We start from the raw sequence: 110,658 nt of genomic DNA on the forward strand, positions 1-110,658 counted from the left end.
AGGGCCCAGGTGATCGGCAGCCCGGCGGGGGTGCAGATCAGGTGCAGGCGCAGGCCCCAGAAGAACCGTGAATGCGACGAGCAGTAGCCGTAGCCTGCCCAGCCGGCCAGCTCGGAGCGTTTGGCGGTTTCGCGGGAGCGGCCGCACTCGACTGGGGTGGAGTCCACGATCCAGGTCGTGTCGGTCCACAGGTCGGTGTCGAGGGCGAGCATGCGGATAACGCGTTTGAGCAGCGGGACGGCGGTGCGTGGTCGCTTGTTGTAGCCGGATTGCTGGGGCAGGTAGGGGAATGCGCCGGGCAGGGTGGCGGGGCAGGAACCGCAGCCAGCGGGCCTCGGACCGGATGCCGAGCAAGGGCTGGGCCACGGCGAGGGTGATCAGTTCGGCGTCGGTCAGCCGTGGTGGGCGTCCGGTCCGGGCGGGCCTGCCCAGATGGTCGTCGATCTTGACGTAGAGTGCGGTGAGAAGGGTGTTCAGATCGGTCGTCACAAACTGATCTTGAACACCCTTCGCCCGTCTCCAGACACCACCCGGCCTTAGGACTTACTCGTCTAGGGGCGGAGATCGCCGTGCAGTCGGCCGATCTGGAACGCGGTCCCGCGCACGGTTCCGTTGATGGTGTTCGTGGTGCTGCCCGGCGGTGGCGGCGGCGGAACGTCGGCCTCGGCCGGTTCCTCCTCGTGGCGGCCGAGGCCGTGGCGCAGGAGGTCCCCGCTCGGGTTCGGGATGTAGAGGTGGACCGTGCCGCGGTACTCCTTGATCCGGACGTCCGCCGGCACGAGCTTCGACGCGGGCAGCGTCGCGTACCGGCTGGCCAGCACGTCTTCGAAGACCCGCTGGGACAGCGCCACCGCGAGGAACGTCTCGTCGGGATCGGAGCGTTCCAGCACCGCGCGCACCGGGGCGGCGTCGAGCAGCCGGTGCGTCGTGATCACGGTGCTGCCGATGGCGGCCGCCGACGTCGTCCCCGGCGCCGGTTCGAGGATCGGGCCGACGTTCAGGGCGGCCCGCATCCGCAGGCGCACCGACCGGGCGACCGACCGCAGGCGCGCGTCCCGCTCGGCGAGCACGGCCTGGAGCTCGTCGAAGAACCGCGTCACCACGGCGGGCAGGAACCGCGGGTCGAAGCCGAGCCCGTAGCCGTCCCCGGTGCCGTGCGGGAACAGCGCGGTCTCCCACACGTCCCGCAGCCCGGCGCGGGCGAACGCCTGGGAGAGCACGTCGGGGATGGCGGCGGACACCATCGCCTGGGTGGCGCCGGGATTGCTGCCGAACCCCTTGGTGTCGACCACCAGCAGGGCGCGGTACGGCGGGAGCTCGTCGACGGTCAAGGCCGGGCCTTCCTGGTTGCCGGTGGCCCTTGGTTCTGACGGACTGCGGATCCCTGATCCTCGTACGTTCGAGGTAATTCCTCCGGCTTCCCGTGCCGTCACGTGCCGGCGACAGGTACACAGAGAAGTTCGAGTCTGGGTGGGAGTTTCTCGGATGACGTCTCGAACCGGTGCCGCCTCACCATCCGAAGTCCACAACCACATCGTCGGTGGCGCGGCCGGGGTGGTGCTCCAGGCCGGGACGATCACCGGTGACGTCTGGGTCGCCGGTCCGCGGTCGCCGCACCCGGTGCCGCGGCAGCTGCCACCGGCGCCGTCGCACTTCACGAGCCGGGCCGACGAACTCGTGGCCCTGGACGAGGTCGCCGCACCGGAATCCGGCGGATTGCCCCCGCTCGCCGTGCTGATCGGGCCGGGCGGCGTCGGCAAGACCGCGCTCGCCGTCACCTGGGGCAGCCGGCACGCGGAGCGCTATCCCGACGGCCAGCTCTACGCCGACCTGCGGGGGTTCTCGGCGGGGACTGCGGTCCTGCCGGACGAGGCGCTCGGGGCGTTCCTGCGCGCGCTGGGAGTGCAGCCCGAGCGCGTGCCGCCCGACCTGGCCGAGCAGGCGGCGCTGTTCCGGACGATGACTGCGGGCCGGCGGCTGCTGGTCCTCTTGGACAACGCCCGTTCGGCGGCCCAGGTCCGGCCGCTGATCCCCGCGTCGGCCGGCTGCGCGGTGGTGGTGACCAGCCGCCTGCGGCTGGACGGACTGGTGTCCGAAGGCGCTCGGTTCGTCGACGTGACGCCGCTTTCCCACCCGCACGCGGTGGAGCTGGTGGTCAGCGCGGTGGGCCGGGCCCGGGTCGCCGGCGAGCTCGACGACGTCGCCGAGCTGGCTTCGCTCTGCGGACGGCTGCCGATCGCGCTGCGCGTGGCGGCTGCCCGGCTGGCGTCCCGGCCCCGGTGGCAGGTGGCGCGGGTGGTGGCCGAGCTGGGTGACGAGCGATCGCGGCTGAGGCGGCTGTCGGCGGAGGGCGACGCCCCGGTGGCGGCGCTGTTCGACTGGTCGTACCGGGCACTGCCGGACACGGCCGCGAAGCTGTACCGGCTGCTGGGCGAGTTCCCGGGCCCCTCGTTCGGCCCCGGTGCCGCGGCGGCGGCGACCGAGCTGCCCGACGCCGCCGACGGACTCCAGCTGCTGGTCGACGCGAGCCTCCTGGAAGAGGTCGACGATCTGAGGTACCGCTTCCACGACCTCGTCCGGCTGCACGCCCGTGCCCAGCGCGACGACGACCGCCCCGAGGTGGTGCCGCGGGTGGCGACCTGGTACCTGCACGAGGTGACCCGGGCGAACCTGGTCGTCATCCCGCTCCGCTGGCGGATCAGCCCGGTGTGCGAGCAATACCGCAACACCCCGCCCGCGTTCGGCTCGGGCCGGGCCGCGCTCGAGTGGCTCGACGAGCAGCTGCCGAACGTCCTGGCGGTGCTCGAGGAGGCGGACGCCCAGCGGCACGACGAGGTGGTCTGGCAGCTGTGCGAGGCGTTGTGGGAGTTGTTCCTGGGGCAGTCGGACAGCGTGTTGGAAGACGCGGAGTCGCGCTGCCGTGCCGGGCCCCGGATGTGGCAAACCCCGGCGGACCTTGATCAGGTCCGCCGGGGTGGAGGGAAGGTCCTCAGAGGTGGCGCAGGAGCCCCTGCCAGGCTGCCGGGGGTATCGAGAGCCAGGCGCCGGGGTGCTTCGAGTCCCGGATGAGGACGTGTTCGCGGGTCCGAGCTACCTCGACGCACTTCTCCGGGTCGGTACCGGTGCTGCTGGCCGAACTCTTCACCCAGGTCAAGCCGGGGTCGATCTCGATCGAAGGCCCGTCCTGTTCGACCACGTGCGTCCCCTCGGTTTTCGACGGGCGCGTTCCGGCAGGCCGGGTACGGCATCGAGAGCCGGAACGTCGCGTAGGCGTCCGTTCAGGTTAACTGCGGAACGTGACGGTTCGACACCGCCGAGAGCAGGATAACGCACCTCCGGTTGCGCGGTTGACCCTTGATTCACGGTCAGATAAGAGACAATTCCTGGACATCCGCTTGCTCCGGATTTGCTTGGTGGCAAAGGGATCAGCCGATCACGCGCGCTGCTGCACGTGCACCTGAAGTGCGCAAATGACCGTGCCGGCGAATCGCTTTCACTGCCGCCCGGAAAAATAGGGTCAGAACTCCAGCTGCTCGGTCTTCCGCGGCATCAGCAGCAACGCCCCCACCGACAGCACGGCCACGGCCAGCAGCCCCAGGAACACGTAGTGCGTCGCATCGGCAAGGGCCCCACGCACGAAGACGGCCGCCGGCGAATCGGCTTCGTGCCCGCCCAGCACCAGGCTCGTCGCGTCCACCGAAGGTGGCAGCGGGCCCACTCCCGGCGGCGGCGAAGCGAACCGCGATGCCAGCGTCGCGTTCGCGATCGCCCCGAACACCGCCGCTCCGACCGCGCTGCCCAGTGAGCGGCTGAACAGGTTCGTCGCCGTCACCACGCCGCGGCGATCCCAGCCCACCACCGACTGGATCGCCACCAGTGTCGGGCTCGCCGCCAGCCCCAGCCCGATCCCGAGGACGAACGCCGCGAACGCCGCGGCCCACAGGGAAGAACCCGCGCCCAGCAGGGCCACCAGGACGCCGCCGGCGATGATGAACACGCTGCCGATCAACGCCGTGTCGCGGAAGCCGATGCGCAGGTAGATCTTGCCCGCCAGGGACGCCGAAATCGGCCAGCCCACCGTCAGCGCCGCCACCGCGAAGCCCGCCACCAGCGCCCCCGCGCCGAGCACCCCCTGCGCGTACGTCGGCAGGTACGACGTCAGTCCCATCAGGACCGCGCCCACCACCACCGCCACCAGGTTGCCGCCGACCAGGACCCGCCGGGTGAACACCCACAGCGGCAGCACCGGCTCCGCCGCGCGCTTCTCCACCAGCACGAACGTCACCAGCAGGACCACGCCCGCGACGAAGATCGCCACGCTCGGCACCGAACCCCACGCCCACGCGACGCCGCCCTCGAGCAGGCCGAGGATGATCAGGGAACAGCCGATGGTGAGCAGGCCCGCGCCGAGGTAGTCGACCTTGTGCGGCTTGCGCTCCACCCGCTCGGCGAAGCCGCGGAACAGCATCAGCGCCGCGATCGCGCCGAGGGGCAGGTTGATGAAGAAGATCCAGCGCCAGTCCAGGTACTCGGCGAACAGGCCGCCGAGCGTCGGGCCGACCACCGAAGCCGCGCCCCAGACGCTGGCCACGTAGCCCTGCACCCGGGCGCGTTCCGTCACCGTGTACAGGTCGCCGATGATCGTCATCGACATCGGCTGGATCGCGCCGGCGCCGATGCCCTGGACCGCGCGGGCGGCGATCAGCACCGGCATGCTCCACGCGGCGCCGCACAGCACCGAGCCGACCAGGAACGCCGCAATGCCGAAGAACATCACCGGACGGCGGCCGAGGACGTCGGCGAACTTGCCGTAGAGCGGCACCGTCACGGCCTGGGTGAGCAGGTAGATCGAGAACAGCCACGGGAACTGCGCGAACCCGCCGAGGTCGCGGACCACCGACGGGACGGCGGTCGCGATGATCGTGCTGTCCAGCGCGACCAGCGCCGTGCTGAGCATGACCGCGATCAGCACCGGGCCGCGTTCGGACCGGAAGCCGACTCCCGTGGTGGCGGCGGACGTCGTCATCGGCGGGGTGCTCCTCGGGACGGTCATGACCGGAGTCAACTGCTTTGCAGTCCTAAGCATTCCATCCCGGCGGTACCGGCCCCAGCGGATTTCCGGACGCCCGTGGCGGAAGATGGTCGGGATGAGCGACTGGATCCGGCCGATCGGGCGGGGCTGGGTGGTCCGCGACGCGGTCCCCGGCCCCGACGTCGACGAGTTCGCCGAGCCCGAGCGGGTGATCGCCGCGCTGGCCGCGCCCGGCGTCGCGGACAGCCTGCTGGCCGTGCAGCACCCGGCGCGCACGCCCGCCGCCCTGGCGCGCGGTCTCGACCTGGCGGCCGCCGTCCCGGTCGCCCGCGCCGTGCTCGAACGGCTGCGGAAGCGGTTCTACCGGCCGGTGCAGGACATCGTCGCGCCCTACCGGGTCGAAGGGCCGGACGGCGTGGCGCTCGGCCTGCTCTGCCTGGTCGACCCGGCGGCGGTGACCGACGACGGCGCCGCGCGCGTCCGCCACACCGAGGACGTCTACCCCGACGTCGTCGCCGAACGGGCCGCCGTGCTCGCCGGCCTGGGCTGCGCGACCAGCGCGGCGCTGCTCGTCCCGGCCGCCGGCGGCCCGGAGCTGACCGAGCAGGTCGAACAGGCCTGCGCCGGCCTCGGCCTGCCCGATCTGTCCACTTCTGACGCGGCCGGGCGGCGGCACGACCTCTGGGTGGTGCCGGACGGACCGCTGCAGAGCCGCCTGCTGGCCGCGGTGGCCGGCACGGACCTGCTGGTCGCGGACGGCAACCACCGGGTGGCCGCCGCGGCGGCGGCCGGCCACGGCGCGCTGCTCGCCCTGGTCACCGCGGGACCGGCGCTGCGGATCGGCGCGATCCACCGCGTCCTCACCGGCACCGGCCTCGGCCCGGAGGACCTGGTGACGCGCTGGTGCGCGGCCGGCCTGGACGTCCGCTACGACGAACACGCCGTGCCCGTCACCGGCGAGGTGGTCGTGCGCGCGGGCGGGGCCGTGCTGCGGGTGCCGCTCCCGGCCCCGGACGGCCCCTGGCCGGTGATCGACCACGAGCTCGTCGAACAGGTCCTGTTCGCCCGCGCGCTCGGCATCGACCCGGACGGGCCGTGCGTCCGCCCGCTCCCGGCGGGCCGCCCGCTGCCGCCGGACGCGGACGCGGTGGTGCTGGTGGCCCCGGTGGGGTACGCCGACGTCCTCGCCGTGCACGCGGCCGGCCGCCGGATGCCGCGGAAGGCCACCTACTTCACGCCGAAGCCGCGCAGCGGGCTCGTCCTGGCGGAGCTTTAGCGGGCGTCCCACCAGTTCAGGACCCGGGTGGCGAACAGCGTCAGCCACTTCGACGGCTGCCCGGCCGGGACGTCCACGTCGAACCACACCCGGCCGGGATCCGTCCGCCGCTGCAGCCACGTCCCGTCCGGCTGCCGGGCCGCGCGGATCAGCTCGATCGCCTCGGCCAGCCGCGGGTCCGGGCGGCCGGCGTCGCGGAAGTAAGAAGCCGCGTTGAGGACGTCGTAGCGCCAGCGGAACGGGTAGCCGAACTCCGTGACCCACGGGCCGATCGGCTCACCCGTGGACAGGCGGCGGACCAGGCCGCGCTCCAGCAGGTATTCCTCGCCCGCGAGACGGGCCGCCCGGGAATCCGCGGTGCCGCCGGTCGCCGCCTCGTGGGCGAGCAGGCCCTTGAGCGCGTTGAGCGTCGAGTGGACCGACGAGCGCGTCGAGCCCTCGACCCACGCGCAGTTCCAGCCGCCGTCGGGGAGCCGGTGCTCGGCGAACCACCTCGCGATGCCTTCGACGTCCGCACCGAGCCACACCCCGTTGGCCAGCGTCCAGGCGTTGATGCAGCAGTCGACTTCGCCGTCCCAGTACGGCAGGTCGTCGTACTCCCAGCGGCAGTTCCGGGCCAGCCGCTCGGCCGTACCACGCAGGACGGCGCCGTCGAGGCCCCATTCGCGCAGGGCGTTCAACGACCACGTCGTCGCCGTCCACGGCTGCGGTTCGTCGTCGGGGAAGCCCGCCGGGAAGAACGCCCCGCCCGCCCACTGGCCGTCGGCGTCCTGCAGTTCGAGGAGCCGCGCGCCGAAGCCTTCGACGGCGACCCGCGCCCGCGTCGCTTCCCAGACCGACGGCGGTTCGCCCGCCAGGTCGCGCTCCACCTGCCAGCGCAGGGCCGGGTCGGCGTCGCGCAACCACGCGAGCAGGTCCACTACGCCCCCGTGACGCCGTCGATGGCCTCGCGCAGGAAGTCCGCGTGGCCGTTGTGCCGGGCGTACTCGTGGATCATGTGCAGCATCACCAGCCGCAGCGAGACGTCCTCGCCCCAGCGCGGCTGGTGGCCGGTGACGTCCAGGGACTCCGCCGCTTCTTCTATCTTGCGCGATTGCTCGACCTCGGCCTGCCACGCCTCGAAGGCTTCCGCGCGCGTCGAGGAACTCGCGTCGTAGGCGGCTTGGAAGTCCCCTTCGGCCGACCAGCGCAGCGGGAGGTCCTCGGCGTTGATCACCCGCCGGAACCAGGTGCGCTCGACCTCGGCCATGTGCCGGACCAGGCCGAGCAGCGACAACGTGGACGGCGGGCTCGACGCGCGGCGGAGGTCCTCGTCGGACAGTCCGTCGCACTTCATCGCGAGGGTGGCGCGGTGGAAGTCGAGGAAGGTGCGGAGCATCTCGCGCTCGCCCCCGGTCAGGGGCGGTGCGGGGCGTTCGAAGGTCACGCGGGAGTGTCTATCACGCCTTGAAATGTCGTACCCGTGTTTTAAGCTCGCGCTCGTGGACTTGCCCGTCATGCCGCCGGTGCGGCCGATGCTCGCGAAAGCGGTGCACGAGGTACCCCGTGCCCCGGGGCTGCTCTACGAGCCCAAGTGGGACGGTTTCCGCTGCGTCGTATTCCGCGACGGCGACGAGATCGAGCTCGGCTCCCGCAACGACCGCCCGCTGACTCGCTACTTCCCGGAGCTGGTGGAGCTGCTGGCCGCCGCGCTGCCGCCCCGCTGCGTCGTCGACGGCGAGATCGTGGTGGTCACGCCGGCCGGGCTCGACTTCGAGACGTTGATGCTGCGGCTGCACCCGGCGGCTTCGCGTGTGCGCAAACTCGCCGAGGAGACGCCGGCCAGCTTCATCGCCTTCGACCTGCTGGCCCTCGGCGACACCGACTTCACCGAGCAGCCCTTCCGCGAGCGGCGCAAACAGCTCGAGAGCATCTTGGGCAACACCGCCGAAGGGCTGCAACGCGTCCACCTGACCCCGCTGAGCGAGGACCCGGCGCAGGCCGAAGACTGGTTCACCCGGTTCGAGGGCGCGGGCTTCGACGGCGTCGTGGCCAAGCCCGGCGACCTGCCGTACGAGCAGGACAAGCGCGTCATGCTGAAGGTCAAGCACGAGCGCACGGCCGACTGCGTCGTCACCGGGTTCCGCTGGCACAAGGACGGCGCCGGCGTCGGCTCGCTGCTGCTCGGCCTGTTCGACGACGAGGGCGTCCTGCACCACGTCGGGGTGGCCAGCAGTTTCACCAAGGCCCGGCGGGCCGAGCTGGTCGAGGAACTGGCGCCGCTGCGGGAAAACGCGCTCGAAGGCCATCCATGGCGCACCTGGGCCGAGGACGAGCCGCAGCCCGGCCGCCAGCCGGGCGCGAACAGCCGGTGGGCGCCGCAGAAGGACCTCTCGTGGGAGCCGCTGCGGCCGGACTGGGTGGCCGAAGTCCGGTACGAGCACCTGCAGGGCGGCCGGTTCCGGCACGGCGGGCGGCTGGTCCGGTTCCGGCCCGATCGCACGCCGGAGTCCTGCACGTACGCCCAGCTCGACGAGGCACCGCCCGCCGAGCTCGCGAAGCTGTTCGGGGAGGCGCGATGAGCGGGGCGGTGCTGATCGACGCCGACGGCGTCGAGGTCAAGATCAGCAGTCCGGACAGGGTCTACTTCCCGGAGCGCGGCGAGACGAAGCTCGACCTCGTCGAGTACTACCGGGCGGTGTCCGGGCCGCTGCTGGCCCGGCTCGGCGGGCGCCCGCTGCTGCTGGAGCGCTACCCGGACGGCGCCGGCGGCAAGAACTGGTTCCAGAAACGCGTCCCCAAGGGCGCGCCGCCGTGGCTGACCACCACCGTCGTCTCGACCCCGAACGGCACGACCAGCGACGCGCTGGTGGCGAAGGACCTGGCCCACATCCTCTGGGCGGTGAACCTCGGCTGCCTCGGCTTCCACGTCTGGCCGTACCTCGCCGACACACCCGAGGTCACCGACGAGCTGCGCGTCGACCTCGACCCGTCGCCCGGCATCGGCTTCGACCAGCTGCGCGAAGCCGCGGTGCTGACCAGGGAATTCCTGGCCGAAAACGGCATCGAGGGGCACCTGAAGACGTCGGGCTCGCGCGGGTTGCACCTGTACGTGATGCTCGAGCCGCGCTGGGACAGCTTCCAGGTGCGGGCGGCCGCGGTCGCCCTGGCGCGGGCCCTCGAACGCCGGCACCCGGAGAAGATCACCGCGCAGTGGTGGAAGGAAGAACGCGGCACGCGCGTGTTCGTCGACTTCAACCAGAATGCCCCGCACAAGACGGTGTTCGGCACGTGGTGCGTGCGCCCGCGGGTCGGCGGCCAGGTGTCGACGCCGATCGGCTGGGACGAACTGGACACCGTCGAGCCGGGCACGCTGACGCTGAGCACCGTGCCCGCCCGGCTGGCCGAGCGCGGCGATCCGTGGGCGGGCGCGGGGGAGCGGCCGCAGTCGATCGAGCCGCTGCTGGAGATGTCCGAGCGGGACATGGCGGCCGGGCTGATGGACGCGCCGTGGCCGCCGGTGTACCCGAAGATGCCCAACGAGCCGCCGCGGGTGGCGCCGAGCCGGGCGAAGAAGACGTGATCACGGCGGCCCGACGCGCGGGTGGAGCTGGCTCCACGCGGTGAGCGCGACCAGTGCGGTCAGCCCGAACACGGCCCCGGATCCGAGGCTCGCGGCCGCCGCGCCGGCCAGCGGTGAGGCCACGGTCTGGCCGACGCCGAGCCCGGCGAACGACCAGGTGATGCCCCGGGCGGGCCGGTCGGGGGAGAGGCGGGCCGCCCAGAGGATGCAGAGCCCGGTCAGCGCCATGTAGGTGCCGCCGAACAGGGCGCTGGAAAGCAGGGCGAGGGACACCCCCGGGTCGGGCAGGGCGAGGAGGGCGAGGCCCGCGGTGGCGAGGGTCCACGTCACGACGTTGACCGTCCGCAGGCCCACGCGCCCGGCCGCCCGTCCCGCCAGGCCGCCGAAGAGCCCGGCCCCGGCGATCGTCGCCCAGCACCAGGTCGCGGCCACCGGGCTCAGCCCGGTTTCGGCGAGCCGGGAGGTGGAGAACGTCCAGTACGGCGCGCTCGTCACGCCGATGAGCGCCGAGTTGGCCACGAGCGGGACCATCCCGCGGACCGGCCCGGAGCCGGTGGGCACGCCGGGGGAGCGGGGCAACGTCCGCCGGGCGAGCAGCGTCACCGCCACGCCGAGCGCGGCGAACGCCGACCAGATCACCGGCCAGCCGAAGGCCAGCAGAGGAGTGAACGCCGACGCGGCCAGCCCCAGGCCGGTGCCGGTATTGGCCCAGGTCTGCGCCCGGTCGCGGGTGCGCGTCCCGACCGTCTCGCCGATCAGCTGCGCGACGCCCGGCGACACTAGTCCCGCGCCGGCCCCCGCGACGGTGATCCCGGCGCCGAACACCACGACGTGCGGGGCCAGTGCCATGAGCGCGAGCCCGGCCGTCGCCGACGTCGCGGCCAGCAGGACGGTCCCGCGTGCCGACCGCGCGGACGTTCTCGGCGCCAGCAGCAAGCCGAGGCCGTACCCCGCGGTCGAAAGGCCACCGAGGACACCGACGCCGACCGTGGTCAGCCCGAACGTCTCGCTGAACCGCGGCACGAAGGGGCCGTAGGCGTAGCGCGCGAACCCGTAGCAGAGGGCGATCACGACCGCGCCGACCGCGGCCGTGGAGGCCCAGCTGTCCGTCTTCGTCTCCGTCGCCATCTCCTCCACCAAACAGACAGGTCTGTCTGGTGTCAAGTGGTGCTAGGATCACCGCAGGTAAATGTCCATACCGAGCTGTTCGGAGGAAAACCGTGGCCCGAACCCGTCCCGGCGACGCGGGCGCGAAGGTGCTCGCGGCCGCGTCGGCGCTGTTCTACCGCGACGGCATCCACGCCGTGGGTGTCGACACGGTGGCCGCCGAAGCCGGGGTGACGAAGGCGGCCCTCTACGGCAACTTCGGGTCCAAGAGCCGGCTCGTCGTCGCGTACCTGCGGGAACGCGATCGGCGGTGGCAGGAGGAGATCGACCGGATCACCGCCGCGCACACCGATCCGCGCGAGCGGGTGCTGGCGGTGTTCGACGCCTACGAAGCCTGGCTTTCCCGCGACGGCTACCGCGGCTGCGCCTTCCTGAACGCGACCTCGGAATTCCCGGACCCCGCCGACCCGGTCCGCGAAGTGGTCCGCCACCACAAGACCGGGTTGCACAGCTACCTGCGGGCGCAGCTCCGGAGCGACGAAGGCGAGCTGGCCGACGAGCTGATGCTCCTGCTGGAAGGAGCCACGGTCACCGCGGTGGTCGCCCAGAGCTCGCGGCCGTTCGGCACCGCGAAGCGGCTCGCGCGGACGCTGATCGCCTAGACCGGCAGGTCGAGGGTGAGCTGGCCGCGGTCCTCGCCGACGCCGGACAGCGTCGCGACGCACGCCGGGCACGGCGTGAGCTCGGACGTGGTCAGGTCGACGGGTTTCCAGCTGCGGGACTCGCGCGCCCCGCACGCCGAGCGCCGGTAGCGGAGGTCGCCGGAGCGAGTCATCAGGTGGGCCAGGGGGACGTCTTCGGGCAGCACGCCGACCAGGTACCAGCGTGGTGCGCTCACCGCGGTGGTCGTCATGGCGGTCAGTGTCCGTCGCGGTGGCCGCGGCGGCGGCGCATTTGCCGATCTTCGGCGTGGCGGGACGCTCAGGCCTGGCCGGGCAGGTACCGCAGGATGTGCAGCAGGCCGCGTTCGTCCACGGTGTCCGGGTCGTCGGCCACGCAGCGGCCCAGGTCGGCGAGCACGGCGTCGGTGTCGATGCCGGCGCCGATCAGCACCAGCTCGGTCCGCCGCGGCTCGCCCGCCGGCCAGGCCGACCGCTCCAGCTGCACGAACCCGCCGACGGTGTGCAGGTGGAAGCGCGCTTGCGGGCCGGTCGGCCCGAAGTCGGCCCGGCCCTTCATCCGGTAGAGCCCGGCCGGGCGCCGCTCGAGGAACTCGACGAAGGCGCGCGGCGCGAGCGGCGTCTCGGCGGTGAACGTGACGGTCTGGTACTCGGCGTGCAGGTGCCGGGAGTGGTCGTGGTCGTCCTCGCGCAGGTCGTCGAACGACAGCTGGCCGGCGCGCTCGCCGCGGGGTTCGGGGTCGAAGAACAGCCGCGGGTCGACCCGGCCGTGCGCGGTGACCAGCAGCGGGCGGCCCGGGGCCAGTTCTTCGACGGTCGCGGCGAGTTTCGCGAGTGCTTCGGCGGGCACCCGGTCGGCCTTGTTCAGCACCACGAGGTCGGCCAGCCGCAGGTGGTCGGCGAGTTCGGGGTGGCGTTCGCGGGCGGCCTCGAACTCGGCGGCGTCGACGACCTCGGCCAGCCCGCCGTGGCGGATGTCCGGGTTCTCGCTGGCGATCATCAGCCGGATGAGGTCGCGGGGCTCGGCGATGCCGCTGGCTTCGACGACGATGACGTCGATGCCGGCTTCGGCGCCGGACAGCTTCGCGAGCATCGCGTCCAGCCCGCTCGCGTCGACCGCGCAGCACAGGCAGCCGTTGCCGAGGGAGACCATCGTGTCGACCTGGCCGGCGACCGCGAGCGCGTCGACGTTCACCTGGCCGAAGTCGTTGACCACGACGCCGACCCGGGCGCCCTCGCGGTTGGCGAGCAGGTGGTTGAGCAACGTCGTCTTGCCCGCGCCGAGGAACCCGGCGACCAGGACCACGGGGATGCGCCTGACGGTCACGAAAACTCTCCCTCCGCCGCCGATCACCGCGACTCTAACGCGGGCGCGCGTACCCGGGTGGCCGCCCCTGGTGAAGGCCGTTCGCCGATTGCCCACGAAAAGACGAACGCGGGTCGCCGATAAAGGATCACGCGGGTTTTGCGGCCGGGGGTGATCGATTGACCGGAAATGCGCTGTGCCATGTCCGAATAACGCTTGGTAGCAGTTATTTTTTCAGCCGGACCTCGTGTGCGCTGGAATGGGCGGGATCGCCGGGACGGCGTTCCCGAGTGGCGGAGCCCGTGCCGCGAAACGTGGGGTATCCTCCCCCGCCTGGCCGGAGTTCCCAGGGCAGTGGGACTTCCGGCCGGCAGTGTCGTCGGCGACCCTCGGAGGAACGGTGAACCTTTTCGTCGGGCTGCAGATCGCGATTTCGGAGAGTGGGGAACCGCGGTGACCGTTACACCCGAGCGGGTGACGGCCTCGTTGCCGCTCTACCCGCAGCGCGTCTCGGAGGAGCAGAGTGTCAATTCCGCGGAAGCGGAGGAATTCCTGGACCGGATGTTCGCCGAAGGCGCCGCGGAACCGGGCGAGCGGTTCGAGGACCGGCTGGCGCAGGTGCGCGCGGAAATCCTGGAAACCGGCACGTACCGGCACACGCCCGCCGAGCTGGCGTACGGCGCGCGGGTCGCGTGGCGCAACTCGGCGCGCTGCATCGGCCGGCTGTACTGGCGCAGCCTGCGGATCCGGGACCGCCGCCGGGTCACCGACCCCGCCGCGATCGCCGGCGAGTGCGTCGCGCACCTCCGCCAGGCGACCCGGGGCGGGCGGATCCGGCCGACGGTCACCGTCTTCGCGCCGGACACGCCGGGCGCACCGGGCCCGCGCATCCACAACGAGCAGCTGATCCGCTACGCCGGGTACCGCTTCGAAGACGGCTCGGTCCTCGGCGACCCGCGGTACGCCGAGTTCACCGAGCAGGTGCGAAGACTCGGCTGGCGGCCGCCGGAGCGAAGGGGTTCCTTCGACGTCCTGCCGCTGCTGATCGAGGCCGTGCCCGGCGAACCGCGGCTGTTCACGCTGCCACCGGACGCCGTCCTGGAGGTCCCGCTGACCCACCCCGACCACCGCTGGTTCGCCGGGCTCGGGCTGCGCTGGCACGCCGTGCCGGCGATCAGCAACATGCCCCTGGAGATCGGCGGCGTCACCTATTCCGCGGCGCCGTTCAACGGCTGGTACCTCGGCACCGAGGTCGGGGCCCGCAACCTCGCCGACGAGCAGCGCTACGACCTGCTGCCGGTCATCGCGGAGCTGATGGGCCTGGACACCGCGTCCGAGCGCACGCTGTGGCGCGACCGCGCGCTGGTGGAGCTGACGCTGGCGGTGCAGCACTCCTTCGACGCGGCCGGCGTCACGATGGCCGACCACCACACCGAGTCGCACCGGTTCCTGTCGCACCTGGAACGCGAGGAGCGGGCCGGGCGCCGGTGCCCCGCGGAGTGGAGCTGGATCGTGCCACCGATTTCCGGCGGGCAGACCGCGGTTTTCCACCGCTACTACGACGAACCGGACCCGTCGGAGCGACCCGCGTTCCTGCCGCCGCCGTGAGAACCGCGGAGAGTAGCGTGGAAGCGCCCGTTCGGCGGATCGTGCGCGACCCACGGGGCACTCCGGTCCGCGAAGGCCGACAATGGACCGCATGACCGCAGTCCTCGTCGCCTACGCCGGGCGTCACGGCGGAACCCGGCAGATCGCCGAGGTCGTCGCCGCCGAGCTCGGCGCCGCGGGCCTGACCGTCGACGTGCGCGACGCCGCCGACGTCGCGGGCGTCGAGCACTACGCCGCGGTCATCGTCGGGAGCGCGCTGTACTACCACCGGTGGCGGCCGGAAGCCGTCCGGCTGCTGGAACGCAACGCCCGGGCGCTCGCCGAACGTCCGGTGTGGTTGTTCCACAGCGGACCGTGCGGCCCCGGCGCGGCCACGCACCAGGTCAGCCTGCCGGCGAACGTGGCCCTGCTGGCCGCGCGCATCGACGCGGAGCGCACGGCCACCTTCGGCGGCCGGCTGGACCCGGCGACCGTGCACGGGCTGATCCCGAAGCTGCTGGCTTCGGGCCGGCGCGCCGGCGACTTCCGCGACTGGGACCGGATCAAGGCCTGGGCCCGGGACGTCGGCCGCCGGGTCCGCACCCGCGTCTCGCTCTGATCCCCTTGCCCGCCCGGGGTGGTGGGTGCTAGACCGAACCCGAGGTCTTCCGGTGGGAAACCGACGGAACGGGGCGGACGTGACGGATCGGAAAGCGCTTACCGCGGACCAGCGCAACAGTTTCCTCGCCGCACTGCTCGGCTGGAGCATGGACTCGTTCGACTACTTCCTGGTCGTGTTCGTCCTGGCGGACATCGCGAAGGACAAGTCGTTCGGCGCGACGGCCACGCAGCTGGCGTTCATCACGACGGCGACGCTGGTGATGCGCCCGGTCGGCGCCCTCCTGTTCGGCCTGTGGGCCGACCGGGTGGGCCGCCGCATCCCGCTGATGGCCGACGTCGTGCTGTACTCGGTGGCCGGCCTGCTGTGCGCGTTCGCCCCGAACTACGCGGTGCTGCTGGTGCTGCGGTTCGTCTACGGCATCGGCATGGGCGGCGAGTGGGGCCTGGGCGCGGCGCTGGCGATGGAGAAGATCCCGGCCGAGCGCCGCGGCTTCTTCTCGGGGCTGCTGCAGGTCGGCTATTCGATCGGCTACCTGCTGGCGGCGCTGGCGTACCTGCTCTTCCACTCCGCGCTGGGGCTGCAGTGGCGCTGGATCTTCGTGCTGAGCATCTTCCCGGCGCTGATCAGCCTGCTGATCCGCGCGCGCGTCCGCGAGTCGGAGGTGTGGGAGACCGCACGCGAGAAGCTGAAGGTGACGCGGACGTCGGTGAAGGACATCCTGCTGAACCCCAAGGTGATCCGCCGCTTCGGCTACCTGATCCTGCTGATGACGGCGTTCAACTGGATGAGCCACGGAACCCAGGACGTCTACCCGAGCTTCCTGAAGGCCCACGACAACGGCGGCGCGGGCTTGAGCGCGGCGGCGAGCACGTGGATAGCCGTGCTGTACAACATCGGAGCCATCATCGGCGGCCTGACATTCGGGACGCTGTCGGAGAAGCTGGGCCGCCGCCGCACCATCGTGGCGGCGGCGGTGCTGGGCCTCCCGGTGATCCCGATCTTCGCGGTCGACCACGGAGCTGGGATGCTGGCACTGGGCTCGTTCCTGATGCAGATCATGGTCCAGGGGGCGTGGGGAGTGATCCCGGCGCACCTGACGGAGATGTCCCCGGACGCCATCCGCGGCTTCTACCCGGGGGTGACGTACCAGCTGGGCAACCTCTTGGCGGCGTTGAACCTGCCGATCCAGCAGGCGATCGCGGAGTCCCACGGGTACCCGTCGGCTCTGGTGTGGACGGTGGTCCCGGGGCTGATCGCGGTGGCCGTGCTGACGGCGATCGGGAAGGAGGCGAAGGGGATCAAGTTCGGCGAGTCCGCGGTGGCGACGGCGCCGGCGGGCTCGAAGTGAACTCGGAGTTCACGGCTCCCCGTCGACGAAGGTGGCGAGCAGTTCGGCCGGCCCGACGCGTCGCCGTTCGATGGCGTATTGGTGCAGGGCGGGGATCAGCCCAGGCTTTTTGTGCTGGGCGAGGATCTCCGCGAAGGCCCGAAGGTCGTCGATGTTCCCAGCATCGATCGCTTCCCGTGCGAGTACGAGGAACTTGGCCAGGTAGTCCTCGCCCAGGAGTACCGCCGCGACCGTGGCTATCACCCGCTCCCGACCGGGTGTCAGCGGGTCTCTCAAGGCGTGCGCGATGCTCTCGAACATCCCGAGGCCGGCGAACCACTCGATGACCGTTTCGATACCCCCTTCGACTTCCCTTCGGGTGGCGTGCTCCAGAAGCGCCGGAATGTGCGAAGGATCGAGTTCTGTGGTCAGAAGGGTGACGAAGACGACTTCGCGCCGACCGGTTTCGATCGAACGGGTCACCAGGTCGAGGAGGACCTCAGGGCTGAGGTACCGCGACGCCGTCGTCAGCACGACGAGGAGTGCTTGGGTTTCGCCGCTGTCGATGGTGAAGGTGGCGAGATCGTGGAAAAGGTTCGGATCACCGCTGTCGGCCAAGGAGGTGGTCAGGGAGAGAAGGGCGCGTGCATCGCCGGTTTCCACTGCGTGTTTCGCGAGTTCGACGACGTCGTCGAACTGGTTGTTGAAGGAGAACCCCATCGTGACCCGAAGCGTGGCAGCCGGGTCGTCGGACCGTGCTGCCGCGCGGAACATGTTCTTGACCTCGGAGAACCGCCCCATTTTGCCGATCGTGACCGCGAGCAGTCCCTCCGCCAGGATGTCTCCGGCCTGAAAGGCGCGTCTGAAGGACTTTTCGGCCACGTCGAAGCGGCCGGCCCGATAGGCGCCGGCGCCCAGCTCGGCGATATTCCGGTCCGTGCTGAGGGAAAACAGCGTTTCCCAGGTCCGGTCCGGAATCGGCGAGTCACCAAGCGGGCTGTCGCCCTCCTGCGCCTGGTCCACCAGGTAGTCCGAAACGAGAAATGCCCCGTCGGTCCGAGGCTGCAGGCACGAACTGGCGCCCAATACCGGCCGAGCCGCCCAGTCGAGGCCTTCGTGGACCGGCGGGAGATCGGGGCGGTCGCACCACGGCGGGGAGAGGTAGCCGTGGTACAACTCCGCGAGGGTGGCGCTCGGAACGGCTTCGACGTACCCCGCCCGCCGGCAGTCGACAGCTGCGCTGATCAATGCCTGCCCGACGTAGAACAACGGACTGTCGCCGATCGACCAACGCTGCAGCATGGGCGTTCCCGCCGCAAGGTATTCGGCGAACCCCTCGGCCGCCTCGAGCGCCCGGCCGATGCGCGGATCACCCTCCTGCAGTCGCCTTGCCTGTTCTTGCTCGGTGTCGGTCAGCCGCTGGTCGATGGTGAGCAGGTGGCTCGGCGGGATGCTCGCGATCAGGTCCGCCGCCGCTCTGTTGATGACGCCATCGGCGGTGCGGTAGCCGGCGAGCTCGTGGTCGCGAATGGTCGCGACCACGCACACCGGCGAGCCCGCGGGAGCGAGCCGCTGCAGCAGGCCCACGTCGAGGCCGCCGGGCACAAGGAACCGTTCGAGGTCGTCGAGCCACACAACGGTGTCGGTGAGCTCCTGCCCGGACTCGACGATCTCCCGCAGCGCCGGGCCGTCGACCGGGATGAGCAGCTGATGAGACGGACGCAGGCGCCGCACGGCCTCGGCCGCTGTGCGGCTCTTGCCCGCGGCGGCGCGGCCGTGCAGCAGCACCAGGCCGCCGCTCGCGATCGCCCACTCCAGGTCCTCGTCCCGGTCTCGGGGCACGTACCGGGGAAGGTCCCGGTCGTCGGACGTGTCCACCGCCCGCTTGACCCGTAACGCCAGCAACGACACGTCGGTGACGTGAGGCACCCGGTCGCCGGCGAGGTGCAGAGCCCGGCCCACGAAGACGCTGGGCGGGACCGCAGGCTCTCGGCGTTTCCGAAGCTCGACCACGGCGAAACCAACGCCCGCGAGCGCGGCGACCCAGCTCAGTGCTTCAAGCACGTTGCGAAAAGCGCCCCCGTCCGCGACCAGCCAGCTCAGCCATCCAGACCACAGTGCCACGAGAAGCAGGACCGGCACGACGACGGCCAAGGCACGGCGAACCCAGCGGAAACTCACGGCGTCACAAGCGCCGCTTCGTAGGCGAAGATCGTCAGCTGCACCCGGTTCGACACATCCAGCTTCGCGAACGCCCGCGTGATGTGCGTCTTCACCGTCGCCTCGCTGAGAAACAGCTCCGCCGCGATCCGAGCGTTCGGCTTTCCCTGCGCCACCGCCGTCACGATCTCGCGTTCCCGCTCGCTCAGCCGCTCCAGCTTCGCCTGGGCCCGCGACCGCCGCGGGTTCGCCCGCGTGGCCACGAACTCGCCGATCAGCTGCTTCGTCATCCGGGGAGACAACATCGCGTCCCCGTTGGCCACCACCCGGACGCCCTCGATGATCTCCTGCGGTGAGCCCTCCTTCAGCAAGAAGCCGCTCGCGCCCGCCGCCAGGGCCTCGAACACGTACTCGTCGAGGTTGAACGTCGTCAGGATCAGGACCTTCGGCGGCTTCGGCTGGGCCAGGACCGCCGCCGTTGCCACCAGGCCGTTCATCCGGCGCATGCGGATGTCCATGATCACCACGTCCGGCGCGTGCCGGGCCACCTGCTGGACCGCTTCGTCGCCGTCGCCGGCCTCCGCGACCACCTGCAGGTCGGGGGTGCTGCCCAGGATCATGGACAGTCCGGTGCGGACCAGCGGGTCGTCGTCGACGAGCAGTACGCGCACGCTCACCCGCCCATGCTAGGGCGCCGGTGCCGCCCACGGCAGCCAGGCCCGCAGCGCGAACGTCCGCTCGTCGAACGGGCCCGCCGACAACGCCCCGCCGAGCAGGGAAATGCGCTCGTTGACGCCGGTCAGCCCGGTGCCCGACCCCGGTGACGGCACCGGGTGCGGCGGCAGCGGGTTGAACACCTCGACCGACAGCCCCGGGCCCGGGCCGCCGCGGACCAGCACCTCCGCCGGTGCCCCCGGTGCGTGGCGCAGCACGTTGGTCAAGGCTTCCTGGAGGATGCGGTACGCCGCCGTGCCGAGCGGGGCCGGGGCCGTCGACGCCTGGTCGAGCAGGATCGTCACGTTCACCGCCAGGCCGGCCTGACGGGCGCCGGTGACCAGGTCGGGGATGTCGGCCAGCGTCGGCTGGGGCGGCTCCGCGGGCCCGCCGGGCGCCCGGTCGGCGAAACCCGAGCCGCGCAGCACGCCGATCACCTGGCGCAGGTCGTCGAGCGACTGCCGGGCTGTCGTCCGCACGGTCTTGGCCGCCTCCACCGTGTCCGGCGTCGTGGCCGCGGTGACCTCCAGCGCGCCCGCCTGCAGCGAAAGCAGGGACAGCCGGTGCCCGAGGACGTCGTGCATCTCGCGGGCGATCCGCGCCTGCTCCTCCCGGCGGGCCACCTGGTCGCGCAGGGCCGCCTCTTCGGCGGCGAGGCGCCGCTTCTCGGTGAAGCTGTACCGGACGATCCCCAGCGTGAGCGGGACCGCCGTGTAGACGGCCGCGGTGACGGCGACGCCGATCAGCTTGGCGCCGATCGTCTCGGTCGAGATCCACGTCTCGGCCAGCGACGACTCCACGGGCCGGCTCGCGTCGCGCCACACCGCGAGCCCGGTGGCGGCGAACACGAGCGTCGCCGCGCTCCAGCGCCACCAGCCGGTGAAGCGGGTCGCGAGCGCGGCCAGCGCGATCAACGCCGCCAGCGAGTCCGCCGCCAGCAGCAACGGCGGCGCCACCGCGATGCCCGTCACGACCAGGGGCCAGTGCCACCGCCACACCAGCATGATCGACGCGCCGACCCCGAAGAACCAGCCGAGCACCGCCGCGGCCGTCACGTGCAGAGCGTCGGTACCGGGCAGGCTGATCTCCAGCGACACGTTCACGATGCCCGTCACCAGGCTCGCGGCGACTGCCAGCACGGTGCACACCACGCCCAGCACGGACCGTCCCATGGGGATCAGCCTACGAGGTGACCACCCCGTCCCCATCAGCCGTTCCGCTCGTTGGCTTCGCCGCCGGTGACGACTTTCGTCGTACGCGGTCGAGGCCTGCGGACGACGCGGGCGGGGCCGCGCCGCTGGTTTCCTTCTCGCCGTCAAGCGCCAGGTGAAAGGAAAACCCCGATGACCGACCACACCCCGCTCCAGCAGCACCCGGCCCCACCGGCGGCCCCGCCGCGCAACGGCCTGGGCACGGCCGGGTTCGTCCTCGGCCTGATCGGGCTCGTGTTAGCCCCGATCCCGATCGTCGGGGTGATCGCCTGGCCCCTCGCCGTGCTCGGCCTGATCCTGGCCGCGGTCGGCGTGGCCAGAGTCCGCTCCGGGAAGGCGACCAACAAGGCCCTCTCGATCGCCGGCGTGATCCTGTCGCTGCTCGCCCTGGTCGTGAGCATCCTGTGGCTGGTGGTGATCGGCAAGGTCGTCAACGACGTGAACGAGCAGGCCACCGCCCACCACACCATCGTCTACCAGGTCAGCGGGGACGCGAAGGTCGTCGACATCGACTACAGCACCTTCGACCGCAACACGATCCTGATCAACACCGAAGCCGGCGCCGCGGTGCCGTGGACCAAGACCGTGGAAGCCACCGGGTTCCTGGCCGGTGCCCAGTTCACCGCGACCGCCGGCCCGGACGGCGGCTCGGTCACCTGCAAGGTGATCGTCGACGGCAAGGAAGCCAAGACGGCGACCGCGGCCGGCGCCGGGGCCAGCGCGAGCTGCACCGGCTTCTGAACCGCCCGTGCCACCCGGGCGAGGGGGCCGGGGCGGCACGGGGGAGAGGGGTGGGACCCGGCCAGGGGGCGGGTCCCACCCTCCGCGGTTCAGCTGCAGTGCTCGAACTCGCTTTCGTAGGCCTGGCCGCCGGCCGAGCCGCCCCACTTCACGCACTTGTCCGCCGCCGCGGCCTTCACCGGGCCGGCGAACCAGGAGAACGAACCCGAGTCGGTCTGCCGTGCCGAACCCTTCACCTCCAGGTAGGCCGAGGTCGCGGTGGCCGTGCCGGCGGAGGCGTTCTTCATCGTGCTGACGCAGTTCTGGCCGTTGGCCGCGTTGTACGACAGGTACACCGTGCCGGCCGCGCCGCCGGTGCCCAGCGGCGCCGAGTCGATGACGCTGTAGCCGCCACCGCACGCCGGGGCGCCGAGCGCGTCATCGGTGACCGTGGCGAAGCGGATCGCGTCGTACGGGTGCGCTGTGGGGCCCACTTCGAACAGCACCCCGGCCGACGACTGCGACAGCGGCACCATGTCCGAGTACGCCGCGCCGCCGCCCCACACGAGCAGGCTGCCGGCGTTGCCGGTCCAGTTGGCGCCCTCGTCGAACGACGAGTGCACCCGCAGCTGCTCGCGCTCGCCGCACACGGACGGTGCGGCGAACAGGAGCCGGTTGTACTTGCCGCCGGTGTCGGTGGCGCTCATCCGGGCCGTCGAGCCCTCGACCGTCGGCGCGACGAGGTCGGTGGCGAAGTCGAACTTCGAGCTGAACGTCGCGCCGCCGTCCGAGCTGATCGCGAACGCCCGGTTGTGGGTGCCGTCCGCGAGGCACTTGTTGCCGTCGTTCGCCTGGTTGCGCGCGGCGGCGTAGATCCGGCCGTCCCGGAGCTCGGTGACGCTGATCTCCTGCGGGTTGATCGCACTCGTCGCCGGCTTGTCGGTGGCGCCGAGGTGCCACGTGCTGCCCTGGTCGTCGCTGTAGACCAGCGCGCCGATGTTCGAGTAGCTCATCCCGGCGACGAGCCGGCCCTTGTGCGCACCGCGCGTCAGCACGATCCCGTGGGAGGGCCCGGTGGCCAGCCAGCCCGGCGCCGTCGAGAAGCCGAGTTCGGTGGTCAGCGTCTTCGGGGCACCCCACGTCTTCCCGTTGTCCTCGCTGATGGACACGCGCGGGATCCGGCCGCAGTCGGGGTTGGTGTAGCACTGCATGGTCGACAGCAGCACGATCCGGTTGCTGCCGGGGATGACGATCGGCGCGGGGTTGCCCTTCGTGTCCCCGAACGCGGTGATGACGGTGTTCAGCGCGCCCCACGTCTTGCCACCGTCGGTGGAACGCTTCAGCACGAGATCGATCTTGCCCAGGTCGGCGCAGGCGTGGGCGCCGCCGTTGCGGCCCTCGGCGAAGGCGAGCAGGTCGCCGTTGTTCGCCTTGACGACGGTGGGGATGCGGTAACAGTCGTGGCCCTCGGTGTTCTTGGTGAACACCGGCGTGCTGGCCGCATCGGCCTGGGCGGTGGCGGCGCCGACGGCCGCCGGGACGGCCAGGGCGGCACACCCCAGCAGCCCGGCGAGCAGCCCTTGGGCGAGTCGGGTGATCTTCACGGTTCGAGCTCCCTACGGAATCGTTCTTCGTCTCGCCGGCAGCGTCGACACGATCCGTACAAGAGCCGTACAACCTCGCGTATAACGAACTATACGTGACGCGCAGGGAAAATTCAGGTGAACACGGCCAGAGTCCCGAAGCCGGTCGCCAACACCAGCAGCGTGGACAGGAGACCCAGGAGCAAGGCCCGGCCGCCGCCGCGCAGCAGCGTGCCGAGCCGGACGGCGCAGCCGAGCCCGAAGAGCGCGCCCGCGAGCAGGAGTGTCGACGCGGTCTTCGCGACGTCGAGCACGAATCCGGGGACCACACCGGTGCTCCGGACGGCGACCATCGCGAGGAAGCCGAGGACGAACAGCGGCACGAGCGGGGCGTGCGTGTCGCGGCGGCCGCGTTCGGCGGCGCCGACGAGCGCGACCACCGGGGCGAGCAGGACCACACGGCTGAGCTTCACCACGACGGCGATCCCGACGGCGGCGGCGCCCGCGGGCCCGGCCGCCGCGACCACCTGGGCGACCTCGTGCACCGAGATCCCGGCCCAGCTGCCGGTCCGGGCGGCGTCGAGACCGAGCGCGTGGGCGAGCAGGGGGAGTGCGGCCAGGGCGAAGCTGCCGTAGCAGGTGACGAGCGCGACGGCGGTGGCGACGTCTTCGTCGTCGCGCTCGACCACGCCTTCCATCGCGGCGATCGCCGAAGCGCCGCAGATCGAGAAGCCGGTGGCCACCAGCAGGGCGAGTCCACGGGGCACCCGGATCAGCCGGCCGAGGCCGAGCGTGCCGAGGAAGGTGACCGCGACCGTCAGCACGACCGCGGCGAGCGTGCCGGGGCCGAGCGCGAGCACGGTGGGGACGGCGAGCTGGAGCCCGAGCAGGACGACGCCGGCGCGCAACAGGCGTTTCGTGAGCTGGGCGACGGCCCGGCGGTGCTCGTCGGTCAGGACGGGGGTGCTGCCGACGGCGACGCCGAGCACGACGGCGACGGTGAGCGCGCCGGCGACCGGCCACAGGGAACTGAGCGCGTACGCCGCGGCGACGCCGAGCCCGGTGATCGCCACTCCGGAGGTTTTCGCCGCTGTCAGTGCCATGCTTCCAGCGTCGCCGGTGCCGGGCGCGCGCGGTAGCCGGTGGTCGGTGCTGAGGTCATAGACTGAAGCTATGACCGGACCGGATCTGGACTCGCTGCGCCTGCTGGTGCTCGTCGACGACCTCGGCAGCATCGGCCAGGCGGCGGGCGCGCTCGGCATCGCCCAGCCGTCGGCGAGCAAACGGCTGTCCACTTTGGAGCGCCAGCTGGGACTGTCCCTGGTGGACCGAACCCGCCGCGGCTCGGCCCTGACCCCGGACGGCCGGGTGATCGCGGGCTGGGCCCACCGCGTCCTGACCGAAGTGGACGGTCTGCGCACCGGCGCGGAAGCACTGCGCACCCAGCGCGGCGCGCAGCTGCGGGTCGCGGCGAGCATGACGCTCGCCGAGCACTTCGTGCCCGCCTGGATCGGCGAGGTCAAGCGGACCGGGCCGGACACCTACGTCGGGCTCGAGGTGGTCAACTCCGAGCAGGTCGCCGACCTGGTCGCGCGCGGCCGGGTGGACCTGGGGTTCGTCGAGTCGCCGGGACCGTGGCCGGGCCTGGCGACCCGCCGCGTCGCGACGGACCGGCTCGTGGTGGTGGTGCCGGCCGGGCACGCGTGGGCCCGGCGCCGCCGTCCGCTGACGGCGGGCGAGCTGGCCGCGACACCGCTGGTGGTCCGTGAGCCGGGGTCGGGAACGCGCGAGACGGTCGAGGCGGCACTGCGCCGGGCGGGGGCGGGGCCGGTGACGCCGTTGCTGGAGCTGGGTTCGGCATCGGCGGTGCGCAATGCGGTGATCGCGGGCGCGGGCCCGGCGGTGATCAGCGACCTCGACGTGGTGCGCGAGGTGGCCGGCCGGCGGCTGGTGCCGGTGGCGGTGGAGGGCATTTCGCTGGGCCGGGTGTTGCGCGCGGTGTGGCCGGCGGGCCGGCGCCTGACCGGCCCGGCGGCGGACCTGCTGACGCTGGCGGTGAAGCCGGGTTCTTGAGGCCCCGGGCGATCGAGGCGTGCTTGCCGTCGATCGAGCGACGATATATCGTGTGAATGTCGCCGATACGATATGGAGGTCGTCATGGAGATGAGTGCAGGCGCGGGCCGGATCTTCGCCGGGTTCGGGAGGCACGGGGGACACCACGGACCGGGCCACGCCGGGTTCGGCCGCGATGAGGCCGGGTTCGGGCGCCCGGGGCACGGGATGCCCGGTCACTTCGGCCCGGAACACGGCGTGCCCGGGCACGAGGACTGGGACGGCGGCCCGGAGCTGGCGCGCGGCTTCCCGCCGCCCCCACCGCACCCGCCCCAGCCTCCGGGTTTCCCCGGCTTCCCGGGCGGCCCGGGCTCGTTCGGCGGCCCGGGCGGCTGGTTCGGCGGCGGCGGCCCGTTCCAGCGGGTCCGCGAGTTCCGCGGCGGCGGCCGCCCACAGGCCCGCCCGGTGCGGCCGGCGGTGCTGGCGTTGCTGGCCGAGGAGCCGATGCACGGCTACCAGCTGATGCAGGAGATCCGCCGCCGCACGCACGACCGCTGGCGCCCGAGCCCGGGTTCGGTGTACCCGATCCTGCAGCAGTTGGAGGACGAGGGCCTGGTCCACACGGTCGAAACGGCCGGTCGCCGAGTCGCGGAACTGACCGACGCGGGCCGCGAGCACGTGGCGGGCCGCGAGGCGGAGTTCGCGGCGCTGTGGGAGGAACCGGAGGAGGAGCCGGGCGCGGATCGCTTCGCGGCCCTGTGGCACGCCCTCGGTGAGCTCTCGGGAGCGGCCGCGCAGGTGGGGTACAGCGGCAACGAGGCCCAGGTCGCCGAGGTGAAGAAGATCCTCGCCGACGCCCGCCGCCGGGTGTACGCGGTCCTGGCCGACGCGGGCCTGGAGGACGAGGACGCCTGACAGCTGCCGCCGGCGTGGCTCGTGTCGCGGTTCCGGCCGCCGCCACGAGCCACGCTCAGCCGGGCCGATGGCTCACGGCCTGGCCGGGCCGGGTCCTGGCGGTACCAGCCGGCCACACCCCACGGATGTCGGCCCGCACCCACCAGCATCAATTGCACCCCGCCGGGCGGATCGTCCACATCGGACGGTCCACCGGCGGGGTAGGCTCCACCCATGGAGGAGAAGGACTTCGCCGCCCACCTCACCGCGACCATGACCGGCAGCGCCCTCACCATGCTCATCGGGGTCGGCCACCGCACCGGGCTGCTCGCCGCCGCCGCGCGGGGGCCCGCCACCAGTGCCGGGCTTGCCGCGCGCGCCGGGCTGCACGAACGCTACGTCCGCGAGTGGCTCGGCGCCATGGTCACCGGGGGCATCTTCACCTACGACGGCCGCGACTACACCTTCCCGCCCGAGCACGCCAAGTTCCTGCTCGGCGAAACCGCGTCGAACCTGATGCCGTCCCTGCTGACCCTGTCCGCCTTCACCGGCATCCTGCCCGACCTCGAGCGCGCGTTCGCCGAAGGCGGCGGGGTCCCCAGGTCGGCCTACGGGCCCTACCTCGAAACCCTCGGCGCGAAAACCGGTGACAGCTGGAAGCACATCTACCGCGAACACCTCGTCGACGGCTTCTTCGGCGCCGTCCCCGGCCTCAACGAGCGGCTCGCGGCCGGCGCGCGCGTGCTCGACCTCGGCTGCGGGACCGGGAACGCCATCGCCGTCGCCGCCCGGGCCTTTCCCGCCTCGCGCTTCACCGGCCTGGACATCAACCCGGACGTCGTCGCGCAAGCCGGTGAACGCAAGCCCGCCAACGCCGAATTCGTCGTCGGGGATGCCGCCGAACTGCGGGCCGATCCGCCTTACGACGTCATCACCGCGTTCGATGCCGTCCACGACCAGGACCGGCCGGACGTCGTGCTGCGGCGGGTCCACGACGCCCTCGCGCCGGACGGGCTGTTCTTCATGGTGGACACCAACTTCTCCAGTCACCTGGAGCGGAACGTCGGCAACCCGCTGGCCGCCCTCACCTACGCGATCAGCCTGATGTACTGCACGACGACGTCACTCGCCGAGGGCGGCGCCGCGCTCGGGGCCGTGTGGGGCACCGAGAAGGCGGCGGAAATGCTTGCGGACGCGGGGTTCCGGCACGTCGACGTGCTCGAATCCCCGCGCCCGCAGAACTGCATCTACGCCTGCCGGCCGTGACTCACTGCTGGTACGGTGCCGCCGCGGCCTTGGCGGCGGTGATCAGCGCGCCCTTGTTCTTCGGCCAGAACGTGCTGTCGACGCACGTGTAGCGCGGCAGGAAACCGCCGCACGTGCCGCTCGAGCCGCCGACCTCGAACGTCACGCTGGCGACACCGAGCTCGCCGTAGGTGAAGTCGTCGGTGGTGCCGGTCGTGTCGTAGCCGACCGTCTCCTCGTTGGTGCCGACGAGGTAGCCGTTGGACGCGGCGTACTTCGCGCCGAGCCTGCGGTACTGCGCGTCGTTCGGCGAGGTCGCCTGGGTGAAGCCCCACGGGATGATGATGTCGTTGCCGTAGCTGTGCAGCGTGATCATCGTGCCCTTGGCCGTCGCGGGCGCCGGGTCGTTGTTGCCGGTGCCGCGCTGGTCCGGGAAGATCGCGCGGGCCAGCTTCTCCAGCGCCTGCACCTCGGGCTCGGAACCCGCGCTCACGCCCTGGTAGGTCTCGGAGCAGGCGGAGTTGGAGTCGCCGCCCCACTTGAACGTCGAGTTTCGGTTGAGGTCGACGCCGATGTTCGTGCCGCTGCAGCCGCGGGAGTTGTTGGCGTTCTTGCGCTGCAGCTTCGGCGAGTTCCCGCCGGAGGCGACGATGTCGACGCCGTCGGGGTTGGCGATCGGCACCACCCAGACCTCGGTGGTGTCCAGAATGGACTTCGCGGTCGCGTCGGTGGCGTAGCCGTCGGCGAGGTAGTCGATCCAGCGCCAGGCGAGCTCGCCGGTCGACAGCTCGCGCGCGTGGATCTGGGCCATCAGGAAGAACTTCGGCTTCGTCGACGTCGTCGAGAGCGTGCAGTCGCCGGCCTGCTTCTTGGTCAGGCAGATCGCCTGGACGTCGTGCCCGCCCTGGCCCTTCAGCTTCTTCCAGGACTGGCCGATCGTGTACTTCGTGGCCAGGTCGGGGTGAGCCGAGGCGACGGCGGCGAGGTGGTTCTCGTGCGCGGTGACGGTCCGGTATCCGCCGTAGTAGGTGTCCGCCGCCAGCTTGTTCGTCTCGGCCGGCAGTTCCTTGTAGACGGTGTCGAAGAACGACGGCCGGTACCCGAGCGCCCGCAGTTTCGCGGCGACGGCCCGCCCGCCGACGACGTTGACGCTGGCGGCATCGTCCCCTTCTTCGACGTCGAACCCGGCATCGGTCAGCGCCTGTGCCTGGGCGGCGGTGGCCGGGACGCGCCAGAACACCGGTGTGTCCGCCGTCTGCGCGGCGGCGGTACCGCCGAGCACGGAGGTGAGCAGGACCCCGGACGCCGCAAGGGCGAGCCGGGACAGGGACCTTGACGCCATCGGGGGATCTCCTCACGCCGCACGGATGGAGGTCCGGTCGGAACCCGTGGTCACCGTACCGGCACGCACAGTGTGTCGGCCCGGTGCAAAGGGGTCATACCCCCGAAAGTCGCGAAGCGTCGGAATGCCGAAGGGGCACTTCCCCGGGAAAGTGCCCCTTCGGATCGGACGACGCCGGCCGCTACTTCTTCAGGCCGTGTTCGATCGCCTCGATGATCCGCGGCCGCAGGTCGGCGGCCGAGATGATCGCGTCCACCGAGCCGACCTCGACCGCTCGCTGGATGCTGTGGACGCGGTCGAACTCCGCTGCCACTTCGCTGACCTTTTCGGCGCGGACCGACGACTGGAGCTCCGCCAGCTGGGCGTTCAGCGCCGCCCGGGAGGCGCCCGAAGCCGACGTCAGCTGGGCCTGCAGCTCCGTCACGCGCGGGTCGTTCGCCGCGCGGTTGTTGACCTCGCCCGCGAACACCACCGCCGCCGCCGGGGCGCCGCCCAGCACCGAGGCGAACGAGCCCTCCAGGGCCAGCACCGTCATGTTCGGGTTCAGCGCCTTGGAGAACACCACGAACGCACCGCCGTGGTAGCGCGAGATCACGGTGAACACGATCGGGCCCTCGAAGTTGACGATCGCCCGGCCGATCTCCGCGCCGTACTCCAGCTGCAGCTTGCGCAGGGACTCCGGCGAGCCGTCGAAGCCCGACAGGTTCGCCAGCACCACCAGCGGCCGGTTGCCCGACGCCGCGTTGATCGCGCGGGCCGTCTTCTTCGACGACCGCGGGAACAGCGTGCCCGCGGTGTAGGTGTCCGGGCCGTCGGTGGGCGGGAAGCCGCGCCGCGGCACCGAACGCGACTCGATGCCGACCAGGCAGACCGGGCGGCCGCCGAGGTGCACGTCCTGCACCGCGGACGTCTCCGCGTCCGCCATCCCCGCCCAGCGCTCCAGCACCGGGTGGTCCTGGTCGGACAGCGCGCGCATCACCGTGCGGATGTCGAACGGCTTCTTGCGGTCCGGGTTGTGCTCGGCCGAGAAGATCTGGCCCACCGTCGTGAAGTCGCTGCCGGCGATCGCGTGCGGGAACGGCGAGACGTCCCGGTCGATCGGGTCGCTCGTGCCCACCTTGCGCGGCCCGGCCTCACCCGGCACCACGTACGTGTGGTCGTAGTGCGCCATCAGCACTTCGCGCGCGGCCGGCAGGTTCGGCGCCCAGTACTGCGCCTGGCCGTTCGGGCCCATCACGCGGTCGTAGCCGCCGATGCCGAAGTTGTCCTCGGCCGACACGCCACCCGAGAAGTCGAGCGCCTGCTTGCCGGTGAGCACCATCGCCGAGTCCGGCGTCATGATCAGCACGCCCTTGGTGTGCATGAGCATCGTGGCTTCGGCGTTCCAGTACGGCTGGGCGCCGACGTTGATGCCGTTGACCACGATGTTGATCTCGCCGCCGTCCTGGGTGAACGTGACGATCCGCTTGAGCGCCGCGGCGACCCAGTCCATGTTCTCGGTGCCCGAGGACATCGAGATCCGCGCGCCCGAGGACAGCGCGAACCACTCCAGCGGCACCTGCATCCGCTCGGCCAGGTCGAGCGCCGCGATCACCCGCGAGCACTCCGGCTCCGACAACGCACCCAGCGACTTGGTCGGGTCACCGAGCAGCACCACGCGGGTGACGCCCTCGGGGTGCCGCTCGCTCGGGGTCGTGACGACACCGGCGATGATCGCCGCGGTGTTCTTGCCCTTCGGCCGGTCCACCGGCACCAGGACACCCGAGGTATCGAGGTCGTGCTCGGTGAAGGTGCCCTCCGGACCGGAGAGCAAGCCGGTGATCTCGTACGGGTAGACGGTCCCGCGCCGCGCCGCGCGCAGCACCTTCAGGCGGTAGTCGTCGAGCGGCTTCACCGGCTCGGTCGACGGCGCCTCGACGTGCAGCCGCGCGCCGTGGCCGGGGTCGAGGGTGATCCGGACGGCGAGCTCGGTCAGCTTGCCCGCGTCCGTGCGCCGCCGCGCCAGGAACTGGACCTCCTCCAGCCCGGCCCCGACCGACGTCGGCAGGATGCGCTGGACGAGCTGGTTCAGCTCCTCGGTGGTCAGGTCGGTCGGCGGCCAGACGTACATCATGATCCGGTTCGTGTCGAACCGCTTGTTCTGCGGCCGCTGCGCCTGGATGTTGCGGATCGCGTCGAGGCAGGCGGTGACCGCGTCCTCGAGCGCGGGCAGCGCGACCAGCCGCCCGTCGGCTTCGCGCAACGGCGTCAGGTCGCGGACCTGGCCCATCGCGATCAGCCGCTCGTCGGCCGGGTTGGTCTTCGCCACGGCCTTGAACAGGTAGATCTCCTCGTCCGCCGACGGCAGGCGGGTGAGGTCGAACTCGCGCAGCCGCTCCAGCTGCAGGCGCTGCGCGATCTGCGGGTGCAGGCCGCGGATCAGGCGGTCCTCGGTGAAGCTGTCGCCGTCGCGCTCGAAGGTGAAATGGTGGTGCATCACCGCGCCACCGGTGCCGGCCACGGTGATCACGACCCGGCGGACCCCCGCGGGCAGCGGGTTCTCGGCCAGCAGCGTGCCGAGCCGCTCCGCTGTCGCGTCGACGTCCGGCTGGTCCTCCCAGCGCAGGTACAGGTCGGCGACCACGCCGTCGGTGGCCACCTCGCCGAGCGCGCGCAGGGTGCCCGGCAGCTCGGCGATGTCGACGGCGGTGGTGACCAGCGGCAGCACGCCGCCGGGGGCGTTCAGCTCGGCGGTCAGCCAGCGGTGCCCGCCGGCTTCGCGCACGGCGACCCCGGAGAGCCGCCGGTTGCCGTAGTAGCGGCGGGTCAGCACTTCCAGCAGCGGCGCGCGATCCCGGCCCGGACGCCCGATCTGCTGCCCGATCAGCCGCACCAGGGGCTCCGAGCCGGTGATCATGGCCTGGATCCGCTCGGCGCGGTCCGGCGCGTCCGGGTGCTGGTCGAGGTAGGTCAGCTCGGTGCGGACGGCGGCGTAGACGCGGGCGCGGTTGCGGCGCAGCAGCGGCTGGGCGAACCAGCGGAAGACGACGCCGCGGGCCAGGTCGGACACCGCGGGGAAGCGCACCTGCGTGGCCTCGACCAGGTGCTCCAGGGTGAGCCCGGCGCGCTCGCTCAGCGCCTCGGCCGGCGGGGCCCCGGTCAGCCACTGCCGCAGCAGCTCGGAGACGACCGCGATGTCGGCCGCCGTCCGCTGCTGGGCCAGGAAGATCCGGAAGACCGCGGCTTCCAGCTCCGGCGTGCGCTCCAGGTCCTCGACGCCGTAGTGCGCGAGGACGCGCTTGAGCTTCGCCTGGAAGCCTTCGGTGACGCCGGCGCGTTCGACGTCGAGGCTCTGCAGGTAGGTGTGGAAGAACTCGCGCGGGCTGTGCACCGCGCCGTTCGGCACGGTGTCCTCGCCGCCCGGGGTGTTGCGGCTCAGCTCGGACAGGTCGGCGAAGACGGTGAGCAGCTCCAGCTCGCCCTCGACCGGCCGGTTGCCCAGCTCGGTGCGGGCCTCCAGGTACGCCGCGACGAGCCGCTTGCGCTCGGCGGGGTCGACGTCGAAACCGAGCAGCAGGCTGCGGAGGTCCTGGAGGCCGCGTTCGACGCGCTCGGCCGCGGACACGCCGTCCGGCACCGACGGCAGCTCGATCTCGACGGTCTCGGTGTCGTCGGCCGCTTCGTCCGCGGCGTCGTCGGCCAGCGGTTCCAGGCGCATCAGCGGTGCGCCGGTCTCGACCTGGCTGCCGACCGACACCGGGCATTCGCGGACGCGGGCGCGGAACGGCGCGCGCAGCACCGTCTCCATCTTCATGCTCTCCAGGACGAGGATCGGCGCGTTCGCCTCGACCTCGTCACCGACGGCCAGCGGCGTGGCGACGACCAGCGCGGGCGCGGGGGAGCGGACGACGCCGCCTTCGTCGCGGCTGATGCGGTGGGTGACGCCGTCGACCTCGACGAGGTGAATCGGGCCGTGGGTGGCCGAAACGAGCCGGAAGCGCCGGCCGTTGACCAGGATCTGGCCGCTGTGGGCGTCGAACCGGTCGATCTCGATGTCGGCGTGGTGGACGTCGGACGCGCCGGCCGAGATGCCGACGCGGAAGCGGGTCCGCCCGGCCCTGGCGACCGAGACGCGGTAGCCGACGCCGCGGAGCTTGAGGTCGAGCGGGCGGCCGCTCTCGTGCTGGACCTGCGGGCGCCCGCCGTGCGCGGTGGACAGCAGCCGCTGGACGGAGACCTCTTCTTCGTCCTGGTAGGCCTCGATGGCGGCCGCGGCGAGGGCGATCGCGGAGTGCCGGTGGGTGACCAGGCGGCCTTCGGCGCGGACGCGGTCGATCCAGCCGGTGTCGGCGCTGGCGTCGATCACCTCGGGCTGGTCGAGCAGGTCGAGCACGAAGCTCTTGTTGGTCGCGCCGCCCTCGATGATGACGGTGGTCTCGGCCATCGCCCGGCGCAGGCGGCCGAGCGCCTCGTCGCGGTCGCGGCCGTAGGCGATGATCTTGGCGATCATCGAGTCGAAGTCGGCCGGGATGGTGTCGCCCTCGCTGACGCCGGTGTCGACGCGGATGCCGGGGCCGGCGGGCAGGGCCAGCCGCGCGATGCGGCCGGGGGAGGGCGCGAAGTCGCGGTCGGGGTCCTCGGCGTTGAGCCGCGCTTCGACGGCGTGGCCGCTCTCGGCGGGCTGGGTGCCTTCGAGCTTCCCGCCGCCCGCCACGTGCAGCTGCAGCTTGACCAGGTCGGAGCCGGTGGTGATCTCGGTGATCGGGTGCTCGACCTGCAGGCGGGTGTTGACCTCGAGGAAGGCGAACAGCTTCTCGCCCGGGTGGTACAGGAACTCGACGGTGCACGCGCCGCGGTAGCCCACGGCCACCGCGAGCCGTTCCGCCGACGCCTTGAGCTCGGCGGTCTGCGCGGGCGCGAGGACCGGCGACGCCGACTCCTCGATGATCTTCTGGTTGCGCCGCTGCACCGAGCAGTCGCGGACGCCGAGCGCCCACGCCGTCGCGCCGTCGGAGATCACCTGGACCTCGACGTGCCGGGCGCCGGTGACCAGGCGCTCGAGGAAGACGACGCCGGAGCCGAAGGCGCGCAGGGCTTCCTGGCTGGTGCGCTCGTAGGCGTCGGCGAGGTCCTCGCCGGAGGCGACCATGCGGATGCCGCGCCCGCCGCCGCCCGCGGTGGCCTTGAGCATCAGCGGGTAGCCGATCTGCTCGCCGGCCTTCAGCGCGTCTTCGAGGGTTGCGACCTCGCCGCGGCTCCACGGCGCGACCGGCACGCCGACCTCTTCGGCGATCAGCTTCGCGCCGATCTTGTCGCCGAGCTTGCGCATCGCGTCCGCGCTCGGCCCGACGAAGGTGACGCCGACCTTCTCGCACAGCTCGGCGAACGCCGGGTCCTCGGCCACGAAGCCCCAGCCGACCCAGGCGGCGTCGGCCTTCGTCTCGACCAGCGCCTTCTCCAGCTTGGCCAGGTCGAGGTACGGGCGGGCCGAGGCCGGGCCGAGGTCGTAGGCCAGGTCGGCCTCGCGGACGAACGTCGCGGTGCGGTCGGCGTCGGTGTAAAGGGCGACCGTCTCGATCCGCGTCCCGGTTTCCGCCGACAGATCCCGGACGGCGTGGATGAGCCGCATCGCGGCCTCTCCGCGGTTGACGATGGCGACACGACTGAACACCGGCTGAGCCTCCCAAGTACCCACGCGCAGAAGGCGACGTACCCGTCGTGGAACGTCGCCTGCACTTGTCTACACCCTGGTGGATGAGGATGGGTCGGACCAATGTCCGCCATGGCGCATGCCGGAGCGGCTGAGTTGTGGGAACCCGACAAAAAGCGACCCGCACCACACCGTGTGGACCGGCTTTCACGCGAGGTTCGCGACAAAGCACTCAACGCGAGTGCGAACGGCGGGTGACGCGGAAGCGATCAGGAGGCGAGCAGGACGCCGGAGTCCAGCACCTGGCCCAGCTCACGGCGCTCGGCCTCGGACAGCGGCACGGCGGCGACGTCGCACCGGCCGTCGGGCCCGGGCGCGGTGGTGACGGCCAGCACGGGCCGCCCGTCGATCTCCCGCAGCGTGACGCGGCCCCCGCACGCCAGGTCGACGGTGACGCCCGGGCAGTCGCGATGCCTGCCCAGCCAGCGGCTGACGAAATCGAAGGTCATCGCGGTCTCCCTCGGTACGGCGCACTCCCCTGGAGCACAGGTGTCCTCAGGTGATGCCCCGGATACCTCGTGGTTACACCCGTTCGAGCGAAACGGCGGGCGGGCACCCCCCGACGTGGTGCCGGCCCGCCGCTGTTCCCGCCGGCGGCCCGTCAGCGCAGGGGCGCCTCCAGGACGTACCGCTTCGCCAGGCCCGCGCCGCAGTCGACCTCGACGGTCCGCCGGACGACCGGGGCACCGTCGTCGCCGCGCAGGGCGTAGCCGACCGCCGTCGAGTCCGGGATCGTGCGGACTTCGGCGGGCACGCGGCCACCGGCGGCCAGCCGGCGCAGCAGCCGCTGCATCGGCGCGTCGAGGGCCTCGTCCACGGTGGCCGGCTCGCGCGCGGCTTCCCCGGCCGACGGCGGTGCGGTGGGCGCGCCGTCGCTCAGCCGCTCGACCTCGCGGGTGGCGTCGACGATCGTCGTCACCGTGCCGCCGCCGTCGATGGCGACCCGGACCTCGCCGAGCCCGGGGGTGACGACCGGGTGGCCGTCGACCAGCTGCGTGAACACCACGTGCGTCTCGCGCACCCGCGGGTCGGCGACGTCGTCGGCGGTGCCGCCCGCGTGGTACTGGTGACGCACCTTGTCGGCGACCAGGTCCACCCGATCGGCCAGGCCGAACGTCTCGACCGCGTCCTGGGCGATCCGGACGGCTTCGTCCGCGCTCGGCGCGTCCCGTCCGGTGCCGTCGGCATCGGCGAAGGTGATCTCGCGGACGCCGCGGTGGTCGACGCTCAGGCTCGGCCCGTCCTGGCCGGCGCCCAGCACGACACCGTGCGGGCCCATCGCGTCCTCGGGTACCTCGCCGCCGAGCCGGACGCCGTAGTGACCGGCCAGCTCGGCCAGCCGCGACGGCGAAAGCCGCTGCGGCGCGAACCGGGCGGTCTGCACCGAGCCGGGCAGCTCCAGCCGCGGCGCCCGGATGCTCTTGGCGGCGTCGTACCAGGTCCACCACCACCAGTTCTTCGACGCGGCGGCGGTCTGGAAGGTCCCCTCGTTCCACAGCCGGTCCTGCGCCTCGGCCTGCGTCGCCCCGCACGCGACGGCCGACGGCGCCTGGTGGTGGTCGATGTCCCAGGAAGCGTCGAGCCACGCCTTGCTGAACTTGTGGCCGTTGCCGTTCCACTTGCTGAAGAAGTAGGCGCCGTAGTTCGGGCTGTCGACGCTGGTCGTCTCGAAGCCGAAGATCATCCGCAGGCCGAGGTTGGCCGCGTCCCAGGTGCGGATCGGGCTGTTGCCGTCGCCGATGCGCAGCGAGAGGCAGGTGGAGAAGAAGAGGTAGCGCGCGACCTCGTTGCCCAGCCGCATGTCGGCCGAGCTCGCCCAGGCCGACCCGCCCCAGGTGCCGCCCATCGGCATCCAGAAGACCCCATTGCCGTCCATCGTCCCGTGCCCGGAGTGGTACTCGGCGACACAGGCGTCGAAGCCGTAGGTGCCCTGCCAGTCGTCGTACTGTTCGCCGTAGATCCACGACAGCACACCACTGTCGGTGTACCAGAAGTTCGGCGCGGTGAACTGCTTGACGTAATTGTAGAAACCACCGGCGTCGTCGTGGGTGTAGGAAAGGTCGTTCATCCCGGGCGGGAAGTCCTCGATGGAGCAGACGCCGTACCGGTTCGCCCCGCGGTCGGCGGCCCGGCCGGTCCCGGAGCCGAACGGATCGGCCGAGGTCAGCGCCCGCGCGCCGGCGGGTGCCCCCGGTGGCGCGGTGACCACGCCGTTCTTGAGCAGTGCCATGATTCCTCCCCGTGGGTGGCAGAATGCAGCGATCGGACGGTAGCCGCCGCCGCGCTGAAAACTTTCGGATACATCTTTTTGCCACACCTTCAGCGCAATTTTTTCAGCGCTGCACCGATTCCGTGGGACGTTTTTGCGAGAAGCCGGGAAGCGGTCAGCGGGCACCGGCCACAGTGGACGGACACGAGGTCCCGCCGACGGCCGCGGCGAAATCTCGCCGAGCGGGGGGACTCAGCCGAAAGTTCACCGCCGGTTCGCGCCCGCGTTCGCCTGGTGGGCCTAGCGTCCGATGCGGAGGTGCGCATGAACGACTTCAGCCGCCGGACGCTGTTGCGGGCCGGTGGGGTGGCGGCGGCCGCGGGGATGCTGCCCGGCGTGGCATTCGCCGGTCAGCCGGGTGGGACCAGCCGGACGCAGACCGTCACCGGCACGCTGGAACCGGACGTGCCGGACTGGTACTACCTGCCCGTCGACGTTCCGCGGGGGGTCCGGCAGATCGACGTCGTCTACTCCTACGACAAGCCGCCGGTGCCGGCCGGCACCCGGGGGAACGCCTGCGACATCGGCATCTTCGGCCCCGAAGGGCACGACGTCGGCAACGCGCGCGGCTTCCGCGGCTGGTCCGGCGGCTTCCGCGACCGCTTCTCGATCAGCGCGTCCGAAGCCACGCCCGGTTACCTCGCCGGCCCGATCAAGCCCGGCCGGTGGCACGTCGTCCTCGGCCCGTACACCGTCGCGCCGCAGGGGCTGCACTACCGCGTGGACATCACGCTCACCTTCGGCCCCGACGGCGCGCCGTTCAAACCGAACCCGGCCCCGGAAACCGCTCCGGCCCGGGACCGGGGCCGCGCCTGGTACCGCGGCGACGGCCACCTCCACACCGTCCACTCCGACGGGCGGCGGACGCCGGAGCAGCTCGTCGCCGACGCGCGTGCCGCCGGCCTGGACTTCATCGTCTCCACCGACCACAACACCTCCAGCTCGCAGCTGGTCTGGGGCGACCACGCGACCGACGACCTGCTGATCCTCAACGGCGAAGAGGTGACGACCCGGTCCGGGCACTGGCCCGCGATCGGCCTGCCCGCCGGCACCTGGATCGACTGGCGCTACCGCGCGGCCGACCCGCGGGACTTCCGGCGCTTCACCGAGCAGGTGCACCGCGCCGGCGGCCTGGTCACCGCGGCGCACCCGTTCGCCAACTGCTTCGGCTGCACCTACGAATTCGCCTACGAGCTCGCCGACCTGGTCGAGGTCTGGAACGGCCCCTGGACGCAGGACGACGAGGCGAGCGTCATCCACTGGGACGGGCTGCTGCGCGGCGGCCGCTTCATCCCGGCGATCGGCGACTCCGACGCGCACAACCCGGACCAGCGCGTGGCCCTGCCGCACACCGTCGTGCTCGCCGACCGGCTGCGCCGCCGGGAACTCCTGGCCGGGTTGAAAGCGGGCCGTTCGTGGCTGGCGGAATCGGCGTCGGTCCAGCTGGACTTCACCGTCTCCGGCGGCGGCCGGAGCGCGGGCATCGGCGAGCGGCTCGCCGCGGGCACCGGAACCCCGGTGACCGTCAAGGCCGTCGTGGCCGGCGTCCCGGGGACCACGGTGACGTTCCTCGACCAGCTCGGCCCGGAACACAGCGAGCCGATCGGCGACTCGGGCGCGGCCACGGTCACCTGGACGACCTACCCCCGCTACAGCCGGTGGGTGCGCGTCGAGGTCCGTCGCCCGTCCGGTGGCCCGAACACCACGGTGCCGAACGCGATGGTGGCGATGTCCAACCCGATCTTCCTCGGCCCCGCCGACTGAACCCGCACCCGGGGTACCGCGTCCTCCGTTTGGCAGACTGGTGCGAACGGGTGATGGGGAGGCAGGGTGCGCGGTTGTGGCCTGAAGGTGGCCATGGTCCTGGGTGCGGTCGTCGTGCTGGTCGCGGCGATCGTCGTCGTGGTGGCGTACACGCGCGGCTCGGTGAAGACGCCGGGGTGCACGGTGGCGCTGCCGGGGGACAACGCGACCGCGTACACGTTCACCCCGGAGCAGATGAACAACGCGGCGACGATCTCGGCCGTGGGCACCAAGATGGGGCTGCCGGCGCACGCGGCGACGGTCGCGCTGGCGACGGCGTTGCAGGAGTCGAAGCTGCGCAACCTCGAGGGCGGTGACCGCGACTCGGTCGGGCTGTTCCAGCAGCGGCCGAGCCAGGGCTGGGGCACGATCGCCCAGCTGCGCGACCCGGTCTACGCGGCGACGGAGTTCTACGAGAAGCTCGAGAAGTTGCCGAACTGGGAGACGCTGCCGATCACCGAGGCCGCGCAGGCGGTCCAGCGGTCGGGCGTCCCGGACGCGTACGCGCAGTGGGAGCCGCAGTCCCGCGCGATGGCCGCGGCGTTCAACGGCCAGTTCCCGGCCGCCCTGACCTGCCGCAACCTGACCTTGGCGGCCCCCGCGGACCTCGCCGCGGCGGCGACGGAGGAGCTGGGCACGGCCGGGTTGAGCGGCCCCCACCCGGCGGGGCAGGGCTGGACGTACGCGACCTGGCTGGTCGCCCGCGCGGAGGCGCTGGGCGTGGACAAGGTGAGCTTCGCCGGCCGGACGTGGACGGCGGAATCGGGCGCCTGGGCCGACGATGCCGCCGCGGGCCAGGACCTCGCGCTGCACCAGACCGCGGCGGCCCAGGTCAGCGAGTAGCGCGGGGCTCAGTGAGGTGCCGGGCGGGTCGCGGCGGCCCAGCGGACCGCCGGGCCCATCGCCCAGCCCGCGCCCAGGAACACCGCGCCCAGCAGGAGCCAGCCCGGGATGCCCCAGCCGATCACCACCGTGCTCAGCAGGACCGGGCCGAGCGCGCGCGCCACCGAGATGCCGCTGCCGAAGAAGCCCTGGTACTCGCCCTGCTTGTCCGCCGGGGCCAGCGCGAAGCCGATCTCCCACGAGCCCGCCGACTGCAGCATCTCGCCGAGCACCTGCACCAGCGCCCCGGCCACGAGCACCCCGAACGCCACCGCCGGTGACGTCCCCAGTGCCGACAGCGCGAACGCGACGCACGATGCCAGCAGCACCACGCCCGACCTGAGCACCATCCGCGCCGCCGAATCGAGCGAGGTCAGCCGGCCGGCCACGCGGACCTGCAGGACCACCACCACGACCGTGTTCAGCACGAACAACGCCGACACCGTCCAGCCCGGCGCCGCGGTGCGTTCGACGATCCACAGCGGGATCGCGACGCTCAGCAGCGGCATGCGCAGCAGCAGGACCGCGTTGAGCAGCGTCACCAGCGCGTACGGCCGGTCGCGCAGCACAGCGGACCTCGGCGCTCCCGGACGCGCGGACGTCCGGGGGACCGCCGGGAGTGCGTGCAACAGCACCGCCGTCACGACGAAGGCCGCCGCGTCGAGGACGAAGACCGTCAGGTACGCCGAAGCCGTGTCGGCCGACAGCGCGAGGCCACCGAGTCCGGCGCCGACGGCGAGGCCCGCGTTGCCCGCGGACTGCAGGTGGGCCCGGACGCGCGTGCGCCGCTCCGGGTCGGCGAGGGCGGCCAGCAACGCCTGGCGGACCGCGGCCAGCCCCGTCTGGCAGCTGCCGTAGAGGCACGCGGCGAGGACGAACGCCGGCGGCGAGCGGACGACGAGGAACGCGAGGATCGACGTGGCCGTCGCCAGGGCCAGCAGCACCGCCGAGCCGCGGGCGCCGTGGCGGTCGGCCAGGTGCCCGAGCGGCACGCCCGCGACCGAGCCCACCGCCCACCCGAGCGTGAGCCCGAGCCCCACCTGCGCCGGGGTCAGCCCGGCGATCCGCGTGAAGAACAGGACCGAGCAGGTCAGGAACGCGCCGTCGCCGAGCGAGGCGACCAGCTGCGCGGCGGCGAGCAGGCGCCCGGCCGGCCGGGTCTTCGGACGTTCGAGAAGCGCTGTCATGGCAAGAACGGTAGAGCGGAACTTGGCTCGGTCCCAGATCCAATTCTCGACCATCGGAATGGGCCAATATAGGCTCGCCGGATGGACTTCCACGTCAGCCTGGCCGGCCGCGGCGACCTCAGCGTCCGCATCTACCGCCAGCTGCGCGACGCCGTCCTCGACGGCAGGCTGCGTGCGGGGGAGCGGCTGCCGCCGACCCGGGAACTGGCCCGGCGCCTGGCCGTCTCGCGCAACACCGTCGCGGTCGCCTACGACCGCCTCACCGCCGACGGCTTCCTCACCGGTCGCGTCGGTGCCGGCACGTACGTCTGCGCGGAACTCCCGGCCCCGAAGCCACGCCGGGCTCCCTCGGCACGCGGGCCGCAGCCGAAAGCGGTGTGGCGATCGCTCCCGCCCCCGGCCGCCGCGCCGCCCGACCCGGTGTTCGACTTCCGCGTCGGCATCCCCGACGCCGCGCTGTTCCCCCTGGAGACCTGGCGGCGCCTGCTCGCGCGGGAACTCCGCGACACCGCCGGGTTCGCCCACTACGCCGAACCCGGCGGCCACCCCGGGCTGCGCGCGGCGATCGCCCGGCACGTCGGCGTCTCCCGCTCGGTGCGCGCCGGCGCCGACGACGTGCTCGTCACCCAGGGCGCCCAGCAGGCCCTCGACCTGCTCGCCCGGGTGCTGCTCGAACCAGGCGACCGGGTCGCCGTCGAAGAGCCGGGTTACCGGATGGCCAGGCTGCTGTTCGCCTCGCACGGCGCCGAAGTCGTCGGAGTGCCGGTGGACGGCGAAGGCCTCGACGTCGCTGCGCTGCCGCCGCGCACGAAGCTCGTGTACGTCACGCCCTCGCACCAGTTCCCGCTCGGCACGCCGATGTCCCTCGCCCGGCGCACGGCGTTGCTGGCGTGGGCCGAGCGCGCCGGCGCTGTCGTCGTCGAGGACGACTACGACAGCGAATTCCGGTTTTCCGACCGGCCGCTGGAGCCCCTGCAGAGCCTGGACCGCGACGACCGGGTGGCCTACGTCGGATCGTTCTCGAAGACGCTGCTTCCCATGCTGCGCCTGGGTTTCCTGATCGCGCCGGCGTCCCTGCGCGACGCGTTGCACCACGCCCGGCAGCTCTCGGGCTGGCACGGCGATCTGCCCGCTCAGGCCGCGCTGGCGGGGTTCATCGACGAAGGCCTGTTCGCCCGCCACCTCCGCCGGGCGACGAAGGTCTACGCGGACCGCCACGAGCGCATCACGACGACCCTGGAACGGGTTTTCGCGGGCCGGCTCAGCCCGGTGCCGTCGGCGGCGGGCCTCCACCTGTGTGCGCTGGCCGATACCGAGGCGGACCTGGACCCGATCGCGGCCCGCGCGGCCGCGGCCGGGGCGGCGATCCAGACGCTGTCCGACCTCTGCGGCGGTTTCCCGCGCCAGGGCGTGGTTCTCGGCTACGGCTCGATCCCCTTGGACAGCATCGACGCCGGGCTCGCGGTGCTGGACGAGGCCTGGGGCTCGGCGTAGTGGTCGGTCCGCCGGCGCACGGCGACGAGGATCCCGCCCGCGCCGGTGAGGGCCGCCGTGGTCAGGATCATCAGCCAGCCGCGGCGGAAGTCCGCGAGGTCCGGCGTTCCCGCGAAGATCGCGACGAGCACCGCGGTGCCCAGGACCGTGCCGATCTGCCGGGCCGTGTTCACCATCGACGAGCCCGCGCCCCAGCGGGGCGGCGGCAGGACCGTGCCCACCACCCCCGACAGGCTCGGCAGGATCAGCCCGACGCCGAGGCCGGTCAGCAGCTGGCCGGGCAGCATCGACGCCGCGTAGTCCGGCGTCGATCCCATGCGCAGCACCCAGATCAGCACGCCGGCGCCGAACGCGACACCGCCGAGGGCGACCACCGGGCCGGGCCCGAAGCGGTGCACGAACCGGCCGCCGAGGATCGACACCCCGACCACCACCAGCGGGCCCGGGGCGAGGGACAGCCCGGCCACCAGGATCGAGTCGTGCCAGATCGAGGTCAGGAACAGCACGTTGCCGAACAGCATCGCCGCGAACCCGGCCGCGAACACCCCGGTGGTCAGGCAGGCCAGCCACAGCGTCGGCACGCGCAGCGCGGGGAGGTCCAGCACCGGTACCGGGTGCCGCGCCGAGCGCAGCGGGACCCAGGCCAGCGCGACGGCGGCCACCGCGAACGCCAGCAGCACCGGCTGCGCGCCCCAGCCGCGGTCGGACGCCTCGACCAGCGCGTACGCCAGCGCTCCGACACCCACGAGCAGCCCCGCCGCACCCAGGACGTCCGGGACGCCGGTCGACGTGTCCCGCGACTCGCGCAGCACCCGCGGCCCGGCCAGCAGCGTCACCGCGCAGATGGGCAGGTTCACCAGGAACACCCAGCGCCAGGACGCCTCGACGAGCAGGCCGCCGACCGGCGGGCCGAGCGCCGCGGCCGCCGCGCCCACCGACGCCCAGACCCCGACCGCGAAGGGCCGCCGGTGCGGCGGGAACGCCGTCAGCAACAGGGCCAGCGACGTCGGCATGACGAGCGCGGCACCGATCGCCTGCACCGCGCGGAAGCCGATCAGCACGGGGATCGAGGGCGCGGCCGCGCAGGCGGCCGACGCGAGGGTGAACACCGCGACGCCGGCGAGGAACAGCCGGCGGCGGCCGTAGCGGTCGGCCAGGCGCCCGGCCGGGGCGAGGCAGGCGGCGAACAGCACCGTGTAGCCGTTGAGCACCCACGACAGGGTCGCCAGGTCGTCGCCGGGGAACGCGGCCCGGATGCCGGGGAAGGCGATCGTGACGATGAACGTGTCCAGGCTCGCCAGGAACGCGGCCGTCGAGACGACGAGCAGCACGAGGCCGGGCTTCGGCGGGGCGGGGGTCATGGTCCTCCTAGGTTCAATAAAGCAACCTAGCTGGACCGACTGGGTTTCAACAAGAGACTCAGGCGGCGGCGCGCTCCTCGGCACGGGCCTGCAGCGCCGCGAGGGTGTGTTCGATCGACCGGACGTTGTACCCGGGGCGGTCGGCGCGGCCGGTGACCCGCGGCCCCATGAACTTCCGCACCACCCAGCTGCCGATCCGGTACCAGTTCTCGGTGACGACGCAGCCGTCGGCGGCCGGCGCCAGCACGTACTCCCACCGCGAGACCCGCGAGCCGAACGGCGTCCGCACGTCGAAGGCGAACCGGCGGCCCGGCTCGAACGCCACCACCCGCACCCGCGTCCACCACTGCAGCTCGCCGTTGCGGTTGCGGCCGCGGAACCGCGCGCCGAGGGCCGGCCCGGTGCCGTCCAGCCACCGGCCGCCGACGTTCTCCGGGCTCAGCTCGCCCATCCGCGGCAGGTCGGTGACCCACGACCACACCGTGCCCGGATCGGCGGAAACGGTCACCCTGCGCGAAATCGTCGGCTCCACGCTCCGACGGTGCCAGCGGCCGCGGTGGCCGGGCAAGGCTCCGGAGCGGAGTCCGCAGCCGAGAAGAGCCCGCCCGGGAAAACGCCCCGCCCGGATCGGGTTGTGAACCCCCGGTTGTGGGTATTACGCGCGCGGAGCAGTCCCACGACACGGAGGGTGCGGTGGTCAGCGTGATCCCGATCGAAGTGGTGGGGATGGCCGTCCCGGTGCCCGGTGAGGCGCCCCTGATGCTGCTGCGCGAGCCGGAGGGCGCACGCCGCTGGCTGGCGATCATGATCGGGTACGGCGAGGCCGAGGCCCTCGTGCGCGCGCGGGAACAGATCGCGCAGCCGCGCCCCGGCACCATCGAGCTGCTCGGCGACGTCCTCGCCGCGTTCGGCCAGGGCCTCGCGGCCGTCGAGCTGACCGAGGTGCGGGACGGCATCTTCTACGCCGACCTCGTGCTCGCCTCCGGCACCCGCGTGTCGGCCCGGCCCAGCGACGCGGTCGCGCTCGGCCTGCGCCAGGGCGCACCCATCCGCGTCGCCGAAGAGGTGCTGGACGTCGCGTCCGTGCAGCTCGAGGTCGAGCAGGAGACCGAGGGGCCGGCCGCCGACGTGCTCGACACCGAAGCCGAGGTCGAGCGGTTCCGCGCCGAGCTCGACGGCCTGCGGCCGGAGGACTTCGACGACCGGTAAGACAATCTTCTCCCGCCGGACCGATGAGTTCCGGCGGCCGCGCCGGTACACCCACCGGAAGCCGCGGGCGACGGGAGAACGATGCAGGACTTCGCGACGCGCACCGAACCGCACCGGCGTGAGCTGCTGGCGCACTGCTACCGCATGCTCGGCTCGGTCCACGAAGCCGAAGACCTGGTGCAGGAGACGCTGGTCCGCGCCTGGAAGGCGTGGGACGGCTACGACCCCGCCCGCGCCTCGGTGCGCACCTGGCTCTACCGGATCGCCACCAACGCCTGCCTCACCGCGCTGGAAGGGCGCGCCCGGCGGCCGTTGCCGTCCGGGCTCGGCGGCCCGGGCGACGACCCGGGCGCGCCGCTGACGCCGTCGTTCGAAATCCCCTGGCTGCATCCCTTCCCGGACGCCCTTCTCGACGACCCGGGCCACCGCCTCGCCCGCCGCGGCACCCTTCGGCTGGCGCTGCTGGCGGCGATGCAGACGCTGCCGCCGAAACAGCGCGCGGTGCTGATCCTGCGGGACGTCCTGGAGTTCAGCGCGGCGGAGGTGGCCGGCTTCCTCGACACGTCGCCGGCCGCGGTCAACAGCGCCCTGCAGCGCGCCCGCGCGGGACTCGGCGACCTGACGGCGGAGGAGGTGCCCGAACCGGACGACGCCGCGGTCGAAGCGGCGCTCGACCGCTATGTGCGCGCGTTCGAACGCGCCGACGTCGCCGGCCTCGTCGAACTGCTCACCGACGACGTCGTGATGGAGATGCCGCCGGTGCCGCTGTGGTTCCACGGCCGCGCGGACTACGGCCGGTTCATGGACCGCCTGTTCGGGATGCGCGGCCCGGAGTGGCGCCTGACGCGCACGGCCGCCAACGGACGTCCCGCGCTCGTGGCGTACTGCCGCGACGACACCGGCGTGTTCCGGCTGCACACCCTGCAGGTGCTCACCGTGCGGGACGGGCGGATCGCGCACAACGTCGTGTTCGCCGATCCGGGCGTCCTCGCGCTGTTCGGCCTCCCGGCGACTCAGCCGGCGGCGCGGGCTTCCGAGGGACGGCCGTAGGCGCCACCGTCGTTGCTGCGCTGCAGGAGACCTTCGTCGACGAGGTAGCGGCGCAGCGTCGCGTGGTCGTCGTGGACCATCGACAGCTTCTCGCGGACGTCCTGCTCGGTGTAGAGCCGGCCCGGCTCGAAGCGCTCGGCCAGGTAGTCGAGCAGCAGCTGCCGCCGACGGCCCGAGTGCGGGATCGAGACGAGCCGCCCGTGGCGGAAGAGCGTGTCGAGCGGGTCGACCGGAGCCTTGGCGAGCGCGTCGCGGAACACCGCCGGCACGGCACGGTAGCGGCCGCCGGCCTCGGCGACGAGCCCCGCGCCGACGAGCCGCTTGACGAGCTTGGCCGGGGCGTGGGCCGCCTCGATGCCCTCGGGGGCGGTGCAGATGCGGGCGAAGAGCTGCAGCCGGTCTTCGTCCGCGAGTGCGGAGACCAGCGCTTCCGGTACGGCCATGGTCTGCGACCGTACCCGCGCTCGCCCCGGGGGTGAACCCGGTTTCGGAGGGCCGGTAGGTTGCGCAGCGTGCCTCGTCCGACCGCACCGGCGACCGTGCCCGAGGCCGTGCTGCGCACCTCGATCGTGGAGCTGCTGTTCGCCCGCGCCGATGACGACCGGCCGCTGTTCACCCACCAGGACCACGCCCACGGCGCGGAACACACGCTGACGTGGGCGGAGTTCGCCGCCCGGGTCCGCGTGGTGGCCGGCGAGCTGCGCCGGGTGGCCACGCCGGGGGAGCGCGTGGCGATCCTCGCCGGCCAGGAACTCGCCTACCCCCTCGCTTTCTTCGGCGCACTGGCCGCCGGGCTGATCGCCGTCCCGCTGATGGTGCCCGCGAACCCCGCGCAGGCCGACCGGCTCGCCGGCGTCCTGGCCGATTCCGGCGCCCGGCTCTGGCTGACGTCGTCGGCCGAGGTGGCGCGCCTGCCCGCGCACGAGCACGTCGTGGTGGTCGACGCCCTCACCGGGCCGGGCGCCGACCCGGTGCCGGTGACCCCGGACAGCCCGGCCTACCTGCAGTACACGTCCGGCTCGACGCGCGAGCCCGCCGGTGCGGTGATCCCGCACCGCGCGATCGTCGCCGCCTGCTGGCAGGGCAGTCTCGCCTACCAGGTCGACGAGGGCACCACGTGCGCCGGCTGGATCCCGTTCTTCCACGACATGGGCCTGATCCAGCTGCTGTGCCTGCCGGTCTTCTCCGGTGGCCGGACGGTGTTCATGGCCCCGGCCGAGTTCGTGCACCGGCCGGGGCGGTGGCTGCGGCAGCTGGCGGACTACCCCGCGGTGTTCACCGCCGCCCCGAACTTCGCCTACGACCTCGCCGCCGACGCCGACACCGGCGAAGACGTCGACCTCTCGGACGTGCGGGTCGCGCTGAACGGCAGCGAACCCGTCCGGCCGGGCACGATCGAGCGGTTCCACGAGGTGTTCGGGCCGCGCGGCTTCCCGCGGGCGGCGCACCGGCCGTCCTACGGGCTCGCCGAAGCCACCGTGTACGTCGCCAGCGCGGGCGAGGAGGGGCCGCGTGGCGCGGTGTTCGACCGCGAAGCCCTCGCCCAGGGCCGGGCCGTCGAAACCGACGGCGGCCAGGAACTCGTCTCGGTCGGCCGTCCCGTCGGGCAGCTGGTCCGGATCGTCCAGGACGGCCGGGAGCAGCCCGAAGGCCTGGTCGGCGAGATCTGGGTGCACGGCCCGAACGTCGCGGACGGCTACTGGGGCCGCGGCGACGCCGCCGCGTTCGGGGCCGAGCTCGACGGCCTCGGCGGCTGGCTGCGCACCGGCGACCTCGGCGTCGTCCACCGCGGCGACCTGTACGTCACCGGGCGGCTCAAGGACCTGATCGTCATCGACGGCCGCAACTTCCACCCGCAGGACATCGAGGCGGCGGCGGGGGAGGCCCACCCCGCGGTCCGCCGCGACCGCGTCGCCGCGTTCGGCGTCTCGGACGCCGGCGGCGAGGGCGCGGTGGTGGTGGCCGAGCGGGTGCGCGGAGCCGACGCCGACGACCGGGAGGTCACCCGGGCGGTGCTGCGCGCGGTCTCCCGCGAACACGGTCTGACGCTGCGGGCGGTACGTCTGGTCCCTTCCGGTGGACTTCCGCGCACATCGAGCGGCAAAGTCGCCCGGTCCGCCGCGAAGGCACGTTATGGTGACGACTGTGGGTGATCACCGCGCCGAGGTCACGAAGGTCGTCTGCGACACCTTCCGGCTCGACCCGGCTCTCGTCGAGCCCGAGGCACCCCTGGAGGAGCTGGGCATCGACTCGAAGGGCCGGATCAAGCTGCTGGCGGCGCTGGAGGTCTATTACGGGGTGACGATCGACCTGGACCGGCTCGACCGGTTCACCGACGTGAGGTCCGTGGCGGCCGTGCTGGCGGAAGCACTGGGAACTCGAGGATCTTCAGGAGAGGCGCGGAAATGAGCGGCGGGGGGTACACCGCGACGACCGAAGCGTTGTCGGCGGCGTCCAAGACCATCGGGGACCTGGCGGAACACCTGCTGGACGACAACCCGGACCTGCAGACGGCACAGGTCACGGCGGAGAAGTTCGGCCGGGCGCACGGTGCCCACGCGACCAAGTACACCGCCGGCGCGCAGGCGCTGTGGGCCGCGGTCTCCGGCTACAGCAGCACCCTCGGCTCGTTCGGCACGAACCTCGGCACCGCCGGGTCGAGCTACGGCGCCAACGAAGAGAACCAGGCGGGCGCGATCACGAACGCCGGGGGCTCGCTCTGATGGCCGACAAGAAGAAGTGGTCCGACGTCAAGGCGGTCCTGGACGACCCGAGCGTGCCGCCGGCGCAGAAGAGCGCGCTGATCAGCAGCTGGCTGCGGGAAAACCCGCCACCGCCGCCGTTCCTGGCCGACCAGGAGCCGGACGAGATCAAGCAGAAGCGGCAGGAAGCAGAGAAGTACGCGCACGCGTTCAACGCGAACCCGCTGTTCGCCGGCCAGTCGGTCGACGACGCCTACGACAAGGCGAAGAAGAGCGGCGACCAGAACAGCTACAACGAGGACCAGGAGAAGAAGGCCGTCGACGACGGCAAGAAGAAGCTCGACGAGACGAAGCCGCCCGCGGCCGCCGAGGACGGGGGCGCCGGCTCCGGGACGAAGACGTCCGACGAGATCTTCGACGCGGCCGCGCCCGCGCTCAAGCTGTTCGAGACGTTCGGGTCGCTGCTGGCGAAGATCCCGGCCGACTGCCGCGGCAACACCCGCGCGCTCGACCTCGACAAGGACATCCGCACGCCGTTCGACGAGCAGCGCGGGATCAGCTTCGCGGACTTCGTCGCCGACGCCGGGCACTTCAAGCGCGGCTCGGAGACGGTCGACCGGACGCTGGAGGACACCGGCTCCCAGCTGGGCACGCTGTTCGGCAGCTGGAGCGGCGCGGGTGCCGACGCCGCGTCGGACACCTACAACGACAAGATCCAGCCCAAGGCGGCGAAGCTGTCCCAGACGCTCGGCAACGCGAGCGAGGCGACGCTGAACACGGCCACCACGGTGTTCCAGCTGTGCAAGGGCAAGGCCGACGCGGTGATCGGGATGTACACCGATCTGGTCGGCAAGGCCGACTACACGATGGCGCAGAAGGTCGTCGCCGTCGCCAACGGCGAGCACGGCAACGAGCAGGACCTCGCCCAGATCGCGGGCTGGATGGACCTCAACTTCGGGACCAACCTGGTCAAGACGCTCAACGACCAAGGCTGCTGCGACGGCGACGAGATCAAGAAGCACGGCCAGGACCTGGCCAAGCAGTGGGTGCAGAACCAGTTCAACCCGGACATGTGGGACCGGCTGTACCAGGGCTTCGTGAAGACCTGCAAGGACACGAAGGACCTGGTCGACCAGGCGTACGACGCGCTCGACAAGGTGATGGGCGGGATCCGGAACGAGTTCGAGGGCGTTTCGCTGCCCGGCGGGCCGGGTTCGACCGGTGGTGCCGGGACGGCCGGGGGCGCCGGTGGCGGCCCCGGTGGTTCCGGTGCGGGCACGGGCGGCTCCGGGTTCGGGGGCGGCTCCGGCGGTGGTTCCGGTGCGGGCTCGGGTGGCGCCGGGAGCGGTGGCTCGGGCGCGGGTGTGCCCGGCGGTGGCGCCGGCTCGGGCGGATCGGGTTCCGGCGGCGCGGTGCCGCCGATCCCCGAGACGGGCTCGGGGTCCGGGGCGCCGGGTGGCGGTTCCGGCGCCGGCGGCGGCTCGGGGGTCGACCTGCCGAGCGGCGCGGGCGGCGGCAGCGGCTCGGGTGCAGGCGGTGGCTCCGGGTCCGGCGGCGGTTCGGTGCCGCCGATCCCCGACACGTCGACGCCGTCCGGCGGCTCGGGCGGCGGTGGTTCGGGCTCGGCGGGCGGCCAGGACGACGGCGCGGCCGCGGCGGCGGAGGCGGCCAAGCAGCAAGCGGCCCAGGAGGCCGAGGCGGCGAAGCAGAAGGCCGCGGACGCGTTGAAGCAGTTCAGCGGCCCGGGCATCGAGACCGATTCCGGAGCCGGCGCCGGGCTCGGCTCGGGCGGCGGTTCGGGTTCGGGCGGCGGCTCGGGTTCGGGTGGCGGGCCGGGATCCGACAGCACGACACCGTCTTCGGTGCCACCGCCGTCCGACAGCGGCCAGGACGCCGCGGCCGCGGCTGCGGAAGCGGCCAAGAAGAAGGCCGCGGACGCGCTGAAGGAGTTCAGCGGCCCGGGCATCGAAACGGAGTCCGGCGACGGTGCGGGCGGCGGCTCGGGTTCGGGCTCGGAATCGGGTTCGGGCGACGACGGCAAGGCGGCGGCCGAGCAAGCCGCGGAGGACGCGAAGAAGAAGGCCGCGGACGCGCTGAAGGAGTTCGGCGGCCCGGGCATCGAGACGGATCCGGACGGCAAGCCGGACGGCCTCCTCGGCGACGACCAGGGCGACGACGAGCGGGACGTCCTCAAGGTCAAGCAGGGCGACAAGACCTTCGAGATGACCGAGCCGGACCACGACGGCAAGATGGACATCAAGGTCGGCGACGGACCGGGCGACCCGAAGGACTTCAAGCTCGACTGGTCCGACGGCAAGCCGGCCGACGGTCCACAAGGGACGGACACCGACACGTACCGCCCGGGCCCGGACGGCAAGATCCACATCCGCGACGGCGAACTCGAGATCACGGCCGAGCGCCCCGACGGCCCGGACGGCCCCACGGTGGTCACGGTCGACGACGGCAAGGGCACCCCGACCACGTACACCCTGGGCGAGGACGACAAGCCGGCCGGCGCCCTCGGTGACACGCCGGAGAAGCGCCTCGACGACCTGCCCACCCACCGCGGAACCCTCGAGGACCTCGCACCCCGCGACGGCGGTGACGATTCGCACGGCAGCACCTTCGGCGATTCGAGCTCGCCCGGCGGAGGCGAGCACCGCGCCGCCGGCGACGGCACCCACGGCGGCAGCTTCGGCGACCCGACCTCGCCCGGCGGCGACGGCTCGCACCACGCCGGCGGCGACTCGGGCACCCCGGGCGGCGACAGTTCCCCCGGCGGCTCGCACGGCGGCGGCGGTGGCGGCGCCCACCCGGCCGGCATCGGCGGCGGCTCCCACGGCGGCCCCGGCTTCTCGGGCGCCGGCTTCGAACCCGCCGGCCTCGGCGATTCGCCCGTCTCCGGCGGCGCCCACACCGGTGCGGTCCCCGCCTCGCCGCAGCCCGCCTTCGCGTCGGCGGCCGGCGCCACCGGGCCGTCCGGCGCGTCCGGCTCCTCGATGGCCGGCATGCCCGGCATGGGCGCCATGGGCGGCGCCCAGGGCGGCGGGGGCGACACCGAACGCCGCGCCCCCGCCTACCGCATCGAAGGTGCCGTCTTCGACAACCTCGGCGAGCCGGGGCGGCGGATCATCGGCTCCCTCGACGACGAAGACCCGCCGTCCGCCCGGACCTGGTAGGAGGACGCATGACCGACATCGCCGGCATGAAGGCCGAGCTCGACGGCCTCGTGCGCGAACAGGCCGATCGCCGTGCCCTGCGCGAACAGCAGGGCGAGGAGATCAAGGCCCGCTCCCAGGAGTACATGACCAAGCAGGTCCAGGCGGCCGAGCGGTACGTCCAGCACGTCCGCGAAATGGCTCAGCGCAAGACGAAGTCCGGCTGGAGCACCGACCGGTCGCACGCCGAACCGGCGTCCGCCTTCGACGCCGAGGCCTACTCCGCCGGCTTCGAACCGGCACCGCAGCCGGCGCCGCCGGTGCGCGGCGAACCGCGGTCCGCCCGCCGGCCCCGGGCCGCCGTCGAAGAGGACGAGGACTTCAACAACCCCTGGTGAACCACAGGTCGACGGCGATCTCGCGCAGCCGCACGGTGAACGTCTCCGCCGGGGCCAGCCGCCGCCGCAGGTCCGCCTCGAACCCGGCCCGCCGGTCGCCGAACAGGTGCGGGGCCGAACTCGACAGCGAAAACACCCCGGCGACGACCTCGTCGGCCGTCCGGGTCACGATCCGGCCCGGCACCTCGAACCGCCGCGGCCCGTGGAAGCCCGCCGCGCGGTAGACGTCCGCCTCGTTGCCGGGCGTGCCGGCCGGCAACGTCCCGCGTCCGGCGCGCCGCACCGGACCGAGGTACTCGCGCACCAGTTCCTCGATCGCCGGGTGCACGGACTCGTGCGTCGACGCGTGCACGTGGGCGCAAACCCCGTCCGGCGCCAGCATCCCGCGCACCGCGGCGGCGACGCGGGGCCGGTCGAACCAGTGGAACGACTGCGCGAAGGTGACCAGCCGGAACCGCCCCAGCCCGGCCGGCAGCTCCTCCGCACGCCGGTGCACCCACCGGCAGTTCCCGGCGCCCGCCGCGAGCCGGCTCGCCTCGGCGAGCATGTCTCCGTCGGCGTCGAGCCCGACGGCTTCCTCGAACAACCCGGCCAGTAGGAGGGTCAGCGACCCCGGCCCGCAGCCGACGTCGAGCAGCCGTCCCGTTCCGTCCAAGCCGAGTTCTTCGGCGAAGGCGGTGGCGAGCTCGGCGGGATAGGCCGCTCGTCCTCGCGCGTAGTACGCCGCACTGCCCGAATAGAGGGACGGATCCCATTCCCACGCGTCGGTCACGCCCCCAGCGTAGATACTCGGAACCATGGACGACTGGTGGCGCGATGCCGTGGTCTACGAGGTGTACGTCCGCAGCTTCGCCGACGCAGACGGCGACGGCACCGGCGATCTCGCCGGTCTCCGGTCCCGCTTGGGCTACCTGGCCGACCTCGGTGTCGACGCCGTGTGGACCACGCCCTGGTACCGCTCGCCGATGGTCGACGGCGGCTACGACGTCGAGGACCACCGGTCCGTGGACCCGCTGTTCGGCACCGACGACGACGCCGTCGCGCTGATCACCGAGGCGCACCGGCTCGGGCTGCGCGTCGTGATCGACGTCGTCCCGAACCACACTTCGGACCGGCACCGGTGGTTCCGCGCCGCGCTGGCCGCGGGCCCCGGCTCGCCCGAACGCGCGCGTTACCACTTCCGGCCCGGCCGCGGCGAGGAGCCGCCGAACGACTGGCGCAGCGTCTTCGGCGGGCCGGCCTGGACCCGCGTGCCCGACGGCGAGTGGTACCTGCACCTGTTCGCGCCGGAGCAGCCGGACCTGCACTGGGACCACCCGGAGGTCCGCGCCGACTTCGAGGACCTGCTGCGGTTCTGGTTCGGCCGCGGGGTCGACGGCGTCCGCATCGACGTCGCCCACGGCCTGCTCAAGGACCCGCAGTTCCCCGACCTCGGCGTCGACGACGAGGGGATCGTGGCGCCGCCCGACCGCAGCCGCCACCCGCACTGGGACCGCGACGGCGTGCACGAGATCTACCGGTCGTGGCGGCGGGTCGCGGCCGAGTTCGGCCCGGACCGCGTGTTCGTCGCCGAAGCGTGGGTCGACCGCCCGGACCGGCTCGCCCGTTACGTCCGCCCGGACGAGCTGCACACGGCGTTCAACTTCGACTTCCTGCGCTGCGCCTGGGACGCGGCCGCGCTGCGTGAGGTGATCGACGGGACGGTGGCGGCCCTGCACGCGGTCGGCGCGCCGGCGACGTGGGTGCTGTCGAACCACGACGTGGTCCGGCACGTCACCCGCTTCGGCGGCGGCCCGCTCGGAACGCGGCGGGCCCGGGCGGCGCTGCTGCTGATGCTGGCGCTGCCCGGGGGCGCGTACCTGTACCAGGGCGAGGAGCTGGGCCTGGCGGAGGTCGAGGACCTGCCGGAGGCGGTGCTGGCCGACCCGACCTGGGAGCGGTCCGGCCGGACCCGCCGCGGCCGCGACGGCTGCCGGGTCCCGCTGCCGTGGTCGGGCACGGAACCGCCGTTCGGCTTCACCGGCGACGGTGTGCCGCCGTGGCTGCCGCAGCCGGCCGGGTGGCGGACGCGGACGGCCGAGGCCCAGGCCGGCGACCCGGGCTCGATGCTCGGCCTGTACCGCGCGGCGCTCGCGATGCGCCGGGAGCACCCGGCCCTGGGCGACGGGACGATGACGTGGTCGCCCGCGCCGGAGGGGGTGTTGTGGTTCGCGCGGGAGCCGGGGTTCGGCTGTGTGGTGAACCTGGCGGGGGAGCCGTGCGAGCTGCCCGGGGACGCGCGGGTGCTGCTGGCGAGCGGGCCGCTCGAAGACGGCCGGGTGCCGCCGGACACCGCGGTGTGGCTCGCCGCCGGGTGAGCGCGTGGGGAGGCAGCCCTGCCGGTCCCGTCGCCGCAAGAGGGCTCGCCGGGAGTTGAACGCCCGTCACCCCACCGGGTTCGGTAGGGGTGTGAAACCCGGCGCGGCGGGGTATCCGGTCGCGTTCGTTGCGCCGCCGACCGAGCCGGAGGTCTTCCGATGCCCCTGCGCACCGCCACCCCGCCCGCCACCGACGTCGTCGGCCTGGCGTTGGAAGTCCTTGCCGCACAAGGGCTCAGCCGCCCGGCCGCGCACGCCGCCCTGGTCTCCATGGCGAAGGAAAGAGGCCTGACCGTGGCGCGGTGCGCCGCGCTCGTGGTGGCCGCCGTCGACGGGCGGGCGAGCTGATGGCCTTCACCGCCCGCGCCGGGCAGGAAGACACCGCCTCGATCGGCGGGGGCGTGCTGCTCGCCGTCGGGCTCGTCGTCGCCTTCTTCGGCGGGTGGTCCTGGTGGACCCTCGCCGGCTTCGTCGCGACCGTCGCCGGCGCGCTGTGGCTCACAGTCGCCCGCCGCGACGAGTAACCCGACCGGGACGGGGAACGCCGCTTCCGACCGAGCAACGAGCACGGAGGAGGCCGTTCATGGCGGAGCACGACGAGGACGTCATCGAGTTGCTGCAGCGGCAGCACCGGGAGATCCGCGAGCTGTTCGCCGCGCTGGAAACCGCGGAAGGCGAGCGCCGTCGGGACCTGTTCCACGACCTCGTGCGGCTGCTGGCCGTGCACGAGACGGCGGAGGAACTGGTCGTGCACCCCGAGATCCGCGACCTCGAGCCCGCGGCGGAACCCGTCGTCGACGCGCGGCTGGGCGAGGAGCACCGGGCCAAGGAACTGCTGGCCACCCTGCAGAAGATGGGCCCGGAAGCCGACGGCTTCGACACCCTGCTCGTCCAGCTGCGCGAAGACGTCCTCGCGCACGCCGAGCACGAGGAGCGCGAGGAGTTCCCGCTGCTGCGGGCCCACCGCCCGCCGGAGCGGCTGCGCGCGATGGCCGCGACCGCCAAGGTGGCCGAAGCGGTCGGGCCGACGCGGCCGCACCCCGGTGTCGAGAGCGCGAAGGCGAACCTGCTGCTGGGCCCGCCCGCGGCGATCATGGACCGCGCCCGCGACCTGATCCGCGGCGCGCTGGGAGGCTGACGTGACCGAGCCCGGCGACGACACCGACCCGGAGGAATTCGCCGAAGAAGCCGGCCTCGACCCGACGCCCCAGGAGGTCGCCGAGTACGAGGAGCTGGCGAAGAAGAACCCGCCCTGGTCGGCACCGGACTGAGTGGGTACTCCCGGGGCATGGCAGCAGACCCGGCCCGCAAACTGCGGCGCTACCAGGAGATGCGCGACTTCGACCGGACCGCGGAACCGGCCGGCGGGGCCGCGGCCGGCCCGGACGGTCACCGGTTCGTGGTGCAGCGGCACCGGGCGCGCCGGCTGCACTACGACTTCCGGCTGGAGCTCGGCGGTGTGCTGGTCAGCTGGGCGGTGCCGAAGGGGCCGACGCTGGACCCCAAGGCCCGCCGGCTGGCCGTGCACGTCGAAGATCACCCGATCGAGTACGCCGGGTTCGAGGGCGTCATCCCGCGCGGTGAATACGGCGGCGGGGACGTCATCGTCTGGGACCACGGCGTCTGGCGGCCGGTCGAGGCCGACCCGGCGGCCGCGATCGAGGCCGGGACGCTGCACTTCGACCTGGAAGGCGAGAAGCTGGCCGGGCGGTTCGTGCTGGTCCGCACCAGCCGCGGGGAGAAGGACCAGTGGTTCCTCCTGCACAAGCAGGACGAGCACGCGCGGCCCGGCTGGGACGCCGAAGACCACCCGCGCTCGGTGAAGAGCGGCCGCACCAACGACGAAGTCGCGGCCGCACCCGACGCCCTGTGGCACGGCGACCGCCCGGCCGCGGAAGCGGAGGAGGCCGTCGGCGGCTGGCAGGCCCCGACCGAGGACGAGCTGGCCGCGCTCGACGCCCTGGGCGGCAAGGGCCGGTGGTCGGTGGCGGGCCGCGAGCTCGCCCTGACCAACCTGGACAAGGTGCTCTTCCCCGGGCCGCGGGGCGGGGTCACCAAGCGGGACCTGATCCGGTACTACGCCACGGTCGGGCCGGCGATGCTGCCGTACCTGGCCGGCCGCCCGCTCAACACCCACCGGTTCCCGCAGGGCGTCACCGAACCGGGGTTCTGGCAGAAGGAAGTCCCGCAGCACGCGCCCGGCTGGCTGACGACCTGGCGCAACGAACGCGCCGACCCGGGGGAGAGCCGGCGCTACGTCGTCGCGGACAGCGTCGCGACCTTGGCGTGGCTGGCGAACTACGGCGCCCTGGAACTGCACGCCTGGACGTCCCGCGCCGCCGACGTCGACCACCCCACATGGGTGCTGTTCGACATCGACCCGGGCTCGGAGACGACGTTCGAAGAGGTCCTGGAGCTGGCGCGGCTGCACCGCACGGCGCTCGAGCACCTCGGCCTCACCGGCCGGCCCAAGGTGACCGGGCAGCGCGGCATCCAGGTCTGGGTGCCGATCGCGCCGCACTGCTCGTTCGAGCAGACCCGCACCTGGGCGGAGACGGTGTCCCGCACGATCGGCCGCGTGCTGCCGGACCTGGTCAGCTGGGCCTGGACGAAGGACAAGCGCCGCGGCCGCGCCCGGCTCGACTACACGCAGAACGTGCTGAACAAGACGCTGGTCGCGCCCTACAGCGTCCGGCCGCGGCCGGGTGCGCCGGTTTCGGTCCCGCTGGAGTGGGACGAGCTGGACGACCCGGATCTCGCGCCGGACCGCTGGACGATCCGGGACGTCCCGGCCCGCCTGGCCGAGCGCGGCGACCCGTTCTCCGTGCTGCTGGGACTCCAGCAGAGGCTGCCGGGCCTCTAGGACATCAAGCCCGGACGGTCTCCAGCTCCCGCGGCTGCAACCGGTCGAGCTCGGCCCGCGACAGGTGCGGCCGTCCGCCCGCGTGCCCGGTCGTCGCCGCGGCGGCGGCCACCGCCAGGCTCGCCGCCGTCTCCAGGGGGCGGCGGCGGGTGAGCGCCGCGGTCAGGGTGGCGACCAGCGCGTCCCCGGCGCCCGTCGGGTCGACGACGTCGGTCTCGACGTCCGGGACGAACCACGTGCCCTCCGGGCCGGCGAACAGGTTGCCCTGCCCGGACACCTCCAGCACGACCAGCGACGGCCCCCGCCGCCGGAGGTCCGCCGCGGCGCGCGCGGCCGCGGCGACGTCGGCCACCGCCTGCCCGGTGAGGAGCTCGGCTTCGTGGCCGTCGGCGCGCACGACGTCGGCGAGGGCGAGCAGGTCCGCCGTCAGCGTGTCGGACTCCGGCGCCCCGTCGAGCACGACCCGGGTGCCCGCGGTGTGGGCCAGCCGGGCCGCCAGCAGGGCCACCGGTGCGGGCTGCTGCAGCTGCACGATGAGCGAGGCGGCGGCCGAGATCGGGGCGGACGCGGCGAAGACGTCGTTCTCGGTCAGCAGCGTCCCCTCCGGGACGTGCTCGAGGTAGCGGCGGCGGCCGTGGTCGTCGACGACGTCGATCAGCAACGCCGTCTCGGTGCCCGGACGGCGGATCACGTGCGAGGTGCCGATCCGGTCGGCCCGGGCCTGGGCCAGCAGCGCGTCCCCGGTGCGGTCGCGGCCGACGACGCCGACCAGCGACACCGGCATCCCGAGCTGGCTCAGCGCCACGGCCTGATTCGCGCCTTTCCCGCCGAGCAGTTCCTGCCGGTGCTTCACGGGCGCCGACGCGTCCGCATCGGGCGCATCCGGCACCTCGATCACCAGGTCACGGGCGATCTGCCCGGCGACGACGACTTCGCTGAACATCATCGGGACCACCGGTGGGTCATGGCGCCTCCTCGGATCACCGTTCGGCTACCCCGGACGCGCCGCCGGGTAAACCGCTCGTTCGGGTCGGGGGTTGCCCGGCACCGTCCGGGGTAGCCCTGCCGCCATGAGCAACGGGAAGGTGGCCGAGCTGCGCCGGCTGGCCGCGGAGCGCTTCGGCTGGGCCGAGCTGTCCGCCGAGCAGACCGAGGCGATGGGCGCGGCGAGCGACGGGCGGGACGTGCTGGCGGTGCTGCCCACCGGCGCCGGCAAATCGGCGATCTACCAGGTGCCCGCCCTGGTGCTGGCGGGCCCGACGGTGATCGTGTCGCCGTTGCTGGCCCTGCAGCGCGACCAGATCGACGGCCTGGACGCCGCGGCCGTGCCGGACGCGGTGGCCCTCGACTCGCGGCAGTCGGCGGGCGAGCGGGACCGGGTGTGGGCCGCGATCCGGGGCGGCACGGCCGAGTACGTCTTCCTGTCGCCGGAGCAGCTCGCGAAGGACGAGGTCGTCGCCGGGCTGGCGGAGGCGGGCGTGTCGCTGTTCGTCGTCGACGAGGCCCACTGCGTTTCGGCGTGGGGGCACGACTTCCGGCCCGACTACCTGCGCCTGGCCCCGGTGGTCGACCGGCTCGGACGGCCGCCGGTGATCGCCCTCACCGCCACCGCGGCCGCCCCGGTGCGCGACGACATCGTCGCCGCGCTCGGCCTGCGGGACCCGGTGCGGGTGATCGCGAGCTTCGACCGGCCGAACCTGAACCTGGCGGTCGCCAGGTTCACCGGAGACGCCGCCAAGCGCGCGGCGGTGGTGGACCGGGTCGCGGCGATGGCCGGCAGCGGGCTGCTCTACACCGCGAGCCGCCGGGAGACGGAGGACTACGCCGAGGCGCTGTCCGCCCGCGGCGTCCGCGCGTTCGCCTACCACGGCGGGATGAAGGCCGCGGCCCGCGACGCGGTGCACGAGCGGTTCGCCGCGGGGGAGACCGACGTCGTGGTGGCGACCTCGGCGTTCGGCATGGGCATCGACAAACCCGACGTGCGGTTCGTGGTGCACGCGTCCGTCCCGGACTCGGTCGACACGTACTACCAGCAGATCGGCCGCGCCGGGCGCGACGGCGAGCCGGCGCGGGTGCTGCTCTGCTACCGGCCGGAAGACCTCGCGCGGCAACGGTTCCTCACCCGGTCCGCGCCGCCGGAGGCCGAGCTCCGGGCGGTCGTCGACGCGCTGCGGCCGGGACCGCTGGGCCGCGGGCCGCTCGCCGAGGCCGTCCCCGGCCCGTCCGCGCGGCGGACCCGCGCCCTCGGCCTGCTCGAACGCTGCGGCGACGTGCTGACCGGGCCGGACGGCCGGTTCGCGCTCACCGACGGCGACACGGACACCGGCGTCGTCGTCGGGCGGGCGCTCGAAGCGGCGGAGCGGGCAGCCGAACTTGTCCGCTCGCGGGTGGAGATGCTGCGCGCGTATGCGGAAACCACCGGCTGCCGCCGCCGGTACCTGCTCGGGTACTTCGGCGAGGAACTGGCGACGCCGTGCGGCAACTGTGACACCTGCGAAGCCGGTGCCACGGCCGAGGATCCGCCGCAGGCGGGGGAGTTCCGCGCGGAGCACGTCGTCCGGCACGCCGAGTGGGGCCGCGGTGTCGTGATGACCGTCGAGGAGGACAAGCTCACTGTCCTCTTCGACGACGTCGGCTACCGGACGCTGTCGCTGCCGGTGGTGCGGGAGCAGGAACTCCTCGACCGTTGCTGAGCGCAGCCGGGTGATCGGATTACCCCGGACGGCCGTGCCGATTCCCCTGTCCGCGTGGCCGGTTCCACAAATCCCGGCCGCGTCGGAGGCGGAGTTCCGCGGCTTGCGGTAAATCAAGGGGAGCACGACCGGTGGGAGGGTTCGGGTGACCGAGACACTGATGAACGCGGCGGATCGCTGGAGACCGCTGGCCGAATTGCTGCAGGCGCTGCTCGAGCGCATCTCCGGCGAGCTGCCGGGCTTGCTCGGCGCGGGCCTGACCGTCTCGCGCGGCGACCGGCCGCTGCGGGTGCTGGCCACCGCCGGGGTCGCCGAGCAGCTGATCCCCGCCCAGCTGGCGCACGGCGGGCCGGTCCCGCTCGCGCACGCCACCGGCGAGCCGGTCACCGCGGACCGCCTCTTCGGCGACGAGCGCTGGCCGGAACTGACCCGCGAGACCGTGTTCGACGGCGGCCCGGCGACCGCGGTGGTCCGCGGTGCCGTCGCGCTGCCCGGGTACTGGGACGAGGACGGCGCGTTCGTGCTGTCGGTGACGCTCGACCGGGCGCCGGGTGCCGAAACCCTGGCCGTCCTGCGGCAGTACGCGAAGCTCACCGAGATGACGCTGGTGGTCGCCGAGACCGCCACCGCGGGCGACCCCGACCAGATGCTGGACCTGCTGGCCTCCCGCGCCGCCATCGAGCAGGCTAAGGGCGCGATCATGGCGGTCCGGCGGTGCCCGCCGGAGGAGGCCTGGCAGACGCTGCGCCGGGCCAGCCAGGAGTTCAACGTCAAGGTCCGCGAGCTGGCCGTCGCCCTCGTCGAGCACCTCGGCGGCCAGGTGACGGCCCCCGTGGAAGGCCTCCGCGAGATCCGGCCGGGCGCCCCGGCCCACCACGCCGCGGAACGGCTCTGGTCGGCCTTCACGAGCGTCTCGCCGTGAAAGAGAGCGTTTCCGGAACGGGCGTTTGGGTATCAAGATCCCGTCCTTGATCACGTCACTGCGTCGCCGGCCCCGGCCGGCGCGGAAGGCCAACCGAACCCGTGTCCCCTGCCATTCCGGTCCCCACCCGGTCCGCGCCCCTGGTCGCGCGCCGGACGGAGTACCGCCCCGGTTTCCTGGTGCTCACCCTCACCGGCGAAATCGACGCCCTGACCCTGCCGATCCTCGATCGTGAGCTGCGAGCGGCCCCACCGGGGACGACCGTGGTGGACCTCACGCAGGTGGCCTTCGTCGGCTTGGCCGGAGCACGGGCCCTGGCGGCCGCGGCCGAGCGGGCCGGCGCAGCGGGACGGCGGTTCGGCGTGGTGGCGAACAGCCGGACCCTGGCCCGGCTGTTCCGGATCACCGGGCTGGCGGCGGTGGTCCCGATGTTCGCCTCCCTGTCGGACGCCCTCCGCGAGCTGCTGGCGGCCGAGGTCCACGACACCGCCTGCTGAAGCCACGGCCCGAGGTCGGCCGCCGGTCGGTTGCGGTGCGCTGCGGCGGTCTCTGGCGACAGCCTCCGGTCCACCCGGGCTCAGCGCGGAATCCACCGCGCGAGCAACACCCCGGCGTCCTGCCGGAACTCCCCGCCCCCGTGGGCGAACACCGCGCGGGTCAGCCGGCGGGCGATCTCCGGCGGCAGCTCCCCGGCGTCCCGGCCGAGCCGTTCCGCAATCCGTTCACGCCCGAACGGCTCCCCGGCACCGTCCGCGGTCTCGGTGACGCCGCAGGAGCACAGCGCGAGCAGGTCGCCCGGTTCGAGCCGCAGCTCCGTGACCTCGCCGCACTCGGCGAACCGCGGCGCGACCGGCCCCGTGACCGGGCACACCGAACCGTCGCGGACGATCAGGGTGGCCGGCCGCCCGGCGTGCAGCAGGCGCAGCACGCCCGTCTTCAACTCCAGTTCGGCGAGCACCCCGCCGACGGGCGGCAGGCCGGCGAGCTCCGCCCCGACCGCGGCGAACTGCTCGCCGAGGGGAGCTCCGCCGTGGCGGGCGGCCCGGTAGGCGGCGAGCGCGGTCACGACCGCCGTGTTCGCGTCGCGGGTGCGCGCGCCGGCGTCGAACATCGCCAGCTGCACCCGCTCCTCCGAAAGCGCGTAGTCGAACACCGTGCCGCACAGGTCGTACGCCGGCTGGACGCTCACCCCGACGACCACGTCGCCGGTCGCCGCGGTCAGCGGTGGCAGGCTCTGCCACAGCAGCTCGGCGGGGGAGCCACGACGCCGGTGGCGGCGACGGCGGTCCAGGCCGTCGCCGTACTGGGTCGTGATGGTGACGAGGTGCCCCAGCAGCGTGGCCAGCCAGCGGCACTGCTCCCGCAGCGCCGGGTCGTCCGGATCGCCGGCCGGGACGATCTCCAGGACCCCGAGCCGCTCGACGCCGTCGAGCAGCACCGTCCACAGTGTCCCGTCGCGGGTCACGGTGGTCCCGGCGCGGCGGAACACGTCGCCGCCGATCGTGCTCTCGATGTCGAGCTCCGCGGCACCCGGCTGCAGCGGCACGAGCGTCCGCTGGTCGTAGTCGGCCAGGTAGACGCCGATCGTCAGGTCGAGCGAGCGGCCCGCCTCGGCGACGATCGCCGGGAGCCGCTCCGGCGGGGCGCGGTGCGCGCCCTCGAGGAGGTCGACGAGCGCCTTCAGCGGACCGTGCAACGGTTTCGCGTCCTGCAGCGAGTGGCTGTAGGGCGCGCGGGCCGGGCCGGTCACCTCGTCGAGCCGCTCGTTGACGGCGTGGGCGACCATGTCGCGATCGACGCGGGGCAGCGTCACCAGCCCGTTGAGGTAGGCGTCCAGCTCCAGCAGGCCCAGGCTGCCGCCGAGCGCGAAGTAGCGCATCCACAGCTGTTCCAGCGTCAGGTCGCTCCGGGCGAAGCAGGAGGCGATCAGCCGCCGCTGTTCGTCCTCGGGCAGGAAACGCATGCACTCACCCTTCCCGCGGCACCGGGCCGACGAGGCGGGCAGCGGCCTCGGCGGGGCTGCCGCCGTGGGTGCGGGCCAGCGAGAGCAGCCGGTCGAACGCGGCTTCCTCGCCGAGGCCGTCCCGGCCCATCAGGAAACCCTTCGCCATGGCGATCCGGTCGCGGTCGCGCAGCGTGTCCTTGAACCGCTCGCTCAACCGGCCGGCTCGCTCGGAAGCCCGGGCGTTGGCGACGAGCACGGCCGCCCGGTCGGCGAAGGACACCAGCGCCCGCTCGTCGACGGGCCCGAAGGCGCCGGGCGCCGTCGCGTAGATCTTGATGGCGCCGTGGCAGCCGTCGTCGGTGACCATCGGGGCGGTGACGACCGACCGCAGCCCCGAGCCGGCGACCGCGGCGCACCACCGGCGCCACCGCCGTTCGGTGGCGACGTCGTCGATCCGCTGCGGCGAGCACCCGGCCAGCGCGGCCATGCAGGGGCCTTCGCCGAGCTCGTACTGCAGGGCGTCGGCCTCCCGCACCAGCGGGCCCGACGCGCTCGTCGTGACGAAGCCACCCTCGGCGTCGACGAGGGTGACCCCCACGCCGGCCGCTGCGGTGATCGTCGTGTCCGCCAGTGAAACGATCAGCTCCAGCACCGAATCCACGGTTTCGCGCGACAGCAGCAGCCCGGACATCCGGGCGGCGACCGTGGCCAGCTCACCGTCCAGCGGCAGCCCGCCCGGCGAGGCCTGTTCCGACGACATGGCCGGTGATTACCAATCCGGGGTCGCCGGTAAACCCCTCCGGAACGTGCCCGACGACGGCAACCTGATCGCCACGATCCACTACTACGCCCCGCTCGAATTCACCCACCAAGGCGCCGGCTGGGTGGCCGGCGCGGACCGGTGGCTCGGCCGCACCTGGGGCGGCGCCGCCGACGAGGACGCCGTGCACCGATCTGGCCGAGGCCGAGCGGCTCGGCATGAGCTGGGCGTACTGGCGGCCACGCGCGCTGACCCGGCGGACATGGATCGGCGGCGAAGTGGGTACCCGGAGGCACTTCGCGTGCCGAGCGGGAGGAGCACCCATGGAACGGCCGGAGACCGCACCGGCGTCGCCGTTGTTCGACGAGGTCACCGGGGCGCTGGAAGCCCTCAACGCGGTGCTGCGGGAAGAAGACGACTTCCGGATCCTGCTGCAGCACGTCTGCCTGCAGGTGCGCCACGCCCTCCCCGGCGTCGACGAGGCGTCGGTCACCCTGGTCACCGGGGAAGTGCCGCACACCGCGACCGCCACCAGCGCCGTGATCGACGAGCTCGACGGCGAGCAGTACCGGATCGGCGACGGCCCCTGCCTGGAGGCGATGCGGGGCGGCAAGATCGTCCGCACCACGGTGTCCGACGCGCTCGAAACCTGGCCGGACTTCGCCCGGGGCGCCCGGGAGGCGGGCTTCGGGAGCTTCCTCGCCGCTCCGCTGGTGGCCGACGAGCAGTTCTCCGGCGCGGTCAACTGCTACGGACGGCAGGACGACGGCTTCGAGGAGGTCGAAGCGCAGCTGCTCGAGCTCTACACGGCCGCGGTGGAGGCGATCCTCCGCGTCTACCACCGGTACCTGCACGCCCGGGACACGGCCGAGCACCTGCGCACCGCGCTGACCTCCCGCGCGGTCATCGACCAGGCCAAAGGCATGCTGATGGCGATCCGCCAGGTCGGCGCCGAAGACGCCTTCTCACTGCTGGTGGAGCAATCGCAGCGGGAGAACACCAAACTGCGCGAGGTCGCCGAGCGGTTCGTCGAGCGAGTCGTCTCCGGGCACGTCCCGCCGCGGTAGGGTGGCCCCGTGGCGGGGAGCCGGATCACCGTGCGGGTCGGCGAGCGGCAGCTGACGCTCTCGAACCTCGAGAAGGTGCTCTACCCGCGCACCGGCTTCACCAAGGGCGAGGTGCTCGACTACTACACGCGGATCGCACCGGTGCTGCTGCCGCACGTGCGCGACCGGGCGATGACGTTCGTGCGGTTCCCCGACGGTGTCACCGGTGGCTCCTTCTTCGAGAAGAACGTCCCCCGGCACGCCCCGGACTGGGTCCGCACCGCGCGCCTGCCCGTCGGCGGCCGGGGCAAGGACCCGGAGATCGTCACCTACCCGCTGATCGACGACCTGCCCGAGCTCGTGTGGGCCGCCAACCTCGCCGCGCTGGAACTGCACGTCCACCAGTGGACCGTCGGGCCCGGCGACGACGAGCGCAGCACCCCGGACCGGCTGGTGTTCGACCTCGACCCGGGTCCCGGCGCGACGGTCGTCGACTGCTGCCGGGTCGCCGAGCGCCTCTACGACGTCCTCGTCGGCGACGGCCTGACCCCGGTGGCGAAGACGAGCGGCTCCAAGGGCATGCAGCTGTACGCGGGCATCGTGACGACCGACGCCGGCGAGCCGTCGCGGTACGCGAAAGCGCTGGCCGAGCGGCTCGCCGCCGAGACGCCGGACCTCGTCGTGGCGCGGATGGCGAAGAACCTGCGCCCGGGCAAGGTCTTCATCGACTGGAGCCAGAACAACCCGTTCAAGACCACGGTGGCGCCGTACTCGCTGCGCGGGCGCGACGAGCCGACCGCGTCGACGCCGGTCACCTGGGACGAGGTCCGCGCCTGCCGGCACGTCACGCACCTGAGGTTTACTGCCGGCGAAGTCCTGGCGCGCGTCGAGGACCTCGGCGATCTGTTCGCGGATCTGGAGCGCACCCGGGTTCCGATTCCTGCGTTCGGCTGAACTTTCGGCGGCCACCATTCCTCCTGGTGTACCCGGGAGGTTTTCCGGGAATTGCGGAAAACGTCTTCACCTGCGGATTTGATCGTCCACAGTGGAGTTGTGCACGTGCAGACGGCCGTGTCGCTGCACGAACCGCCGGGGTGGATGTCCGGCGGTGGGCCGAAGTCCGCGAAGTCGGTACGGTCTACGCACGAAGCGCGGCAGCCGCCGCGGTGGCGAAAGACAATGACGTGGCGGCTGTTGCCGGTCTTGTCGAACGTGGCGAAAGGAAACGGGTGTCCGGCCTGATCGACACCGATCTCGAATTCTGGTTCCAGCGCGGGCTGCGCGCGTATCTGGGGGAGGTGGCCCGCGCGCTCGGCTTCGGCCTGGAATCCTGCACCGTGGACGTCGACGTCCCGGTGTCGGCGTACCTGGCGGTGGACTGGCGGCTGCGCCGGTTCCCGGAGCGGGATGTGGCGCTGTTGTGGGACGAGGTGCACGGCTGGGCGGTCGCGGTCGAGGCGGCGTGCGGCGAGGAGATGATCGTCCTGTCCTACCTCGGCGGCGAGGACATCCTGCCGCGGCCGCACGAAGTCGTGCGCTTCCTGATCTCCATGCGGACCGGCGCCCGGGACCCGGCCGGCCCCGGCTCACCCGTGCTGCGCCGGGCCGGCCGCCACCAGGAACTCCTGCCGCTGCTACCGGCCCACTGACCCTCCACAGTGGACGCTGCCGGTCGTGGGCGGTGCCGCCGGTTCCGGGGCACCGCTCACGACCGGCCGCGACGATCAGCCGGGCTCGGCGAAGCTCACCAGGCTGATCGACGGGCGCAGATCGCGCAAGCCGGGCAGGTTGGCGAGCTTCCGCAGGCTGCCCGGCCGCCAAGCCCGCCGCCCGGGCGGCAGCTGCACGTCTTCGACGGCGGCCACCCCGGGGATCCGGCCGGGCAGCCGGGCCGCTTCGGACACGGTCAGCCCGAACGGCATCGGCGGGACGGTGTAGCGGTCCGACAGCCGCAGGCCGGAATTGTCGGTGCCGGCCGGTAGAGTGGAAAACGGGGGGCGCCCCCGCGAGCCCCGCCACGAAACGCGCCCGCCCCGCTGGGAAACCCGCCCGCCCCGCCGCGAAATCCGCCCGCCTCGCTGGGAAGACCGCTCGCCCCGGTCCGAAATCCGCTTGCCGCGCACCGTCCGCCGGCTGAGCCACGGCGGGATCGAGTCGAAGAACAGCTGCCCGCCGGGGAACCGCGCGGCGCAGTCGGCGATGAGCGCGAACACCTCCGCCCGCTCGAGGTACATGAACAGCCCCTCGGCCGAGATGAACACGCCGCGCGCCGGGTCGGGGACGTCCAGCCAAGAGCGGTCGAGGGCCGAGGCGCCGAGCATGGTCATCCGCGGTTCGGGCGGGAGCAGGCGCCGGCGCAGGTCGGCCACCGGCGGCAGGTCCACCGAAAGCCAGTGGACCTCGGGCCGCCCCAAGCGCCAATAGGTGGTCTGCAGGCCCTCGCCGAGCGCGACCACCGTGGCGTCGGGATGCTGGTCCAGGTAGGCGCGGATCGCGAAGTCCAGGGCGACTGCGCGCAGCGGGTGGATCTGGTCCGGCTTGCCGAACCGCGCGTAGTCGTAGGAGATCCGGCGCTGGAGGCGTTCGGCCAGCGGATCGGCGAACGCCGAGCCCGGGTGCCGCGACTCCTCGGCCCGGTTGCGCAGGGTCCACAGGCAGGTGGCCGCCACCCCGTCCAGGGTCGCGCCGTCGATCGGTGCCGCGGTCATGCCGGGTCCGCGAAGGACGTCCGGAGGAAGCCGAGGATCTCCTCCGCCGCGGCCTCCGCCTGCGGCACCAGGCCCGGCATGCTGAGGAAGGCGTGCCCGGCGCCGGCGTACTCGGACAGCCGGACCGTCGTGCCCGCCTTCTCGAGACGCTCGGCGTACCGGCGGCCGTGATCGGCCAGCGGGTCGTGCGTCGGGACCACCACGAGCGCCGGAGCCAGGTCACCCAGCTCGGCCTGCATCGGGGACACCGCGTCGGTACCCGGCGGGACGGCGAGCCGCTGGAACAGGCGCAGCACCGGCACCGAGAGCGTCGGCGTCTCGGCGTACTCGGCGACCGACGGGTATTCGAACATCGCCTCGGTCACGTCGAGCGCCGGGTTGACGAGCACCTGGGCCCGCAAGGGCAGCCCGGTCTCCCGGGCCCGGATCGCGGCCACCGCGCTGATCAGCCCGCCGCAGCTTTCACCGAAGACGGCGACCCGTGCCGGGTCGATGCCCCAGGCCCCGGCCTCCCGCACGAGGTGCCGGAGCGCGTCCCAGCCGTCGTCGACGGCGTCCGGGAGCGGGTGGTCCGGGGCGACGAGCCGGTGTTCGACCGAGACGACGACCGCGGGCAGCCGGGCGGCGAGCAGGCTGTTTACCCAGTCGCTCTGCACCGCCGTGCCGACGAACCCGCCGCCGTGGACGTGGACGATCAGACGCAAAGCGCTGCCGTCGTCCACGGCCGGCCGGTACACCCGGACCGGCAGGTCGCGGCCGGGCAGCGGCAGGTCGCGCCACTCGATCACGGTGTCCGGGTGCGGTTCCCCGGTGATCGCCCGCGCGGCGGCGGACGCCCGGAAGCGGTTCTCCGCCTCGCGGTAGGTCAGAAGCTCCTCGGTGGTCATCGCGAGCCAGTCCGGCTCCGGTGGACGCTGCACGGTCATGATCGCTCCTTGGTTTCGACACCCCAGGTATCGAAACCTACGGTAGCGAAAACCGGTAGGCTCCCGCCATGACGTCTTCCGCCCGGCCGCCGGGCCGGCCCCGCGCCGGCCTCCACGACGTGGTGTTCGCCGCGACGCTGACCACGGTCGCCGAGCTCGGCTACGCCCGCGCGACCGTCGAACGCATCGCGGCGGCAGCCGGCGTCGCCAAGACGACGATCTACCGGCGCTGGCCGTCCAAGGGCGAGCTGATCGTGGACTGCCTCCTGGACGCGTTCGGTCCGGCGCCGCTGGCCGGGGGGAGCCGGGCGGAGCTGCTGACCGCGGTCATCCGCTGGGCGGCGGCGAAGATCGGCGAACCCGGGGTGGGCGACGCGTTCGCCGGCGTGTTCAGCGACGCCGTCAGCGATCCGGCGCTGCGCGTGGTGCTGTCGTCGCGGCTGCAGGACCCCTACCGGCTCGCGCTCGAAGACGCACTCGGCGAACCGGAGCACCGGGTGCTGTTCTTCGTCGACGTCGTGGTCGGCGCCTTGCTGCACCGGATGGGCATGACCGGCGAGCCGATGGTCGACGCCGACGTCGACGCGCTGGTCGAGATGGTCGTGGCGTACTTCCGGCGGCAGTGACGGCCGTCACGCGCCGGGCTGTCACATCGGATCGGGCCGCGGAGTCGTGGGGGTGACGGACCCCGACGGCGGGGCCGCGAACCCCGAGGAGTCCCGATGCACACCGCTCACCTGATCGTCACCATCGCCGCCGCGGCCTGGGTCGGCTTCTCGGCCGTCTCGATGTTCGCCCGCGCGAAGTGGGTCGTCGAGCCGATTACCGAGTACGGCGTGCCCCGGACGTGGTGGAACCTGCTGGGCACGGCCAAGGCGGCCGGCGCGGCGGGCCTGCTCGCCGGGCTCTTCTGGACGCCGATCGGCATCGCGGCGGCGATCGGCCTGGTCCTGTACTTCACCGGCGCGCTGATCACCGTCGCCCGGGCGCGGTCGTACGCGCACCTGGCGTTCCCGCTGCTCTACCTGGTGCCCGTGGTCGTTTCGGTGGCCCTGCTGCCGTGATCGGCGAGCCAGGCGAGGGCGTCGGCGGCGTGGCGCAGCACGGACAGGTGGCCCGCGCCGGGCACGGGCCGGTACTCGGCGTGCGGGCACCGCCCGGCGAGCCACGCGCTGTGCGTGGCGGGGATCATCCGGTCCTGCTCGCCGTGCAGGAGCAGGACGGGCGCGGTGATCCGCGCGGGATCGGCGCCCCACGGCCGGACGTAGGCGAGGTCGTCGTCGATCAGCCCGCCGGGCCCGTGGGCGAGCGCCGCGCGGACCACCTCGTCCAGCCACGACCAGGACCCGCGGAGCACGGCGAAGTCTTCGGCGGTGAAGACGTCGGGATCGAATTCCGCGGCGGCCTCGTACTTTTCCTTGGCGGCCCGGCCTTCGCCGGCGGCCCGCAGCGACGCGGCACTGGCGGCGGCCATGCCCCTGAACCAGTCGAGCCCGTCGGCGTCGAAGGGCGCGACGGCGGCCATGCTCGCGACGGCGAGCACCCGGTCCGGCCGCAGGGCGGCGCAGGCGAGGGCGTGCGAGCTGCCACCGGAGTGCCCCATGAGGGCGAACTCGCCGATCCCGAGCGCCTCGGCCACGGCTTCGACGCACTCGGCGGCGTTCCCGACGGTCCGCTCCGGGACGGGAGTGGAGTTGCGGTAGCCGGGCCGATCGTAGGAAACGAACCGGACGCCGAGCTCCCGGGCGAGCGGCAGCAACGGCCCGGGCGGAGCGCCGGTATTGGGGGTGCCGTGGTGCCAGAAGACGGTGAGCCGCGCTGGGCCGCCGGTGTCGTGGACGTGCAGGGTGCGCCCGCCGGCCAGGACGAGTTCGGTCTCGGTGACCATCACCGGGCCAGCCGTTCCGCCAGCCAGGCCAGCGAAAGCGGGTACCGGTAGTCGATCCCGCCGTGGCCGGCGTCGAACAGCTCGAAGCGCACCCGGTCGTCCGGCAGGCCGGCCGCGGCCACCTCCGCCCGGAACGCCTCCGCGCCGATGTCGAGGAAGTACTCGTCGCTCGTGCCCGCGTCGATCCACACCGCGCGCAGGGAGCGGATGGCCTCCGCGCGGCCGGCCACCATCCGGACCGGGTCCCAGTCCAGCCAGCGCTGCCACTGCTCCGGCCGCAGTGCTCCGGTCAGCGGGTCGAAGGGCAGCTCCGGCGTCCCGTCCTCGCGCGCCGAGAAGCACGCCGAAACGCCGAGCACGGTCAGCAGGACCGCGTCTTCCGGCCGGGTGAACGCCGGCCGGCCGCGGAAATCCGCCCACCACGCCTGGATGTCCTGGTCGTACCCGCGCAGCGCGCGGACCGCCTTGCCGAAGTCGGGGACGTAACACAGTTCGTAGAGCGAGTCGCCCGCGTGCGTCGCCAGCGCGCCGAACAGGTCCGGCCGCAGCATCGGCGTGATCATCGCGCCGAACCCGCCCGACGACTTGCCCGCGATGGCGCGGGATTCGCGGCCGGGCAGCGTCCGGTAGTGCTCGTCGACCCACGGCACGACCTCGTCGCACAGGTACGAGTGGTAGCGACCGGTGCCCGGCGAATCGACGAACTGCGAGCCGCCGTAGGCGGTCCACGCGTCGACGTACACCACGATGCAGCCCGGCGCGCCGCCGGCGAAGATGGCGTCGGCCGTCTCCACGAACGGCTGGCGGAACGGGGTCCGGTTGGCCCACATGGTCAGGTGCCCGGTGTAGCCCTGGATGACGTACACCGCCGGGTACCGCTCGTCGCCGTCGTCGTAGCCGGGCGGGACGTACACCCACAGCGGCCGCTCGTGCGGGTCGCCGAGGGGATTGCCGCGCAGCAACGCGGACGTCACGGTGTGCCGGTCGAGCCGTCCGGCGAGTTCGCCGTCCCAGGGGAGCATGCGGCCAGTCAACCACGTGCACGGGCTAAGCATTACCTCTTTTCGACGCGTAGCGTTGAGCCGTTTCGGCCCGAGGTCCGTGTTGCGGACACGGTGGTGGACCGGGAGAAGCGGGGAAGGCCATGAGACATCCGGGGCCGTTGTGCACACTGCTCGGCGGGGTGCTGCTCGCCGGCGGGATCAGCATCGCCAACGTGGCGACCGGGACCGGCGCGCCGACGGTCGCCGGGTCCGCGAACGCCGCGAGCACCACGACGGCCGCGCCACCGCCCGCGACGACGGCGCCGCCATCCGCATCGCCGAAGGCCGATGTGCCCGCGCGAGCGGACTACGCCGGGAAGGTGACCGGTGGTGGCGCGTCGATCGCGGTGTCGGCGCGCGACGGCCACGCCATCGCCTACGTCTGCGACGGCAAGAAGCTCGAAGCCTGGCTCCAGGGCGTGACCGTCGACGGAAAGCTCGACCTCAAGGGCGCCCCGGACGCGACCCTGACGGGCACCTTCGACATCAGTTCGGCCACCGGAACCGTGACGGCGGCGGGCAAGACCTACCGGTTCTCGGTGCCGACGGCGAAGAAACCCGCCGGCCTCTACCGGGCGACGCCGAAGGTGAAGGGCAAGGCGGCGAAGGTCGGCTGGATCGTGCAGCCCGACGGCAGCCAGGTCGGCATCCTCACGACGGACGAAGGCCCCTCGGCCGCTCCGCCGCTCGACCCGGCCGCGGCCACCGCGACCGTCGACGGCGCCCCGGTGACCGCCGAGGCGATCAGCGGCCTGGCCGGGACCGGTGACTTCTGATGGCCGCCCCGGTGGCGGGTCACCGCGCCGCGGCCGCACTCGTCGTGCCGCTGGTGGTCGGCGCGGCCGTCTCGGTGGCGCTCGGTGTCTACGGCGGCCTGCACACGCCGACCGGGGTCGCGGTGAACGTCGCGGGCTTCTCCGGGCCGCAGGCGGTGAAGGCGTGGCTCGCCACGGTCGTCGTCGTGCTCGCCCTCGTCCAGCTCGTCTCGGCACTGGCGCTGTACGGCAAGCTCGGCGGCGGCGCGCCCGCGTGGGTTGCGCCGGTGCACCGGTGGTCGGGACGGCTGGCCTTCCTCGTCTCGATCCCGGTCGCGATGCACTGCCTGTACGCGCTCGGGTTCCAGGCGTTCGACCTGCGCGTCCTGCTGCATTCCCTGCTCGGGTGCTTCTTCTACGGCGTGTTCGTCGCGAAGATGCTCCTGCTGCGCAAGGACGGCGCACCGGCGTGGTCGCTTCCGCTGCTGGGCGGCCTGGCCTTCACCGGGCTGGTCGGGCTCTGGCTGAGCGCGTCGCTGTGGTTCTTCACCCAGTCCGGCCTGACCTTCTGAGCCTGCGGAGGACGGAACGTTGCACAACGACGACGTGGACCCGGTGCTCGCGCGCCGGACGGCCCTGGCGGTCTTCGGCGCCGGGCTGGCGGCCGGCTGCAGCACCTACGGCGGCAGCACGAACGGGACGTCGGCCGCCCCGGCACCGGCCGGCACCGAACTCGGCGCGGCCGCGGACGTCCCGGTCGGCGGCGGCAAGGTCTTCGCGGACAAGCAGGTCGTGGTGACCCAGCCGGCGGCGGGGACGTTCGCGGCCTTCTCGGCGATCTGCACCCACCAGGGCTGCACGGTCGACGCCGTCGCCGACGGCACCATCAACTGTCCCTGCCACGGCAGCAAGTTCAAGATCGCCGACGGTTCGGTGGCGACCGGCCCGGCGTCGAAGCCCCTGGAGAAGAAGGCGGTCACGGTCACCGGCGGCAGGATCACCCTGGCTCAGGCGTAGGCCTTCGCGATGGTCCGGGCCTCGATCGTCCACATCGGACTCGAAGTGTCCGGCTCGCCGTGCAGCACGGTCCGCCCGTCCGAGCAGGTGTACCGGACGTCCGGCGCGGCCACGGCGGCGCACTGCAGGCCGTTCTCCAGCACGAGCAGGAAGGGGCCGGTCGTTCCGCCGGCCTGGGGTGGCGACGGCAGCGCACCCGAGTAGGTCAGCAGGACGGCCTCGGTCGCCGAAGTCGGGCACCAGACCTGCGGCCGCGTTCCGGGCCCGGCGAAACACGGGTCGTGCGTGGCGCCGCCCGCCGTGCAGCGGTAGGCGTCGTGGCGGCCGGACACCGCCGACACCGCCGGGCAGGTGCCGGTCGCCCGGGCCGTCGCGGCCCGCGGGCGGTAGTCGACGGTCTGCGTGAACCGCTGCGCGCGGCTGGTGGTCACTGGCACCTCGAACGTCGGGCTCGCCTCGGCGAAGCTGCTGGTCACCGGCCCGATCCCGGCGGCGACGAGCCGGCGCACGACGTCGCCGCCGTCCGGGTGGCACGGCTCGAGCGCCGTCCACACCCCGGCCGCGACCTCGGCGAAGGGCCGGTCCGGGGGGTACCGGGCGGCGCCGGCGTCGGCGGCGCAGGTCAGCACCCCGGCCGCCGGCCCGGTGCCGTCGGCCAGGCCGAACAGCACGGCCGCGCGGTGGGCCGCCGTGGCGAGCGCCGTCCCGAGGGCGGGCCCGGGATCGGCCTGGCCGCGGAGGGTCGCCGGCAACTGGCCGAAGGCGACGTCGTAGGTCACGCCGGCGCCGGGCCAGAGCAGCTCGCGCTGCCGCGGGCGGCCGAGGACCTGCACGGCGGCCGTGCCCGCCGCCGCGGTACGCGTGCCCGGTTCCGGCCAGCCCGGCGGCGCGACGATCCGGTACGGAACCCGCGAATTCGAGGTCAGGGTGATGTTCGCGCGGCCGTTCCCGGCGGTCACGCAGACCCACACCGGCGCCCGCGGGTCCGGCGTGCCGACGTCGACGGTCACCCCGCCGGAACTCGCGGCGCGCCCGGCGCAGTCCGGCTTCGGGGCTGCCTCGGTGTCGCGGCCCAGCGCGGCGAGGTCGAGCAGCCCGCCCCAGAAGCCGCCGGGGCGGGCGACCGCCGCGACGATGCTCCGGGTGGCGCCGTCGTAGGTGGCGGGGATGAGCCGCGTCCCGTTCCCGGTGACGACGACGGGCGCGAACCCCGGCGGCGGCGCGGCGGGCACCGGGATCCGGACCTGCGGCGGCGGGCCGTCGAAGCTCAGGTCGGCGCCGCCGCCGATCCGGCGGGTCAGCGGGGCCGCGACGTCGGGCTCCGGTGCCGGACGGATCGAGAACCGGGTGCCGGCCGGCGCCACGACCTCGATCCCGGCGACGCCCGCGTCCGCGTCCGCCTTCGCCGTCCCGGAGAACTGCTGCCGCGCCAGGACTCCGGCGGCACCCAGCAGGAGGACGACCACGGCCGCCGTCAACGCGAGCCGGGCCGGTCGTTCGTTCGTGGCCATCGGCACCTCCCGCAACCCCCTGCTCTTCGCGAGTCAGCGGATCCGCCGCGGTCGTTAGCCGCCGTGGCCCAACCGTGACGGGCGGCCGGGTAATCCGATCGCCCGCGGCCGGTGCGCTCTGGCACGATCGGGCGGGTGCGCGAGATCGCCTGCGACGAGTCGGGTTCGGAGGGCGAGAACCTGCTCGGGGGCGAGACCGACGTCTTCGCCCATGCGGGCGTCCGGATGTCCGGAATCGAGGCGACGGCGTGCGTGCGGGAGATCCGTGCCCGCATCGGCTCACCGGCCGAGGAGTACAAGGCCAACCACCTGCTGCGCGCCAAGCACCGCGCGGTGCTCGAATGGCTGCTCGCCCCGGACGGCCCGCTCGCCGGCCGCGGGCACGTGCACCTGACCGACAAGACGTTCTTCGCCGTCCGCGCCGCGGTCTCCCTGCTGGCCGAGAACGGCACGGAGGCGATGGCGCGCACCCTTCACCGCACGGGCCCGGCCGCGTTCGGCGCCGCCCGCTGGCAGTACTTCCTGACGGCGTTCACCAGCGTGCTGCGGCTGAACCCCCGCCGCGGCGTGACGACGTCGCTGGAGGAGTTCTTCGCGCTGGCCGGTGCGCTGGCGGACGTCCCGGGCGAAGCCGGCGAGATCGTCGCCCGGTTCCGCGACGGCCGCGAGCGCGTGGCCGCCTACCGCGCGCGGCTGGCCGGCGATCCGGGGCTGGTGCCGGTGCTCGACCCGCTGGTGCCCGCCGTGGTCCACACGGTCCGTCATTGGAGCGCCGACGGCACCGCGGTCGCCCTGGTGCACGACGAGCAGCTGGCTCTCACGGCCGAGCGCGTGCTCCAGCTCAAGGCCACGCTCGGCCCGCGCCTGGCGGACGTGCGGTTCGTCGACTCCCGCGCCGACACCCGCGTCCAGATCGCCGATTTCCTGGCGGGCGTGGCCCGCCGCATCGCCTCCGACGCCCTGAACGGCCGCGGCGACCCGGTGCTGACCACATTGCTGAGTTCGTTCGTGGACGACGAGTCGGTCTGGGACGGGCCCGTCGGGTGACCGGCCGCGTCAGAAGCTGATGTCGCCGCCGATGTCGCGCGCCTGCACGACGTTGCCGCCGACACTGCCGGAGATCCGGTTGGCCACGCCGCCGGACTCGGCGTGCTGGCCCGCCGCCCGTTCCCACTCGGCACGCAGCTGCTCACCGAACGCCGGATCCGCCGCCTGCTTCGCTGCGAGCGTTTCGGCCAGCTCACGCACCTGAGGTGAGTCCTCCGCCGCCCCTTCCGCGGCGGACAGGACGGCCGACGCGTCGGGATCGTCGGCGAACTTGGCCTTGATCAGGTTGTACAACCCCACCACGGCTCTCCCCGCAGCGGCTGCGGCCACGGACACCAGCACAGGCTCAGGCACAGCAACCCCTCCACGACCCACCGGCAAAGCCTCGGTCCCCTTTGAGGATACGGTGACCCGCACGCTGCGCAAGGCCCCCAGCACGCTCGGCATCCGGCGCAGTCCACGAGCCCGGACGGGGGTCCGGCGGTGAGGCGGGGGCTGTGCGGCCGCCGCCCCGCCGCCGGGTCGCTGACCGCGGATCAGGCGATAGCGCTCACCGTGACGTCGTCGGGGTTCCAATAATCCTTCTGACTGTCCGCGACTGGCCCGGTGAAAAGGAGGGCGAGCGCCAGGGTGATCACGGCGAAAAAGCACTTGCTCATTCTTGCTTTGCTTTCTGTCGTTCGATCGACAGGGTCGAGTGGGGGATGCTCGACCGTGTCGACTGTCCTCAATGGAGGACGGTGATCACCATATTAGGGGACCTCACCCGGGTGCTGAATCCGGGCCCCTACCCTCAGTGGTTCGAGCTGCCTTGCGGACCACTTCTATCAGGTTGGCTGACACTACGGAGTGACGCCTACTTTCCAGTAGAACGTCGACTTATCGTCACTTCGAGTGAAACCCGAAGTTTCTTTCACATTACTGGAGAGTATTTATCCGTCTCCGCCGGGCCTTCCCGAAGGACCGCGAGGTCCGTCCGGAGGTGCAGTTCGCGTTCGCGGTTCCCCAGGTCGAGGTAAATCGCCGTCGCGGCCAGCCAGCCTTCCTCGGCAGCGGCCAGGCGCCCGGTTTCGTGCAACGCGTGGCCGAGGATGTGCAGCGCCTCGGCTTCGACGATCGCGTTGTGGTTGCGCATGGCCAGCCGCACCGCCTGGCGCGCGTAGGCGATCGTTGCGGCGTGGCGTGCCTGCCGGTGGTTGACCTCGGCCATGACCAGGCAGGCGCGCGGGCCGGCTTCGACGTCGTTGATCTGCTCGATGATCGTCAGCGCGTGCAAGCCGTGTCGCCGGGCTTCCTCGTAGTTCCCCAATCGGCACAACGTGGCGGCCAGCTCGGCCAGGATCTCGGCTTCGCCGTGGCGGTTGCTGATGCCCTGCTTGAGCGCCAGGGCCCGGCGGTACAAGGTCAGTGCCTCGTCGAGCCGGTCGCGCTCACGCAGGGTTTCCGCGAGCCGGTGCAGAATGGCCGATTCGATGCCGGGGTTGCTGGTGGCGCGCAGCTTGCCCAAGGCGCGCCGGTACATGGCTTCGGCGTCGTCCGCATTGCCGATGTGGGCTTCGAAGGTGCCCAGGTGCAGGAGGGACGTGGCGATCCAGACCGCGCCGCCCGTCTGCTGCGCGATGGCGGCGGCGAGGTGGAGTTCCCGCAACGCCGCGTCTCGCTCGCCCAGTGCGAGGCAAATCAGGCCGAGGTCACTCCGCGTAGCGCCCTCGGCCTCGAGGTTGTCCACCGTTTGGGTCGAATTTACCGAAACGCTGTACGCATCGCGCAATTCACTATAGAAACCATACCTGCGGTAAATGCCGTACAGGGGGTGGGCGAGCCGCCAGGCGTATTCGTGGTGATTCCGCTGGGCCGCCCACGGAATGAGGCGGTCGAAATTGTTCTTCTCCGACAGCAGCCAGGCGGCCGCCGCGCTTTCGGAAGTGAATTCGGCCGCGGGAACGCCGTCGAGCACGGGCAGCATCGGAACCGGCGGGCGGAACGGGAACAGCAGGCGGTCGGCGTCGAAGCCGGCGTGCAGGTAGTAACTGAGCAGCCGGCGTTCGGCCTGTTCCCGGGCTTCGGTTTCGTCCTCCGCCTCGGCGAGTTCGCGGGCGAACGTCCGGAGCAGGTCGTGCACCCGGTAGCGGCCGGGGGCGCCCGTGTGGGTGAGGAAGTGGGTGCTGACGAGGACATCCAGCGCGTGCCGGACTTCTTTCGCCGCCCGCCCGGCCAGCGCGGCGGCCGCGGGCAGCGTCAGTTCCGGCGCCGGGGAGAGGCCGATCGACCGGAGCAGGTCGCGGGCCTCCCGGGGAAGAGCGTTGTAGGTGACCGAAAGCGCCGCGCGCATGTTCGACGGCGGGTCGTCTCCGTCGTCCCCGATGTCCAGGAGCCTGCTCTGGTCACGGAGTTCGTCGGCGAGCTCGGTCAGCGCGGCCCCGCGGCGGCTTTCGATGTGGTGGGCGACCAATTGCAAAGTCAAGGGAACGCCACCGCACAACGCGGAAATCCGCGCGAGCGGCTCCTGCTGGGCAGCGCCGCCCGGGCCGACGCGGTTGGTCAGGACCTCGACGGCGTGCAGCTCGTTGAGCGGGGTCACCGAACAGCGCCGCGCCCCGTGGCGGCTCGCCAGCGCCGTGAGACCTTGGCGGCTCGTGACGAGCAGCAGGCTCGGGGAAAGGGTGACCAGCAACGGCAGCACGTGCGCCGAGCTCGCCGCGTTGTCGAGCACCACCAGGGTGCGTTGCCGCGCAAGGATTTGCCGCAGCTTGGTCGCCCGCCGGGCGGGGGTCGGCAGGCGGGCGATGGGGACGTCGAAGGCGTCGAGGAGCTCGTCGACCACGTCCTCGGCTTTGCCGGGCCGCCCGCCGTCGAAGCCGTGCAGGTCCAGGTACAACGCGTTGTCGGTCAGCCTGCCGTACTGCCGGTGCGCCCAGTGCACCGCCAGCGCGGTCTTCCCGATGCCCGCCAAGCCGTCCAGCACGATCACGCCGGGCCGGAACCGCCCGTCGGCGTCGCGGGCCAGCCCGTCGAGCGTCTTCTGCAAGTCGTGGTGGCCGACGAAACCGGCCGCGGCCGGCGGCAGGGTCGACCGGCCGCGGGGGGACAAGGCCGGCAACAAGGTGACGGCCGAATCCGACGGGGGCCGGGGGCGGGGCAGCGAGGCCAGCCGTTCAGCCGCACTGCGCGCGCCGCGTTGCGCCGAGGCGGAGATCTTGTTCGGCAGCAGCGAATTGTAGTAGGCGAGGAGGTCGGCGGCCGCGGCGCGATCGTCCTCGGCGACCAGCAGCTTGCGGACGGACATGTGGTAGGCGCCCATGTCGTCGATCCGGCCGAGTTCGCGCAGCACGTGCAGGCGCCGCCGGGCCAGCCCGAGATCGGTCCGGTGTTCCCGCTGGAGCTCGTCGAGTTTCTGCAGTGCGGCTTCGCATCGCCCGAGCGCGATCAATTCGCCCAGCAGCAACTGGTTCGCCGGGAGCCAGGCGTTGTGTACCGCCGCGTACCGCCAGGTCTGCGCGGGCTGGGACGTCAGGTCCGCGAGCGGATGCCCCCGCCAGAGGGCCAGGGCGCTCGTGGCCACTTCGCAGGCGGCCTCGTGGTTTTCTTCTTTGCTCAGCCGCCGGGCCGTTTCGATGAGTTTTTCGAAGGTGAAATAGTCGATCGCGGACCGTTCCACCTCGAGGTGCAGTGCGCCGTCGGCGGTGCGGAGTGCCGCGGGCACACCGGCTTCGCGCATCGCCTTGCCGATGCGCGCGGAGTAGGTGCGGAAAGTGGACACCGGATCATTCGGTTCCGGCTCGTCGAGCGACCAGACCCACTCGGCCAGCGTGGCCATTCCCATCCGCGCTCCGGGATCGGTGAGCAGCGCGGCCAGCACCCTGCGGAGCTTGAGCGAACCCCACTCGGTGGTCAACTGCCCGTGCATTCGCAGGGTAGTCTGCCCGAGAATTCCGAATGCGATCTCCATCCCGCCAGCTTTCCCCCCTCCCGGGATCGCTGATCCTCCTCGCCGAATCCGAGTCTGGCATTCGCCCGCACGCCCGCGCCACCGCTCTGACCAGTGCTGACATTGATTTGTCACGTTCGACACGAGCGTGTTGCCGGTTTGCCGCGGCCGCCGACATGTCGTTGACAGCAGCGGGTTCCATGCTTCCGGTGTCCCGTCGAGCACCGACCGAGCGGAGCGCACATGTCGGCATCCACCGGCCAGCCGAAACCGTTGCGCGGCTGTATTCCGGCGAAGCTCGCGGTTCTCCGTGCGCAGATCGGAAAGGAGGTGCGACGTCATGATCGAATTCATTGAAGCGGACCGTGAACCGACTTTCAGCCACCCGACCCAGCAGAGCTAGTGACGAGGAGGAGCGGCCATGCGGCGACCCAGGATCAAACCCGAGCACCTCCCGGTCCGCCACGGGAACGATCGGATCCGGATCGGCGGTGTGGTGCGCGGGATCGCCGCCGACATCGGCGATCCCGGCGGATGGGTGTGGGCGCTGCTGGAGCTGCTCGACGGTTCGAGGACCACGGACGAGGTCGTCGCCGGCCTCGTCCACCTCCACCCGCAGCGGACCGGCGCCGACGTCCGGGCGGCGATCGGCGACCTGGTCCGGGCCGGGTACGTCGAAGACGCCGGCGAGCCGGACCCCGGCGGGCTCAGCGCCGCCGAGCGGGAGCGCTACGGCCGGAGCCGGGCGCTCTTCCGCTGGATGGACCGCACGCCGCGCCGCACGAGCTGGGACACCCAGCTGCTGCTGCGCGGGGCGCGGGTCGTCGTGATCGGGATCGGCGGTGTCGGCTGCACGGCCGCGCAGACCCTGGTCGTGTCCGGGGTCGGGCACGTCCACTGCGTCGAACCCGACGTGGTCGAGCTGTCCAACCTCAACCGGCAGATCCTGTTCACCGAACGCGACCTCGGCCGCCCCAAGGTCGCGGCCGCCGTCGAGCGGCTGCGGGCGCAGAACTCCGAAGTCCGGGTCACCGGTGCGCGGTTGCTCGTCGACGGCCCGGCGGTGCTGCGGACGCTGGCGATCGGCCACGACGTGGTGCTGCTGGCCGCGGACGAGCCGCCGGAGATCCGCGCGTGGACCAACCGGGCGTGCCGGGAGACCGGGACGGCGTGGGTGCACGGCGGCTACCACGGTCCGCAGGTCAACTGCGGGCTGTACGCGCCGGGCGCGGGCCCGTGCTACGACTGCGCCCGCGTCGCGGAGCGGGAACGCCGGGCGGCGCTGCCCCCGCGGACCTTCCCGGCCGCGGCGGAGCACTTCCGGCCCCAAGCGGCCAACGCCGTGTCCGCCGGGGTCGCGGGCCAGCTGGCCGCGCACGCCACGCTGAGCCTCATCACCGGGGCGCCGAAGCTGCGGACCAATTGCGAGTACGGGTTCAACCTCGTCACCCTGCAAGACAGCTTCGCGCTCGGCCCCGAGGAACCCCGGCCGGATTGCCCGACCTGCGGGTGAGGTCACGGCGTCAGGTCGCGGACCCGGGCACGCAGGGTCTCGGCGCGTTCCGCGTCGAGGGGGTCGAGGAGCGCGGCAGCCTCCTCGAGGCAGTCTGCCGCGCTCAGCGCTTCTCCGGTGTGCTCGAGCGAGGTCGCCGCCGTCTCGAGGGCCTCGGCGAGCAGCGCCTCGGTGCCCGCGAGCGCCCGGTATTGCGCGATGGCTGACGTCGTGTACTCGAGCGCCGTGTCGTGGGCCTGGAGACCTTGCAGCGCAATGGCCACATCGCACCGGGCGTAGGCCTCGCCGACCGCGTCGTCGGCCTCGCGGCGCAGCACGAGCTCGCGTTCGGCGTGCACGCGAGCCTGTGCGAACTCACCCAGCCGCACGTTGATCCGGCTGAGATTGCACTCCACGACGGCTTCCGGACGCGGGCCCGCCCGCCGGGCCAGCGGCAACGCCGCGAGGTAGTGATCCCGCGCCTCGGCATAGCGCTGTTGCAGGAGGCGGATCTGCCCCAGACCGGTCAGGGCCACCTGCTGCCGGACGGCGTCGCCGAGTTCCCGCGCCAGCACGAGCTGGCGGCCGAAGTCGGCTTCGGCGTCGTCCCAGCGGCCCAGGTCCGCGAGCGTGTCACCGCGGAAACCGAGTAGGAAGGCCTCCGCGGCCCGATCCCCGGCCGCTTCCGCGGCACGGAGGCCGAGGGTCTCGGCTTCGAGGCGCACCGACCACAGGGCGCGCTCGCGGAGGCTCAGGAACCGCGCGGCCGCCGCCAGAACGACCGCGGTCCGGTGCGCGCTGGCCGAACGCAGGACCGCCAGCAGGTTCACCTGCTCGGTGTTCAGCCACGCGACGGCCTCGGCGCGGTCGGCGAGCGGCACGTCCGGGCCCACCGGGGGCAGCTCGATGGCCGGAGCTTCGAGGCCGGGGAAGACCAGCCGGTCGGCGGCCTGCGCGGTGCGGGCGTACCAGGTGACGAGCCGGGACACGGCTTCGCGCCGGCTGTCCGGGTCGTCGTCTCGTTCGGCGCGGTGCGCCGCGTAGGCGTGCAGCAGGTCGTGGCACCGGTAGCGCCGGCCCCCGATGGACTCGACCAAGTGCCCGTCGGCCAGCGCTTCGAGCACCCGGTACGCCGTGGCGGCGTCGACCCCGGCCACCGCCGCGGCGGCCGGCACCCCGAACTCGGCCCCGGGATGCAGGCCCAGCCGCCGGAAGACGCCGGCGTGCTCGGCCGGCAGCCGCGCGTACGACCAGTCGAACACACTCCGCACGGCACTGCGTTCGTCTCCGCTGCTGCTCAACACGTCCAACCTGTCCGCGCCGCCGGCGATGTCCGCCACGACCTCGGCGACGCTGGTGTGGCGGCGGGTGGCGATGCGGGTGGCGGCGATCCGCAGCGCGAGGGGCAGCCGCGCGCACGCCTCGACGAGGTCGGCGACGGCGCCGGGCTCGGCGGCGACCCGCGCGGGCCCGAGGATCCGGCGGAGCAGCACGCGGGCTTCGTCCGGGGTGAACAGGTCGAGGGTGACCTGGCTGGCGGCTTCGGCGACGAGCAGCCCGGTCAGGCTGGCCCGGCTGGTGACCAGCACGACACAGCCGGGGGAGCCGGGCAGCAGCGGCCGGACCTGCTCGGCGGTGCCGGCGTTGTCCAGCACGATCAGCACCCGGCGGCCGGCGAGCACCGAGCGGTAGACGCTGACCTGGGCGTCCAGCTCGGCGGGCATCCGGTCCTCTTCGACGCCCAGGACGTGGAGGAACGACGCGAGCACGAGGTCCGGGCGCACCGGCGCGCTCGGGCCGTAGCCGCGCAGATCGGCGAACAGCGTGCCGTCGGGGAAGCGGTGTTCCACCCGGTGCGCCCACTGCACGGCCAGGGCCGTCTTCCCGACCCCGGCCGTGCCGTCCAGCGCCGAAATGACCATGGCGGCCGGGTGGTCCTCGTCGGCGAGCAGGAGGTCGTCCAGCCGGGCGAGCTGGTCGTCCCGCCCGGCGAAGTCACGCACCGCCGGAGGCAGCTGGCGGGGCACCGGCAGTTTCTGCCGCGGCACGGCGGGCGCCAGTACGACCTGCCCGATCGAGCCTGCCTGCACCACGGAACCGGCGACGGTGCCGGGCACCTCGTTCGTCACCTTCGTGCCGTGCTCGTGCCCCGGTTCGTCGACCATCGCCGTACCCCAGCCCGCAACCCACCAATCGAACTTCCGGTGTACCGCACAACCCCCGGTCCATGAGCGGGATGTGACACGGTCGACGCTCAGCGTCACCCGTCCGCGCGGCGCTCGGGACGGTTCTCCCCGGCCCACGTACCCTGGCTTGGTGCGTACCCGGCCCACCCTTTCCTGGACGTCGGCGGACGCGCCGCTGCCGCGGACGTCCAGCCTCGACGAGCTGACGAGCGTCGTGGCGCGCGGGCGGGTCGCCGTGCTCAGCGGGGCCGGGTTGTCCACCGAATCCGGGATTCCCGACTACCGCGGCGAGAGCGGCAGCCTGCGCCGGCACACGCCGATGACCTACGAGGAGTTCGTCACCAGCGCCGAAGGGCGGCAGCGGTACTGGGCGCGCAGCCACCTCGGCTGGCGCACGATCGCCCGCGCCGACCCCAACGACGGCCACCGCGCCGTGGCGGCCCTGCGCGAAGGCGGTTACGTCTCCGGCGTCATCACGCAGAACGTCGACGGCCTGCACCAGGCGGCCGGCACCGCGGACGCCGTCGAGCTGCACGGCAGCCTGGACCGCGTCATCTGCCTGGACTGCCACCGCACCAGCCCCCGGATGGAGCTCGACCGGCGGCTGCGCGCGGCCAACCCCGGCTTCACCGGCGCGGCCACCCGGATCAACCCGGACGGCGACGTCGACCTGCCCGCCGACGTCGTCCGCGGCTTCCGGCCGGTCCCGTGCGAGGCCTGCGAAGGCGTGCTGAAGCCGGACGTCGTGTTCTTCGGCGAGAACGTGCCGCGGCCGCGGGTCGAGCAGTGCTTCGGGTTGGTCGACGCCGCCGAGGCGCTGCTGGTGCTCGGCTCGTCCCTGACCGTGATGTCGGGGCTGCGGTTCGTCCGCCACGCGGCGAAGGCGGGCAAGCCGGTGGTGATCGTCAACCGCGGGGAGACCCGCGGCGACCGTTACGCCTCGGTGCGCGTCGATCGGCCGTTGGGGCCGGCGTTGACCGAGCTGGTCAGCCGGCTCGCCGAGGAGCGCGGCCGAACCGCGTGAGCAGCCGCTCCTGCCGGGACGCGCCGGGCGGGATCGGCGGCGGCTCGGCGAAGATGCCCGGGCCCAAGCCCGCGAAGATCGTGGCGTAGTCCTCGTCGATCGACGCGACCAGGTCCGGGTCGAGGGTCTCGTCGGTGCCGAGCGGGTAGTCGACGACGCGGTCCAGCGCGCCTTCCTCGGCGAAGGCGGCGGCGCAGGCCCGGACCGAGCCGGCGTACGCGGTGACGGGGTCGTCGCCGAGGGCGTCTTCGTCCCGCCGGGCAGAAATTCCTCGCGAGTCGCTCCGCGGAGGAGACCGATGTAGTTGAGGTTGCCGCGGGCCATGTGGTTGACCAGCGCCCGCACGTCCTGCTCGGAACACGGCGTCGGCACGCCCGGCTCGCGACGCCGTGCTCGCGGCCATCGGACGGAGTGGACGAACCGGTCCGGGCAGGTGGGGGGAACCTGGCCCGGACCGGCTCTGGCGACGGACCTCCACAGCCGGTCGTCGCCTGCAAGACGCGGCGGCGGCCCCGGTCGTTACAACGGCTGCAACCCGGTCCACGACCAGCGGGGCACCGGCAGCCCGGCGGGGACGTCGGCGGGCGGGCCGGGATACGTGAGCACCTCGGCCACCGCCCACTCCATGTACGCCCGCAGCGCGGCGCGGAACTCCGGGTCGGCGGGCAGGCCGGCGTCGTCCGCGGCCTGGACGAAGCACGTGACGAACCGGCGGCCGAGGTCGGTCATGTCGCCGTTGCCGGCGTGCATCCGGAGCATCGCCGTGTGGTCGCTGCACTCGCGGGAGAACCGCGGCGGGCCACCCAGGACCTCGGCCCAGTACCAGGCGAGCCGCTCGACGTGCCGCGGGTGCTGATCCTGCTTCGAGAACGGGTGGTTCAACTCCGGGTCGGCCAGGCAGCGCTCGTGGTGGGCGGTGGCCAGCGCGCGGAACGCCGGGTCGCCGCCGGCGAATTCGTAGAGCGTCGGACGCATCCGCCGAGCCTGGCACGCCGGGGCGCCGGGAGCTAGCGCGCCCCGGCGGCCGCGCGTTCCGCGGCGGGGGAGAAGCCGCCCAGTGCGCCGACCGCCCGCTCGACGTCCTCGGTGACGAGGTCGTGGTTCAGCGCCCCGGCCGCGGCCGCGCCCTGGGCCGCGGCGATGATCACGGTCGCCCGCGCGTCGACGACGTTCCCCGCGGCCCACACCCCGGGCACGCCGGTCTTCCCGGAGGCATCGACGTCGCCGTCGACATAGCCGAGGTCGCGCAGCAGCTGGTCGTGCGGGACGGTCCGGGTGCGGAGGAACAACGCGGCCTGCGGCACGAACCGGGCGCCGACCTCGATGCCGGTGAGGCGGCCGCCTTCGCGCCGGACGGCGGTGACGACGCCGTCGACCACGCGGATCCCGCGCGCGTCGAGCCGGTCCCGGTCCGCATCGGACGGTGGCTCGGTGTGCGCGAAGTACACCACGTCCGGTGACCACTGGCGGACCAGGAGCGCGTGCTCGACGCTCGCCGGCTCGGTGCCCAGCACGCCGAGCGGCTGGTCGCGCAGCTCGTAGCCGTGGCAGTAGGGGCAGGTCATCGCGTCGGTGCCCCAGCTCTCGCGCAGGCCCGGGAGGTCCGGCAGGTCGTCGTGGACGCCGGTGGCGACCAGGACGCGCCGGGCGGTCAGTTCGCGGCCGCTCGCCAGCCGGGCCGTGAAGCCGTGGTCCAGCCGGGTCACCCGGTCCTCGAGGAGTTCCACGCCGTAGCCGCGGAGCTCGCCGCGGCCGATTTCCAGGAGTTCGGACGGCGGCAGGCCGTCGCGGGACAGGAAGCCGTGCATGTGCGACGCCGGCGCGTTGCGCGGTTCTCCGCCGTCGACGACCGCGACGCGCCGCCGCGCCCGGCCCAGCATCAGGGCGGCGCTGAGACCCGCGGCGCCGCCACCCACCACCAAGACGTCGAAGCTGTTGTTTTCGCTCATGCCGCCACCATGAACCCGGCTTGGCGAATCCGACAACTAATGTTGCCGATTCCGGGACAAGCGGGTTTCCTGGAGGCATGACGGACGCGATCACCCAGGCCCTCGCCGAGGTCGGCCCCCGCCTCAAGCGGGTCCGCACGCAGCGGCGGGTCACCCTCGCCGACCTGTCGGAGGCGACGGGTATCTCGAAGAGCACGCTCTCCCGGCTGGAGTCCGGGCAGCGCAAGCCGAGCCTGGAGCTGCTGCTGCCGATCGCCCAGGCCCACCAGGTGCCCCTCGACGAACTGGTCGGCGCGCCGGAGGTCGGCGATCCCCGCGTCCGGCTGACCGCGCGGCGGATCCCGCGTCACAACGGCGCGACCATGACGGTGCTGCCGCTGACCCGCCAGCCGGGCGCGCCGCAGGCGTTCAAGATGATCCTGGAGCCCGAGACGGGCGAGCCCGATCCCCAGGTCCACGAGGGCTACGAGTGGCTGTACGTCCTGTCGGGCCGGCTGCGCCTGATCCTGGCCGACCGCGACATGACGCTGGGGCCGGGCGAAGCGGCGGAGTTCGACACCCGCCTCCCGCACTGGTTCGGCGCGGTCGACGGCCGGCCGGCGGAGATCCTCAGCCTGTTCGGCAAGCAGGGGGAGCGGCTGCACCTGCGGGCGAAGTCGCGTTAGCCCAGCTCGCGCTGCATCAGCAGGGTGTCGAGCCAGCGGTCGTGCTTGAAGCCGACGCGCCGCAGCACGCCCGCGTCGGTGAAACCGGCCGCCCGGTGCAGGTTCCGCGACGCCGGGTTGCCGGAGTCGACGATGACCGCGATCGCCTGCCGGGCCCCGGCTTCCTCGCACCGCTTGAGCAGGGCGTCGAGCAGCCGTCGTCCGTGACCCCGGCCGGCCGCCCGGGGTGCGAGGTAGATCGTCGTCTCCACCGAGTACCGGTACGCCGGCTTGGGCCGCCACGGCGCAGCCAGCGCGTAGCCGAGAATCTCACCCTCCTCGGCGAGGACGAGGAAGGGCCACGTGCGCTCGCGGATCTTCGCCCGCCACTGCTGCGCGGTCGGCGGCGTGGTTTCGAAGGTGAAGACCGAATCGGTGACGTACGGCGAGAAGACGGCGGCAATGCCTTCGGCGTCAGCCTCCGTCGCTTCCGCTATAGTGGACATGGTCGCTATTATAGAGGAATGATCGATCCGGGAGCGCTCGGCCGTCACCTGCACGAACTGCGGGTGGGCCGCGGGCTGGCGTTGAGCGCACTGGCCGGGGCGGCGGGCGTGAGCGTCAGCATGCTGTCGGCCATCGAGCGCGGCGAGAAGACGCCGACGGTCGTGGTGCTGTCCCGGATCGCCGACGGCCTCGGGCTGTCCCTCTCCCGGCTGCTCGCCGACCTGGAGAGCGACCGAGTGCTCGTCCGCCGCGCGGCGGAGCAGGACCACATCGCCGAACCCGGCGGCTGGCACCGCACCGTGCTGACCCCGGTCGTCCCCGGCGTCAACTTCGAGTGGATCCGCACGACCCTGCCCCCCGGGTGCGACGCGGGAGCTTTTCCGGCGTACGCACCGGGATCGCACGAGTTCGTCGCCGTCGAATCGGGCGAGCTGAGCCTCGGTGCCGGCGACGCCGAGTACGTCCTCGCGGCGGGCGATTCGGTGTACTTTCCCGCCGACGTCACGCATTCCTACGCGAACCGCGGCAAGAAGCCGTGCGTGTACTTCGTTGCGGCCCTGATCATGCGGCCGCGCGCGAAAACCGGGTGACACGGCCGCGAAAGCCGTGTCATCCTTCGGATCATGTTCCCCGTGTCCGACAGCGCGACGCTCGCAGGCCTGTCCCTGCCGAGCGCCCTGTCGGCACGGCTGACCGGCGCTCGAAGCTGACCCTTCCCCGATTTCCCCCGCCCTGGGCGCGAAACCGCCGGGGGAGGGTCGACGCGCTCCGCCCGGTTTCGCGCAGTTCCGTTCCAGCGCAGGGAAAACCCATGACCAAGCAACAGTACGTGCGGACCAAGCCGCACCTGAACATCGGCACGATGGGGCACGTCGACCACGGCAAGACCACCCTCACCGCGGCCATCACCAAGGTCCTCGCCGAGCGGGGTGGGGCCGACTTCGTCGCCTTCGACCGCATCGACCGCGCGCCGGAGGAGATCGAGCGCGGCATCACCATCAACATCGCGCACGTCGAGTACGAGACGCCGACCAGGCACTACGCGCACGTCGACATGCCCGGGCACGCCGACTACGTCAAGAACATGATCACCGGCGCCGCCCAGCTGGACGGCGCGGTGCTCGTGGTCTCGGCCCAGGACGGCGCGATGCCGCAGACCCGCGAGCACGTCGTCCTGGCGCGCCGGATCGGCGTCGAGCACCTCGTCGTCGCGCTCAACAAGGCCGACGTCGCCGACGACGAGGAGCTGCTCGACCTGGTCGAGCTCGAGGTGCGCGAGCTGCTGACCCGGTACGGGTTCGACGGCGACGCCGTGCCCGTGGTCCGGGTTTCCGGGCTGCGCGCGCTCGCGGGCGACCCGCGGTGGACGCAGCGCGTCCTCGACCTCCTGGAGGCCGTCGACGAGCACGTGCCGATCCCGCCGCGGCGGCTCGACCTGCCGTTCCTGATGCCGATCGAGAACGTCCTCACCATCACCGGCCGCGGCACCGTCGTGACCGGCGCGGTGGAGCAGGGCACCCTCGCCGTCGGCGACGCGGTCGAGGTGATCGGCCTCGGCCCGGCGGTGACCACCGTCGCCACCGGGCTCGAGACGTTCGGCAAGCCGATGGACCGCGCCGAGGCGGGCGACAACGCCGCGGTGCTCCTGCGCGGGGTCAAGCGCGGCGAGGTCCGGCGCGGCCAGGTCGTCTGCCTGCCGGGCAGCGTCCGCCCGCACACGCGGTTCCGCGCGGACGTCCACGTGCTCTCGGCCGCCGAGGGTGGCCGGCGGACGCCGTTCGCGGCGAACTACCGGCCGCAGTTCCACTTCCGCACCAGCGACGTCGTCGGGGTGGTCGCCCTCGCCGAAGGCGTCACCGTCGTCCGGCCGGGCGACGCCGCGGAGCTGACGGTCGAACTCGGCCAGCCGGTCGCGATGAGCCCGGGCCTCGGGTTCGCCATGCGCGAAGGCCGGCTGACCGTCGCCGCCGGCACCGTCCGCGAGGTGCTGGACTGAAGATCGGGCTCGTCCCCGCCCACGGGCGGGGACGAGCTTGACTCATCCGATCATTTGCTCTTAGCTGAACACGCATCCCGATCCGCCGTCGGAAGCGCGGGCTTCCGCCATGCGAGATTAGGGAGACTTCGTGGGAAGAGCGTTGAGCCGCCGCCGTGCCGTCGTCTGGGGAGCCGCGGGCGCGGCCCTGCCATTGGTCGGATCTCCGGTGGCCGAAGCCGAGGAATTCGGGAACCAGCCGGGCCGCTTCTTCGACGTCACGAAGTTCGGCGCGAAAGGCGACGGCCGCACGATCGACACCGCGGCGATCAACCGCGCGATCGACGCGGCCGCGACCCGCGGCGGCACCGTGTACTTCCCGGCCGGGACGTACGCGAGCTATTCGATCCACCTCAAGAGCAACATCGCGCTGTACCTCGGCGCCGGCGCGACGATCCTGGCCGCCGCCCCGGCCGGCGGGCGGGGCTACGACCCCGCCGAACCGGGCGCGGGCAACCCGTACCAGGACTTCGGGCACAGCCACTGGCACAACAGCCTGATCTGGGGTGAGAACCTCGAGAACGTCACCATCGAGGGGCCCGGCAAGATCGACGGCCAGGGCCTGGTCGCCGGCGGCAGCGCGGAATCGGCGCCGCTCAACGGGAACAAGGCGATCGCGCTCAAGCTGTGCCGCAACATCGCGATCCGCGACATCACCATCGTCAACGGCGGGCACTTCGGCATCCTGCCCACCGGCGTCGACAACTTCCGCATCGAAGGCCTGGTGATCGACACCAACCGCGACGGCATCAACATCGACTGCTGCAAGAACGTCCGGATCGCCGGCACGACGGTGAATTCGCCCAACGACGACGCCATCGTCTTGAAGAGCTCGTACGCGCTGAACCAGGTGCGCGACACCGAAAACGTCACCATCGACAACTGCTTCGTCAGCGGCTACGACCTCGGCACCCTCGTCGGGGGCACGTTCAAGACGTCGTCCTACGGCCGCACCGGCCGCGTGAAGTTCGGCACCGAGTCCAACGGCGGCTTCCGCAACATCGCGATCTCCAACGTGGTCTTCGAGCACTGCCGCGGCCTGGCGCTGGAAACGGTGGACGGCGGCCGGCTGGAGGATGTCACGATCAGCAACCTGACCATGCGCAACGTCCAGATGCCGCTGTTCCTGCGCTTGGGCGCGCGGATGCGCGGGCCGGCCGGCATCCCGGTCGGGTTCCTGCGCCGGGTGAGCATCAGCGACGTCACGACGATCGACGCGGACCCGCGCTACCCCTCGTGCCTCGCCGGGATTCCGGGCCACCCGATCGAGGACGTCAAGCTGAGCAACATCCGCCACCACCTGGCGGGCGGCCTGACGCCGGGGGACGCCGTGCCGAACCCGCCGGAGCTGGAGACCGCGTACCCGGAACCGTCGATGTTCGGCACGCTCCCGGCGTACGGCTTCTTCGTCCGCCACGCCCGGGGAATCAGCTGGGCCGACGTCGATGTGCGCTTCGGCAAGCCGGACACGCGCCCGGCGTTCGTCCTGCGGGACGTGGCCGACGCCGACGTGCACCACTGCCGCGCGGAGAAGGTGGCGGGCACGCCGACGTTCGTCCTCGACGCCGTGGACGACTTCCGGGTGAGCGACGGCCGCCCGGTGCCGGAAGCCCGGGTCGGCCACGCGGATCACCAGGAGCTGTAGGGACTTCCGGCCGGGTCCTGGCGCCGCCGCGGGACCCGGCCGGTCGGCAGCCGGTCAGCGGCCGCGCAGCTTCGGGCGGGCCAGGCCGACCACGGAAATGACGATCAGGGCCACCGCGGCCACCGCCGCGATCACCGTCAGGACGGGCGCCCGGCCTTCGGTGCCGGTCAGGGTGAGGATGCTCGAGACGAGCAGAACCGCCCCCACGCCCAGGTAGAGCCAGCACAGCGAAACCGTGGCGGGGATGAAGTGCCAACGCCGGTCGGCCATCGAAACCTCCTCGATCGGGTGCTATCCGGAACTGCCCCGATCCGGAGTCGATCAAACCGGCGGGAATCCACCGTGACCCGCGCCCGGCGAGCAAGCCGTCGCAAACCTGCGAGCCCGCGCGAGCCGCCGCCGGTTTCACTGGGCCGCATGAACGCACCAGCGCCGCGGTGGCCAGCCGTCTTCGCCGTCACCGTCGGGATCTTCGCCATCGTCACCACGGAAATCCTGCCGATCGGGCTGCTGACGCCGATCGCGGCCGGGTTCGGCGTCTCGGCCGGAACCGCCGGCTGGACCATGACCGTGCCCGGGTTCGTCGCCGCGGTCGCCGCGCCGGTGGTCACCGTCGCGGCCGGCCGGCTCGACCGGCGCGTGCTGCTGGGCGGCCTCCTGGTGCTGCTCGCGGCCGCCGGCTTCCTCACTGCCGCCGCGCCCGCGTTCTGGGTGCTCCTGGCCGGCCGGTTCCTGGTCGGCGTCGTCATCGGCGGCTTCTGGTCGATCGGCGCCGGCCTGGCACCCCGGCTCGTCGGGACCGCGGCCGCCGCGCGGGCGACGTCGGTCATCTTCGCCGCCGTGCCCCTCGGATCGGTGCTGGGCGTGCCGCTCGGCACCCTAGTCGGTCAGCTCGCGGGCTGGCGGACGGCGTTCCTCCTGCTCGGCGTCCTGAGTTTCGGAACCGCCGCGGCCCTCGTGCAGCTGGCCGTCCTGAGTGGACTCCTGCGGCGGCGCGGTGTCCGAAATGGACCATTGGTGACGTTCCTCGTGGTCCTCGCCGCCTTCGGCACCTACACCTACGTCACGCCGCTGCTGCGGGACGTCGTCCGGCCGGAGGTGCTCAGCGCCTACCTGCTGGTGTACGGCGTCGCCAGGATCGCGGGCACCTTCCTGGCCGGTCGGTACCGGACCGGCTTCGCGCTCGCGGCCACGCTGATCGCGGTGGCGGTCTTCGCCGTGGTCGACGCGGTGTCGGTGCCGGCCGTGATGACGTGCGGGGGAGTGGCCGCCCTGCTCGCGGCGGCGGTGATTCAGGGGGCGCGCCGCACCGGCGGCCCGGCCGGCGGGACGCCGAGCCGCTCCGCCTCGCGGTAGCGGTTGTCGAGGACGCACCCGGTCGTGTCGCAGTCTCGACGTTCCGCTGGTCGGAACACAAGCCTGTCCTGACCCGGCGGCCCGGTGCGACGGTCGGGACATGGCTCCCGTGATGGCGGCGATCGTCGGCCCCGGCAACATCGGCACCGATTTGCTGGCGAAGCTGCGACGCAGTGAAGTGATCGAAGTCGGGTACGTGGTCGGCGTGGTCGAGTCGGACGGCCTCGAGCGCGCCCGCGCGCAGGGGATCGCGGCGTCGGCCGAGGGCGTCGACTGGCTGCTGCGCCAGGATCCCCTGCCGGAACTCGTGTTCGAAGCGACGTCGGCGAAGGCGCACGCCGCGAACGCGCCGCGGTACGAGGAAGCCGGCCTCCAGGCGATCGACCTGACCCCGGCGCACCTCGGGCCGATGGTCTGCCCGCCGGTGAACCTCGGCGCGCACCTCGACGCGCCGAACGTCTCGATGATCACCTGCGGCGGCCAGGCCACGATCCCCATGGTGCACGCCGTCTCCCGGGTCACGCCGGTGCCGTACGCGGAGATCGTCGCGTCGGTCGCCTCGCGCGGCGCGGGGCCGGGGACACGGGCGAACATCGACGAGTTCACGCGCACGACGTCGCAGGCGGTGGCCGAGATCGGCGGGGCCGGGCGCGGCAAGGCGATCATCATCCTCAACCCGGTCGAACCGCCGATGATCATGCGGGACACGGTCTTCTGCGCGATCCCGCTCGACGCCGACCGCGAAGCCGTCACGGCGTCGATCCACGAAATGGTCGCCGAAGTGCAGAAATACGTGCCCGGCTACACGCTGCGCGCCGATCCGCAGTTCGACGACGCGCGCGAAGACTGGGACGGCAACGCACGGGTCGGCATCTTCCTCGAAGTCCGCGGGAACGGCGACTACTTGCCGGAGTACGCCGGGAACCTGGACATCATGACCGCCGCGGCCGCCCGGGTGGGCGAGCTGATGGCCCGCGCGAAGCAGGAGGTTTCCGCATGACCCGGCCGGATCTGCGCCACGACGTCCGGATCGTCGACACGACGCTGCGCGACGGCAGTCACGCGATGGCCCACCGGTTCACCGAGCAGCAGGTGCGCAACACCGTGCGCGCGCTGGACCGCGCGGGGGTCGAGGTGATCGAGGTGACCCACGGCGACGGCCTCGGCGGCTCGTCGTTCACCTACGGCTTCTCCGCCGTCGACGAACTCAAGCTGATCTCCGCGGCCCGCGAAGAGGCGAAGCAGGCGAAGATCGCGGTGCTGCTCGTGCCGGGGATCGGCACGGCCGAGGACCTGCAGCGCGCCTTCGACGCGGGCGCGGAGATGGTCCGGGTGGCGACGCACTGCACCGAAGCCGACGTCTCGCCGCAGCACTTCGGCCTGGCGCGCGAACTCGGCATGGAGACGGCCGGGTTCCTGATGATGGCGCACCGGACGCCGCCGGAAGACCTCGCGAAGCAGGCCCGGATCATGGTGGACGCGGGCTGCCAGGCGGCGTACGTGACGGACTCCGCGGGCGCGTTGCTGATGCACGAGGCCCGCGCCCGCTTCGAAGCGCTGGTCGCCGAGGTCGGCGACACGGCGTGGGTCGGCTACCACGGGCACCAGAACCTCTCGCTCGGCGTCGCGAACTCGGTCCTGGCGTACGAGGCGGGCGTCCGGTACATCGACGGCTCGCTGTGCGCGCTCGGCGCCGGCGCGGGCAATTCGCCGACGGAGGTCTTGGCGGCGGTGTTCGACCGCCTGGGGATCGACACGGGCCTCGACGTCGGCGGCCTGCTCGACGCGGCGGAGGAGGTCGTGCGCCCATACCTGCACCGCTGGCCGAAGATGGACCGCAACGCGATCGTCCAGGGCTGGGCCGGGGTCTATTCGAGCTTCCTGCTGCACGCGGAACGCGCGGCGGAACGCTACGGCGTCCCGGCCCAGGCGATCCTGCACCGGTGCGGCGAGCTCGCGCTGGTGGGCGGCCAGGAGGACATGATCATCGACGTCGCGGTGCAGCTGGCGGCGGAGGGGTAGGCAACCGGACGGCGGCTCCGGGCGTGAGAAGGCCATGGAACGAATCCGGCTTGCGCTCGCGGCGGTATCGGTGACGGCTTGCCTTGCTGCGTGCGCGAGCCCGATCACGACCGCCTTGCCCCTGCTCACCCCGGCCAAGCCGGTCCCGCCGGTCCCGCCGGTGGCGGTCGCGCCACCGGCGTCACCCGTGAAGATCACGGCCGCCTGCCCGTTCCTCGGCCTGGCGGACCTGCAGCAGCTCCTGGAGACCAGCGAAGACCTCATGGCGACCGAGCAGTCTGTCGAGACGGCCGTGCCCGACACCGAATTCCGGTGCCGCTACGAGGGCAAGTACGTCCACCCGTGGCTGCTCGACCTGTGGATTTCGTCCGCGGCCGGCTCCCTCCCACCGGAGGAAGCGATGAAGAACATCCGGAAGGACTGCAGCGGACCGGTGACTCCGGTGCCGGAGGCCGGCGAGGGCGCGTACTTCTGCGACCGCGCCGGCCTCGACCAGGCGGAGATGGTGGTGCTCGGCAAGCGCAGCCACGGCGAGAACCGCGTGGCGGTGGCGTACGTGCTCAAGCACCGCAAGGACGTCTACGCCCGCCTGGCGAAACTGCTCGCCGAGCGGCTCTAGGCCGGCGCGAACCGGTCCAGCGCGGCAAGCTTCCACCCGCGTTTGACGTCGCTCGCGCGGTGCCCGGACCGGTCGTCGACGAGCAGTTCGGCGCCCGGCTACGCTTCGGCCAGCTCCCACGCCGTCGTCACCGGGCAGCTGAGGTCGAGCCGGCCGTGGATCAGCACGCCGGGGATGCCCGCAAGGCGCCCGGCGTCGCGGATCACCGCGCCGTCGGCGAGCCAGCCGGCGTGCGCGTAATGGTGCGTGGTGAGCCGGACGAACGCCAGCAGCGCGTCGTCCGGCGGTCCACTGTGGACGTCCGCGGTGGCGCCCGGTTCGAGGGACAGGACCGTTTCTTCCCAGGCGTTCCACGCGAGGGCGGCGCTGTCGCGCCGGTCCGGGTCGGCCATCAGCCGGGCGTAGGCGGCCACGACGTCGTCGTCCCCGGCGACGTCGCGGAAGCGTTGCCACGCCTCGGGGAAGAAGCGGCCGGCGCCGCGGTACAGCCAGTCGATCTCCGACCGGCGCGTGGTGCTGATCGCGCTGACCACGATTTCGGTCACCCGGCCCGGGAAGCGTTCGGCGTACACCAGGGCGAGGGTCGTGCCCCACGAGCCACCCGTCACCAGCCAGCGTTCGACGCCGAGGTGCTCCCGCAGCCGTTCGAGGTCGGCGACGAGGTCGTCGGTGGTGTTGTGCCGCAACGACGTCGCGGGATCGGCGGCGTGCGGACGGCTCCGGCCGCAGCCGCGCTGGTCGAGCAGTACGACGCGGTACCTGGCCGGGTCGAACATCCGCCGCATGCCGGGTGTGCAGCCCTGGCCGGGCCCGCCGTGCAGCACGACCGCCGGTTTGCCGTCCGGGTTCCCGCAGGTCTCCCAGTACACCTGGTGGCCGTCGCCGACGTCGAGCAGCCCGTGGGCATAGGGCTCGATGGGCGGGTGGAGGTCGATCACCCGCCCATCCTGCCCGGTACTCAGGCGGGTTCGCCGAACCACCCGCGCAGCGCGGCGTCGAGGCCGGCTGTCGAACCGTCCTCGCTCGCCCAGGCGATGTGCCCGTCCGGCCGGACCAGCACGCCGGTCAGGGCCGGCTCGCTGTCGCACTTCGCGGACAACACGTTTACGCGGCCGGCCCACCCGGCGGCCGTCTCGCGCAGGCCGGCGTCCTCGGCGAGGTCGAGCAGGAGCGCCTTGCCGTCGTGGAGGCGCTCGCCGAGCCGGGTGCCGTCGGCGAAGGCGAAGTCGGGGGCGGCGCGGCCGGTGAGGTCGTGCTCGCCGTCGATCGCGTAGCGGTGCAGGACGCCGGAGAGCTTCTTGGCGAGGTAGGTCGCGCCGTCGCCGGTGGCCAGCAGATCGGTCATGACTTGGCGCAGCGCCCTGGTGCGCACGTCGCTGCGCATCAGCGCGACCTGCGCCCGGGTCCACTCGAGCACCCACTCGCCGATCGGGTGCCGCTCGGCCGTGTAGGTGTCGAGCAGGCCTTCGGGCGCCCAGCCCCGGATGGTCGCGGCGAGCTTCCAGCCGAGGTTGACCGCGTCGCCGATGCCGAGGTTGAGACCCTGCCCGCCGAAGGGGGAGTGGACGTGCGCGGCGTCCCCGGCCAGCAGCACGCGGCCCTGACGGTAGGTGGTCGCCTGGCGCGCGTTGTCGGTGAAGCGTGTCGCGCTGTGGACCTTCGTCACCCGGACGTCCGCCCCGGAGACCCGCCGGAAGCTGTCTTCGATTTCCTGCGCGGTGATCGGTGCGTCGCGGTCCTCCGGCGGCCCGTCGAACTCGACGGTGAGGACCCGCCCGGGCGTCGGGCCGTGGACGTAGAGCCCGCCGGGGCCGTGCTGCCACCCGGCGGGCAGGGCCTCGGCGCCGGTGAGTTCGGTGAGCGCCTGCCGCCCGGTGATGGCGGGGTCGGTGCCGGGGAAGTCGAAGCCCGCCAGTTTCCGCACCCGGCTCCGCCCGCCGTCGGCCCCGACGAGCCAGCCCGCGCGCACGGATTCGCCGTCGCCGAGGTGCACGGTCACGCCGCTGTCGTCGGCGTCGAACCCGGTGAGCTCGGCCCCGCGCCGGATCTCGACGCCCAGTTCGGCGGCGCGCTCGGCCAGGATCGCCTCGACGGCCTGCTGCTGGATGACGACGACCCGGGCGGCGGGCCCGACGTCCCGGAAGGCGGGATCGTCGAAGTCGACCCCGCCCGAGGTCACCATGATCCCGGCGAAGTGCCCCACCGGAACGGCTTTGGGGCCACCCCCGCCCCGGGATTCGAGAAACTTCTGGATCTGCGCGAAGTTCTGCTGCACGACGGCGTCCATCGCGGGCAGCAGCCCCCGCCGGTAGAAGGCTTCGGCCGTGGTCAGGTTGACCGACCCGGCCTTGATCGTCTGGTCCGGCTCGGGCAGCCGTTCGACGACGAGCACGTCCACGCCCGCCAGCCGCAGTTCGCAGGCCAGCATCAAGCCGACCGGTCCGCCCCCGGAGATCACCACATCCCTGTTCATGGCTCCGATGATGCCGCGAAACTTTTACCGAGTCAAACTTTGAGCTCGGTCTATACTCTCTGCTCATGGCTGACCCCGGACTGCGCGAACGGAAGAAGCAGGCCACCCGCTTGCTGATCTCGAACGTGGCGACAGGCCTGTTCATCCAGCGCGGCTTCGAGGAGGTGACGGTGGCGGAGATAGCAGAGGCGGCGGGTGTCTCGAAGATGACGGTGTTCAACTACTTCCCGCGCAAGGAGGACCTGTTCCTCGACCGCCACGCGGACCGCCTGGCGGAGCTGACCTCAGTGGTCAGGGACCGGTCGGCGGGGGTGTCGCCATGTGAAGCGTTGCGGCGTCACCAGCATGCGCTGTTGTCCTCGGGTCACCCGTTGTCGGGAGCGATCGCGGGCGGACCGGGCTTCTGGTGGGTGCTGACATCGAGCCCGGCGTTGATGGCGCGCTGGTACGAGCAGGAGCGCGAGATCGCGGAGGCCTTCACCTCGGTATTGGCGGAAGAGACGGGCGACGCCTTCCGCTCCCGCATGGTGGCCGGCCTGCTCACGACGGCGATCACGACGGTCTTCGCCCACGCCATGGGCCGCATCGTGGCGGGCGACGACGCTGAACTGGTCCGGCAGGACCAGGTCGCGGTGATCGACCAGGCCTTCGACCTGGTGGAACACGGCGTGGGCGATTTCCCGCCGGGCGTTACGAGCGCTAATGTTCCGTAAGAAACTTTAGCTGGAGTAACGTGGTGCCTCCTCATACGGTGACGGAGTGCTGCCTCTCCTCCTGGCCGGGTTCGGAACCGGCCTCTCGCTGATCGTGGCGATCGGCTCCCAGAACGCCTTCCTGCTCCAACAAGGCTTGCGCGGTGGCGCCGTGGCGCCGTTGGTCGTCATCTGTGCCGTCTCGGATCTTGTTCTCATCGGGCTCGGGGTCAGCGGTGTCGGCGCCGTGCTGGAGCGGTGGCCGATGGCGATCGGGGTGATTGCCGTCGGGGGTGGGTTGTTCCTGCTCGGGTACGGGGTGCTCGCCGCGCGGCGGGCGCTGCGGCCGTCCGTGATGACCGTCGGGGAGGAGCGGACGCCGCTGCGGAAGGCGGTGGTTGCCTGTATTGCCTTCACCTGGCTCAATCCGCACGTCTACCTCGACACGGTGCTGCTGCTCGGCTCGGTTGCCGCCGCTCAGGGGGACGGGCGGTGGCTGTTCGGGGTCGGGGCCGGGGTCGCCAGTGCCGTCTGGTTCAGTGCGCTCGGCTTCGGCGCGCGACGGCTGGCCGGGGTGTTCGCCAAGCCCATGGCGTGGCGCGTGCTGGACGTCGTGATCGCCGTGACGATGACCGGCCTGGGAGTCGGCATGCTGCTCGGCCACGTGTGATCACCAGAGCGCCGACTCCGGCGGACGTTCCAGGTCCAGCAGGAACTCCTTGCGTTTCAAGCCGCCCGCGTAACCCGTCAGCTTCCCGCCTTTGCCGACGACGCGGTGACACGCCACCAGGATGCTCAGCGGGTTGCGGCCCACCGCCGCGCCGACGTCGTGGGGCAACGCCTGCAAGGAGCGCGCGAGGTCGCCGTACGTTGCCGTGCTTCCGTAGGGAATCGACGCGATCTCCGCCCACACCGCACGGTCGAAGTCGGGGCCCGTGGCCTGCGTCGAGACGTCGAATTCCGTGCGCTGGCCGGCGAAGTACTCCTTCAGTTGCCGGGCGGCCTCGGGGAACGCCGTGTCGTCGCGGTGGCCGAAGGTCGCGCGGTCCGGACGCGGCCAGTGGTTCGGGAAGTACAGGCCGGTGACGGTGTCGCCGTCGCCGGTCACGGTCAGCCGGCCGATCGGGGAATCCAGTACTGCGTGCTTCATGAGGTCTCCCAAGTTGTGCCGTCCGGGTGGGCGCCGCGCAGGCCCGGGATCGGGTAGCCGGCCAGCGCCGAGGTGGCGAAGGTTCGGTGTGGACTCCAGGACGTCGAGAGCTGCAACCGTCGCGCCATGCCCGCCCAGCCGGCCGGAGTGGCGCTGACGACCCACGCGTCCGGCTCCGGCGCGGCGAAGCGACGCGCCTGGCGCAGCCACGAGGCCGCCGCCTCGGGCCAGGTCACCGTCGCCAGCACCATGCCGCCCCACGTCGCGGCGATCTGCTCGCCGTCGGCGCGGGACGACGTGTCCGTGCCGATGACGATGTGCCGGGCCCGGCCGATCAGGCCGAGCAGCGCCTCGAGTTCGGGGGACGTCATGCTGCGTCGTGGAAGACGAGGCCGAGGGTGTGCCTGCGGCCCGAACGGACTGCGGAAACGCCGTGGCGGACCGGGGCCGCCGACCAGCCGCGGGCCGAGCGGACCGGCCGGTCGCGGGTGGTGAAGACGAGGCCGTGGCCCTGCGGGATGAGGGTCGCCGTGCCGCGGGACTGGGCGCGTGGCCGTTGTTCGACGAGGAGGAACTCGCCGCCGGTGTGGTCGGTGCCCGGGTCGTTGAGGTTGATCACCACCTGCAGCGGGAACACCTTGTCGCCGTAGAGGTCGCGGTGCAGGGCGTTCCAGCCGCCGGTCTCGTACCGGAGCAGGATCGGCGTCGGCCGCCGTTGCCCCGCGGCGTGGCACACCGCCAGCCATTCGTCCAAAGTGGACGGCCACTCGGCGGGGCGGCCGAGGCGGATGGACCAGTCTTGCGCGATCGGCAGCAGGCGCGGGTAGAGCGCCTGGCGTAGGCGTTGGACGGGTTCCGGGAACGGCGAGGCGAAGTAGTGGTAATCGCCGTTGTCGCCGAAACGGTGACGGCGGAGGTTCACGGTCGCCCGGAAGTGTGATGGCTGGTCCCAGAGTGCGATGAGACGCGTGCACTCGGCCGGGGTGAGCAGCTGCGGCAGGAGCGCGCAGCCGTAGTCATCGACCTCGTCGGCCACCGCAGCCCAGTCCGCCGCGGCGACGCGCTCTTCGAACGTTTTCATGATGCCTTCTTGGTCGGTGGGGCTTGGGTGGTCATGCAGCTTCCGTGGGCAGGAGAACGCACTTGGATCCCGCGTGGCACAGTCGGCGGCGGGTTGAGCACGCGGTTTCGGCGACCGGCGCGGTCAGGCTGGAGGCGCGTGCTGTCGCGCCGCACCGGGGCGGCGGGCGGTGCGGCAATACGCGAGCACTACCGGCGGCGTGCCGGGTGCCTGGCCGGGGTCGTCGGCGGTCAGCGCGGCCCGGGCGGCAGCGTGGGCGTCACGCTGCCTCCAGGGTCAGCAGGGCTCGCTTGGCTTCCGGGCCGCCTGCGTACTGGCCGTACGAGCCGTCCGAGCGGACTACCCGGTGGCAGGGCAGGACCACCGGTACCGGGTTCAGCGCACAGGCCGTGCCCACCGCGCGGACCGCCTTCGGACTGCCTGCCGCCGCTGCTACCTGGGCGTAGCTTTCCGTGCGGCCGTACGCGATTTCTGCCAGGTGGCTCAGCACCGCGCGCCGGAAGCCGCGGGCCAGGCGGAGGTCCAAGGGGACGTCGAAGGCTTGCCGCCGGCCGGCGAAGTACTCCTCCAGCTGGCGGGCCACCGGCTCCAGGCGGGCCGGGGCCCGGAGGATGCGGGGGCTGATGGCCGCCGCCAGCTCGGCCAGCACCGCGTCGTGATCCTGGCGGTCGAAAGCCACCTTCACCAGGCCCTGCTCGGTTGCCGCCAGCAGCAGGGGACCGACCGGTGAGTCGACCGTGTCGTAAGCGACGTCCAGCAAGCCCTGGCGCGCCGCGTCGGCGACCAGCCGCTCGTGCATCACGCTCGAATCGAGCAGGATCTCGTCGCCGAAGAACTGGAACATGTCCGTCATGAGTGCGCTCCTTCCAGGGGGTAGACGGCCCGCAGTGACTTGACGCCGTCGGCGGCCGCGCGGCGGGCGGCCTCGACCGTGCCTCCGGTGATCTCCGCGATTTCGCGGTACGGCAGCCCGGCCAGGTAGTGGTAAGCGACGGCGATGCGCTGCTTGTCCGGCAACCTCGCCAGCGCGTCCCACAAGTCGCCGTTCCACGCGGCCTCGCCCCCTGGCCGGTCCGGCACCTCCTCGACCGGGATCGGGCCGCGGGCCTGCGCGCGGGTGACGTCGACGGCCTTGCGGTGCGCGATCGTGACGAGCCACGCCTGGACGTTCGCGTCCGCGGGCAGCTCCGGGTACGCCTTCAGAGCCGCCAGGAAGGTCTCCGACCAGGCGTCTTCGGCATCGGCCGGCCCGAGCACGGCCCGGCAGACCCGGAGGACCATCGGCCCGTGCTCGGCGACGACTTGCTCGAACGGTTTCACGATCACATGAGGTAGACGTCCGGGGGCGGCGAAACGTGAGGTCACAATTTCGCGGTGCCGGTCACGACCGTCGCGCCCAGGTCGTCACAGGAGTGCACAAGCGGCGACAACCCCGCCGCAGCAAGGATTTCCGCCAGCACCGGCGCCTGCCGCTCGCTCGATTCGATCAGCAGCGTCCCACCCGGAGCGAGCCACTCCGGCGCACCCGCGGCGACGCGCCGGGCGAGATCCAGGCCGTCCGCGCCGCCGTCGAGCGCCACCAGCGGCTCGTGCAGGCGAGCTTCCGGCGGCATCGTCGCGACGGCGTCCGAAGGCACGTACGGCACGTTCGCCAGCAGGACCGAGACCCGGCCGCGCAGGGACGACGGCAGCGCGTCGTACAGATCGCCCTGGTACACCGCGCCATCCGGCAGGTTGAGCCGCGCGCACGAAACCGCGTCGGGTGAGACGTCGGCGGCGTGCAGCTCACGCGGCGGGCACGCCGCGGCGAACGCGGCACCCAGCGCGCCGGAACCGCAGCACAGGTCGAGCACCACCGGGTCCGGCGGCGCGAGCGAGACGGCGACGTCGACCAGGAACCCGGTGCGGTGGCGCGGCACGAACACCCCGGGCCGCACGATGACGCGCCGGCCGTGGAACTCCGCCCAGCCCAGCAGGTGTTCCAGCGGCAGCCCGGCGACCCGCCGCTCGACGAGCACACCGAGTTCCGCGGGGGTGGTGGCCGCGGCGACCAGGAGCTCGGCCTCGTCCTCGGCGAACACGCAACCCGCGGCGCGCAGCCGGGAGACGACGGTGGAAGTGTCCAACAGGGAAGGAGCCTACAAGACCTGCACCGCGTCGCCGACGTTCAGCCCGTCGAAGAACGCCGCCGAATCGGCGTCGGTCAGGTGGACGCAGCCGTGCGAGGGCGCGTCGAGCGGCCCGGCGTGGAAGGCGATGCCGCCGGCGGCGAAGAACACCGAGTTGGGCATGTCGGTGCCGTACTCGCTGCTGCGGTGCTCGCGGTCCTTCCAGACGACGTGGAACGACCCGGCCGGGGTCGCCTGGTCGGGTGGCCCGAACCCGGCCGGGACCGGGCCGCGGACCACCCGGCCGTCCCGCAGCAGCCAGGCCAGCCGCTGCGCCAGGCTCACGCACGCGCCGGTCGTGACGGCGCACGGCGGTACGGGCGGGGGAGTGGTGCTCGTGGTGGTGACCGGCGTCGTGGTCACCGGCACCGGTTCGGCGATCGGGCTCGGCGTCGTGGTGCGCGGTGCCGAACACGCCGCCGTGACCAGCGCCGCGCCGAGCAGGAGCCCAACACCGGGTCTGCGCATCCGTCGTCCCCTCGCCGAAATCCCTGCCGGGGGTCAATACGGGTGAACGGCCCCGAAGGTTGAGCGCGAGAGGGTTACCCCGATGGGGCGACGGCTATTCCTGCGGGACCGTCACGACCCACCGGCCGGGACGCCGGCGCAGGTACCCCCACCAGTACAGCGCCGACACCACCAGGACACCCGCGGTGATGCCCAGGTCGAGCGCGCTCTGCTCGACCAGGACGTAGGCCAGCGCCGCGACGGCCAGCCCGGGTACGAGCGGCCACGCCGGCATCCGCCACACGTGCGGCTTCCGGTGCGCCGCCCGGCGTGCGCCGAGCGCGGCGGCCGCGACGCTCAGGTACAGCGCGACGACGGCGACCCCGGTGACGCCGCTCAGCGTGTCCACCGGCACGAAGCAGAGGACGGCTTCGGACAGCCCGGTCACCAGCGTCGCGACCCAGGGCGCGCCGAACCGCTCGCTCACCACGCTCATCGCGCGGTTGACCGGCGTCGGCCAGGCTTGGTCACGTGCGGAGGAGAAAAGCACCCGCGAGTTCTGGATGACCATGACGATCACCGCGTTGACGATCGCCGCCGCGATGCACAGGCTGATCGCCACTCCGACCGCCGGCGAACTCCAGCCGGTGACCAGCGCGGTCAGGTCGACGCCGGCGAGCGCGGCAGTGTCCGGCACGGCCAGGGTGATCGCCACGACCGGCACCAGGATGACGACCGCGCTGATCCCGAGCGTCCAGAACACCGTCCGGGCGACGGTCCGGCGCGGCTCGCGCATCTCCTCGGCCAGGTACACGGCGGTACTGAAGCCCTGCACGACGAACAACGCGACGGCGAGCCCGGTGACCACGGCGATCAGCCCGATCCCGCTCGTGCCGAGGCTCGGCTCGACCAGCACGGCCGGGCTCTGCGCGGTGTGCGTGAAGCCGAGCAGCGACACGACGAAGATCGCGACGATCTCGATGACCAGGAAGATCCCGGTGATCCAGGCGTTCGAACGCAGGTTGAGCAGCCCCATCGCGGTGCCCGCGAGCATGACCAGCGCCCCGGCGACCGACGGGTCGACATCGACGACGGCGGCGAGGTAGCCGGCGACGCCGATCGCGATGATCGGCGGCACGACGAGGATGACGACGAACGACAGCATGAACGTCAGCCAGCCGGCGAACCGGTTCGCCACCGTCGTCACCATCGCGTACTCGCCGCCGGCGCTCGGCACCAGCGTCCCCAGTTCGGAGTAGCAGAAGGCGATCCCGACGCAGAGCAGCACCGCGAGGGCGATCGCGAGCGCGGTGCCCGTGCCCAGGTCGGCGAACAGCGGGGGCACGAGGACGAACAGCGACGACGCCGGTGTCACGCAGCTGAGCGTGAGCAGGGTGCCACCGCCGACGCCGATGGACCGGGTGAGGGTCTTCTTCGGGGGCGTGGTGGTGGCGACGTCGGGCGGGGCGGGAGTGCGGGGCATCGGCGTTCCCTCCGGCCGGGGTGCAAGGTGCGACGGATGGAACAGCACTGATTCGGTGCTGTCAACCGGCCTTTGACGACCGAAATCGTTGTCCTAAGACCTTGAGGCATTCGGATTCAGTCACGCACTGTCACGGCGTGGCGGGTTTGCCTGGCATCCCCCGCGTCGGGGATGATCCGGGGCGTGAGCAGCCAGGACACGACCGGCCGGCCCGCCCCGCCGGTGCTCGACGACATCTCGCGGCAGATCATCGCGCAGCTGCAGGAGGACGGGCGGCGCGCGTACGCGACCATCGGCAAGGCGGTCGGCCTGTCCGAGGCGGCGGTCCGGCAGCGGGTGCAGCGGCTGTCCGACTCCGGCGTCATCCAGATCGTCGCCGTGTCGGATCCCTTGCAGGTCGGGCTGTTCCGGCAGGCGATGATCGCGATCACGGTCGACGGCCCGCTGGAACCGGTCGGCGACGCCCTGGCCGAAATGGACGAAATCGCGTACGTGATCCTCTGTGCCGGGCGTTACGACCTGCTGTGCGAGGCCGTCTGTGCCGACGACGAGGCGCTGCTCCAGCTGATCTCGACGCGGATCCGCGCGCTGCCGGGCGTCCGGCACGCGGAGGCGATGGTCTACCTCAAGCTGCGGAAACAGACCTACCAGTGGGGCACTCGCTGACCGTGACGACTAGATCCGAAGGTGTCGGGCGCAGGGAGATCATGAATTAGTCGTCGAAGTTCGTCTGGACGACTGAATCGCTTGCGCGCGACGGCCGACGCGTGCGATAACCAGGGCATGACCGCTACCGCCGATCTCGCCCAGGCTGCCCGCAGCAACCTCTGGATGCACTTCACCCGCCACTCCGCCTACGACGAGACCGACGTCCCGGTGATCGTGCGCGGCGAAGGCCCCTACATCTGGGATTCCCGGGGCCGGCGCTACCTGGACGGGCTCGCCGGGCTGTTCGCGGTCCAGGTCGGCCACGGCCGCGAGGAACTCGCGGAGGCGGCGGCGCGGCAGACGAAGCAGCTCGCGTACTTCCCGCTGTGGGGACACGCGCACCCGACGGCGATCGAACTGGCTTCGCGGCTGGCCGACGCGGCTCCCGGCGACCTGAACCGCGTGTTCTTCACCGTGAGCGGCGGCGAGTCCGTCGAAACGGCGTGGAAGCTGGCCAAGCAGTACTTCAAGCTCGTCGGGAAACCGGGCAAGCACAAGGTGATCAGCCGCGCGCTGGCCTACCACGGGACGTCGCAGGGCGCGCTGTCGATCACCGGCATCCCGGGCGCGAAGGCGGACTTCGAGCCGCTGGTGCCAAGCACCCTGCGCGTGCCGAACACGAACTTCTACCGCGCGCCCGAGCACGCCGGCGACTACGAGGCCTACGGCCGCTGGGCCGCCGACCGGATCGAGCAGGCGATCGAGTTCGAGGGGGCGGACACCGTCGCGGCGGTCGTCCTGGAGCCGGTGCAGAACACCGGTGGGTGTTTCGTGCCGCCGCCCGGCTACTTCGCGCGCGTGCGGGAGATCTGCGACAAGCACGACGTGCTGCTGGTGTCGGACGAGGTGATCTGCGCGTTCGGCCGGGTGGGGTACGACTTCGCGGCCAAGCGGTACGGCTACCAGCCGGACATCATCACCACGGCCAAGGGCCTGACGTCGGGGTACGCGCCGCTGGGGGCGGTGCTGGCGTCGGAGCGGTTGATGGAGCCGTTCACGCGCGGCGCCACGACGTTCATGCACGGGTCCACCTACGGCGGGCACCCGGTGTCGTGCGCGGTGGCCTCGGCGAACCTCGACCTGATGGAGCGGGAGGACCTCTACGGCCACGTGCTGCGGCGGGAGGACGCGTTCCGGTCCACTTTGGACCGCCTGCTGGACCTGCCGATCGTCGGGGACGTCCGCGGGGCGGGCTTCTTCTACGGCATCGAGCTGGTGAAGGACAAGACGACGAAGGAGTCGTTCTCGGCCGACGAGTCGGAGCGGGTGCTACGGGGATTCCTGTCGGAGGCGTTGTTCGAGGGTGGGCTGTACTGCCGGGCCGACGACCGGGCCGAGCCGGTGGTGCAGCTGTCGCCGCCGCTGGTGTGCGATCAGGCGGAGTTCGACGAGATGGAGGAAATCCTGCGGGAGGCGCTGACGCAGGCTTGGAAACTGCTGTAGGGCGGCGCCGCTTCTCGCCAACGGCAGGCTGACGCCCGGACTTGCACCCCCGCCCAGGCCTGCCCCGCCACCCCGATCCGAAGCCAGCACGCGGACGGTGGTGCCGGGTCAAGGCACGCTTTCCCGCCTTGACGCGGTACCACCGTCCGTAGTGACAATTGCGGCTTCGAAGTGGTGGGCATCGACCCGCTCACTGGCCGACGCAACCCGACACCGCGCAGACCGACTTCGCCGGAGCCCTGGCCGAGACCCGGGGCGTCCGCGGTGCCGCCCGGAGACCGGCTGCCGCCCGGCCCGATCGTGGTGGGGTCTGGCCTCTGGCCCCCGGTTTCCACGATACCGGGGGCCACCGACAGTTTCGGTCCTCCGGGCGGAAGCGCTGGCCCGATCGGGCGGGGAACTCGCGTTCCCGGCCTGAGCACGCCGTTCCTGAGTACCGTGGATCGCGGGGGGACCGGGGGAGCGGCCGGAGACCGGCCCGCCCGTGTCCGCGCCTGCCGGCCGCGCACCGGGAGGAGAAAGCCATGACCGTCACCACGGATCCGCCGCGGCTGCCGTTCCCGCGGCCGAACGTCCTGGAGATCGCGCCGCTGTTCCAGGTGCTGCGCCGGCAGGGGCCGGTGGTCGCCGTGACCACGCCGGCCGGGGATCCGGCCTGGCTGGTCACCGGGTTCGAGCAGGTGCGGGCCGCCTTCACCGATCCGCGGTTCGGGCGCTCGCACCCGGCTCCGGAGGAGGCTTCGGCGCTGTCCGACGCCGCCATTCTCAGCCGCCCGCAAGGCGACCACGAGACCGAGCACGCCGAGCACGCGCGGATGCGGCGGATGCTCGTGCCCGCCTTCTCCGCCAACCGGATCCGCCGGCTCGCCGGGCACGTGCAGGACCTCGCCGACGGCTGCTTCGACGCCATGGAGCGGGCACGCGTCGGCGACGGCCCGGTCGACCTGCACGAACACCTCTCGTTCCCGCTGCCGGTGCTGGTGATCTGTGAACTGCTCGGCGTCCCGTACGAGGACCGCGAGACCTTCCGGGTGCTGTCGGACCGGATGGGCCGGATGGACATCGGCGACGGCGCCGAAGCCGCGCTCGACGAGTTCACCGCCTACATGAGCCGGCTCGCCGCCACCAAACGGCGGAATCCCGGCCAGGACGTCGTCTCGGACATGGTCCGCGCGCAGGCCGGCGACCCGTCCTTCGGCGACGACGACCTCGCCCGCCTGGCCGCCGGCCTGCTGTTCGCCGGCCACGAGACGACGTCCAACCGGATCGACCTCGGCGTGCTCTACCTGCTCAGCGACCTCGCCCGCCGGGACGCGCTGGCCGCCGACCCCGACGGCCGCGTGCACGGCGTCGTCGAGGAAATCCTGCGGATGTCCGCCCCGAGCGGGCTCGGCGTGCTGCGGTACGCGCACGACGACGTCGAACTCGGCGGCGTCACGATCGCCCGCGGGGACGCCGTCGTGCTGGCGATCGCCGCCGCCAACCGGGACGAAACCGTGTTCCCGTCGGCGGAGACGTTCGACCCCGAACGCAAGCCCAACGCGCACGTCGCCTTCGCCTACGGTGGCTGGTTCTGCATCGGCGCCAGCCTCGCCCGCACCGAACTGCGCGTCGTCTTCGGGTCGCTGTTCCGGCGGTTCCCGGGGTTGCGCCTGGCCACCGGGGTCGATGAACTCCGGATCCGGACCAACCGTGTCACCGGGGGAGTGGACCGCGTGCCGGTCCTCTGGTAGACCAACGGCGGTCGTGAGCGGAGGAAAAGACGTGACGTTGTGGGACAAGCTCGGGATGGACGACAAGCTCATCAAGGTGCTCAAGGAGATCCCGCCGGGCCCGGACGCCGCGGACTTCGGCCCGGCCTACGTCACGATCCACCAGCTGGCCGTCGAGCTGGACCAGCGGTTCCCCGAGGTCCGCAAGCAGCTGGACGTCCCGCTGGGCGGCGGCGCGGCCCGGCACGCGGGCCTGGTCGAACTGCTCGGCAAGGAGCTGGTGGACAAGATCAAGCGCTACGGCGACGTCTACCCGATCGAAGCCGCGCAGCTGTCGTCGGTGCGGTTCCGGGAGGTGCGGCTGCGCGGCCCGGGCGGCCGGGACCTGGTCGGTGCTTCGAAGACCGACCTGCCGTTGATCCGCCTGCGGCCGAAGGACTGACGCGGTGCTCGTGCCGCCGCCGGTCCGGGTCCTGGTGGCCGAACGCGACCCGGCGGTACGAGCACGCCTGAGCACGGTCCTCGCCGAAGCGGACGGCATCGAGCTGGTGGGCGCGGTCCCCGACGCGACGGCGGCCCGTGTCACCCTTCGCCGGCGGCTGCCGGACGTGCTGCTGCTGGACCTGCGCCTGAGCCGGCCGGAGGAGTTCCCCCACCGGCCGGCGGTGGTGGCGCTGGCGACGTTCGACTCGGACGCGGGCATCCTGCGCGCCCTCCGCGACGGCGCGGCGGGGTTCCTGCTGCGCTCGGCCCCGCGGCGGGACGTGCTCAAGGTGGTCCGCTTGGCGGCGGACGGCCACCTGGTGCTGTCCTCGGACGTCTCCCGCCGTCAGGTGTCGGCGGCGACCCGGTTGTCCGGCCCGCGCGACGAGCGGATGGCGGCGGTCGACCGGCTGTCGGCCCGGGAAACCGAAGTGCTGACAGCGGTGGGCGCGGCACTGACGAACGCCGAGATCGCCGAGCGGCTGGAACTGCCGGAGCCGGTGGTGCGGGAGTACGTGGCCAGGGTGGTGCGGAAACTGGGGTGCGCACACCGGACGGGGGCCGGGCTGCTGGCCTACGAGCGCGGGCTCTGCCGCGCAGGACTCGAAATCCCCTGATGGGGAACCCGGTGGCGCGGGCGGGCGAGCCCGCGCCACCGGGTTCCGTCAGAAGCCCGCCAGCCCGTTCGGCACGCCGACCCCCGTCGGCGCGTCATAGCCCGGGCCCGCGACGCACAGGTAGTCGCCGCCGCACTTCTTGCCGCCGCCCGCCGGGTCGTTGTGGCCCGTCGTCACGTCGGTGAACGACCCCGCGTTCGCGTACAGGTCCGCCGGTCGGGTGGCGCCCGCGTGCCCCGAACGGCCGATCAGGCCAGCGACGAACGGCGCCGAAGCGCTCGTGCCGCTGACCGGGAGCCAGCCGCCCGCGTCCGCGTAGTGGATCGCGATGTCCTCGGCCGCCGCCGATACGTCGGCGACCGTCCGCTTGCCGCAGTGGGTGTCCCGTTGCCACTTCGGCTTCGCGATGTACGCCGAACAGCCGCTGCCGCCGTAGGTCCACGCCCCGTCCGCCCAGCCACGCGGGGAGTCCGGGTCGCGGGCCAGCGACGTGCCGCCGACCGAGATCGTCGAGGCCAGCACCGCCGGGTAGCTCGCCGCCGTGAAGCCGGTGTCGCCGGAGGACGCCACCACCGTCACGCCGGGGTGCTGGTAGTGGCTCGCGTACGCCAGCGCCGCACCGTTCTCCCGCGCGCCGTAACTGTTCGACACCACCTTCGCCCCCAGCCGCACCGCGGTGTCGGCCGTCTCCGCCAGGTCGGCGAACCCGGGCGTGTTGCCCTCCACGACCAGGATCCGGCACGACGGGCACGCCGCCGACACCATCGAGACGTCCAAAGTGGACTCCATGGCCCAGCCGAAGTTCACCTCCGGCAGCGGCGCCGCGGCACCCTGCTGGTTCACCTTGCGGAAGCAGCCGTTCGCCGTCGTGCACGGCGGCAGGTCGTACTGCGCCCGGTAGGCGGCCAGGTCGGCCTCCAGGTTCGGCGCGTCGAAGGCGATCGAGATGCCGACGACGGTGTCCGGCCCCGCCGAAGCAGGCAGTCCGTAGGCCGACGCCAGGTCGTCGGCGCCCCAGCCGGCCGGGCCGAAGGCGCGGGTCGCGCCCGGTGGGTAGGTGGTGAGGCAGCGCAGCACGCCGGGCTGTTCCGGACACGCCGCGCGCGGCCCCGGTGCGGCACTCGCCACCGGGGTGACCACGCCGGCGGCCGCCACCGCGGCGGCCAGCACTCCGAGCCATCTCCTGTGCACTGTGGACAGTCCCCTCATGACACGTAGACGTGGTAGGCGGCGGTGATCGTCTCGGCGATGGTCGCCCCGGCGGCGTCGGCGGCCGTGACGCGCAGGGAGACGTCGAGGCCGCGGAACGCCTCCGTCGTCGCGGTGAAGTCCGCGTGGAAGACGCCGTCGCCGCGGGCGGTGACGGCCGCGTCCTGCCAGGTCGTGCCGTCGGTCGAGTACTGCACGGTCGCGGCCGTCACCGGCGAACCGGTGCTCTGCTGCAGGTGCCCGACCGTGAGGTCCAGGCCCTGCCGACCGGAGACCGTGGACCCGTCCGGCCGCAGCCCGCCGACCAAGTACCCCAGCGTCAGCAGCGGTTCGACGCCGCAGTTCCGGTCCGGCCCGCCGTCCCCGCGGGCGCAGTACAGCGTCGGTGGCAAGGTGACGCCTTCGACGTGCTGCGACGGCCACGTCCATTCCGTGTGGCTCGCGGTGCTCTGGTGGTACATCGGCCCGGTGCGCCCGGCGTC

Annotated in this window: 107 protein-coding genes and 2 pseudogenes (1 of these 109 only partly in view); 57 read left to right on the top strand and 52 right to left on the bottom strand. The window is 72.6% G+C overall.

All coding sequences use genetic code 11. From position 1 onward, the window contains the following. A pseudogene (locus ACWEF6_RS11570) lies at positions 1-489 on the bottom strand (IS982 family transposase); the annotation flags it as partial. A 62-nt stretch (positions 490-551) separates the two neighbouring features. Further along, positions 552-1,331 (bottom strand): hypothetical protein, encoded by a 780-nt coding sequence (locus tag ACWEF6_RS11575; RefSeq protein ID WP_449682852.1) that lies wholly within the window; start codon positions 1,329-1,331, stop codon positions 552-554. Between the two features lie 154 nt (positions 1,332-1,485). Between ACWEF6_RS11575 and ACWEF6_RS11580 the strand changes: the two genes are divergently transcribed. Further along, positions 1,486-3,069 (top strand): hypothetical protein, encoded by a 1,584-nt coding sequence (locus tag ACWEF6_RS11580; RefSeq protein ID WP_449682853.1) that lies wholly within the window; start codon positions 1,486-1,488, stop codon positions 3,067-3,069. On the opposite strand, the gene ACWEF6_RS11585 is transcribed toward ACWEF6_RS11580, so the two are convergent. Continuing rightward, positions 2,990-3,196, bottom strand: coding sequence for a DUF397 domain-containing protein (locus tag ACWEF6_RS11585; RefSeq protein WP_449682854.1), 207 nt, complete (start codon positions 3,194-3,196; stop codon positions 2,990-2,992). The two genes, ACWEF6_RS11580 and ACWEF6_RS11585, sit on opposite strands and share 80 nt — an antisense overlap. Positions 3,197-3,517: 321 nt before the next feature. Then, positions 3,518-5,026, bottom strand: coding sequence for an MDR family MFS transporter (locus tag ACWEF6_RS11590; protein ID WP_449682977.1), 1,509 nt, complete (start codon positions 5,024-5,026; stop codon positions 3,518-3,520). Between the two features lie 121 nt (positions 5,027-5,147). Between ACWEF6_RS11590 and ACWEF6_RS11595 the strand changes: the two genes are divergently transcribed. Next, positions 5,148-6,308 (top strand): DUF1015 family protein, encoded by a 1,161-nt coding sequence (locus ACWEF6_RS11595; protein ID WP_449682855.1) that lies wholly within the window; start codon positions 5,148-5,150, stop codon positions 6,306-6,308. On the opposite strand, the gene ACWEF6_RS11600 is transcribed toward ACWEF6_RS11595, so the two are convergent. Beyond that, positions 6,305-7,228 carry a squalene cyclase gene (locus tag ACWEF6_RS11600; RefSeq protein ID WP_449682856.1) on the bottom strand — a complete coding sequence of 308 codons (924 nt, stop codon included), beginning with the start codon at positions 7,226-7,228 and terminating at the stop codon, positions 6,305-6,307. The two genes, ACWEF6_RS11595 and ACWEF6_RS11600, sit on opposite strands and share 4 nt — an antisense overlap. Next, positions 7,228-7,734, bottom strand: coding sequence for a DinB family protein (locus ACWEF6_RS11605; RefSeq protein ID WP_449682857.1), 507 nt, complete (start codon positions 7,732-7,734; stop codon positions 7,228-7,230). Before ACWEF6_RS11605 ends, ACWEF6_RS11600 begins: the two co-directional genes overlap by 1 nt. A gap of 55 nt (positions 7,735-7,789) precedes the next feature. Here ACWEF6_RS11605 and ACWEF6_RS11610 point away from each other — a divergent pair, with 55 nt between their 5' ends. Together ACWEF6_RS11610 and ligD (ACWEF6_RS11615) are read left to right on the top strand one after the other, a co-directional pair. Beyond that, positions 7,790-8,869 (top strand): ATP-dependent DNA ligase, encoded by a 1,080-nt coding sequence (locus tag ACWEF6_RS11610; protein ID WP_449682858.1) that lies wholly within the window; start codon positions 7,790-7,792, stop codon positions 8,867-8,869. After that, positions 8,866-9,870 carry a non-homologous end-joining DNA ligase gene (gene ligD / locus ACWEF6_RS11615; RefSeq protein WP_449682859.1) on the top strand — a complete coding sequence of 335 codons (1,005 nt, stop codon included), beginning with the start codon at positions 8,866-8,868 and terminating at the stop codon, positions 9,868-9,870. The genes ACWEF6_RS11610 and ligD (ACWEF6_RS11615) overlap by 4 nt, the downstream gene beginning before the upstream one ends. Here the strand turns inward: ligD (ACWEF6_RS11615) and ACWEF6_RS11620 are convergent, their stop codons facing one another. After that, the gene (locus ACWEF6_RS11620) at positions 9,871-10,998 is read right to left on the bottom strand and encodes an MFS transporter (protein WP_449682860.1); all 1,128 of its coding nucleotides are present in this window, start codon (positions 10,996-10,998) and stop codon (positions 9,871-9,873) included. Between the two features lie 92 nt (positions 10,999-11,090). Between ACWEF6_RS11620 and ACWEF6_RS11625 the strand changes: the two genes are divergently transcribed. Beyond that, complete coding sequence (locus ACWEF6_RS11625; protein ID WP_449682861.1) at positions 11,091-11,639, top strand: TetR/AcrR family transcriptional regulator; 549 nt, start codon at positions 11,091-11,093, stop codon at positions 11,637-11,639. Here ACWEF6_RS11625 and ACWEF6_RS11630 read toward each other — a convergent pair. Together ACWEF6_RS11630 and ACWEF6_RS11635 are read right to left on the bottom strand one after the other, a co-directional pair. Continuing rightward, positions 11,636-11,890, bottom strand: coding sequence for a hypothetical protein (locus ACWEF6_RS11630; RefSeq protein WP_449682862.1), 255 nt, complete (start codon positions 11,888-11,890; stop codon positions 11,636-11,638). The genes ACWEF6_RS11625 and ACWEF6_RS11630 overlap by 4 nt on opposite strands. 68 nt (positions 11,891-11,958) lie before the next feature. Further along, positions 11,959-12,984, bottom strand: a complete 1,026-nt coding sequence (locus tag ACWEF6_RS11635; protein WP_449682863.1) for a CobW family GTP-binding protein — start codon at positions 12,982-12,984, stop codon at positions 11,959-11,961. Between the two features lie 453 nt (positions 12,985-13,437). On the opposite strand from ACWEF6_RS11635, the gene ACWEF6_RS11640 reads away from it, so the two are divergent. From ACWEF6_RS11640 to ACWEF6_RS11650, 3 genes are all read left to right on the top strand, one after another. Beyond that, on the top strand, positions 13,438-14,571 hold the full coding sequence (locus ACWEF6_RS11640; RefSeq protein ID WP_449682978.1) for a nitric oxide synthase oxygenase: 1,134 nt from the start codon (positions 13,438-13,440) through the stop codon (positions 14,569-14,571). 91 nt (positions 14,572-14,662) lie between these two features. Beyond that, positions 14,663-15,169 (top strand): flavodoxin domain-containing protein, encoded by a 507-nt coding sequence (locus tag ACWEF6_RS11645; RefSeq protein ID WP_449682864.1) that lies wholly within the window; start codon positions 14,663-14,665, stop codon positions 15,167-15,169. A 79-nt stretch (positions 15,170-15,248) separates the two neighbouring features. Then, positions 15,249-16,520 carry an MFS transporter gene (locus tag ACWEF6_RS11650; RefSeq protein WP_449682865.1) on the top strand — a complete coding sequence of 424 codons (1,272 nt, stop codon included), beginning with the start codon at positions 15,249-15,251 and terminating at the stop codon, positions 16,518-16,520. A gap of 9 nt (positions 16,521-16,529) precedes the next feature. On the opposite strand, the gene ACWEF6_RS11655 is transcribed toward ACWEF6_RS11650, so the two are convergent. The 3 genes from ACWEF6_RS11655 to ACWEF6_RS11665 are packed head-to-tail and all read right to left on the bottom strand — an operon-like array spanning position 16,530 to position 20,545. Further along, the gene (locus ACWEF6_RS11655) at positions 16,530-18,653 is read right to left on the bottom strand and encodes a hypothetical protein (protein ID WP_449682866.1); all 2,124 of its coding nucleotides are present in this window, start codon (positions 18,651-18,653) and stop codon (positions 16,530-16,532) included. A gap of 23 nt (positions 18,654-18,676) precedes the next feature. Continuing rightward, entirely contained in the window at positions 18,677-19,336 is a 660-nt protein-coding gene (locus ACWEF6_RS11660; protein ID WP_449682867.1) for a response regulator transcription factor, read from the bottom strand. A gap of 9 nt (positions 19,337-19,345) precedes the next feature. After that, positions 19,346-20,545, bottom strand: a complete 1,200-nt coding sequence (locus ACWEF6_RS11665) for a sensor histidine kinase (RefSeq protein ID WP_449682868.1) — start codon at positions 20,543-20,545, stop codon at positions 19,346-19,348. Positions 20,546-20,716: 171 nt separating this feature from the next. Here ACWEF6_RS11665 and ACWEF6_RS11670 point away from each other — a divergent pair, with 171 nt between their 5' ends. Then, entirely contained in the window at positions 20,717-21,325 is a 609-nt protein-coding gene (locus ACWEF6_RS11670; protein ID WP_449682869.1) for an MmpS family transport accessory protein, read from the top strand. Positions 21,326-21,414: 89 nt separating this feature from the next. Here ACWEF6_RS11670 and ACWEF6_RS11675 read toward each other — a convergent pair whose 3' ends face one another. After that, entirely contained in the window at positions 21,415-22,908 is a 1,494-nt protein-coding gene (locus ACWEF6_RS11675; RefSeq protein ID WP_449682870.1) for a sialidase family protein, read from the bottom strand. A 113-nt stretch (positions 22,909-23,021) separates the two neighbouring features. Continuing rightward, the gene (locus tag ACWEF6_RS11680) at positions 23,022-23,990 is read right to left on the bottom strand and encodes a YeiH family protein (RefSeq protein WP_449682871.1); all 969 of its coding nucleotides are present in this window, start codon (positions 23,988-23,990) and stop codon (positions 23,022-23,024) included. A 70-nt stretch (positions 23,991-24,060) separates the two neighbouring features. On the opposite strand from ACWEF6_RS11680, the gene ACWEF6_RS11685 reads away from it, so the two are divergent. From ACWEF6_RS11685 to ACWEF6_RS11695, 3 genes are all read left to right on the top strand, one after another. Then, positions 24,061-24,960, top strand: a complete 900-nt coding sequence (locus ACWEF6_RS11685; RefSeq protein ID WP_449682872.1) for a LysR family transcriptional regulator — start codon at positions 24,061-24,063, stop codon at positions 24,958-24,960. Positions 24,961-25,044: 84 nt separating this feature from the next. Further along, on the top strand, positions 25,045-25,854 hold the full coding sequence (locus tag ACWEF6_RS11690) for a PadR family transcriptional regulator (protein ID WP_449682873.1): 810 nt from the start codon (positions 25,045-25,047) through the stop codon (positions 25,852-25,854). Between the two features lie 213 nt (positions 25,855-26,067). Further along, positions 26,068-27,099: a class I SAM-dependent methyltransferase gene (locus ACWEF6_RS11695; RefSeq protein ID WP_449682874.1), complete on the top strand. Its 1,032-nt coding sequence runs from the start codon at positions 26,068-26,070 to the stop codon at positions 27,097-27,099. Between the two features lies 1 nt (position 27,100). Here ACWEF6_RS11695 and ACWEF6_RS11700 read toward each other — a convergent pair whose 3' ends face one another. The 4 genes from ACWEF6_RS11700 to ACWEF6_RS11715 all read right to left on the bottom strand — a co-directional run bounded on the left by ACWEF6_RS11700 (position 27,101) and on the right by ACWEF6_RS11715 (position 36,339). Then, complete coding sequence (locus tag ACWEF6_RS11700) at positions 27,101-28,420, bottom strand: M14 family zinc carboxypeptidase (protein ID WP_449682875.1); 1,320 nt, start codon at positions 28,418-28,420, stop codon at positions 27,101-27,103. A 181-nt stretch (positions 28,421-28,601) separates the two neighbouring features. Beyond that, on the bottom strand, positions 28,602-34,070 hold the full coding sequence (locus tag ACWEF6_RS11705; RefSeq protein ID WP_449682876.1) for an ATP-binding protein: 5,469 nt from the start codon (positions 34,068-34,070) through the stop codon (positions 28,602-28,604). 248 nt (positions 34,071-34,318) lie between these two features. Next, complete coding sequence (locus ACWEF6_RS11710; protein ID WP_449682877.1) at positions 34,319-34,558, bottom strand: hypothetical protein; 240 nt, start codon at positions 34,556-34,558, stop codon at positions 34,319-34,321. A gap of 152 nt (positions 34,559-34,710) precedes the next feature. Continuing rightward, the gene (locus tag ACWEF6_RS11715) at positions 34,711-36,339 is read right to left on the bottom strand and encodes a DUF6345 domain-containing protein (protein ID WP_449682878.1); all 1,629 of its coding nucleotides are present in this window, start codon (positions 36,337-36,339) and stop codon (positions 34,711-34,713) included. Positions 36,340-36,636: 297 nt separating this feature from the next. On the opposite strand from ACWEF6_RS11715, the gene ACWEF6_RS11720 reads away from it, so the two are divergent. Together ACWEF6_RS11720 and ACWEF6_RS11725 are read left to right on the top strand one after the other, a co-directional pair. Next, positions 36,637-38,142 carry a CehA/McbA family metallohydrolase gene (locus tag ACWEF6_RS11720; protein WP_449682879.1) on the top strand — a complete coding sequence of 502 codons (1,506 nt, stop codon included), beginning with the start codon at positions 36,637-36,639 and terminating at the stop codon, positions 38,140-38,142. Between the two features lie 66 nt (positions 38,143-38,208). Continuing rightward, positions 38,209-39,024, top strand: a complete 816-nt coding sequence (locus ACWEF6_RS11725; protein WP_449682880.1) for a hypothetical protein — start codon at positions 38,209-38,211, stop codon at positions 39,022-39,024. An 8-nt stretch (positions 39,025-39,032) separates the two neighbouring features. On the opposite strand, the gene ACWEF6_RS11730 is transcribed toward ACWEF6_RS11725, so the two are convergent. Next, positions 39,033-40,250, bottom strand: coding sequence for an MFS transporter (locus ACWEF6_RS11730; RefSeq protein ID WP_449682881.1), 1,218 nt, complete (start codon positions 40,248-40,250; stop codon positions 39,033-39,035). An 81-nt stretch (positions 40,251-40,331) separates the two neighbouring features. On the opposite strand from ACWEF6_RS11730, the gene pdxR reads away from it, so the two are divergent. Continuing rightward, complete coding sequence (pdxR, locus tag ACWEF6_RS11735) at positions 40,332-41,744, top strand: MocR-like pyridoxine biosynthesis transcription factor PdxR (RefSeq protein ID WP_449682882.1); 1,413 nt, start codon at positions 40,332-40,334, stop codon at positions 41,742-41,744. Here the strand turns inward: pdxR and ACWEF6_RS11740 are convergent. Both ACWEF6_RS11740 and ACWEF6_RS11745 read right to left on the bottom strand, forming a co-directional pair. Continuing rightward, the gene (locus ACWEF6_RS11740) at positions 41,672-43,105 is read right to left on the bottom strand and encodes an MFS transporter (RefSeq protein WP_449682883.1); all 1,434 of its coding nucleotides are present in this window, start codon (positions 43,103-43,105) and stop codon (positions 41,672-41,674) included. The genes pdxR and ACWEF6_RS11740 overlap by 73 nt on opposite strands. Positions 43,106-43,163: 58 nt before the next feature. Next, positions 43,164-43,637: an SRPBCC family protein gene (locus tag ACWEF6_RS11745; RefSeq protein ID WP_449682884.1), complete on the bottom strand. Its 474-nt coding sequence runs from the start codon at positions 43,635-43,637 to the stop codon at positions 43,164-43,166. Positions 43,638-43,798: 161 nt separating this feature from the next. Between ACWEF6_RS11745 and ACWEF6_RS11750 the strand changes: the two genes are divergently transcribed. Continuing rightward, positions 43,799-44,314, top strand: coding sequence for a bifunctional nuclease family protein (locus ACWEF6_RS11750; RefSeq protein ID WP_310975581.1), 516 nt, complete (start codon positions 43,799-43,801; stop codon positions 44,312-44,314). Between the two features lie 81 nt (positions 44,315-44,395). After that, positions 44,396-45,364 carry a sigma-70 family RNA polymerase sigma factor gene (locus ACWEF6_RS11755; RefSeq protein ID WP_449682885.1) on the top strand — a complete coding sequence of 323 codons (969 nt, stop codon included), beginning with the start codon at positions 44,396-44,398 and terminating at the stop codon, positions 45,362-45,364. Here the strand turns inward: ACWEF6_RS11755 and ACWEF6_RS11760 are convergent. After that, on the bottom strand, positions 45,328-45,807 hold the full coding sequence (locus ACWEF6_RS11760) for a DUF2087 domain-containing protein (RefSeq protein WP_449682886.1): 480 nt from the start codon (positions 45,805-45,807) through the stop codon (positions 45,328-45,330). The two genes, ACWEF6_RS11755 and ACWEF6_RS11760, sit on opposite strands and share 37 nt — an antisense overlap. 69 nt (positions 45,808-45,876) lie before the next feature. On the opposite strand from ACWEF6_RS11760, the gene ACWEF6_RS11765 reads away from it, so the two are divergent. The 5 genes from ACWEF6_RS11765 to ACWEF6_RS11785 are packed head-to-tail and all read left to right on the top strand — an operon-like array spanning position 45,877 to position 51,622. Continuing rightward, positions 45,877-47,517, top strand: a complete 1,641-nt coding sequence (locus ACWEF6_RS11765; RefSeq protein WP_449682887.1) for a fatty acyl-AMP ligase — start codon at positions 45,877-45,879, stop codon at positions 47,515-47,517. Beyond that, positions 47,498-47,773: an acyl carrier protein gene (locus ACWEF6_RS11770; protein WP_449682888.1), complete on the top strand. Its 276-nt coding sequence runs from the start codon at positions 47,498-47,500 to the stop codon at positions 47,771-47,773. Before ACWEF6_RS11765 ends, ACWEF6_RS11770 begins: the two co-directional genes overlap by 20 nt. Beyond that, on the top strand, positions 47,770-48,087 hold the full coding sequence (locus ACWEF6_RS11775) for a hypothetical protein (protein WP_449682889.1): 318 nt from the start codon (positions 47,770-47,772) through the stop codon (positions 48,085-48,087). Before ACWEF6_RS11770 ends, ACWEF6_RS11775 begins: the two co-directional genes overlap by 4 nt. After that, positions 48,087-51,245, top strand: a complete 3,159-nt coding sequence (locus ACWEF6_RS11780) for a WXG100 family type VII secretion target (RefSeq protein WP_449682890.1) — start codon at positions 48,087-48,089, stop codon at positions 51,243-51,245. Before ACWEF6_RS11775 ends, ACWEF6_RS11780 begins: the two co-directional genes overlap by 1 nt. 8 nt (positions 51,246-51,253) lie before the next feature. After that, positions 51,254-51,622 (top strand): hypothetical protein, encoded by a 369-nt coding sequence (locus ACWEF6_RS11785; RefSeq protein WP_449682891.1) that lies wholly within the window; start codon positions 51,254-51,256, stop codon positions 51,620-51,622. Here the strand turns inward: ACWEF6_RS11785 and ACWEF6_RS11790 are convergent. Next, entirely contained in the window at positions 51,606-52,394 is a 789-nt protein-coding gene (locus ACWEF6_RS11790) for a class I SAM-dependent methyltransferase (protein WP_449682892.1), read from the bottom strand. The genes ACWEF6_RS11785 and ACWEF6_RS11790 overlap by 17 nt on opposite strands. Before the next feature lie 25 nt (positions 52,395-52,419). Between ACWEF6_RS11790 and ACWEF6_RS11795 the strand changes: the two genes are divergently transcribed. From ACWEF6_RS11795 to ligD (ACWEF6_RS11820), 6 genes are all read left to right on the top strand, one after another. Further along, on the top strand, positions 52,420-53,979 hold the full coding sequence (locus ACWEF6_RS11795; protein WP_449682893.1) for a glycoside hydrolase family 13 protein: 1,560 nt from the start codon (positions 52,420-52,422) through the stop codon (positions 53,977-53,979). Positions 53,980-54,138: 159 nt separating this feature from the next. Further along, positions 54,139-54,327: a hypothetical protein gene (locus tag ACWEF6_RS11800; RefSeq protein ID WP_310975595.1), complete on the top strand. Its 189-nt coding sequence runs from the start codon at positions 54,139-54,141 to the stop codon at positions 54,325-54,327. Next, positions 54,327-54,503 (top strand): hypothetical protein, encoded by a 177-nt coding sequence (locus ACWEF6_RS11805; protein WP_449682894.1) that lies wholly within the window; start codon positions 54,327-54,329, stop codon positions 54,501-54,503. The genes ACWEF6_RS11800 and ACWEF6_RS11805 overlap by 1 nt, the downstream gene beginning before the upstream one ends. 59 nt (positions 54,504-54,562) lie before the next feature. Continuing rightward, positions 54,563-55,117 carry a hemerythrin domain-containing protein gene (locus tag ACWEF6_RS11810; RefSeq protein ID WP_449682895.1) on the top strand — a complete coding sequence of 185 codons (555 nt, stop codon included), beginning with the start codon at positions 54,563-54,565 and terminating at the stop codon, positions 55,115-55,117. 1 nt (position 55,118) lies between these two features. Further along, on the top strand, positions 55,119-55,250 hold the full coding sequence (locus ACWEF6_RS11815; RefSeq protein WP_449682896.1) for a hypothetical protein: 132 nt from the start codon (positions 55,119-55,121) through the stop codon (positions 55,248-55,250). A gap of 17 nt (positions 55,251-55,267) precedes the next feature. Beyond that, the gene (ligD, locus tag ACWEF6_RS11820; RefSeq protein WP_449682897.1) at positions 55,268-56,842 is read left to right on the top strand and encodes a non-homologous end-joining DNA ligase; all 1,575 of its coding nucleotides are present in this window, start codon (positions 55,268-55,270) and stop codon (positions 56,840-56,842) included. A gap of 4 nt (positions 56,843-56,846) precedes the next feature. On the opposite strand, the gene ACWEF6_RS11825 is transcribed toward ligD (ACWEF6_RS11820), so the two are convergent. Next, entirely contained in the window at positions 56,847-57,788 is a 942-nt protein-coding gene (locus ACWEF6_RS11825) for a PfkB family carbohydrate kinase (RefSeq protein WP_449682898.1), read from the bottom strand. Between the two features lie 124 nt (positions 57,789-57,912). Between ACWEF6_RS11825 and ACWEF6_RS11830 the strand changes: the two genes are divergently transcribed. The 3 genes from ACWEF6_RS11830 (at position 57,913) to ACWEF6_RS11840 (ending at position 60,954) form a co-directional block, all read left to right on the top strand. Further along, entirely contained in the window at positions 57,913-59,535 is a 1,623-nt protein-coding gene (locus ACWEF6_RS11830) for a RecQ family ATP-dependent DNA helicase (RefSeq protein ID WP_449682899.1), read from the top strand. Between the two features lie 145 nt (positions 59,536-59,680). Further along, entirely contained in the window at positions 59,681-60,457 is a 777-nt protein-coding gene (locus ACWEF6_RS11835; protein WP_449682900.1) for an ANTAR domain-containing protein, read from the top strand. Between the two features lie 101 nt (positions 60,458-60,558). After that, positions 60,559-60,954 carry an STAS domain-containing protein gene (locus ACWEF6_RS11840; protein ID WP_449682901.1) on the top strand — a complete coding sequence of 132 codons (396 nt, stop codon included), beginning with the start codon at positions 60,559-60,561 and terminating at the stop codon, positions 60,952-60,954. Positions 60,955-61,034: 80 nt separating this feature from the next. On the opposite strand, the gene ACWEF6_RS11845 is transcribed toward ACWEF6_RS11840, so the two are convergent. Next, the gene (locus ACWEF6_RS11845) at positions 61,035-62,420 is read right to left on the bottom strand and encodes a PP2C family protein-serine/threonine phosphatase (protein WP_449682902.1); all 1,386 of its coding nucleotides are present in this window, start codon (positions 62,418-62,420) and stop codon (positions 61,035-61,037) included. A 4-nt stretch (positions 62,421-62,424) separates the two neighbouring features. Continuing rightward, entirely contained in the window at positions 62,425-63,162 is a 738-nt protein-coding gene (locus tag ACWEF6_RS11850) for a GAF domain-containing protein (protein ID WP_449682903.1), read from the bottom strand. 323 nt (positions 63,163-63,485) lie between these two features. Here ACWEF6_RS11850 and ACWEF6_RS11855 point away from each other — a divergent pair, with 323 nt between their 5' ends. The 3 genes from ACWEF6_RS11855 to ACWEF6_RS11865 all read left to right on the top strand — a co-directional run bounded on the left by ACWEF6_RS11855 (position 63,486) and on the right by ACWEF6_RS11865 (position 65,857). Further along, positions 63,486-64,229, top strand: coding sequence for an ANTAR domain-containing protein (locus tag ACWEF6_RS11855; RefSeq protein WP_449682904.1), 744 nt, complete (start codon positions 63,486-63,488; stop codon positions 64,227-64,229). A 9-nt stretch (positions 64,230-64,238) separates the two neighbouring features. Continuing rightward, positions 64,239-65,162: a non-homologous end-joining DNA ligase gene (ligD, locus tag ACWEF6_RS11860; protein WP_449682905.1), complete on the top strand. Its 924-nt coding sequence runs from the start codon at positions 64,239-64,241 to the stop codon at positions 65,160-65,162. A 275-nt stretch (positions 65,163-65,437) separates the two neighbouring features. Further along, a complete protein-coding gene (locus ACWEF6_RS11865) occupies positions 65,438-65,857 on the top strand; it encodes a DUF6292 family protein (RefSeq protein ID WP_449682906.1) in 420 nt (139 codons plus the stop codon). Between the two features lie 75 nt (positions 65,858-65,932). Here the strand turns inward: ACWEF6_RS11865 and ACWEF6_RS11870 are convergent, their stop codons facing one another. Further along, positions 65,933-66,916: a class I SAM-dependent methyltransferase gene (locus ACWEF6_RS11870; RefSeq protein ID WP_449682907.1), complete on the bottom strand. Its 984-nt coding sequence runs from the start codon at positions 66,914-66,916 to the stop codon at positions 65,933-65,935. Further along, positions 66,913-67,842 (bottom strand): alpha/beta hydrolase, encoded by a 930-nt coding sequence (locus ACWEF6_RS11875; protein WP_449682908.1) that lies wholly within the window; start codon positions 67,840-67,842, stop codon positions 66,913-66,915. Before ACWEF6_RS11875 ends, ACWEF6_RS11870 begins: the two co-directional genes overlap by 4 nt. A 68-nt stretch (positions 67,843-67,910) precedes the next feature. Here ACWEF6_RS11875 and ACWEF6_RS11880 point away from each other — a divergent pair, with 68 nt between their 5' ends. Together ACWEF6_RS11880 and ACWEF6_RS11885 are read left to right on the top strand one after the other, a co-directional pair. Beyond that, complete coding sequence (locus tag ACWEF6_RS11880) at positions 67,911-68,468, top strand: TetR/AcrR family transcriptional regulator (protein WP_449682909.1); 558 nt, start codon at positions 67,911-67,913, stop codon at positions 68,466-68,468. 96 nt (positions 68,469-68,564) lie between these two features. Continuing rightward, entirely contained in the window at positions 68,565-68,906 is a 342-nt protein-coding gene (locus ACWEF6_RS11885; protein WP_449673647.1) for a DoxX family protein, read from the top strand. Here ACWEF6_RS11885 and ACWEF6_RS11890 read toward each other — a convergent pair. Both ACWEF6_RS11890 and ACWEF6_RS11895 read right to left on the bottom strand, forming a co-directional pair. Continuing rightward, positions 68,864-69,730 carry an alpha/beta fold hydrolase gene (locus tag ACWEF6_RS11890; RefSeq protein ID WP_449682910.1) on the bottom strand — a complete coding sequence of 289 codons (867 nt, stop codon included), beginning with the start codon at positions 69,728-69,730 and terminating at the stop codon, positions 68,864-68,866. The two genes, ACWEF6_RS11885 and ACWEF6_RS11890, sit on opposite strands and share 43 nt — an antisense overlap. Further along, positions 69,730-70,752, bottom strand: a complete 1,023-nt coding sequence (locus ACWEF6_RS11895; protein ID WP_449682911.1) for an alpha/beta hydrolase — start codon at positions 70,750-70,752, stop codon at positions 69,730-69,732. Before ACWEF6_RS11895 ends, ACWEF6_RS11890 begins: the two co-directional genes overlap by 1 nt. Before the next feature lie 122 nt (positions 70,753-70,874). Here ACWEF6_RS11895 and ACWEF6_RS11900 point away from each other — a divergent pair, with 122 nt between their 5' ends. The 3 genes from ACWEF6_RS11900 to ACWEF6_RS11910 are packed head-to-tail and all read left to right on the top strand — an operon-like array spanning position 70,875 to position 72,545. Further along, positions 70,875-71,549 (top strand): hypothetical protein, encoded by a 675-nt coding sequence (locus ACWEF6_RS11900; protein ID WP_449682912.1) that lies wholly within the window; start codon positions 70,875-70,877, stop codon positions 71,547-71,549. Further along, positions 71,549-72,100: a DUF6529 family protein gene (locus ACWEF6_RS11905; protein ID WP_449682913.1), complete on the top strand. Its 552-nt coding sequence runs from the start codon at positions 71,549-71,551 to the stop codon at positions 72,098-72,100. The genes ACWEF6_RS11900 and ACWEF6_RS11905 overlap by 1 nt, the downstream gene beginning before the upstream one ends. Before the next feature lie 19 nt (positions 72,101-72,119). Next, positions 72,120-72,545 (top strand): Rieske (2Fe-2S) protein, encoded by a 426-nt coding sequence (locus ACWEF6_RS11910; protein ID WP_449682914.1) that lies wholly within the window; start codon positions 72,120-72,122, stop codon positions 72,543-72,545. Here ACWEF6_RS11910 and ACWEF6_RS11915 read toward each other — a convergent pair. Further along, positions 72,536-74,056, bottom strand: a complete 1,521-nt coding sequence (locus tag ACWEF6_RS11915; protein ID WP_449682915.1) for a hypothetical protein — start codon at positions 74,054-74,056, stop codon at positions 72,536-72,538. The genes ACWEF6_RS11910 and ACWEF6_RS11915 overlap by 10 nt on opposite strands. 135 nt (positions 74,057-74,191) lie before the next feature. Here ACWEF6_RS11915 and ACWEF6_RS11920 point away from each other — a divergent pair, with 135 nt between their 5' ends. Then, positions 74,192-75,103, top strand: coding sequence for a DUF3800 domain-containing protein (locus tag ACWEF6_RS11920; RefSeq protein WP_449682916.1), 912 nt, complete (start codon positions 74,192-74,194; stop codon positions 75,101-75,103). Positions 75,104-75,112: 9 nt separating this feature from the next. Here the strand turns inward: ACWEF6_RS11920 and ACWEF6_RS11925 are convergent, their stop codons facing one another. The 3 genes from ACWEF6_RS11925 to ACWEF6_RS11935 all read right to left on the bottom strand — a co-directional run bounded on the left by ACWEF6_RS11925 (position 75,113) and on the right by ACWEF6_RS11935 (position 79,010). Beyond that, positions 75,113-75,403: a hypothetical protein gene (locus tag ACWEF6_RS11925; protein ID WP_449682917.1), complete on the bottom strand. Its 291-nt coding sequence runs from the start codon at positions 75,401-75,403 to the stop codon at positions 75,113-75,115. 236 nt (positions 75,404-75,639) lie between these two features. Further along, complete coding sequence (locus ACWEF6_RS11930) at positions 75,640-75,834, bottom strand: hypothetical protein (protein ID WP_449682918.1); 195 nt, start codon at positions 75,832-75,834, stop codon at positions 75,640-75,642. A gap of 182 nt (positions 75,835-76,016) precedes the next feature. Then, on the bottom strand, positions 76,017-79,010 hold the full coding sequence (locus ACWEF6_RS11935; protein ID WP_449682919.1) for a tetratricopeptide repeat protein: 2,994 nt from the start codon (positions 79,008-79,010) through the stop codon (positions 76,017-76,019). A gap of 442 nt (positions 79,011-79,452) precedes the next feature. Here ACWEF6_RS11935 and ACWEF6_RS11940 point away from each other — a divergent pair, with 442 nt between their 5' ends. Beyond that, entirely contained in the window at positions 79,453-80,544 is a 1,092-nt protein-coding gene (locus tag ACWEF6_RS11940) for a HesA/MoeB/ThiF family protein (protein ID WP_449682920.1), read from the top strand. A 2-nt stretch (positions 80,545-80,546) separates the two neighbouring features. Here ACWEF6_RS11940 and ACWEF6_RS11945 read toward each other — a convergent pair whose 3' ends face one another. Then, entirely contained in the window at positions 80,547-82,688 is a 2,142-nt protein-coding gene (locus tag ACWEF6_RS11945; protein ID WP_449682921.1) for an ATP-binding protein, read from the bottom strand. A 151-nt stretch (positions 82,689-82,839) separates the two neighbouring features. Between ACWEF6_RS11945 and ACWEF6_RS11950 the strand changes: the two genes are divergently transcribed. Then, positions 82,840-83,733, top strand: coding sequence for an NAD-dependent protein deacetylase (locus tag ACWEF6_RS11950; protein ID WP_449682922.1), 894 nt, complete (start codon positions 82,840-82,842; stop codon positions 83,731-83,733). On the opposite strand, the gene ACWEF6_RS11955 is transcribed toward ACWEF6_RS11950, so the two are convergent. The 3 genes from ACWEF6_RS11955 to ACWEF6_RS11965 all read right to left on the bottom strand — a co-directional run bounded on the left by ACWEF6_RS11955 (position 83,696) and on the right by ACWEF6_RS11965 (position 85,682). Then, on the bottom strand, positions 83,696-84,136 hold the full coding sequence (locus tag ACWEF6_RS11955) for a hypothetical protein (RefSeq protein WP_449682923.1): 441 nt from the start codon (positions 84,134-84,136) through the stop codon (positions 83,696-83,698). The two genes, ACWEF6_RS11950 and ACWEF6_RS11955, sit on opposite strands and share 38 nt — an antisense overlap. A 116-nt stretch (positions 84,137-84,252) precedes the next feature. Next, positions 84,253-84,708 (bottom strand): group II truncated hemoglobin, encoded by a 456-nt coding sequence (locus ACWEF6_RS11960; protein ID WP_449682924.1) that lies wholly within the window; start codon positions 84,706-84,708, stop codon positions 84,253-84,255. A gap of 32 nt (positions 84,709-84,740) precedes the next feature. Continuing rightward, positions 84,741-85,682 carry an NAD(P)/FAD-dependent oxidoreductase gene (locus ACWEF6_RS11965; protein ID WP_449682925.1) on the bottom strand — a complete coding sequence of 314 codons (942 nt, stop codon included), beginning with the start codon at positions 85,680-85,682 and terminating at the stop codon, positions 84,741-84,743. Positions 85,683-85,759: 77 nt separating this feature from the next. On the opposite strand from ACWEF6_RS11965, the gene ACWEF6_RS11970 reads away from it, so the two are divergent. Then, positions 85,760-86,347: a helix-turn-helix domain-containing protein gene (locus ACWEF6_RS11970; RefSeq protein WP_449682926.1), complete on the top strand. Its 588-nt coding sequence runs from the start codon at positions 85,760-85,762 to the stop codon at positions 86,345-86,347. Here the strand turns inward: ACWEF6_RS11970 and ACWEF6_RS11975 are convergent. Beyond that, on the bottom strand, positions 86,344-86,832 hold the full coding sequence (locus tag ACWEF6_RS11975; RefSeq protein WP_449682927.1) for an N-acetyltransferase family protein: 489 nt from the start codon (positions 86,830-86,832) through the stop codon (positions 86,344-86,346). The genes ACWEF6_RS11970 and ACWEF6_RS11975 overlap by 4 nt on opposite strands. 18 nt (positions 86,833-86,850) lie before the next feature. Between ACWEF6_RS11975 and ACWEF6_RS11980 the strand changes: the two genes are divergently transcribed. The 3 genes from ACWEF6_RS11980 (at position 86,851) to ACWEF6_RS11990 (ending at position 90,513) form a co-directional block, all read left to right on the top strand. Continuing rightward, positions 86,851-87,423, top strand: a complete 573-nt coding sequence (locus tag ACWEF6_RS11980; protein WP_449682928.1) for a helix-turn-helix domain-containing protein — start codon at positions 86,851-86,853, stop codon at positions 87,421-87,423. A 221-nt stretch (positions 87,424-87,644) separates the two neighbouring features. Next, positions 87,645-88,829, top strand: coding sequence for an elongation factor Tu (gene tuf, locus ACWEF6_RS11985; protein ID WP_449682929.1), 1,185 nt, complete (start codon positions 87,645-87,647; stop codon positions 88,827-88,829). Positions 88,830-89,022: 193 nt separating this feature from the next. Further along, positions 89,023-90,513, top strand: a complete 1,491-nt coding sequence (locus ACWEF6_RS11990; RefSeq protein ID WP_449682979.1) for a rhamnogalacturonidase — start codon at positions 89,023-89,025, stop codon at positions 90,511-90,513. 54 nt (positions 90,514-90,567) lie between these two features. On the opposite strand, the gene ACWEF6_RS11995 is transcribed toward ACWEF6_RS11990, so the two are convergent. Continuing rightward, the gene (locus ACWEF6_RS11995) at positions 90,568-90,783 is read right to left on the bottom strand and encodes a hypothetical protein (RefSeq protein WP_449682930.1); all 216 of its coding nucleotides are present in this window, start codon (positions 90,781-90,783) and stop codon (positions 90,568-90,570) included. A gap of 147 nt (positions 90,784-90,930) precedes the next feature. Here ACWEF6_RS11995 and ACWEF6_RS12000 point away from each other — a divergent pair, with 147 nt between their 5' ends. The 4 genes from ACWEF6_RS12000 (at position 90,931) to ACWEF6_RS12015 (ending at position 94,510) form a co-directional block, all read left to right on the top strand. Further along, positions 90,931-91,869, top strand: a complete 939-nt coding sequence (locus ACWEF6_RS12000; protein WP_449682931.1) for an MFS transporter — start codon at positions 90,931-90,933, stop codon at positions 91,867-91,869. Between the two features lie 100 nt (positions 91,870-91,969). Beyond that, positions 91,970-92,869 (top strand): acetaldehyde dehydrogenase (acetylating), encoded by a 900-nt coding sequence (locus ACWEF6_RS12005; protein ID WP_449682932.1) that lies wholly within the window; start codon positions 91,970-91,972, stop codon positions 92,867-92,869. After that, positions 92,866-93,891, top strand: a complete 1,026-nt coding sequence (dmpG, locus tag ACWEF6_RS12010; RefSeq protein ID WP_449682933.1) for a 4-hydroxy-2-oxovalerate aldolase — start codon at positions 92,866-92,868, stop codon at positions 93,889-93,891. The genes ACWEF6_RS12005 and dmpG overlap by 4 nt, the downstream gene beginning before the upstream one ends. A 34-nt stretch (positions 93,892-93,925) precedes the next feature. Next, positions 93,926-94,510 carry a hypothetical protein gene (locus ACWEF6_RS12015; RefSeq protein WP_449682934.1) on the top strand — a complete coding sequence of 195 codons (585 nt, stop codon included), beginning with the start codon at positions 93,926-93,928 and terminating at the stop codon, positions 94,508-94,510. Here ACWEF6_RS12015 and pip read toward each other — a convergent pair. Together pip and ACWEF6_RS12025 are read right to left on the bottom strand one after the other, a co-directional pair. Next, a pseudogene (pip, locus tag ACWEF6_RS12020) lies at positions 94,507-95,448 on the bottom strand (prolyl aminopeptidase). The gene ACWEF6_RS12015 and the pseudogene pip overlap by 4 nt on opposite strands. 20 nt (positions 95,449-95,468) lie before the next feature. After that, positions 95,469-96,983, bottom strand: coding sequence for an FAD-dependent monooxygenase (locus tag ACWEF6_RS12025; RefSeq protein ID WP_449682935.1), 1,515 nt, complete (start codon positions 96,981-96,983; stop codon positions 95,469-95,471). Between the two features lie 65 nt (positions 96,984-97,048). On the opposite strand from ACWEF6_RS12025, the gene ACWEF6_RS12030 reads away from it, so the two are divergent. After that, positions 97,049-97,696 (top strand): TetR/AcrR family transcriptional regulator, encoded by a 648-nt coding sequence (locus ACWEF6_RS12030; protein ID WP_449682936.1) that lies wholly within the window; start codon positions 97,049-97,051, stop codon positions 97,694-97,696. A gap of 46 nt (positions 97,697-97,742) precedes the next feature. After that, entirely contained in the window at positions 97,743-98,345 is a 603-nt protein-coding gene (locus ACWEF6_RS12035; protein WP_449682937.1) for a LysE/ArgO family amino acid transporter, read from the top strand. Here the strand turns inward: ACWEF6_RS12035 and ACWEF6_RS12040 are convergent, their stop codons facing one another. The 8 genes from ACWEF6_RS12040 to ACWEF6_RS12075 form a co-directional block, all read right to left on the bottom strand. Continuing rightward, positions 98,346-98,825, bottom strand: coding sequence for a methylated-DNA--[protein]-cysteine S-methyltransferase (locus ACWEF6_RS12040; protein WP_449682938.1), 480 nt, complete (start codon positions 98,823-98,825; stop codon positions 98,346-98,348). Further along, complete coding sequence (locus ACWEF6_RS12045) at positions 98,822-99,196, bottom strand: hypothetical protein (RefSeq protein WP_449682939.1); 375 nt, start codon at positions 99,194-99,196, stop codon at positions 98,822-98,824. Before ACWEF6_RS12045 ends, ACWEF6_RS12040 begins: the two co-directional genes overlap by 4 nt. Beyond that, the gene (locus ACWEF6_RS12050; protein ID WP_449682940.1) at positions 99,193-99,906 is read right to left on the bottom strand and encodes a 2OG-Fe(II) oxygenase; all 714 of its coding nucleotides are present in this window, start codon (positions 99,904-99,906) and stop codon (positions 99,193-99,195) included. Before ACWEF6_RS12050 ends, ACWEF6_RS12045 begins: the two co-directional genes overlap by 4 nt. Positions 99,907-100,165: 259 nt before the next feature. Beyond that, complete coding sequence (locus tag ACWEF6_RS12055; RefSeq protein WP_449682941.1) at positions 100,166-100,759, bottom strand: methylated-DNA--[protein]-cysteine S-methyltransferase; 594 nt, start codon at positions 100,757-100,759, stop codon at positions 100,166-100,168. After that, a complete protein-coding gene (locus tag ACWEF6_RS12060; RefSeq protein ID WP_449682942.1) occupies positions 100,756-101,232 on the bottom strand; it encodes an RNA polymerase sigma factor in 477 nt (158 codons plus the stop codon). Before ACWEF6_RS12060 ends, ACWEF6_RS12055 begins: the two co-directional genes overlap by 4 nt. A gap of 35 nt (positions 101,233-101,267) precedes the next feature. Next, on the bottom strand, positions 101,268-102,032 hold the full coding sequence (locus ACWEF6_RS12065; protein ID WP_449682943.1) for a putative protein N(5)-glutamine methyltransferase: 765 nt from the start codon (positions 102,030-102,032) through the stop codon (positions 101,268-101,270). A 12-nt stretch (positions 102,033-102,044) separates the two neighbouring features. After that, positions 102,045-102,542: a L,D-transpeptidase gene (locus tag ACWEF6_RS12070; protein WP_449682944.1), complete on the bottom strand. Its 498-nt coding sequence runs from the start codon at positions 102,540-102,542 to the stop codon at positions 102,045-102,047. Between the two features lie 94 nt (positions 102,543-102,636). Continuing rightward, positions 102,637-104,004, bottom strand: a complete 1,368-nt coding sequence (locus tag ACWEF6_RS12075; RefSeq protein ID WP_449682945.1) for an APC family permease — start codon at positions 104,002-104,004, stop codon at positions 102,637-102,639. A 171-nt stretch (positions 104,005-104,175) separates the two neighbouring features. Here ACWEF6_RS12075 and ACWEF6_RS12080 point away from each other — a divergent pair, with 171 nt between their 5' ends. The 5 genes from ACWEF6_RS12080 to ACWEF6_RS12100 all read left to right on the top strand — a co-directional run bounded on the left by ACWEF6_RS12080 (position 104,176) and on the right by ACWEF6_RS12100 (position 108,967). Beyond that, positions 104,176-104,670: an Lrp/AsnC family transcriptional regulator gene (locus ACWEF6_RS12080; RefSeq protein WP_410587013.1), complete on the top strand. Its 495-nt coding sequence runs from the start codon at positions 104,176-104,178 to the stop codon at positions 104,668-104,670. A gap of 117 nt (positions 104,671-104,787) precedes the next feature. After that, complete coding sequence (locus ACWEF6_RS12085; protein ID WP_449682946.1) at positions 104,788-106,155, top strand: aspartate aminotransferase family protein; 1,368 nt, start codon at positions 104,788-104,790, stop codon at positions 106,153-106,155. Positions 106,156-106,679: 524 nt separating this feature from the next. Then, a complete protein-coding gene (locus ACWEF6_RS12090) occupies positions 106,680-107,888 on the top strand; it encodes a cytochrome P450 (RefSeq protein WP_449682947.1) in 1,209 nt (402 codons plus the stop codon). 31 nt (positions 107,889-107,919) lie between these two features. Continuing rightward, positions 107,920-108,309, top strand: a complete 390-nt coding sequence (locus ACWEF6_RS12095; protein WP_449682948.1) for a hypothetical protein — start codon at positions 107,920-107,922, stop codon at positions 108,307-108,309. 4 nt (positions 108,310-108,313) lie between these two features. Continuing rightward, a complete protein-coding gene (locus ACWEF6_RS12100; RefSeq protein ID WP_449682949.1) occupies positions 108,314-108,967 on the top strand; it encodes a response regulator transcription factor in 654 nt (217 codons plus the stop codon). A 48-nt stretch (positions 108,968-109,015) separates the two neighbouring features. Here the strand turns inward: ACWEF6_RS12100 and ACWEF6_RS12105 are convergent, their stop codons facing one another. Both ACWEF6_RS12105 and ACWEF6_RS12110 read right to left on the bottom strand, forming a co-directional pair. After that, positions 109,016-110,158, bottom strand: a complete 1,143-nt coding sequence (locus ACWEF6_RS12105) for a S53 family peptidase (protein WP_449682950.1) — start codon at positions 110,156-110,158, stop codon at positions 109,016-109,018. Between the two features lie 14 nt (positions 110,159-110,172). Then, positions 110,173-110,658 carry the end of a hypothetical protein gene (locus tag ACWEF6_RS12110; RefSeq protein WP_449682951.1) on the bottom strand. It continues 1,656 nt past the right edge of the window, so only the last 486 of its 2,142 coding nucleotides appear in the window; the start codon falls outside the window, past its right edge; it ends in the stop codon at positions 110,173-110,175.

This window comes from Amycolatopsis sp. NPDC004772 (genome assembly GCF_053601215.1).

What these genes read in the sequence shown, in the direction of transcription:
- ACWEF6_RS11580 (WP_449682853.1), top strand. Translation starts at nt 1,486, where the DNA reads ATGACGTCTCGAACCGGTGCCGCCTCACCATCCGAAGTCCACAACCAC.
- ACWEF6_RS11590 (WP_449682977.1), bottom strand. Translation starts at nt 5,026, where the DNA reads ATGACGACGTCCGCCGCCACCACGGGAGTCGGCTTCCGGTCCGAACGC.
- ACWEF6_RS11595 (WP_449682855.1), top strand. Translation starts at nt 5,148, where the DNA reads ATGAGCGACTGGATCCGGCCGATCGGGCGGGGCTGGGTGGTCCGCGAC.
- ligD (WP_449682859.1), top strand. Translation starts at nt 8,866, where the DNA reads ATGAGCGGGGCGGTGCTGATCGACGCCGACGGCGTCGAGGTCAAGATC.
- ACWEF6_RS11620 (WP_449682860.1), bottom strand. Translation starts at nt 10,998, where the DNA reads ATGGCGACGGAGACGAAGACGGACAGCTGGGCCTCCACGGCCGCGGTC.
- ACWEF6_RS11630 (WP_449682862.1), bottom strand. Translation starts at nt 11,890, where the DNA reads ATGACGACCACCGCGGTGAGCGCACCACGCTGGTACCTGGTCGGCGTG.
- ACWEF6_RS11645 (WP_449682864.1), top strand. Translation starts at nt 14,663, where the DNA reads ATGACCGCAGTCCTCGTCGCCTACGCCGGGCGTCACGGCGGAACCCGG.
- ACWEF6_RS11665 (WP_449682868.1), bottom strand. Translation starts at nt 20,545, where the DNA reads ATGGGACGGTCCGTGCTGGGCGTGGTGTGCACCGTGCTGGCAGTCGCC.
- ACWEF6_RS11670 (WP_449682869.1), top strand. Translation starts at nt 20,717, where the DNA reads ATGACCGACCACACCCCGCTCCAGCAGCACCCGGCCCCACCGGCGGCC.
- ACWEF6_RS11680 (WP_449682871.1), bottom strand. Translation starts at nt 23,990, where the DNA reads ATGGCACTGACAGCGGCGAAAACCTCCGGAGTGGCGATCACCGGGCTC.
- ACWEF6_RS11685 (WP_449682872.1), top strand. Translation starts at nt 24,061, where the DNA reads ATGACCGGACCGGATCTGGACTCGCTGCGCCTGCTGGTGCTCGTCGAC.
- ACWEF6_RS11690 (WP_449682873.1), top strand. Translation starts at nt 25,045, where the DNA reads ATGGAGATGAGTGCAGGCGCGGGCCGGATCTTCGCCGGGTTCGGGAGG.
- ACWEF6_RS11695 (WP_449682874.1), top strand. Translation starts at nt 26,068, where the DNA reads ATGGAGGAGAAGGACTTCGCCGCCCACCTCACCGCGACCATGACCGGC.
- ACWEF6_RS11700 (WP_449682875.1), bottom strand. Translation starts at nt 28,420, where the DNA reads ATGGCGTCAAGGTCCCTGTCCCGGCTCGCCCTTGCGGCGTCCGGGGTC.
- ACWEF6_RS11710 (WP_449682877.1), bottom strand. Translation starts at nt 34,558, where the DNA reads ATGACCTTCGATTTCGTCAGCCGCTGGCTGGGCAGGCATCGCGACTGC.
- ACWEF6_RS11715 (WP_449682878.1), bottom strand. Translation starts at nt 36,339, where the DNA reads ATGGCACTGCTCAAGAACGGCGTGGTCACCGCGCCACCGGGGGCACCC.
- ACWEF6_RS11730 (WP_449682881.1), bottom strand. Translation starts at nt 40,250, where the DNA reads ATGACAGCGCTTCTCGAACGTCCGAAGACCCGGCCGGCCGGGCGCCTG.
- pdxR (WP_449682882.1), top strand. Translation starts at nt 40,332, where the DNA reads ATGGACTTCCACGTCAGCCTGGCCGGCCGCGGCGACCTCAGCGTCCGC.
- ACWEF6_RS11740 (WP_449682883.1), bottom strand. Translation starts at nt 43,105, where the DNA reads ATGACCCCCGCCCCGCCGAAGCCCGGCCTCGTGCTGCTCGTCGTCTCG.
- ACWEF6_RS11755 (WP_449682885.1), top strand. Translation starts at nt 44,396, where the DNA reads ATGCAGGACTTCGCGACGCGCACCGAACCGCACCGGCGTGAGCTGCTG.
- ACWEF6_RS11760 (WP_449682886.1), bottom strand. Translation starts at nt 45,807, where the DNA reads ATGGCCGTACCGGAAGCGCTGGTCTCCGCACTCGCGGACGAAGACCGG.
- ACWEF6_RS11770 (WP_449682888.1), top strand. Translation starts at nt 47,498, where the DNA reads ATGGTGACGACTGTGGGTGATCACCGCGCCGAGGTCACGAAGGTCGTC.
- ACWEF6_RS11775 (WP_449682889.1), top strand. Translation starts at nt 47,770, where the DNA reads ATGAGCGGCGGGGGGTACACCGCGACGACCGAAGCGTTGTCGGCGGCG.
- ACWEF6_RS11780 (WP_449682890.1), top strand. Translation starts at nt 48,087, where the DNA reads ATGGCCGACAAGAAGAAGTGGTCCGACGTCAAGGCGGTCCTGGACGAC.
- ACWEF6_RS11785 (WP_449682891.1), top strand. Translation starts at nt 51,254, where the DNA reads ATGACCGACATCGCCGGCATGAAGGCCGAGCTCGACGGCCTCGTGCGC.
- ACWEF6_RS11795 (WP_449682893.1), top strand. Translation starts at nt 52,420, where the DNA reads ATGGACGACTGGTGGCGCGATGCCGTGGTCTACGAGGTGTACGTCCGC.
- ACWEF6_RS11800 (WP_310975595.1), top strand. Translation starts at nt 54,139, where the DNA reads ATGCCCCTGCGCACCGCCACCCCGCCCGCCACCGACGTCGTCGGCCTG.
- ACWEF6_RS11805 (WP_449682894.1), top strand. Translation starts at nt 54,327, where the DNA reads ATGGCCTTCACCGCCCGCGCCGGGCAGGAAGACACCGCCTCGATCGGC.
- ACWEF6_RS11810 (WP_449682895.1), top strand. Translation starts at nt 54,563, where the DNA reads ATGGCGGAGCACGACGAGGACGTCATCGAGTTGCTGCAGCGGCAGCAC.
- ligD (WP_449682897.1), top strand. Translation starts at nt 55,268, where the DNA reads ATGGCAGCAGACCCGGCCCGCAAACTGCGGCGCTACCAGGAGATGCGC.
- ACWEF6_RS11825 (WP_449682898.1), bottom strand. Translation starts at nt 57,788, where the DNA reads ATGATGTTCAGCGAAGTCGTCGTCGCCGGGCAGATCGCCCGTGACCTG.
- ACWEF6_RS11830 (WP_449682899.1), top strand. Translation starts at nt 57,913, where the DNA reads ATGAGCAACGGGAAGGTGGCCGAGCTGCGCCGGCTGGCCGCGGAGCGC.
- ACWEF6_RS11845 (WP_449682902.1), bottom strand. Translation starts at nt 62,420, where the DNA reads ATGCGTTTCCTGCCCGAGGACGAACAGCGGCGGCTGATCGCCTCCTGC.
- ACWEF6_RS11850 (WP_449682903.1), bottom strand. Translation starts at nt 63,162, where the DNA reads ATGTCGTCGGAACAGGCCTCGCCGGGCGGGCTGCCGCTGGACGGTGAG.
- ACWEF6_RS11855 (WP_449682904.1), top strand. Translation starts at nt 63,486, where the DNA reads ATGGAACGGCCGGAGACCGCACCGGCGTCGCCGTTGTTCGACGAGGTC.
- ACWEF6_RS11870 (WP_449682907.1), bottom strand. Translation starts at nt 66,916, where the DNA reads ATGACCGCGGCACCGATCGACGGCGCGACCCTGGACGGGGTGGCGGCC.
- ACWEF6_RS11875 (WP_449682908.1), bottom strand. Translation starts at nt 67,842, where the DNA reads ATGACCGTGCAGCGTCCACCGGAGCCGGACTGGCTCGCGATGACCACC.
- ACWEF6_RS11880 (WP_449682909.1), top strand. Translation starts at nt 67,911, where the DNA reads ATGACGTCTTCCGCCCGGCCGCCGGGCCGGCCCCGCGCCGGCCTCCAC.
- ACWEF6_RS11885 (WP_449673647.1), top strand. Translation starts at nt 68,565, where the DNA reads ATGCACACCGCTCACCTGATCGTCACCATCGCCGCCGCGGCCTGGGTC.
- ACWEF6_RS11890 (WP_449682910.1), bottom strand. Translation starts at nt 69,730, where the DNA reads ATGGTCACCGAGACCGAACTCGTCCTGGCCGGCGGGCGCACCCTGCAC.
- ACWEF6_RS11895 (WP_449682911.1), bottom strand. Translation starts at nt 70,752, where the DNA reads ATGCTCCCCTGGGACGGCGAACTCGCCGGACGGCTCGACCGGCACACC.
- ACWEF6_RS11900 (WP_449682912.1), top strand. Translation starts at nt 70,875, where the DNA reads ATGAGACATCCGGGGCCGTTGTGCACACTGCTCGGCGGGGTGCTGCTC.
- ACWEF6_RS11905 (WP_449682913.1), top strand. Translation starts at nt 71,549, where the DNA reads ATGGCCGCCCCGGTGGCGGGTCACCGCGCCGCGGCCGCACTCGTCGTG.
- ACWEF6_RS11915 (WP_449682915.1), bottom strand. Translation starts at nt 74,056, where the DNA reads ATGGCCACGAACGAACGACCGGCCCGGCTCGCGTTGACGGCGGCCGTG.
- ACWEF6_RS11935 (WP_449682919.1), bottom strand. Translation starts at nt 79,010, where the DNA reads ATGCACGGGCAGTTGACCACCGAGTGGGGTTCGCTCAAGCTCCGCAGG.
- ACWEF6_RS11940 (WP_449682920.1), top strand. Translation starts at nt 79,453, where the DNA reads ATGCGGCGACCCAGGATCAAACCCGAGCACCTCCCGGTCCGCCACGGG.
- ACWEF6_RS11945 (WP_449682921.1), bottom strand. Translation starts at nt 82,688, where the DNA reads ATGGTCGACGAACCGGGGCACGAGCACGGCACGAAGGTGACGAACGAG.
- ACWEF6_RS11955 (WP_449682923.1), bottom strand. Translation starts at nt 84,136, where the DNA reads ATGGCCGCGAGCACGGCGTCGCGAGCCGGGCGTGCCGACGCCGTGTTC.
- ACWEF6_RS11960 (WP_449682924.1), bottom strand. Translation starts at nt 84,708, where the DNA reads ATGCGTCCGACGCTCTACGAATTCGCCGGCGGCGACCCGGCGTTCCGC.
- ACWEF6_RS11965 (WP_449682925.1), bottom strand. Translation starts at nt 85,682, where the DNA reads ATGAGCGAAAACAACAGCTTCGACGTCTTGGTGGTGGGTGGCGGCGCC.
- ACWEF6_RS11970 (WP_449682926.1), top strand. Translation starts at nt 85,760, where the DNA reads ATGACGGACGCGATCACCCAGGCCCTCGCCGAGGTCGGCCCCCGCCTC.
- ACWEF6_RS11975 (WP_449682927.1), bottom strand. Translation starts at nt 86,832, where the DNA reads ATGTCCACTATAGCGGAAGCGACGGAGGCTGACGCCGAAGGCATTGCC.
- ACWEF6_RS11980 (WP_449682928.1), top strand. Translation starts at nt 86,851, where the DNA reads ATGATCGATCCGGGAGCGCTCGGCCGTCACCTGCACGAACTGCGGGTG.
- tuf (WP_449682929.1), top strand. Translation starts at nt 87,645, where the DNA reads ATGACCAAGCAACAGTACGTGCGGACCAAGCCGCACCTGAACATCGGC.
- ACWEF6_RS11995 (WP_449682930.1), bottom strand. Translation starts at nt 90,783, where the DNA reads ATGGCCGACCGGCGTTGGCACTTCATCCCCGCCACGGTTTCGCTGTGC.
- ACWEF6_RS12000 (WP_449682931.1), top strand. Translation starts at nt 90,931, where the DNA reads ATGAACGCACCAGCGCCGCGGTGGCCAGCCGTCTTCGCCGTCACCGTC.
- ACWEF6_RS12005 (WP_449682932.1), top strand. Translation starts at nt 91,970, where the DNA reads ATGGCTCCCGTGATGGCGGCGATCGTCGGCCCCGGCAACATCGGCACC.
- dmpG (WP_449682933.1), top strand. Translation starts at nt 92,866, where the DNA reads ATGACCCGGCCGGATCTGCGCCACGACGTCCGGATCGTCGACACGACG.
- ACWEF6_RS12015 (WP_449682934.1), top strand. Translation starts at nt 93,926, where the DNA reads ATGGAACGAATCCGGCTTGCGCTCGCGGCGGTATCGGTGACGGCTTGC.
- ACWEF6_RS12025 (WP_449682935.1), bottom strand. Translation starts at nt 96,983, where the DNA reads ATGAACAGGGATGTGGTGATCTCCGGGGGCGGACCGGTCGGCTTGATG.
- ACWEF6_RS12030 (WP_449682936.1), top strand. Translation starts at nt 97,049, where the DNA reads ATGGCTGACCCCGGACTGCGCGAACGGAAGAAGCAGGCCACCCGCTTG.
- ACWEF6_RS12040 (WP_449682938.1), bottom strand. Translation starts at nt 98,825, where the DNA reads ATGAAGCACGCAGTACTGGATTCCCCGATCGGCCGGCTGACCGTGACC.
- ACWEF6_RS12045 (WP_449682939.1), bottom strand. Translation starts at nt 99,196, where the DNA reads ATGACGTCCCCCGAACTCGAGGCGCTGCTCGGCCTGATCGGCCGGGCC.
- ACWEF6_RS12050 (WP_449682940.1), bottom strand. Translation starts at nt 99,906, where the DNA reads ATGAAAACGTTCGAAGAGCGCGTCGCCGCGGCGGACTGGGCTGCGGTG.
- ACWEF6_RS12055 (WP_449682941.1), bottom strand. Translation starts at nt 100,759, where the DNA reads ATGACGGACATGTTCCAGTTCTTCGGCGACGAGATCCTGCTCGATTCG.
- ACWEF6_RS12070 (WP_449682944.1), bottom strand. Translation starts at nt 102,542, where the DNA reads ATGCGCAGACCCGGTGTTGGGCTCCTGCTCGGCGCGGCGCTGGTCACG.
- ACWEF6_RS12075 (WP_449682945.1), bottom strand. Translation starts at nt 104,004, where the DNA reads ATGCCCCGCACTCCCGCCCCGCCCGACGTCGCCACCACCACGCCCCCG.
- ACWEF6_RS12080 (WP_410587013.1), top strand. Translation starts at nt 104,176, where the DNA reads ATGATCCGGGGCGTGAGCAGCCAGGACACGACCGGCCGGCCCGCCCCG.
- ACWEF6_RS12085 (WP_449682946.1), top strand. Translation starts at nt 104,788, where the DNA reads ATGACCGCTACCGCCGATCTCGCCCAGGCTGCCCGCAGCAACCTCTGG.
- ACWEF6_RS12090 (WP_449682947.1), top strand. Translation starts at nt 106,680, where the DNA reads ATGACCGTCACCACGGATCCGCCGCGGCTGCCGTTCCCGCGGCCGAAC.